The organism is Brevibacterium iodinum ATCC 49514 (assembly GCF_900169265.1).
Classification (GTDB): Bacteria; Actinomycetota; Actinomycetes; order Actinomycetales; family Brevibacteriaceae; genus Brevibacterium; species Brevibacterium iodinum.
Genome location: NZ_FXYX01000006.1, coordinates 56,815 through 146,854, shown reverse-complemented (window position 1 = coordinate 146,854; position 90,040 = coordinate 56,815). Strand labels below are relative to the sequence as shown.

Genomic DNA, 90,040 nt, shown 5'->3' with positions numbered 1-90,040 from the left:
AGACAGATCCCGACGAGGACATCGTTCGAGTCAGTAGTTCTGAGGGTCATGATGATCGATGGGACGGTCAGTTCCTACTCTGCCAGCCAGTCCCAGACCAGCCACCATCAATACTCACAGTAGTTCTAGAGCGAGGCGGACGAGAATATTTGAACTTTATTCAACCAAAGGGTTGACTACATTTAGGTGTCGGTTCTACGCTTTTCATCAACCGAAAGGTTGAATAGAGATTTCGATATCGATACACAGGAGGCCGCAGTGGCCGATCAGCTGTCCAAGGTCTTCGCCGCTCTGGCCGACCCGACGAGGCGGGACATGGTGGCCAGGCTCAGCGTCGCCGATTCGACGGTGAACGAACTCGCCGAACCTTATGACGTCAGCCTGCAGGCCGTATCGAAACATCTCAAGGTGCTCGAGGACTCCGGACTGGTCTCCCGCACCCGTGACGCCCAGCGCAGACCGGTCCATCTCGAGGACAACGTGTTCGATCTGATGACGAAATGGATCGAAAGATACAAACAGCAGGCAGAGGAACGCTACCAACGCCTCGACGCGGTCCTCGAAGCGATGAACGCGGACGAGGAAGCGAACGACTCGGAATCGAGCGCCGCCTCGGCGGAGGGATCCGAGGCCGCATCACCCCACAGAAGATCACGCAAAGGAGCATGACATGACCACCACAGACACCGCAGCCGACTATTCGACTCTCAAGCTCGACGTCCCCGAGGGGGTGCAGACCGTCTCGATCACCCGCGATTTCGCGGCCTCACCGGACAAGGTGTTCCGGGCCCACATCGACCCTGAACTGTTCGTGAAGTGGTGCGGACCGGACTCGATCACGAACACGATTCGGGAATGGAATGCGACGACCGGCGGGAACTGGAGCTACGTCTCGACCGATGATCGCGGCGAGTACGCCTTCTTCGGCTCGTTCCACGAGGTGCGGGAGAACGAGCGCATCGTCCAGACCTTCACCTTTGAGGGATTCCCGGACGCGGTCAACCTCGAGATCCTCACGCTCACTGACCTCGGCGACGGGCGGACACGGCTGATGTCGACTTCGATCTTCGACTCGCTCGAATCCCGCGACGGCATGGTCGCCTCGGGCATGGAGCACGGCATCGTCGAGGGCTTTAACAAACTCGACCGCCTCCTAGACCACCCCTAATTGCTACCTGACGGCGTCCCAGCAACCTGGCGCCAGGTTGCTGGGACGCCGTCAGGTAGTTCGGGGGACATTACGGCTCAGAGACGGAACGGATCGAATGGACCCTCGTCGACCTCCGCGGCCGGCCACAGTTTGCAGGAATTGGAGAAGCGCAGACGCTAAGCGGCGGCACGATCCTGTCTCGCGCCGCTCTTCGCGATATAGAAGCACAGTTCGTTCACGCCGATGAGGAAGACGCCGGAGCTCAGCAACATAGTACCGGGGATGGTGTTCGATACGAACAGCAGAACGAGTCCCGCGACGAAGAGCGGGTAGCTCAGACTTGTGAGCAGAATTGAACGATGGGCAGACTCCTGCACCGTGATGATCACCGACCTGGATCGCGAATCGAGTTGTCTTGTCCGTCGCACCTCTGGCTAAGGCATTCCGCCGAAAACCACGATGAGACCACTCAACGATAGCCAAAGATCCAGTCGCGGTCTCTCCCCTAAAAGGATGATTTCCCACGCCCGAAACACCTGACGGGGGCTGAGCAACCTGGCGCCAGGTTGCTCAGCCCCCGTCAGGTAGTTCCGGGGCGTTCGGACATTGTGGAGAAGTAGGAATCCCGGCTGCGGCGCACGTGGCGGGCCATAACTTCGGCGGCCAGGGCATCCTGACCGGCATCGATGGCGGCGATGATCTCGCGATGTTCCGGCCACGCCTGCGGGCCTCGGCGCATGAGGTTGAGCGAGTACAGCCACTCGATCTTGCCGGAGATCTGACGAAGGAGGCTGATGAACGACAAGCTGCCGCTGAGCTCGGCGACAGCGAAGTGGAAGCGCATGTTGAGCACCGCGAGGTCCTCATAGCGTTCCGCCTCGATGACGGCGTCACCGGCGTCGAGGATGGCATCGATCTCTTCACGGATTTCCGCCCACCGAGGGTCCGGGTCCTGTCCGGCAGTGCGCTCTGCCACCCTGCGCGCCGCACGCTTCGCGGTTGCCGACTCGAGCACGATGCGGATCTCGAACAGATCTTCGGCGTCCTCGACCGGTGACGGCGCGACCACCGAACCGCTGAACTTCCGGGACTCGACGAGACCGTCGGCTTCGAGCGCGCGCAGTGCTTCCCGGATCGGGATCCGCGACACCTCGTATCGTTCGGCCAACACGACTTCGCGCAGCTTGGTCCCGGGCTCGAGCTTGCCCTTGATGATGTCGGTGCGGATCTGCGCGGCGACATCCAGTTGCGCATCGTGCGAATCAGCCATGGTCATCTCCCCGCCGCATAACCCTGCGCCCCACGCGGATTCGCTCCGGCGCTCAGCCGCCCCGTCGCCGGATCCCGAGTCACGCACGACAGCCTGCCGAGCTCCCAATCCCCCGCCCTGGTCACGTTGTGACCGCGGGCGATGAGTCCGCTGATGACATCCTCGCCGAGGCGGTCCTCGACGACCGCCCCACCCGGAACCCAGGTACGTGGCCAGAACGATCCCGCCAACGACGTCGTGTGCAGTGCCGGTGCATCGATGGCCTCCTGCGCGCGGTAGCCGCCGACGAGCATGCGCAGGATCAGCAGCAGTTGCCACTGTTCCTGCTGGTCACCGCCGGGTGAGCCGAGAGCGATGATCGGCTGCCCATCTTTGGAGATCAAGGTCGGGGTCAATGTCGTGCGCGGACGCTTGCCCGGGCGCAGTGCCGAGGGGGCCGCCTCGTCGAGCCACGTCATCTGCAGCCGGGTCCCGAGGCAGAATCCGAGCCCGGGGACGGTCGGCGAGGATTGCAGCCACCCTCCGGACGGGGTCGCCGAGATCATATTGCCCCACCGATCGACGACGTCGAGGTGGCAGGTGTCGCCGTTGTTGACGCCGTTCTTCTGTACGGTCGGCTCCCCGATGCCGGCTTTGATCAGCGCTTCTTTGTCATCACCTTCGGGAATGAGCGGGGTGGTGAAGACGGGCTCCGCACCGTCCCGGCCGAGACCGGGCCGGAATTCCGTCGATGCCTGCTCGGTGATGAGTTCTCGTCGGGAGGCCGCATAGGAGTCGCTGAGCAGCCAGTCGAGATCGACGTCGGCATCGCCGTAATAGGTGTCACGGTCGGCCATCGCCAGCTTGAGTGCCTCGAGGATCGTGTGCGCTCCGATCTCGGTCGACGGGTCCAGTCTTTCGTCGTCGAAGCCCCCGAGGATCTTCAGGGTCTGCAGCAGCACCGGACCTTGACCCCAGGCGCCGATCTTCGCGACCTGATATCCGCGGAAGTCAATGGTGACGGGGTCTTCGAAACCAGCGTCGAAGGCGGAAATGTCCTCCAACGTCATGACTCCGGCGTGGTCGCCCCCGGTCGAGTGTCTATGCGCGGTGGTGATGAAGTCGGTGATCGCCTGTGCAACGAATCCGGACTTCCACCCCTGACGGGCCGCTCGAATCCGCTCTTCCCGCGTCCCAGTGCCGTCACCGGCGGCGATGAGCCTGCGCAGCACATCGGCGTAGGCGTGGTTGAACACCAGCTCGCCGGCTTCGGGAACTCGACCTTCGGGCATCCACTGTGCGACCGAGGTCGGCCAGTGCTCAATGAAGAGTTCGCTGACCTTCGCGATCGTCCCGGCTGCTCGGGCGAGGATCGGATGCCCGTCGTCGGCGTAGTCGATGGCGAAGTCGAGGACATCGGCGAGCTCCCACGTCCCGTGGTGTTCGAGCAGGTTGAGCCACGAGTCGACGGCTCCGGGAACGGCGGCGGCGAGAGCCCCGGAGCCGGGAACCATATCGAGGCCCTCGCCGCGGAAATGCTCGATCGTTGCCGCGGCCGGAGCCGGCCCTTGGCCCATCATCACCCGTGGTCGGGAGGGCTCTGCGGCAGTGGCGAAGAGCCCGGTCATGTCACCGCCCGGTCCGTTGAGGTGGGGTTCGACGACGTGGAGGACGAAGGCTCCGGCGACGGCAGCATCGAAGGCGTTCCCGCCGCGTTCGAGCACCGCCTGCGACGTCCCTGTGGCCAACCAGTGCGTCGATGCCGCCATCCCGAAGTGCCCCTCGAGGGTGGGGCGCGTGGTGAAAGCTGGCGGCGGGGTAAAGGTCATGAGCGAAGTCCTTCGGCAGTGGTCAGCTGAGCGTGTTTCGGCGTGCAGGCCTTGGTCAGCTGTCGATAACGACGATACCCGGACAATTCCGGTTGCCCCTCAATTGCACGCCAACCGTCACCTGATTACAGTTTTGTATACAAATTACCCCTCATGGCGACATTCCGGCACTGCCGCCGGCTCCACTCGCCCGGAAAGGACACCATGACTCGTCGCCTCGACCTGGCCATGCTCCTGCTGCTGACCTTTTCGACCGGCATGGTCGACGCCATCGGCTACCTCGGCTTCGACAAGGTCTTCACCGGCAATATGACCGGCAACGTCGTCATCCTCGGCATGGGCCTCGCCGGCGCCGACGGCGTTCCCGTCCTCCGGCCTGCCCTCGCGCTCGTGTTCTTCATGGTCGGTGCTGCACTGTCGGGTCGCATCCTCGGCGACATCGGCGAGAATTGGCACCACCGGACGACCGTGATCTTCTCCGGCGTCGCCGTCGGCTGTGCCGCACTGTGTATCTACGTCGCCGTCGTCCCCGACCCCGAGATCGGCCTGGCCGGGACGATCTTCACCTCAGCCCTGTCGGCGCTCATGGGTGCACAGGCTGCCGCGGCCCGGAAGATGAAGATCGCCGACGTCACCACCGTCGTCGTGACCTCGACGATCGTCGGCCTCGCCGCCGATTCGAGCCTGGCCGGCGGTGACAACGTCCGCTGGATCCGACGAGCCCTCGCCGTCGTCCTCATCCTCATCGGCGCGCTGGCCGGTGCCGCCACGCTCATGCTCAATCAGTGGATCGGCATCGCGCTCGTCGCCGTCATGATCGCCGCCGCAGCCGTGATCGGCCACCTCGGCGAGAAGAAGAGACGAACCCGCGCCGAGGCGGCCGACCCCGTTCCGTCGAACGCCTGAGTTCCGATTGCGCCGAAGCGATCGGCCCCCGCCGGTTCTCCGCCTCTCTTGACGTCGAGTTCGTTTGAGGCTCTAAGGTAGCGATTATGCGCGACGACCCCGAGAGTCCCTCTTCTCAGCTCCCGTCCGCTGCCCCTGCCTCCGGCGGCACTGCGGCCAGGGCTTCCGGCAGCTGGAGCGAGCTCTTCAGCGCCGAACATGCGTCCGCTTCGCTCGTCCTCGCCGGCGGCATCGCGGTGTTCGCGATGAACACCTTCGTCACCGCGGCCCTCCTGCCGTCGGCGATCGCGGACATCGGCGGACAGGAGTTCTTCGCATGGGTGACGACGGCATTCCTCGTCGCCTCTGTGTTCGCCTCGATGCTCGTCGCCCGAGTGCTCGCTTCGCTGGGGGCGGCATGGGCGTACCTGCTCGCGTTCGCCCTCTTTGCCGCAGGCTCACTCGGCGCAGCCCTCGCCCCTTCCATGGAGCTGCTCGTCGCCACCCGCATCCTCCAAGGCTTCGGCGGGGGTCTGCTCGCCGGGCTCAGCTACTCGGTCATCCGGGATGCGCTGCCCCGACACCTGTGGACTCGGGCGACGGGACTGGTCTCGGCAATGTGGGGTCTCGGCACGCTCTTCGGACCCGCTGTCGGCGGCATCTTCGCCCAGATTGATTTCTGGCGCGGGGCCTTCGGACTCCTGACGCTGATGTCGGTCGCCCTCGGCCTCATGGCGCTGCGCAGCCTTCCTCGTCAGGCGCCCCGCGACCGGAACTTCGGTCGGCTTCCGGTCCCCTCACTGACGATGCTGGTCCTCGCCGCTGCCGCCTTCAGCATTGCCGCAGTGGTTCCCACAGGCTGGCCGACGACCATCGCGCTGATCGCAGGTACGGCACTCATCGCGGCCTTCATCGCTGTTGATCGCTCCGCCGGTTCCCCGGTCCTCCCCCACATCACCTACCAACGAGGCAATCCGCTCAAGTGGATCTACCTCGTCATGGGCATTCTCAGCTCTGCGGCGATGGTCGAGATCTTCTTACCGAAATTCGGACAGGACCTCATCGGCATGTCCCCGCTCTTGGCGGCCGTATTCGGGGTGACCATCTCGGTGGGGTGGAGCTTCGTCCAGCTGTTCAGCGCAAGCGTCGACGATCCGCAGACCAGTCGCCGGCTGATGGCAATGGGCCCCGTCCTCCTCACCTCAGGATTGGTCATCTATGCAGCCACGCAGTTCGTCGATGCGGACTGGATCGCTTGGGTCTGGGCCGGAAGCCTCATCCTCGCAGGTTCAGGCATCGGCGTCGCCTTCCCTCACCTCAATGTGGCGGCGATGAGCAGCAGCGACGACCCGATCGAAGGGTCGAAGGCGGCGGCCGGTCTCGGCACGGCCGAGCTCATCAGCAACACGATCGCCTCGACACTCGTCGGTGTGCTCGTTGCGCTCGGCGGCCCAGGTGCCGCCGGAGCCATGACGATGGGTGCCGGACTCGCCGTCCTCGGCGGCATCGGCATCCTTTGTGCTGTGATCATGCTGCGGCGCATCCGGGCCGCCGACACCATGCCGTCGAACGCCTGAGTTCACGTTCCACCCCATGGATTCTCAGCGACACCGACCCTGACCACCGACGATAATCAGAACATGAGCAACGGAGCAGATTCGACAGCATTGCGGCAGCCGACTTTTCCACTCAAAGCACCGGGAACCGCAGTCATCCACGCGGGCCCACAGCAGAACCCACGCATCGTCTCCGTCCCGACCCGCTGCACCGAGCACGTCATCGAACTCTCAGAGGGCACGGACCTCTTCGCTGCGCTCGAGCGGTCACTGACCGACTTCTCCGTTTCCGGCATCATGGCCGAATTCGTCTCCGGTCAGTTCGGCCATACCGACTATGTCCATCCCGCCTACGGTGAGGACGCCGAGCACCCCATGTCGTTCACCGAGGCATTCCGGGTCGAATCCCCCACGGAACTTCGACATGCGTCCGCAACGATCGGTTTCCGCGAGGACACACCGTTCTGTCACATCCACGCCTCGTGGACCGCTGCCGACGGCGACACCAGAGGCGGGCATCTGCTGCCGGGCACCCTGGCGGGGCCGTCCGGGCTGACGATCCGGCTCTTCGCCCTTCCCGATGCGCGGCTCCTCAGCGAGGTCGACCCCGAAACCGGGTTCTCAGCGTTCGCCCCAACACCCACCTCCTCCGAGACTCCGGCCTCCCCCGATGCCGTCGTCTCTCGTGTCCGCCCTGGTGAGATCCTCGACGAGGCGGTCCTCGACATCTGCCGCAACGCCGGCTTCGAGTCCGCCGAGGTGACGGCGAGCCTCGGCAGCACGACCGGTGCCGTATTCACCGACGGCACCGCCTCGTGGCCAGCCGTCGAATTCACTCATCTCAGCGGCACCGTGACCGACGGACAGAGCACAGCTCCGCAGATCGCCCTCTCCGGCGAGGTCGTCGACGTCGCCGGAGAGGTCAGCTCGGGCACCCTCAAGCCCGGAGCCAATTCGGTCGCGGTGACCTTCGAACTCTTCGTCCGCCGCACCGACTGACCGAAGAAACTCTCAAGCAACCAGCTCCGCAGATACAACGATCCCCGCACCGTCGTAGAGATGGTGCGGGGATCAACTGCTCACGCCGATCAAAAGCTCAGGACATCACGGCCCCACCGTCGACCCGCAGGATCTGGCCGGTGGTGAACGCTGAGCCGTCCGTCGCCAAGTAGGCGACCGCCTCGGCGATCTCCGCAGGCTGACCCATCCGGTCGAGCGCCTGCCCTGAGAGGTCATACGACTGGCCGACAGTGAGCGCGGATTCGACCGGACCGGGTGCCACCGAGTTGCAGCGGATGCCCTTGCGTCCGTACTCTTTGGCCACCCACTTCGTCAGGGCGATGATCCCGCCCTTGCTCGCCGAATACGCCGGCCCTGACCGAGCACCGGCCGCACCATCAGACACCGCTCCGCCGTTGATTCCGGAGATCGAGGAGATGTTGATGATCGACCCGTTGCCGGCGTCGATCATATGCGGGTGAACGGCGGCTTTGATGAAGTTGAACGTCCCGCCGAGGTTCGTCTCGATATCGCGCTGCCACTGCTCGGCGGTGATCACATCGATCCCGACGCGCGCCGCGGTGCCCGCATTGTTGACGAGGATGTCGAGGCCTCCGAAAGTCTCGACGAACGACCCGACGGCAGCCGTCACCTCGTCGGCGTCGCGGACGTCGAGGGAGAACGCAGCGAACCGCTGCTCCGGGAACTCCGCGGCCAATGCGGCGGCGGCATCCTCGGCGCCCTTGAGGTCGACGATGCCGACCGACGCTCCACGCCGGGCCAGCGACCGGGCGATGGCCAAGCCGATTCCCTGCGCGGCACCGGTGACCAGCGCGGTCTTGTTCGTGAGCAGATACGGTTCCATTGTTCTCCTTGAAAACGTGTGAGTTGAGTACGGCGAGATACATCCAGGTTCGGTTCCGACCGACCGCCGAGGCCGACACCCACAGGCGCCGACCCCGGCCAAGCGCCCGAGCTATCCGACCCCGAGGAGGTCAGGCAGCCAGTTCGACAGTGCCGGAATGTAGGTGATGAGCAGCAGGGCGATGATCGCGCAGACGAGGAACGGGATGACTCCGCGCACGACCTCTTCCAAACGCGTCTTGCCGATGCCCGCACCGACGTACAGGTTGAGCCCGACCGGCGGGGTGAACAGGCCGATCGCGAGGTTGACGGTCATGAACACGCCGATCGTCGTCATGTCCACACCGACCCCGATGAGGATCGGCACAAGGATCGGCACGAACAGGTAGAACGCACTGATCGCATCGACGAAAGCACCGACGATGAGCAGGATGACCGTGACGACCGCGAGGATGAGGTACTTGTTGTCCGTCACCTCGAGCACGGCCGACGAGATCGCATCGGCAATCCCTTCGACGGTGATGACGTAGGAGAACAGGCTCGCCACGCCGACGATGAACATGATGACCGCGGTCGAGACCCCGGACTCGAGGAACACCTTCGGCAGGTCCTTGAACTTCAGCTCCCGGTAGACGAACACGCCCACCACCAGCGCATACACCGAGGCCACGGCTCCCGCCTCGGTGGGGGGTGAAGATTCCACCGTAGATTCCGCCAAGGATGATCACCGGAATGAGCAGCCCGGGGATGGCCTTGAGGAACGCGGTGAGGATCTCCCCGAACCCGCCTTCCGGATTGACCGTGGCCGTCGGATCCACGGATCCGACGGCACCCGAACCACCGACACCGGATCCGGAAACCCCGGACCTCGCCGAGGCGGCCTTCCCATCCGACGTCAGCAACTGAGTCTTCCCGCCCGTAGACGATCCGGTCGAACCGGACTGCACAGCCGCCTCGGCGGGGGTCGTCGTCTTCACGGGCAGACCGGCCAGTTCACGCACTCTGGGCACGAACAGGGCGGCGATGAAGAACGCGAGCGCCATGATCACGCCGGGCACGATGCCGGCGATGAAGAGGCGGGAGATCGAGATCTTGCCGAACTCGGCGGCGACGACAGCGAAGACGATGAACGCGATCGACGGGGGCACGACGATGCCCATCGAACCCGATGCCGCGACGAGGGAGACCGCGTGCTTCTTCTGGTACCCGTTGCGGATGAGCGCGGGGATGAGGATCGCGCCGATCGCGGCCACGGTGGCCGGTCCCGATCCGGAGATCGCGGAGAAGAAGAACGCGGAGATGATCGTCACCGCGGCCAGACCGTGGCGCAGGCGTCCGAAGATGAGGAACGCGAGGTCGACGAGCCGCTGCGAGATGCCGGTGTACTGCATGACGATTCCGGCGAGGATGAAGAACGGGATCGCCAGCAGCGTGCCCGAACTCATCGACGGGAACATCACCGACGGCACGACGTCGAGGACTTGGATGCCGTCGGTGGTCACCAGGGTGACGACGGCGGCCAGGCCGAGGGCGAAGGCGACAGGGATGCCGAGGCCGAGGAACAGGAAGAAGCTGCCGAAGAGCAGGAGCGTGATCATTTCCGGCCTCCCTTGGACTCGGACGAGAATTCGGACGAATCGATGGTCGGTGCTGCTTCGCTGGCGAGTCGTTCGACGACTGCTTCGGCCGAGGTGTCCTCGTTCATCGAGACCCGCAGAGCCTGGAGGCTGCGGATGATTCCGAGCAGCCCGGCCAAGGGAATCGACAGCGTGAACAGCCATTGCGGGATGCCCAGCGACGGGGTGGCTCGGCCACGGATGGCCTGCGCGATCGTCATCTCGCCGCCCCAGATGAGGAGCACGGCGAGGAACGCGACGATGAGTGCGGTGCCGGTGAACAGCAGGACCTTGCGGACCTGGCCCTTCGCGTTCTCGACGAGGTAGGTGAAGCCGAGATGCGCGCCGAGGCGGATCCCCACGACCGCGCCCATCATCGTGAGCACGACGAGGAGGTTGATCGTGATCTCCTCGGAGAACGCCAGCGAGGCCTTGAAGATGTAGCGGGAGAGCACGTTGACGAAGGTGACGATCACGATCATCACGAAGGACAGGATGACGACCCAGTCCTCGAAGAAGCGGACGATTCTCATCTCACAGTCCTTTCGGGATGAACGCGTCGGACATGTCTGAGCCCCAGACCTTGCGGTACTTCGCGTAGATCGGCTGCAGCTTCTCGCGGAAGGCGTCTTTCTCGTCGTCGCTGAGCTCGTTGACCTCCATGCCGGAGTCCTTGAGCTCGGCGATGAGCTTCTGTTCGCCGTCCCGATTCTTCTTGATCTGGAACTCGTTGGCGTCTGCGGCCAGACGGCTCACAAGCTTCTGGTCCTCGGGCGTCAGGGAATCGAAGAGGTCCTTGTTGATGCCGAGGATGAGCGGGTCGTAGGAGTAGTTCCACAGCGTCAGGTACGGCTGGACCTCCTGCAGGTTCGCCGAGTAGATGACGTCAATCGGGTTCTCCTGGCCGTCGATGGCTCCCTGCTGCAGGGCGGTGAAGACCTCACCGAAGGGCATCGTCGTCGGGTTCGCGCCGATCTGCCGGTAGAGGTCGGTGTACATGCCGAAGCCGGGGATCCGGAACTTCATGCCCTTCATGTCTTCTGGCGTGTGGATGGGCCGATGCGTGTTCGTCAGCTGCCGCATCCCGGATTCCCCGAAGCCGAGCAGGTGGACTCCACGCTGGGCCAGATAGTCCTTGTAGACGTCCCCGCCAGCCCCGGCGAGCGCCGTCTGCCCGTCCTCGACGGAGTCGAAGACGAAGGGAGCGGTGACGGCGCCGAAGCGCGGGTCGACGCCGGCGTAGATGATCGGCGAGTTGTAGGAGAAGTCCTTCGCCCCGTCCATGAGCTGTTCGACTCCGGCCGTGGCCTCACCTGCAGAGAGGCGTTCGCTGCCGAAGACCTTCATGGTGATCCGACCGTCGGTCTCCTCGTCGAGGTCCTTGGCGAACTTCTCCGCCGCGAGGTACCACGTCGAGGTCGATCCGGTCGTCACCGTCATCTTCCACCGGTAGCGCTGCTTGCCGTCGTCGGTGGTGCCGAAGTTCGTTCCGCACCCGCTCAACAGCAGGGCGCACACCATCAGTACGGCGGACCAGACGAGCATGGGCTTCGTCGTCCGTGTTCTCGGCACCGTTGCCTCCTTTGTTTCCGTTATTTCACTGTCGTTGAGTGCGGTGGGTCAAGCCCTCGCCGAGGCGGCCGCCGCTGTCCGCGCGAACCGCGACGTCATCGTTTCGGCATCCCTGCGTAGTGGGTCAGTCCTCCATCGACGGGGATGAGCGTGGAGTTGATGTACGCCGATTCGTTAGATGCGAGGAACACTGCGAGGTCCGCGACATCCTCGGGTCGGCCCATCTTCCCGGTCGGGGATTGGGCGTGACGGGCCGCGAGCATATCCTCGACCGAGTCGTAGTGGCCGCTGATCGAGCGGTGGATGAGCGGTGTCTCGATGAGGCCGGGTGCGATCGAGTTCGCGCGGATGCCCTCGGAGGCGTACTGCGCGCCGACGACCTTCGTCAGTTCGATGAGACCGGCCTTCGATGCCGCATACGCCGGGTAGTCGTACCCCATATAGCGCATGCCGCCGACCGAGGACACCGAGATGATCGACCCGTGCCCGGCTGCGCGCATATGCGGCAGGGCGTGTTTGATCGCGGAGAACGCCCCGGTGAGGTTGATGTCGAGGGCACGACGGAACCCGTCGGTCTCGAGTTCGTCGACTCCCCCGTTGACGACGATGCCGACGTTGTAGTGGAGCACGGTCGGACCGCCGAGGCGGTCGGCGCAGTGAGCGAAGGCCGCCGCCAGCGAGTCCTCGTCCCCGACATCGGCGACAACCGTGGTCAGCTGAGCGTCGAGATCAACTCCGCCGAGGCGGCCCCGCCCAGCCGTGACCGCACCATTCGCGCCCGCCTGGGCGGCCGCCTCGGCGAGGACTCGTGTCGCCTGCTCGAGAGCGTTCGGGTCACGGTCGACGAGGCAGACCTTCGCACCCTCACGAAGGAACGCGGTCGCTGCAGCGAAACCGTTGTTCACCTCCCCGTCCGGGGTACCGCAGCCGATCGCCATGATCGTCGTGCCGACCAACCTACCCGTCGGCACTGACACGACTTCCTGTTTTGGTTTGCTCATCGTGCACTGCCCCGTCCTTGGGAGTATTCCGCTTTGAGTTCCTTGCGGGCGAGTTTGCCGTACGCAGTGACCGGCATCGTGTCGACGAAGTGGATCTCCTTGGGCACCTTGTACTTCGCCAACCCGGACTTGCACAGCGCGGTCAGCCGCTCGGTCAGGTCGGCGACACTGTTCGCACCGGCCGGCGACTCTGCACGTTCGATGACGGCCACGCCGATCTCACCCCACTTCTCATCCGGCACGCCCACGACAACGGCCTGGGCCACCTCGGTGTCGGTGAGGAGAAGCTCTTCGATCTCGCGCGGATAGACGTTCGATCCGTCGGAGATGTACATATCGGACTTCCGGCCGGTGAGGAACAGGTAGCCGCGTTCGTCGAGGTAGCCGACGTCGCCGGTGTGGAAGAGACCGCCGGCGAAGGATTCGGCGTTCGCATCGGGACGGCCGAGGTAACCGGCGCACACGGTCGGTCCGGCCACGCAGACTTCGCCCTGTTCACCTGCGGCCAGCTGCGTGCCGACCTCGTCGACGATGATGATCTCGACTCCGGTGCGGGCGCGGCCGCAGGTGCCGATTCCGGCGTCGTCGACGGGGATGGCTCCGTGGTCCTCGGGGCGGAGGATCGTGATCGCTCCGGTCACCTCGGCGAGCCCGAAGTACTGGACGAGGCAGGGTCCGAGCCGTTCGAGTGCCCGAGCCTGGTCGGTCGCAAGCATCGGGGCTCCTGCGTAGATGACGCGCTCCAGGGTGTGGTCCTCGGGGCCGCGGCCGCTCGGGTAGCCGGCGGCGATGCGGTTGAGGATGGTCGGAACGGTGAAGGCGTTCGTGATGCCGTAGGCGTCGATGGCCGGCCACAGGGATTCCACGCTGGGCTTCCCACCCGGGTGGATGATCGACGGAGTGCCGCCGAAGACCTGACCGAGCATGTGGATGCCCGCTCCGTGCGACAGCGGCGCGAGCACAAGGGACGCTCCGGTCTCGTCCTCGTTGGGGAAGAGGTCACAGCGATGGTTCATGAGCACCGCGCCGAGGTGGCGGTGCGTAAACGTCGCAGCTTTCGGTCGGCCGGTGGATCCGGAAGTGAAGAAGTACCAGCAGGGGTCGTCTTCGTCGACCGTCGAGTCGACGGCTTCGGCGGGTGCGGCGCCTGCCTGGGCGGTGGGCAGTTCCCCTATCCAGAAGACGGGGCCGGTGAACCCTTCCGCTTGCAAAGCGGTGACGAAGTCAGCGTGGGCACGATCGGTGATGACGGCGGCGGGGGCGACTTCGGCACTGATGCCAAGCAGTTCCTCGGTCGACAGTGCCGCGTTCGGTGGGGCGATGACGCCACCGGAGCGGAGGATTCCCCAGAAGGACTGGATCACCTCGGCGTGGTTGGCCGACACGAGGAGGACGGTGTCACGGCGGTCCACGCCGCCGGCTTGGAGGGCGGCGGCGAGTGCTTCGGCGCGGGCGTCGAGTTCGGCCCAGGTCCAGCGCTGCCCGTGATCGTCGTCGACGACGGCGAGGCGGTCAGGGATCCGGCGGGCGGTCTGGGTGAGGAAGTGGGAGACGTTGACCCCGCGCCGAGGTGTGGGAGTGAAGTCCTTCGCCGGGGACGTCTGGGAGATGGCGCGCATCAGCGGACGCGCTCGAGGACGGAGGCGAAGTTCGACACCGCGGCACCGCCCATATTGAAGACTCCGGCGAGTTCCGGGGCCTCGATCTGGATGCCAGGTGAGCGTCCGGTCAGCTGCGCTGCGGCGAGTGCGTGCATGGACACACCTGTGGCGCCGATAGGGTGGCCTTTGGCCTTGAGCCCGCCGGAGGGGTTGACGGGCAGGCGACCGCCGACCTCGGTAACGCCGTCGTCGAGCAGGGTGTGTCCCTGGCCGGGGGCCGCGAGTCCGAAGGCTTCGTATTCGAGGAGTTCGGCGATCGTGAAGCAGTCGTGTGTCTCGAGGAAGTCGAGCTCGTCGATGCCGATGCCGGCGGCGTTGAGTGCCTGGTCCATCGCGGCACGGGCTCCGGCCATCTCGAGCGGGTCGCGCTGGGACAGCGGCAGGACGTCGTTGGCGTTGCCCATGCCTCGCCAGGACACGGCCAGCGGTGCGGAGGCGGCGACATCCTCAGCGGCCATGACGAGCGCCACGGCTCCGTCGGAGACCATCGAGCAGTCCGTGCGGCGCAGGGGTTCGGCGACGTACGGGTTCTTCTCGCTCACGGTGTTGCAGAAGTCGAAGCCGAGGTCCTTCTGCATGTGTGCCAGCGGGTTCTGGGCGCCGTTGGCGTGGTTCTTCGCGGCGATCTTCGCGAGGGTCTCCGAGTGGTCGCCGTACCGGTCGAAGTACTGGCGGGCGATCTCGCCGAAGACTCCGGCGAAGGACTTAAAGTGCTCTTCCTCTTCCCGATAGCTGGCACTGAGCAGGACCTCATTGACGTCGTGGCCAGAGGCCTGAGTCATGCGTTCGGCGCCGATGACCAGGGCCGTCTTGTGGCGCCCGGCGGCGATGGAGTCGTGGGCGGCGAAGATCGCGGCGGATCCGGTGGCGCAGGCGTTCTCGTGCCGGTGGGCCGGTGTGCGGGCGAGTTCGGGGAACACTGTGCCCGGCAGTGCGGCTTCGAAGCCTTGGCGGGAGAGTCCGTTGTTGAAGACGCCGACGTGGATGACGTCGATGTCGGCCGGTTCCAGTCCCGCCTCGGCGATGGCGTCGCGGGCGACGTCGGCCATCATCTGGGGCAGCGGTGATTCGGATCGGCCGAACTTTCCGTGGGACCAACCGATGATCGCAGGTGAGGACATGGACACTCCTTCGGGTACCGGGCTCTGCGGAACGAGCACTGCCCTCACATACTTTCCCGGTCCCATCAGTTGGTCAAAGAAAATCCACCATATGGAACATTGGTGTCGGCAGTGCTTCAGTGCCAACCCCCACCACCGAGGCGGGCCGGCTCCGAAACCCCACCATCAGAGGTCCATGCTTCAGGCAAGGAAGCATGGACCTTCGGCGTCGAGATGCGTACCGTAGAAAGCTCCCACGTCACTCAATGAGGAGACCGACAGTGCGCATCATCATCACTCAGAACATCACTCTCGACGGTCGTGTCGAGATGCTCGACGAATGGTTCGATCCGCAGGCTCAGGACGAAGAGCTCTCGGCCGAACTCATGCGGCAGTCCGCGAACGAGGACGTGCTGCTGCTCGGTCGGCAGACCTTCGAGGACTTCCGCGGATACTGGCCCCTCGTCACCGATGACACCACCGGCGTCGCGGACCATCTGAATCAGGTCGACAAACGCGTCGTGTCATCGACCCTGACCGAGCCGGGATGGCAGAACACGCAGATCATCAGCGAAAACCCGATCGGCGCCGTCGCCGCCATGCGCGAAGAACCCGGCCGTGACGTCATCGTCACCGGCAGCATCACCCTGGCCCACGAACTCATCGCTGAGGGTCTCGTCGATGAGTACCGGATGTTCACCTATCCGGTATGGCAGGGCCGCGGACGCGGGTTCTTCCACGACGGAGCCCACTCGGCCAGGCCGCCTCGCCTCAAGCTCATCGACTCGAAGGCCTTCCCGAGCGGCATCACCTACTCGGCGTACGAACCGAGCGCCTGAGACTTTCATCCGGCAGGACTGAACGTCAGGATCTGCGGAAGGCGTCAGTCCCTGTTATCAGTCCGCGTGAGTACGCTCGAAATCCTTGCCCCAGGCGTTCATCGCCTCAACGATCGGCTGCAGGCTGCGGCCCAGATCGGTCAGTGAGTATTCGACCCGCGGCGGCACTTCCGGATAGACGGTTCGCAGCACCAAACCATCGTCTTCGAGTTCGCGCAGCTGCCTGGTGAGAGTTTTTGTGTTCGCCAGTGGCACCAGCCTGCCGAGCTCGTTGAACCTCCGGGGTCCCTCAAGCAGATGCTTGATGACCGTGAGTTTCCAGGTGCCACCGACTGCCGAGACCGCAACCTCGACCGGGCACACCTCCATCGCGCGTCGGACCGGCAACCGCATAAACACCTCCATGGGGACAGAAATGTCCGTACTAGACGCTCGTACTCTAAGCATCCACGATGGAGGCATGGAAGACAACGCCACCGAGTCCACCGTCCTCTGGCTGAGCGCCCACCCCGAACCTCGTTCTCTCAACGGCAGTCTGCGCACGTTCGGCATCGAGCATCTGCGCACACTCGGCCACAATGTCCTCGAATCCGACCTCTACGCGATGGAGTGGGACCCGGTGGTGCGCCCGCACGATGCCGGCACACATGTCTCGGATCGGTTCCGCATCAGTGCCGACACCCGCACTGCGCACCTCGCCGGCACTCAGCCTGACGCGATCATTCTCGAGCAGGAGAAGCTGCGAAGGGCCGACGCGCTCGTCGTTCAGTTCCCATTGTGGTGGTACGGGATGCCGGCGATCCTCAAAGGCTGGTTCGACCGAGTCTTCGTCAGCGGATTCGCGTTCGGCACCGATGAAACCACAGGGCGACGACTCCGCTTCGAGCAAGGTCCCTTCGCCGGCAAACGCGCCCTTGTCATCACCACCCTCGGCGACCGCCCGCTGGCAATCGGGCCGCGCGGCAAGTCCGGTGAGCTCAATGAACTCCTCTTCGGCCTCCTCCACGGAACCTTCGCCTACACCGGCATGAGCGTCCTCGAACCGTTCGCCGTTCCCAGTGCCGACCACATCGACGACATCACGCCGACCCGTGCCCGCCTCATCGAACGCCTCGACGAGCTCTTCACTGCACCGACCATCCCGTTTCGCCCGCAGTTCACCGGCGACTACACGCCCGAATGGGAACTCGAACCCCACCTCTGCCCCAACGAGCACGGCGTGCGCATCCACACCGCCAGCTGACCGAGCCCGCCCACGCGCAGCCCCCGACCCCGACCTGGGAGAAACCCCTGATGTCCGAGCCCACCCGCACCACTACTCCGATCGACAGCGACCTGACGCCGGAATCTGTGCAGAAGTTCGACGTGCACATCCCGGAGTCCGAAATCGACGACCTGCGGGCTCGACTGGCCTCTGCCCGCCTGCCGGAAACCGAGACTGTCTTCCGCCCGTCACCCGATCCTCGGCGATGGGATCAGGGCGTCCCTCTCACCGATCTCATCGACCTCGTGGACTACTGGCGAACCGACTATTCCTGGCGAACCTTTGAGAATCGGCTCAATGAAATCGGCCAGTTCCGTACCGAGATCGACGGTCTGGGAATCCATTTCCTGCACCGCACCTCCTCGAGACCGAACGCGACCCCGCTGGTCCTCACCCACGGATGGCCCGGCAGCATCGCCGAATACGTCGACATCGTCGACGAGCTGGCCGAGCCGACCGATCCCGATGTACCGGCGTTCCACTGCGTGGTTCCCTCGCTGCCCGGTTTCGGCTTCAGCGACAGACCGAGCGCCACCGGCTGGTCCACTGACCGAATCGCCGAGGCGTGGGTGACGCTCATGCGCAGGCTCGGCTACGACCGCTTCGCGGCCTTCGGCGGCGACTGGGGCGGGGTGATCACCACCATCCTCGGGGGACGATTCCCCGAGCACCTCATCGGAATCCACACCACCTATGCACCCGGAATCCCAGGAGCCTCCCTGGAGGATCTCATGGATGACGAGCGGGCATGGGCCCTCGATGCCGAGGACTTCTGGACTCATCGCGCCGCCTATGCACACCAGCAGGCCACGCGCCCGCAGACCATCGGCTACGCCCTCGTCGACTCACCCGTCGGGCAGCTGGCGTGGATCCTCGACAAGTTCGCCGAATGGACGGACACCCGCGACAGCCCCTTCGAGAAGATCTCACGGGACCGACTGCTCGACAACGTCTCTCTGTACTGGCTGATGCGCACCGGTGCCTCCTCGGCGCGCATCTACTTCGAAAGCCACGACTCCCTCGACCCCGATCTGCGAGTCGACGTTCCCACGGCTATCACGATGTACCCCTGCGATATCGAAAGGTATCCGCGCGCATTGTCACAGCATCGCTACCGGCGCATCGTCCGCTGGCAGGCGGCCCCGAAAGGCGGACACTTCCCGTCCCTCGAAGCACCGCACGAGTTCCTCGCTGACCTCAGGGCCGGTCTGACGGCAATCCTCACGCCGTGCCGAACATGACTTTCCGGCCGTCGGGGTCCTCGACCGTGACGACGACATCGTCGACCGCCACGAGCGGAGTGCCCGCGTCCTTGATCCGTTCGAGGAACTCCGCCTGATCCGGGATCCGGAAGTACAGGTGCGTGAGATTCGACTCCGTCACCGGCGGGAACGCATAGTCGGCGAACGCCTCCGCCGAATGCAGAGCCACCTGCACTCCCCCGGCCTCGACGACGAAGTAGGAGTACTCCTCATCGCCCTCGGTCGTCAGCGGCAGCCCCGCGATCTCGCGATAGAAGGCGGCGGTCGCCTCGGCGTCTGTGCAGGTGAGGAACACTCCGCGAAACGTCGATTCCATGGCCAACTCCCTTCGCTGCGGATGGCACGGACCGTGCTCCGTGCTCTTCCGGTAGCCGCAGTGTACCCGCCGAGGCGGTCGACCGTCAGTGCCCGATCGACGAATCCGAGACGAACAGATGGCACACCGAAACCCGCCGATCCTGCCTACCACAATCGCCCTTGCCAAGTGACACACATACTCCACACATTCTTCGGGGAGTCGGCCCTGTTAGCCTGGCAGGCTGAAACCGATGAGCAGGAGTGAATGTGCGAACGAACCGGTGGCTGCTGGGCCTGGCCATGTCCGTCTCCGTGGTGGCGTTGGCCGCCTGCGGAAGCCAGGGCGACGAAGCATCGCCGAAGGAGTCCTCGGCCGCGGCCGAGCAGTCCCCCGGCGCCGACTCCGCCCAAGACCAACAGGGTCAGCAGGGCAAACCGAACACGAAGGACATTCCGAAGGTCGTCGCCGAGGTCAACGGCAAGAAGATCACGAAGGACGACTTCGTTCCCCTCTTCGAAACCCAGTACCAGCAGATGCAGATGCAGGCTCAGCAGTCCGGCCAGCCGGTCGATGAGAAGGGCCTGAAGAAGCAGACCGCTGAGAACCTCGTGAGCACCGAAGTACTCGTCCAGGAAGCCGACAAGCGCGACATCTCGGTGACGGACAAGGACATCGACAAAGGACTCAAGGAATCCGCGAAGTCGGGACAGATGAGCGAGAAGGACTTCCTCAAAGCCATGAAGGACCAGGGCATGGATGAGAAGAAGGTCCGCTCGGAGCTGAAGAACCAGCTGAAGATCGAAGGCGTCGTCGAAGACGAATACGGTGAGTTCGAGGTCAGCGGTGAAGAGATCGGGCAGGCTTACGAGCAGGCGAAGTCCCAGCAGGAGCAGATGGCTCAGCAGGGCGGCCAGGGCCAGCAGGAGATGCCGCCGATCGACGAGATGCGCCCTCAGCTCAAGGAGCAGGTGAAGAGCCAGAAGTCTCAGGAGGCAACCCAGAAGTTCGCGAAGAAGCTGCGCAAGCAGGCCGACGTCACGATCCACCTCTGAGACCCGAGAGCCACGGATTTCGTCCCATTTGGCAAGAAACTGCCGCCTTTTCACAAGAAATTGCTGAGCATTCCTCGCATTTTGCTTGTATGGAACTTACTCCGAGGTGGACTATTCGGTCGGTCGACTGACCGCCGGTCACACGTTCCGTCCGCTGACCAGTGTCGACGGTGACACGAGTTTCATTCACGAAAAGGACTTCCCGTGGCTTCCATTCTCACGCGCTCGGCAATTGTCGCGCCGAAGAACTTCAACCGGTGGCTGATCCCACCGGCCGCTCTGGCCATCCACCTGTGCATCGGCCAGGTCTACGCATTCAGCGTCTTCAAGATCCCGTTCATGACCCACTTCGACACCGGTGAGGTCTCGATCGGCTGGATCTTCTCGATCGCGATCCTCATGCTCGGCATCTCCTCGGCCGTCTTCGGCCCCTGGGTGGAGAAGAACGGTCCGCGAGCCTCGATGGTCGCTGCCGGAACCTGCTGGGTCGTCGGCTTCTTCATCGCCTCTCTCGGCATCGTGGGCGGTCAGCTGTGGCTGGTCTACCTCGGCTACGGAGTCATCGGCGGAATCGGCTTGGGCATCGGCTATATCTCTCCCGTGTCGACCCTGATGAAGTGGTTCCCGGACCGTCCGGGCCTGGCCACGGGCCTGGCCATCATGGGCTTCGGCGGCGGCGCCCTCATCGCCAGCCCGATGTCGAACCAGCTCATGGCCCTCTATGGCGGCGGTGCCGAACCGGAAAACCTCGTTGCCGGTCTGACCCCGACCTTCATCACCCTCGGCGTCGTCTACGCCGTGGTCATCGCAGCCGGCGCCTTCGTCATCCGCGTCCCCCACCCGGAGTGGACCCCGAAGGGCTTCGACCCCTCGAAGGTTGAGGCCAAGCCGATGCAGACCAAGGGCAACGTCTCGGTGCGCAATGCCATCCGCACACCGCAGTTCTGGTTCCTGTGGGTCGTCCTGTTCCTCAACGTCACCGCGGGCATCGGCATCCTCGAGAACGCCGCTCCGATGATCCAGTCCTACTTCGGCATCACCGCCGCCGCGGCAGCCGGCTTCGTCGGTCTGCTCTCCATCGGCAACATGGGCGGACGCTTCATCTGGTCGACGACGTCTGACTACCTGGGGCGGAAGAACAACTACATGATGTACCTCGGCGTCGGTGCGATCCTCTACCTTCTCGTCGCGCTCTTCGGCGGCGGGTCGATCATCCTCTTCGTGCTCGCCACCCTCATCATCATCTCCTTCTACGGCGGCGGATTCTCCACCGCTCCCGCCTACCTCAAGGACCTCTTCGGCGTCTACCAGGTCGGCGCCATCCACGGTGCGCTGCTCACCGCCTGGTCGGCAGCCGGTGTGGCCGGCCCGCTCATCGTCAACTCCGTCGTCGAAGCCGGTGAGGCTGCGGGTAAGGAAGGCCCCGCGCTCTACACCCCCGGCATGTTCATCATGGTCGGCGCGCTGGTCATCGGCTTCATCGCCAATGCGCTCATCCGCCCGGTCAGCGAGAAGTACTTCGAACGCGAAGAGGACGTCGCGGCCAAGCAGGCCGCCGCCCTCGAAGAGAACTGAAGGAAGGGTCAGATCATGAACGATTCCACCCACATCGCCCACGTCCCCGACTCCGGTTCACCGCAGTCCCCCGTCGGCGGTGCCTACAAGGCCATCGGCTCGACCCTGACCGTCGTCGTGGTCGGCGGCCTCCTCTGGGGCCTGTCCCTGACCGTGGTCAAGGCCGTCGCGATCTTCACCGGCTGACACCCTCGCCGAGGCGGCCCCCACCGGCCGTCTCAGCTGACGACTGACAAAGTCGAAGCCTCACTCCAGCTGCGCCACAGCCTGGCCACAGCCTCCAGGTGCTGAATAGGAGTCATCACGCACTCCTCAACAGCAGAGAAAGGCACAGCCCATGAGCACCAACCCCCGACGTCGTCTGGCTGCGGCGGTCACTGCCGCCGCAGCCGCACTGGCTCTGACCGTCGGCACGGCCGCGGGACTGCCGGCTGCCGCGGCGTCCCACACCGCCACGGTCGCAGCCACCCAGTCCGCCATCCCCTTCACCGGACAGCCTGCCAACCCTGGACAGGCCACTGACCCCGGACAGAGCGGCGGTCAGTCGTCCGGTCTCGGCCAGGGCGATGGCGGTTCCACCGGCATCACACCCGGCAACGGCACCTCGCCCGGCGGGAACTCGCAGTCGCCGAACACCGGCCAGGGTTCCAACGGCTCAAGTCAGCAGGAGGCCTCCCCTGCCAGCGCTGAGGAATCGACCGGAGTCGTCCTCATCGACACCGAACTCGGCTATGAGAACGCCGAGGCGGCCGGCACCGGCATCGTGCTGAGCAAGGACGGTCTGGTGCTGACGAACAACCACGTCATCGCCGATTCGACGAAGATCTCCGTCACCGTGGCCACCACCGGCAAGACCTACGAGGCCTCCGTCGTCGGCTCCGACTCGACAGACGACGTCGCCGTGCTCCAGCTCAAGGACGCCTCGGACCTGCAGCCGGCCACGATCGACGACGACTCGGTCACGGTCGGTGACGACGTCACCGCCGTCGGCAATTCCGAGGGGCAGGGACAGCTGCAGGCCGCCGACGGCACGGTCACCGACCTCGGCGCCTCCGTCACCACCACCGCTCAGGGCTCTGAGGATTCGGAGACGCTGAACAATATGATCCAGGTCCAGGCCGATATCGTCTCCGGCGATTCGGGTGGGGCCCTACTCGATGACGAAGGCGAGGTCGTCGGCATGAATACCGCGGCCTCGTCGGGATCGGCCACCGTCACCGGCTTCGCCATTCCGATCGAGTCGGCGCTGTCCACGGCCGAGTCGATCATCGACGGCGAGCAGACGAGCACGAACACGCTCGGCTATCCGGCGTTCCTCGGCATCGGGGTCCAACAGGATTCGCAGAGCGGGCAGTCGAGCCAGGGCAGCCAGTCGGGCAGGCCGGGAGACGGCAGTTCGAACGGCCAGTCGGGCCAAGCCAGCCAGTCAGGTCAGCCAAGCCAGTCGGGATCGTCGTCTCAGACCGCGGGAGCTGTCATCGCCGGCGTCTATGAGGACACCCCCGCCGCCGAGGCGGGGCTCACCGCCGGAGACACGATCACCGCGATCGGCTCGACGCAGATCACCGACGGCACCGCCCTGTCCGAGGCCATCGCCGAGCACAAGCCCGGTGACACCGTGTCGCTGAGTTGGACGGACACCGACGGTCAGACCCACAGCGCGAAGGTGACTCTGACCGAGGGCCCCGCAGCCTGAGCCGGAGATTGCCCAACCACCCCGGGCGAGACGTAAGATCGGGCCATGCCCGGACACGAAGACGCCTCGCCCGCGGAGTGGTCGCCCCGCACCCGGCATAACCGGGAGCGTCTCGACTGGTCGACGATCCTGCGCAATATCGTTCTTGCCCTCGCCGTGCTGGCCGGTGTGTGGGCGGTCTTCAATGTCCGCCTGCCTTCGGTCGACGTGCTGCAGGCCGATATCGCGGCCGCCGGTTTCTGGGGCTTCGCCGTCTTCGTCCTCATCTATATGGGCGTCGCCGCCACCCCGATCCCGGTGACGATCATGGCCACGGCCGGAGGCCTCATCTTCGGGCTGCCGTTCGGCACCCTCCTGTCGATGGTCGGAGTCGTCGGAGGCTGCTGGATCGGCTATTGGATCGCCCGGGCTCTCGGCCGGGATACGGTCCTGCGGCTGCTCGGTTCCCACGCCGAGACGATCGAATCCAAGCTCACCGGCGGCGGCTTCTACGCGGTGTGCGCCCTGCGCCTCATGCCAGGGTTCCCGTATTGGCCGGTCAACTACGGCAGCGGAGCCTTGGGAATCGACAACCGCACCTTCCTCAGCGCCACGATCATCTCGTCCCTGCCGGGCCAGCTCTCACTCGTGGCCGTCGGTGCCTTCATCGGGGAGCCGAATGTCATCAACGGCATCGGCGTCGGCGCCTCCTGGGCCTTGGTCATCACGTTGACGATCATCACGATGCACCGCTGGAAGCGCACGCGAGATGCCGAGAACTCGGAGAACGGGACGACGGAGATCCCCGACGACGAGAACCACCGTCTGGCACAATGAACCGGCGACTCGGTGTACCGGGCTCAGTGAAACGGAAGCTCAGTGAACCGAAAGCCCACTGAACCGGAGCGTCAGCCGAAGTCCGGCTTGCGACGCTCCTGGAAGGCTCTGAACCCTTCGGCATAGTCCAGGGTCTGGCGCGCCGATTCCTGCAGGGCCGCCTCTTGAGCGAGCACCTCGGCGAGGTTCGGCCGTTCGTCGGCGAGCTTCTGGACGAAGCCCTTCTCCATCGCGAAGGCCTCGGCCGGTCCGGTGACGATCTTCTCCAACTTCGATTCGACGAAGTCGGACAGTTCCGCGGCTGGGACCGCACGGGAGACGATTCCGGTGGCGGCCGCCTCGGCGCCGGTCAGGAAATCACCGGTGACAATGAGGTCCATCGTCCGGTGATAGCCGACCCGGTCGATGAACACGTGGTGGGCGCCGGAATCGAGCATTGCGCCGATCGCGGCGAACGGGGACCCGAACTTGGCGTCATCGGCGGCGAAGATGATGTCCGCAGCCGCGGCGACCCCATACCCGAGTCCGAGCGCAGCCCCCTGAACCTGCGCGATCACCGGGATCGGCAGCGCGCGGATCGCCTGGAACACTGGGGCGAAGATGTCGGCGAGGAACGCATGGGCGTCATCGGTCTCGACGTCGACGTTCGCGATATCGCGACCGGAGCAGAAGACCTTGCCCTCCCCGCGGATGAGGAGCACGCGCACGTTGGGGACCGCTTCGGCGACCTTGGCCACGGCGGCGGCGACGTCGCGGAGGTTGTCCGCGTCGAGGGCGTTGCGGGATTCGGGGCCGTCGAGGATGATCTCGGCGATGGGGCCGCGGTTCTTCAGCTGGATCTCGGTCATGGATGCTCCTTTGCGTGTCCTTGCAGTGGTTGTGTCACCAGGTGTAGAAACCCTGCCCGGTCTTGCGGCCGAGTTTGCCCGCGGCGACCTTGTCCTTGAGTATCTGCGGGGGCGTGAAACGCTCGCCGATCTCGGCCGCGAGGTGCTCGGCGATGCCGAGGCGCACATCGAGACCGACGATGTCCGTCGTCTTCAACGGCCCGGCCGGATGACGGTAGCCCAGGGTCATGGCACGATCGATGTCCTCGGCGCTGGCGACGCCGTCCTCGACCATCCGCATCGCTTCCAAAGCGAGAGCCACGCCGAGGCGGGAGGAGGCGAATCCGGGCGAGTCCTTCACCATGATCGCCGTCTTCCCTAGTCCCGTCACCCATTCCTTGGCGACGTCGACGAGCTTGGGATCGGTGTGCGTGCCGACGACGACCTCGACGAGTTCTGACACGGGCACCGGGTTGAAGAAGTGCAGCCCGATGAGCGCCTGCGGCCGCGGCAGAGCCGCGGCGAGCTCATCGATCGACAGCGCCGAGGTGTTCGTGCCGATGCTCGCGGCAGGAGCGTGCTTCGCAATGGCCGCGAGCACCTCCTGCTTGAGTTCGACGATCTCGGGCACGGCTTCGACGACGAGGAGTGCCTCATCAAGCAGGGTCGGGTCACGGTCGACGACGACGGTTCCGGGCACCTCGATGCCCTTGGACTGTGACTTACTCGTAGACGCATCGATGCGCTCCCGGGCAGCTGCCACGGTCTCGTCGGTGTTCTCGATGACGATGACGCGGGCCCCGGCGGTGGCGAAGGCATGCGCGATTCCGGCGCCCATCCGTCCGCCGCCATAGACGCCGACGACGTCGGGAACTCGGGCCGGTGTGTCTGTCGTGGTGTCGCTCATGCGTTGTCGCCCTCTCCTCGGGTGCGCGTCTCGTCCTGCTGGTCACTCGCTTCGGTGGCCACGGCTTCGGCGCGTGCGCGCTCGGCCGCTTCCGCCTCGGCGGCCTTCTTCGCCTTCTTCGCCTCACGCTTGGACAGGAACGCATCCATGCGGGCGAACTTCTCCTCGGTCTCGAACAGCACGGCCTGGGCCACATTGTCGATGAGCGGATGCGCTTCACGCGGGGCGTGGAACGCCGACTTGCTCAGTCGCACGGCCAAAGGTGCGAAGCTCGCAATCCGATCCGCCAGCGCCTGACCGGCCAATTCGAGGTCTTCAGGGTCGACGACGTCATTGAGCAGACCGATCGCCTTCGCCTCGTCAGCCTGCAGGGTCCGCCCGGCCAACAGGATCTCTTTGGCGCGAGGTTCGCCGACGAGTTCGCGCAGACGCCACGCGGCTCCGGCGGCGGCGAGGATGCCCAGACCCGTCTCCGGGTTTCCGATCTTCGTCGACGGGGTGCCGATGCGGAAGTCCGCAGCGAAGGCGAGTTCGGCACCGCCACCGAGGGCGAATCCCTCGACGAGGGCGATGACCGGCATCGGCAGTTCCTGGATGCGAGAGAAGATCTTCGAGTTGATCCCGGCCAGAGCATCATCGCGGCGACGATTGCGCAGCTGCGAGATGTCGGCACCTGCGGCGAAGACTCCGGAGGTGCCGGTGAGGATCGCGACCTTCGGTTCGGCCTCGAGTTCGGCACACACCGCGTGGAGGGCATCGACCATCGTCTGGTCGATGGCATTGCGGACCTCGGGCCGGTTGAGCCGGATGATCGTCCGGTCGGAGTGGCGTTCGATGAGCAGCGGGGAGGCGGAATCGCTCACACCGGCTGTGCCGTTCGTTCCCATACCGCCGGCCCCCATGCTCCCGGCGCTCACACGCGCTCCAGCAGCAGCGCCGATCCCTGACCGACGCCCACACACATGGTCGCCAGTCCGCGCTTCGCATCGGCCTGTTCCAGCCGGTTGAGCAGGGTCAGGGTGATGCGAGTGCCCGAGCAGCCGAGCGGATGGCCCAGCGCGATCGCTCCGCCGAAGCCGTTGACGGTCTCCGGGTCGAGTCCGAGGTCGCCCATGCACGCCAGCGACTGGGAGGCGAAGGCTTCGTTGAGTTCGACGGCATCGAGCTCGCCGACCTTCCACCCGGTGCGCTCGAGCACCTTGCGGGTCGCCGGGACGGGTCCGATGCCCATGATCTCCGGGGACACACCGGCATTGGCACCGGCGACGACGCGGGCGCGCGGGTTGAGTCCGTGCTTGTTCACATAGTCCTCGGACACGAGCACGACGACGGCGGCACCGTCATTGAGCGAGGAGGAGTTTCCGGCGGTGATGACGCCCCCGGGTCCGTGGATGGGACGCAGCTTGCCGAGCTTCTCCTGGGTCGAGTCGGCGCGCGGACCTTCATCGGCGGTGACGTCTCCGATGGGCAGGATCTCCGGGCCGAAGCTGCCGGCCTTCTGCGCGGCCAAAGCCTTCTGGTGCGACTGGTAGGCGAACTCGTCGAGGGCCTCGCGGGTGAGCTTCCACTTCTCGGCGACGCGTTCGGCCGTCTGCGGCATGGACAGAGTCGTGTCCTCATCGAAGGCGGGGTTCGTGAACCGCCAGCCGATCGAGGTGTCCCAGGTCCGGCCCGGCTTCGACCAGGCGCGTGAGGGCTTCTCGCTCACCCAGGGGGCACGGGTCATCGATTCGACTCCGCCGGCCACGACCACATCGGCATCTCCCGCGGCGATCATCGCCCGCGCCGTCGTGATCGCGGTCATCCCCGAGGCGCACAGACGGTTGACCGTGAACCCGGGCACGGATTCGGGCAGTCCGGCCAGGAGCACGGCCATGCGCGCGATGTTCCGGTTGTCCTCACCGGCCTGGTTCGCCGAGCCGAGGATGACCTCGTCGATATCGGTCGGGTCGATGCCCGTCCGCTCGACGACGGTCTTCATCGTGGTCGCCACGAGGTCGTCGGGCCGCTGGTCGGCCAGTGCACCCCCGTAGCGTCCGATGGGGGTGCGCAGTCCGTCCAGAATGAATGCCTCGGGCATGGGTCTCCTCGCTGAAGAGTTCGGGTAGGTGACATGGTACGGGCTTGCACCCGTTGGTGTGCGGGCCCGCGCCCACTGGGGTTCGGGACGCTCAGGAGTCGAAGTCGACCGTGACCTCGTCGCTGACGGGGAACGTCTGGCAGGTGAGGACGAAGTTCGCTTCGACCTCGGCGTCCTCGAGGGCGTAGTTGCGGACCATGTTGACTTCGCCGCCGCAGATCTTCGCGCGGCAGGTTCCGCAGACGCCGCCCTTGCAGGCGAACGGCAGATCGGACCGGGATTCCTGTGCGGAATCGAGGATGGTCTTGCCCTGCGACATCGCCGAGGTGGAGCGCTTCCCGTCGAGGATGACCGTAACGTCGCTCGTCGCACCTTCGACGACCTTGTCTGCGTGGACGACCTCCGGTGGGGGTTCGTCGACGTAGAAGAGCTCGAAGTGGATCTTCTCCTTCGGCACATCGAATTCGGCGAGGACCTTGCGGGCGTCTTCGAGCATGCCGAAGGGGCCGCACAGCCACACATGATCCATGCTGCCGATCGGGACGATGGCGGTGAGCAGATCCCGCAGCTTCTCCGCGTCGAGGCGGCCGGAGAACAGCTCGACATCGCGGGGTTCGCGGGAGAGGACGTGGACGAGATCGAGCTGTTGGTTGCGGGCGTCCTTGAGGTCGGCGAGCTCCTCGGCGAACATCACGGTGTTCGTGTGCCGGTTGCCGTAGAGCAGGGTCACCGAGGCGTCGGGGTTGGACAGCACGGTCGAGGCGATGGAGAGCATCGGGGTGATTCCCGAACCCGCCGCGATGCACAGGTGCCGGCCGCCGGCGGAGGCTTCGGCGCGGAAGCTGCCCGAGGGCGGCTGCACCTCGATGACGTCGCCGGCTCGAACTTCGTTGACCAGCCACAGGGAGAAGAGTCCTTCGGGGACTTCGCGGACACCGATGCGCGGAGCGGTTCCGGCCGGGGCGCAGATCGAATAGGTGCGGCGGTGTTCCTGGCCGTCGATGATGCGGCGCAGGGTCAGGGACTGTCCGGCCGCGAAATCGAAGAGTTCGGCGTATTCGCCGGGCACGTCGAAGGTCACGGCGGCCGAATCCTCGGTGAGGTGGTCGACGGATTTCACGGTCAGCGGGTAGAAAGCCGACCGGGAGCGTCCGCCGGCGGGATCGGTGGCGGGGGCCGCCTCGGCGGTCTGATCGATCAGATCGGTCATCAGATCTCCTTCACATGGTCGAACGGTTCGAGGCAGACGTTGCACTGGTACATGGCCTTGCACGCGGTCGCGCCGAACTCGGAGGACAGCCTGACATCGTCGGATCCGCACAGCACGCAGGTCACGGCGCGGCGGGTGGGCATGAGGGTCAGCGCCACGGGGCCGGTGCGGACGGGGGCGGAGCCGGGTGGGGAGATTCCGGCGTCCTTGAGTGCTTGTCTGCCGCGTTCGGTGATCCAGTCGCTCGTCCAGGCGGGTGTCAGGGACACGCGCACCTCGGCGTCGGGGAAGCCGTCTTCGAGGAGCTCACGCTGCAGGTCATCGCGCATCGTCGCCATCGCCGGGCATCCCGAATAGGTGGGCGTGATGGTGGTGACGACGTGGCCGTCTTCGACCGTGACGTCGCGCAGCACGCCGAGGTCGAGGAGGGTGAGCATCGGCATCTCGGGGTCGGTCACGCGTTCGGCGGCGGCCCAGGCACGGTCGATCGCCTCGGCGTCGGTGGCTGGTGCGGCGTCGGCCACGACTGCCGGGCGGGTGTCGGCGTGGGAGTCGGTGCGGGAGTCGGTGCGGGTGTCGGTCGGGTAAGTCTCGAGCATGGCGGTCACCACTGCCCCTCCGGATGCTCCCGGGCGACGACCTGCATCTCAGCGAGCAGCTTCGACAGGGCCTCGGTGTGGAGCCCGTCGCGGCCCTTGCCTCCGTGGACGCCGACTCCGGCCAGACCGCCGCGTTCGGGCCGGTCGATTCCGGCCGCGGCGAACACCTGGTCGAGGATCACGGATGCTTCGTCGGCCACCGTCGCGGGGTCGACGCCGATTCCGGCCTCGGCCACGGCAGTCTCGACCGGATGGGTCTCGAAGAGTTCGGACCACAGCGGCCACAGACCATCGAGGGCCGCCACCAGGCGGGACCTAGATTCCTCGGTGCCGCGGGCCAGAGTCACGACCCAGCGCCCGGCGAAGTCGCGGTGGTAGGACATCTCCTTGACGCCCTTGGCCGCGATGGCAGCGAGCACGGTGTCGCGGCTGCCTGTGAGGCGTTCGAAGATCGACAGGCGCCAGGTGGAGTAGATGAGGATCTTCGCGACCGCCTCGGCGAAGTCGCCGTTGGGCACCTCGGCGAGGCGGACGTTGCGGAAGCCCAGGTCGTTGCGGAAGTACGCGAGCCGGTCCTCATCGGGCACCGGGGAGCCGGCGAACAGCTCGGGCACGAGCTCCGGATCGGCTGCGGCGGCGCGGGCGAGCAGGAGACGCGCCTGGCCGAGGAGGTCGAGCGCGATGTTCGCCAGCGCGATGTCCTCTTCGAGGTCAGGGGCGTTCGAGCACCATTCGGAGATCCGCTGGCTGAAGACGAGCGCGTCGTCGCCGAGCATCAGGCAGTACGCGCCGAGGTCCTTGGCGTCGACGCCGTCGGGCACGGTGGTGTCGACGCCGGCCAGGGGGTCTTCGAAGTCGGTGCCGAAGGCCCAGTTCGCATCGTTGACGAGCAGACCGGAGTACGCGTTGTCGTGGTCGCCGTGATCGACGTTCGTGCCGGCTTCGTCGTGTTCGACGTGGATGGTGGGTTCGTTGTGCGCAGTCATTTCTCGCCCCTACTCACATATGGGGGACATCGGCGGGGATGTCGTAAAAGGTGGGGTGGCGGTAGACCTTGTCGCCGCTGGGGGCGAACATCGGGTCTTTCTCGTCCGGGCTCGAGGCCGTGATGTCGGAGGCGCGGACGACCCAGATGCTCACGCCTTCGTTGCGTCGGGTGTAGACGTCGCGGGCGTGATGGACGGCCATCTGGTCGTCGGCGGCGTGCAGGGATCCGACGTGGACGTGGTTGAGTCCGCGCTTGCCGCGCACGAAGACCTCGTACAGCGGCCATTCGCCGCGGGTCGAGCCCACAGCGGATCCGTCCTTCGCCGAGGTGGGACCGGGGTTGGTCTCGGTCATTTCGCTGTCTCCTCGGGTGTGGTGGTGTCGACTCCGGCGGCGGGGGTGTCCGCGGCCGCGTCCGGGGTGGCGGCCGCCTCGGCGGTCTGGTTCTCCGCGAAGGCGAGCGCTGCTTCGCGCACCCACGCTCCTTCGTCCCAGGCGCGCTTGCGGTGGGCGACGCGCTGCTCGTTGCAGGGTCCGTCGCCCTTGACGACAGCCCAGAACTCGTCCCAGTTCGGGGTGGAGAAGTCGTAGTGTCCGCGCTCCTCGTTCCACTTGAGGTTCTCATCGGGGAACGTCACGCCGAGGGCTTCGGCCTGCGGAACGGACATGTCGACGAACTTCTGGCGCAGCTCATCGTTGGTGTGGGTCTTGATGCCCCAGGCCATCGACTGCTCGGTGTTCGGCGAGTTGTCGTCGGGAGGCCCGAACATCATCAGCGCCGGCCACCAGAAGCGGTTGACCGATTCCTGGACCATCTCGCGCTGAGCCTCGGTCCCGCGCATCATCGTCATCAGCAGCTCGTAGCCCTGGCGCTGGTGGAAGGACTCTTCCTTGCAGATGCGGATCATCGCGCGGCCATAGGGGCCGAAGGAGGTCCGGCACAGCGGGACCTGGTTGCAGATGGCCGCCCCGTCGACGAGCCAGCCGATCGTGCCGACATCGGTGTAGGACAGGGTCGGGTAGTTGAAGATCGAGGAGTACTTCTGCTTGCCGGCGACGAGCTTCTCGGTGAGTTCGTTGCGCGTGGCGCCCAGGGTCTCGGCGGCCGAGTAGAGGTAGAGGCCGTGTCCGGCTTCGTCCTGGACCTTCGCCAGCAGGATCGCCTTGCGCCGCAGGGAGGGTGCGCGGGAGATCCAGTTGCCTTCTGGCTGCATGCCGATGATCTCCGAGTGCGCGTGCTGCGCGACCTGGCGGATGAGCGTTTTGCGGTAGGCCTCGGGCATCCAGTCCCGGGGTTCGATCCGATCCTTGGCCTCGATCGTGGCGTCGAACTGCTCCTGCAGCGCCGCCTCGTCGAAGCGGTTGTCGTTCACTTGAGTTGTCATGACCACTCCACCCTTGGATGTGCCCTTGTCAGGACCCGGCTCGGTCAGCGGCTGCCGACCTCCTCATCGGTCCGACCATCGTCAGACCTCTGGCCCGAGGAAATCCATTTACTGACCATTTGTTCTGTATTGTTGCCACAAGTGTCGCACACCCCCGGCCCGGGTGCAATGCCGCCCACGCGAAAGAGCCGCTCAGACCCGCCGCCGTGCCGCGTGGCCGTGCCGATCAGTGGATTGTTGGGTCGATCCACGGCGTCATCGGCGACGAAACCACCGCGGATCGACCCAACAATCGCACTACCAGCGCGGCGCCTGCCGGATCGACCAGGCAAACTCCCTCCGACCCACGCGGCGCCCGCAGAATATAGGTCAGCCCCGGATACTTTCGCCCGCCGAAAAGCATCCGATGCTGACCTATATTTCTCGGCAGCTATCCGATAGTGACCCATTCCCGCCTGCGCTTGACGATGCTTGCGCGATTCGCAGACGAACACACCCCAACCACACCCCGTGACTTGACACCGGCGACGATCGGAACGATATTTATTGACCAGATGGTCGTTTATTGTCCGACGGGCTGACCGTCCGGGATTACGGGGAACTCTCACCGTCGTCCACACGCAGCGGCGCAGGCACTCCTCGTGCACCGGCGCCTGAACCCGCGACTCGAGGAGGAGCCGCCCATGGGGCAGCCCACCCACGATACGACGACCGCGGAGTCACAGACCCCGAACACCTCCACCCCCACCGGGGCGGTACCCGAGTCCCCCACCGAGGCGGCTCCACAGCCCGATCCCACAGCATCCACCGAGGCGGCCCCCACCGAGGAACTCACCGGCGCCGCCGCGATGTTCGCCAATGACCGCGCCTCCCAGCACCTGGGCATCACCGTCGATGACCACGGACCCGGCTGGGCGCAGTGCTCGATGACGGTCACCGACATCATGACCAACGGCCACGACATCACCCACGGCGGCTACGTCTTCCTCTTCGCCGACACCACCTTCGCGATGGCCTGCAACTATCCCGGCTCGATCACCGTCGCCTCCGGCGGAGGCATCGACTTCCTCAAACCCACGTACCTCGGTGACGAGCTCGTCGCTCGCGGCCACGAAGTCGTCAAGCAGGGCCGCTCGGGCATCTACGACGTCACCGTCACCCGCGGCGATGAGATCATCGCGACCTACCGCGGCCGGTCCCGCACGCTGCCGGACCGCAAGTAGACCCGGCCAGCCCCACGACCGCCAGCCCCACGACTGCCGGCTCCGCGACAGGCACCGTGCCGCGCCGGACCACCCCCACCGAAGCACCCGTTCACGACCGGACACCGAAGAACGGTGGACCACCTCGGCGGTCTTTGGATCTGACACACAGAAGAGATTCGCAAGGAGACGATGATGACTGAAACCGACCTCGACGCCGGCGAACGGATGAGCCTGGACGAGCTGCGCTCCGACCAGCTGAAGAACATCAAGACGACGGTGAAATCGGTGTACGAGAACGTGCCCTTCTACCGGAAGGCCTTCGACGAACTCGGCGTCACCCCGGCGGACGTCACGAGCCTCGATGACATCGCGAAGCTGCCGTTCACGACCAAGCAGGACCTGCGCGACAACTATCCGTTCGGGATGTTCGCTGTCCCCCAGGATCAGGTCGCGCGCATCCACGCCTCCTCGGGAACGACGGGCTTGCCGACCGTCGTCGGCTACACCTTGGGCGACCTCGACAGGTGGGGCAGCCTCATTGCCCGCTCCATCCTCGGTGCCGGCGGCAAGCGAGAGCAGATGATGCACAACGCCTACGGATACGGCCTCTTCACCGGCGGACTCGGCGTCCACGGGGCGGAGCGTCACGGGTTCACCGTCGTCCCGATCTCCGGCGGTCAGACCCCGCGCCAGGTGCAGCTCGTCCAGGACTTCGAGCCGGACATCATCACGGCCACCCCGACCTACCTGCTCACGATCCTCGACGAATTCCACAAGCAGGGCATCGACCCGACCTCGACGAGCCTGAAGACCGCGATCTGCGGCGCCGAGCCGTGGACGGACGAGATGCGCAAGGAGATCGAGAACTCCTTCAACATCGATGCCGTCGACATCTACGGCCTCTCCGAGGTCATGGGCCCCGGCGTGGCCTGCGAGTCCGCGGTGACGAAGGACGGCCCGACGATCTGGGAGGACCACTTCTACCCGGAGATCGTCGACCCTTTCACCGGCGAGGTGCTGCCCGACGGCGAGGAGGGCGAACTCGTCTTCACCTCTCTGACGAAGGAAGCGCTGCCCATCATCCGCTACCGCACGCACGATCTCGCAACGCTGCTGCCGGGCACCGCGCGGCCGAACTTCCGCCGCATCTCGCGCATCACCGGTCGCTCCGATGACCTCATGATCATCCGCGGCGTCAACGTCTACCCCGCGAACGTCGAGACCGTACTCTTCGAATTCTCACCCCTGAGCCCCCACTTCCAACTCATCCTCACACGCCCGGGCCGGATGGATGAGATGACCGTCGAGGTCGAGGCCCGCGAAGGCATCGGCGCCGTCGAGCTCGACGGCCTCGACAAGCTCGTGGCCGCCCGCATCAAGGAGCGCCTCGGCGTCTCCTGCACCATCGACATCAAGATGCCCGGCGACCTGCCGCGCTCGGTCGGCAAGATGAAGCGCATCATCGACCGCCGCGAAGGCGTGCGCTGAGATGAGGCGGGGCATACGCGGAAGCAACGCTGCGGATGTGCGCCGAGGTGAGTGCTGTGACTTGGGTCGCGGCACCCACCGAGCTGGCCGATTAGACTGATGCGCATGCCCGAAACGACCACCCCCGCCGAGGCGGCCGCCCCCAAACGCTCCCGACGTGGCCGTCCCGGCTACGACCGGGAGACGCTCATCAACAAAGCCACGGAGGTTTTCGTCTCCCGTGGCTACGACGGCACCTCGATGGACACCGTGGCCCGTGAGCTCGGCATCACGAAGTCGGCGATCTACCATCACGTGAAGTCGAAGGAAGAGCTGCTTCACCTGGCGATCAGCCGCGGCGTCCGTGCCCTGGATTCGGCCGTGGAGACCGAGAGTCTGCGGGAGAACGTCACCGCGCTCGAACGCCTGCACCTGGCCGTGCGCGCAAGCGTGGTCATCCTCATCGAGTACCACCATTCGGTGACTTTGCTGCTGCGCGTGCGCGGAAACTCACCGCTGGAACGCGAAGCCCTCGAGGCCCGACGCAATATCGATGCGAAGGTCCGTGCTCTCGTCGAGGCAGCCATCGCCGAGGGCGGTCTGCGCTCGGACTTCACCCCAGGCCTCATCACCCGCCTGCTCTTCGGCATGGTCAACTCGATCACCGAATGGTACCGACCCAGCTATCCCGTCGATCCCGACACCATCGCCGAGGCGGTCACCACGATGGCCTTCCAAGGCCTGGAAGCCTGATGGTCGAGCGACCAGGAGGTCCCCCCCCCAGAGCGGGGAAGGATTCGCAGAAGCAGCGCTTGTTCAACTCCGCGGTCTGACAGATCGCTCCGACGGTGGCTGCCCGGTGTCCCTGCGGCCCGAACAGTTCGATCCTGCGCCGATGATCTGTTCCAGCCGAGCACTTTCCCGCGTTTCGCGGCTGGCTCCGGCGCAGGGTCGCCCCTGAATAGTCACAGCGTGGTTTTGACGACACCAGCCGAGGAACTCAAACCAGTACGTTCTGGGGGGGCGAGCTCAAGCTCTCCGCAGAGACGGCCATCGACGATGGCCTCATCGACGTCGTCCTTTTCAAGGAGGCGTTCGTGCCGAAGCTCTCCGTCGAGCTCGTCGCGTTCCTGCCCGGCAGGCACGACCGTCACCCGAACAGATCTCCCTCAGTACTCCTTGGCCACCAGCGTGAGCACGTCGTAGTTCGCCACGGGTTCGTCGTTCTGGTTGACGACCTGTGCGTCCCAGCGGACCTCACCGTATTCGTCGGTCTCACGCGGGGTGATGCGCTTGGCGGTCAGCGTCACCTTGAGCTTGTCACCTGGGGAGACGGGCGTGATGAAGTTCAGACCCTCGAGTCCGTAGTTTGCGAGCACCGGACCCGGGTCCGGCTGGACGAAGAGTCCGGCGGCGAAGGACACGATGAGGTAGCCGTGCGCCACGCGTCCCGGGAAGAACGGGTTCGCGGCGGCCGCCTCCTCGTTCATGTGGGCGTAGAAGGTGTCCCCAGTGAAGTTCGCGAAGTGCTCGATATCGTCGAGCGTGACCTCCCGCCACTCCGAATCGAGGGTGTCGCCGATGCGCAGGTCCTCAAGCGACTTCGTGAACGGATGATCGCCGAGGCGGCGCTCCGATCCGTTGACCCATTCCCCGCCGATCGCGGTGAGCATGTCCGGGGAGGCCTGGATCGCGGTGCGCTGCATGAAGTGTGTGATACCGCGCAGTCCGCCCATCTCCTCACCGCCGCCGGCGCGTCCGGGGCCGCCGTGGATGAGGTTCGGCAGCGGCGAGCCGTGGCCGGTCGACTCTTCGGCATCGTCACGATCGAGGACGAGCACACGGCCGTGCCATGGGGCGATCTTCCGGACGAATTCGGTCGCGAACTCACGGTCGTGGGTGACGACGGAGCCGACCAGCGAACCGCGGCCACGGGCGGCCAGGCGGACGGCATCCTCGGTGTCGGAATAGGTGATGATCGAGGTCACGGGCCCAAAAGCCTCGATGTCGTGGACGGCATCGGACCAGGCATCATCGGCCCGGAGGACGGTGGCCGCGACATAGGCACCACCGTGTTCGGCAGCCAGACGATCTGATTCCTCACGGCCGCCGGCGAGCAGATGCGCTCCCCCGGCGATGATCTGGTCGACCGCGTCGAGGACGTCGGTGCGCTGCTTGTCGGAGACGACGGGACCCAGGCGGGTGGACTTCTCGCGCGGGTCCCCCACCCCTTGGGTGGCGAGCTTCGCGGTGATGGCTTCACCGACCGCCTCGGCGTGGACCTCGGGGACGAAGGTGCGGCGGATCGCGGTGCACTTCTGTCCGGCCTTGACGGTCATCTCGGCGACGACGCCGGAGACGAAGAGATCGAATTCTTGCGTCCCGGGGCCGACATCGGGACCGAGCAGGGAGAAGTTCAGGGAGTCCGCCTCGGCGAAGAATCGAGTTCCGCGCTCGGTCACGCAGTCGAGCCCGGACAGCGTGCGGGCGTTGTTCGCGGAGCCGGTGAACGCGATCGCGTCCTGTTCGGCGAGGTGGTCGAACAGCGGGGTGACGTCACCGGTGACCAACTGGATCGAGCCGGCAGGGAGCAGACCGGATTCGATCATATCCGCGACCACGGCGTGGGTCAGGTGGGCGGTGTCGGTGGCGGGTTTGACGACGACGGGGACGCCGGCGACGAACATCGGTCCGAACTTCTCGAGCATGCCCCAGACGGGGAAGTTGAAGGCGTTGATCTGCAGCGCGAGGCCCTGCCGGGAGGTGAGGATGTGGCGGCCGACGAAGGTGCCGTTCTTCGACAGGCGCTCGACTCCGCCGTCGAGGTGGACGGTCGAGTTCGGCATCTGGCGGCGGGCGACGCCGGAGTAGGTGAAGAGTGTGCCGATTCCGCCTTCGATGTCGACAAAGGCGTCGCGCTTGGTGGTGCCGGTGGTGAAGGAGATCTCGTGGTAGTCCTTCGTGCGCTCCATGAGGTAGGTCGCGAGCTTCTTGAGGATCACACCGCGCTGGTGGAAGGTCAGCTTCTGCAGTTCGGCGATGCCGGTGGTCCGGGCATGGTCGGCGACGGCGGCGAAGTCGACCCCGGCCGAACTCACCGAGTGCAGGAGCTCCCCCGTGCCGGCGTCGCGGACGGGCCGGGCGGAATCGGTCGCTGCCGGTGTGTGCCAGGTTCCGGCCACATAGGAACTGAGGATTTCGGTCATGCTTTGCTCTCCCTGGTGAAACGACGTCTCCCGGTCCACGGCGGCCGCATTCGGCACCGCTGCCGATTCCTAGCAATATACTAACCAATCGGTCGGTAATTGTCATAAAGAGTCGTCAGAGCAGTTCAGAAACGATCGAGCAGCTCACGCTCCGCATCGGGATGGATCTCACCGGTGTCCTTGTCCACGACCGGCTCGATGCGCCCCTGCTGCTCCCACTCGGCGGCGATGACACCGAGCTCGGCCTCGATGGCTTTTCGACTGACCTGAAGTGCTCGGTATCGGAGATCTCAGCCATGACTGTCCTCCATCGGATCCTCGGCCGAATCGCCGGTAATCTTCGCCTTCGCCTCATCGCCTACCTTCTTCGATTTCTCACCGACGGCCTTCAGCACCTGTTCCGCCTTGTCCTGGGCGGCCGGAGCCTTCTCCTTGACCGAGTCCTCGACCTTCGAGACACGGGCCCGGACCCTGGGGTCGCCCCACAGGTCCTGGACGCATCGCGTGAGCGATTCATAGCTCTGTCGACCAGCGCGGGAACCGAGGACGTATCCCACTCCGATGCCGATCGCCAATAGAAGTCTGCCTTTCATCATGCCCCTCTTTCTTCTGTTTCACCCTTTGTCAGAAGCTCCTGCACTGCCGCGAGCACCTCTGCACCCGATGCCTTGGACGAATCGCTGCTCGTATCGATGCGCACGACCGGCCCGACGTCGAGCGGTGCACTTCGCCGCCACAGATCGACATCATTCGGATCGTCCTCGTGTATCCCGTGACGGTCTCGGTTCTCGTATCGCTCGACGGCCTCCTCCAGAGGTGCGTCGCACCATACTTCGACGACCGCCTCAGCCCTGGCGATTCGCAGGCCCTCCTTGACACTGTCGAGATCACGTTCGAGAGCCCAGAACGACTCGACCACCACCGTGTCCTCGACGAGGGATGCCAGCCTCCATGCCACTCTGCCTGCGAGCTCATGGGCTGGACCCCGGGGGAAGCGGTAGTCCACGGAATCGACGAGCCGTTCGAGCACCTCGTCGACAGAGAGCAACGGGATGTCCGCGGCCTCGGCGAGGTCAGAGGCCAGCGTGGACTTCCCGGAGGTAGGGAGGCCGTTGACCAGGATCACTGTGCTTGCCATCGTTCGGTCCCTTCCTTGGATTCGCCGCAGAGACGCTCACCGCCCCGAGGCTCTGCTGCACGCGGCAGAATTGAGCCATTCGGCCACGATAACCTCACCGAGCAACGATTCAGAAGCAGGTCGCTGACTCACCGATCTCCACCGCCAACGAGCAGCAGCGGTGGATCGGGCCGGATTCGGCCTTCACGCAGGTGACATCGACCACCATCTGCAATATAGTCAGAGGCAATTACTGACCAAGCAGTCAGTCGAGGCAGACGTCCATCCGTCCGCCGCCAAACCCGAGGCACCCGCGATCACTCAGAGTCGAGGACCAGCGCCTCCGGAGACAGCACCCGGCAAAGTCGCCCAGCAACAGAAGGTTCCGCTCATGTCCGCCACCGCTTCAGGCCCGGTCACTCCGAATCCGGCCACCTCACATACGACAACCCGCGAGGAGCGTAAGGTCCTCGCTGGCACTCTCGTCGGCACCACCATCGAGTGGTATGACTTCTTCATCTACGCTCAGGCCGCCGGCATCGTCCTCTCCGCCCAGTACTTCGGCCCTTTGGCCGCGGACAATCCGGCGCTCGGTCAGATCATGGCGTGGGCGTCTCTGGGAATCTCGTTCCTCTTCCGCCCCCTGGGTGCGATCATCGCCGGCCACCTCGGCGATCGGATCGGACGGAAGAAGATGCTCGTTCTCACGCTCATCCTCATGGGGGCCGCGACCTCGCTCATCGGCCTGCTCCCGAACTACGCGATGATCGGAGTCGGCGCCCCGATCCTGCTCACCCTGCTTCGGATCCTGCAGGGCTTCTCCGCCGGCGGCGAATGGGGTGGGGCCGCGCTGCTGTCGGTCGAGCATGCCCCGATCTCCAAGCGCGGCATCTTCGGCGCGTACCCGCAGATCGGCGTGCCGGTCGGCATGATCCTCGCCACCGGCGTGATCTGGGTGCTCACCACGGTCCTCACCGCCGAACAGTTCGCGAGCTTCGGATGGAGGATCCCGTTCCTCTTCTCCGTCGTCCTCGTCTTCGTCGGCTATTACATCCGCCGGCAGGTCGAGGAGTCCCCGGTCTTCGCCGAGCTCGCCGAGCGCAAGGCCGAATCCTCGGCTCCGGTGGGCACCCTGTTCAAGAAGAACACGAAGGAAGTCGTCCTCTCCGCGCTCATCTTCATCGGCAACAACGCGGTGGGCTACATGATCATCGCGTTCTTCGCCGCCTACGCCTCACGCCCCATCGCCGAGGGCGGTTCCGTCGGCCTCGACCGTGCACCCGTACTGTTGGCGACGACGCTCGCGAGCTTCGGTTGGCTGGTGTTCACGATGTGGGGCGGGGCGCTGTCGGACAAGCTCGGTCGCGTGCGGACCTTCCAGATCGGGTACGTCCTGCTCATCGTGTGGCTCATCCCGACCTTCCTCATGATCGATATGGCCAACATCTGGATGTACGGCATCGGCATCTTCGTCCTCACTGTCGGCATGGGCCTGTCTTATGGCCAGATGTCGGCGATGTATGCGGAGATGTTCCCTGTCGAGGTCCGCTACTCGGGCGTCTCGATCGGCTACGCCCTCGGTGCGATCCTCGGCGGTGCCTTCGCCCCGACCATCGCCGAGACCCTGCTCGCCGAGACCGGAAAATCGATCTCCATCGCAATCTACATGATCATCGTGTGCGTCATCTCGCTCATCGGCGTCAGCCTCGTCAAGGAGACCAAGGGCAACGACCTCGGCCTGACCAAGCATCACTGAGACTGCCGCGAACCCCTGGTTCGTCACCTGCACCTCGATTTCCTGGTCGATCCACGGTGATTCCTCCGCCTGAAACGCCGTGGATCGACCCAACAATCCACCGAGGCGGCGCACCGTCTCAGCAGCTCTCGCATAGTCTGATGAGATGACTGGGCTGACGTATCCCGACATCGAAGCCGCGTCCGCACGGATCGCCGGACGAGTGCGACCGATGACCGTGGCCCCAGCTGGCGAGGACGGCCTGTTCTTCGCCCTCGAGTTCATGCAGCACACCGGCACGTTCAAGGCCCGCGGTGCGCAGAACTTCATCCAGGCTCACCTTGCCGAAGGCACCTTCCCCGAGGCGGGAGTGACGATCGCTTCGGGCGGCAACGCCGGACTCGCCTGCGCCTGGGCCGCCCGTGTCGCCAAGGTACCGGCGACCGTATTCCTGCCGACCACCGCGCCGAGCGTGAAGGTCGAACGGCTGCGATCGTATGGTGCGCGAGTGGAGTTGGGCGGTTCCGAATTCGCCGAGGCGGCCGCCGCCTGCCAGGAATTCGTCGAGTCCTCCGGTGCGCTGGCCTCGCACGCCTACGACCATCCGCTCATCGCGGCCGGTGCAGGCACGCTGATGACCGAGATCCTGGCACAGGTGCCCGATCTCGACACGGTCGTCGTCTCGGTCGGAGGAGGCGGCCTGTTCGCCGGCATCGCGACTGCGGCGACTCATCACGGAGTGCGCACTGTCGCTGTTGAGCCGGAGAACTGCCGAGCGCTGAATGCAGCGATTGAGGCGGACGAGCCGGTCGACGTCACGGTCGATTCGGTGGCCGCGGATTCGCTCGGTGCCCGTCGCGCCACACCGCTGGCACTGGAGGCGGCACGGTCGGATCTGGTCACCTCGGTGCTGGTCAGCGACAACGCGATCGTCGAAGCACGGCAGCGACTGTGGGACGAACACCGGCTGGCGGTCGAGCATGCCGCGGCGACGGCGCTGGCGGGAGTCAGCGGTCACGACGGCGAGTCGGTGAGCGACGGGAGAACTGTGTGCGGCTATGTGCCGGCCGAGGGGGAGAAGGTCTGCGTCGTCCTTTGCGGGGCGAACATGAGCCTCGGCGATCTCTGAGGCGCAGTCAGCGCGTTCGGTCGCGGTCCTTGGACTTCAGCGAGGCCTTGATGAGGCCGAAGATCGCGAGCGCCACGACGACGGTGATGATGGCCTTGACGAGGAACCACGCAATGGAGAACGCGACGTTGACCACCCACCACGCGATGATGATGGCGATGATCGCGCCGATGATGCTCCACACGGTACTCATCTTCATGCTTCAAGCCTAGGCGCGAGTGCACAGCCGTGCAATGCGCGCGGTGATCGTCCCAGCCGATCCTCAGCAGGGAGGCAGTTCGTCAGCCGAGCGCGACAGCGATCCGCCCTGCACCGGTCGTCCGAGGTGCCGCGCCGGCCCGAACAGCACGTGCGGACCAGCGGCGATCGGCGAAGCCCACCTCGATCGGATGGTCGAAGGCGGCCGAGACCTGCTCGGAGGTGAGCACCTCGACGATGGGACCGGCGGCGGTCAGCCGACCGTCAGAGATGAGCGCGGCATGCGTGGTGGTCTCCGGGATCTCTTCGAGATGGTGGGTGACCAGCAGCGTCGACAGCTCGGGCGAGCGCACCGACAGGGCGTCGATGGTCTCGAGCAGCTGTTCGCGGGCGGCCACGTCGAGGCCCGTGGTCGGTTCGTCGATCAAGTTCAAGGGGCAGAGGGAAGGCAGACGCACCTGATGTCCATGAACACCACCACAACGAACACCAACACGACCACGACGAACAGGCTCTTGGAGCTACCGCTGCTCACGCCGGAGTTGCGGACCGCGGTCGAGCGACTCCGGGAGATGGCCGAGGACGACTGGACCGCTTCGATCCTGTATGGGCGGGCCTCACAGGACCGGCACAAGCTGATGCGCTCGATCGATGACCAGCTCACTGACATGGTCGGCTGGTGCCTGCCGATCGAATGGTACCCGGAGGCGATCGTCCGCGATGCTGACCGGTCGGCCTCGCAGTGGCGCAGGCGCGAACGCGAGGGCTTCGACGAGGCCATGGCCTTGATCGAGTCCGGCAGGTATGGCGGCTTTGCCTCTTGGGAGCCGTCTCGTGCCGGGCGCGATATGGAGGTTTACGTGCAGCTGCGCAAGGCCTGCCAGCGCGCCGGGGTCCTCTACCTCACCCACGGCAGGGTGTATGACTTCTCCCGCTCCGATGACACGTTCATGATGGGCTTCGAGTTCCTCCGCGCCGAAGCGGACGCGAACACGATGCGCGAGCGGCAGTTGCGCACAGTCAAGCTCAACGCGGACAAGGGCCGCCCCCACGGTCGCCTCCCGTACGGATACCGGCGGGTCTACGACCAGCACACCGGTGTCCTGCTGCGTCAGGAACCCGACCCCCACACCGGGCAGATCGTCCGCGATGCCGCCCGTGATGTGCTGGCTGGTAAGTCCATGTACTCGATAGCGATGCGGTTGCAGGATGCTGGGGAGCCGACACCGAAGAAGCCGTGGGCCGAGAGTCCCCGCGGCTGGGATACCTACACCGTCCGCCAGGTGCTCCAGAACCCCACCATCGCCGGCAAGCGCGTCTACCGCGGTGAGGTCATCGGCCAGGCGCAGTGGGAGGCGTTGATCGAGTGGGAGGACTTCCAGAAGATCCAGCGCCTGTTCGCCGATCCCGGACGTCTCGTCAAGGGCGGTGGCGGGATGGCCGCGAAGACGCTCATGGTCCACATCGCCCGCTGCCACTACTGCGGCCGCCCTTTGAAGCGGGCCACGATGCGGAAGAAGGAGAGGACTCCGGCGGTGAAGTACCAGTGCCAGTTCCGGGGGTGCTATAAGACGATGATCTCCCAGCCGGGCCTGGACGCCTATGTCGAGCAGGTCGTGCTGGAGTGGTTCCAGAACCCGACCAACCTCGCCTGGCTCACCGGCGACGACGACGGCGACTGGCTCAAGGTTGCCGAGGCTGCCGAGCAGAAGCGGGCGGCGTTGCAGGCCCGCCTGGACGAGGTCATCGCCCAGTACGCGGCCGGGAGTCTGAACCTCGACACGCTCACGAAGCTGGAAGCCGCGTTGCGGCCCCAGATCGCCGAGGCCGAGCAGGCGCTCATCCCCCCGGTGAACGACGAGCGGGTGCGTGCCCTGGTCACCGCCGAGGATGTGCCTGCCGCGTGGGCGGGCCTGCCACTGTTGGAGCGGAGGAAGATCATCAAGGCCACGTTCAACGTCCGCATCCAGCAGACTCAGAACCGGGGCCAGAACGCCTTCGAGCCCGAGCGGGTACTCATCGAGCCCCGCGCACTCTAAAGGACGTGGGGCTCGATGCCGAGACGGTCAGGATGCCGGGTGGGTCAGGTGGCGTCGCCGCGGAGTTGGTGGCGGATCAGCTCGGCCTGCTCGGCACTCATGGGCGGGAACCGGGAGGCTGTGGTCTTCGCGGCCTGCCGGATCGTCTCCCGGTCGGTGTCGGTCAGGGCCTCGTCGTCGATCGCCAGGCGCGGCCTCGTCGTCGTGGTGGGCGTATGGGTCTGGGGTGTCGGGATACTGTTCATACCCGACAGGTACGCCTATACACCCGAGGTTCAAAAACAGCAATCACTGCATCTAGCCATCCGCGCAGGAGCGAGCTACTATATGTGGATGGTCAGTGCTGTCGTGCCCTTGGAGGCCCCGAAAACGGGGTCGGGCACGGGGGTGCCGATTCGGCGCCCCCGGAGCAGTCACCAGCGGAACGTCACGGTGGTGAAAATTGTGCACCACCGTCAGCCCGCTGTCGTCATCTCCGGCAGCACGGTTGTGGCAATTTGCCACCACCGTCGACCTGCCCTCGTTCTTGACGGTGGTGCCACGGTGGCACCACGGTCGGCTCGAGCCCACGGGGGTGAAAATTTTCCACCCCCGTGCCCAAGCCAACGGTCCCGCAAATTTTGCAGGACCGTGCCCGCGCCGGGGGCCGGTGAACGGCTCCGGAAATTTTCCGGCCCCGTTGCCCCTGCACGGTTCGCACCTGCGGATGGCATGGTGGTGCCGATTCGGCACCACCATGGCCTGCCCGCGCGAGGCGTACGGTGCCGCCACAGTGGCGGCACCGTGGGCGTCCCCCTGGCACGGTGGGAGGAAATTTCCTCCCACCGTGCCAGGGGTTTCGCCCTGAGAGGTTGGCCTGCGTCGTGATCAACGGGTCCGCCCATTTTGCGGACCCGTTCTCCTCGCCCGGACGTGACTGGGCCGCCCGCACGCTGCTCTCGTTCCGCTCGCCTGTGGCGGTACGTTGAGTGTTCATAGTCCGAGTCCTCGGTCATGTGGCCCCCGCCCCTGGTCTGGTGGACCGAACGGCGGGTCGGGGTCGAGGCGGTGTGCTCGCCGCTGCAACGCCGCTCGCAGCTCGTGATCCAGGGCACCTATCTCGCGCCGTGGGCGGTCTCGGCTTCCTTCCACGCCGCCGGGTCGGTGTAGCCGGGGATGTTGACGAGCACCTCGGTGCCGGGATACGTGTAATGATCCGGCATCACCGTCCACCCCCGCCCGAGACATTGGCCCGCGGCGTGTTACCGGGTGATGCCGTGCTTCGCGTCGATCTGCGCCAGCCGGACGGCGATGGCGTCATCGGCGGACATCTCTCCAGTGAGCACCTTGCGGCCCAGGGCACGGTCGGCGTCAGTCTCCTCTTCGCTAGCCATCCGCTGGCTCGCAGTGACCTGCGCTTCGAGCCGGTCGATCTCGGCCTGTTCCAGGGCCTTCGTCGTCGCCATGACCTGTCCTCCTTCATGCTCGCCCGACACCTTCCATTCTACCGTCCAAGGCCGACACCGACCAGTGACTCCACCCGTGAGACGGGCACTTGCTCCATCGGGCACAGTCGCAGCACTGGATAGGTGCGCAGCCGATCCCAACACCAGCATCCCGCAGCGGGCAATCCGCGCAGGGTGTATCTGTGACGGCATTCTGGTAGATTCGGGTTGCACCGAGGGGTGTCCCGTCAAGGGGCTGAGATACCACTGGACGTTGTCAGCGTGGTGACCCTAGAACCTGATCCGGATCATGCCGGCGAAGGGACTGGTCTAGCAGGGCTTCTTTCCTTCGCTGGCCTCCCCATTAGGAGGTTACAGTGTCCCATTCTGTTGTCGGCCCCGCGACGTCCTCAGTCGAGGTGCGCCCGAGGGTCGCGGTCATTTCCGTCCTCATCAAAGATGACCATGTCCTCTTGGTGCGTCGCGCGAACCCTCCTGATGCAGGATTCTGGGGATTCCCGGGCGGGAAGATCGAATTCGGAGAAACGATCACCAAAGCCGCCGAACGCGAACTCGGTGAAGAAACCAGCATCATCGGTCAGGCGACCGGTGTTTTGACTTCCGTTGACGCGTTCAGCCGAGACGAGACTGGACGGTTGGACAGTCACTACGTGCTTATCGCCGTGCTCTGCCAGTGGCGCTCGGGGCAACCCCACGCTGGCGACGACGCCCTCGAAGCACGCTGGTTCCCCCTCGACGAGGTCGACGAGGCCCGCCTGACTCTGAGCAAGGATGTCGCCGAGGTCGCCCGCTACGCCGCCACACAGCAGCAGAAGGAAGTGCACGCATGACGATCAAGAACGTCCTATCCATCGCAGGCACCGACCCCACTGGCGGGGCGGGCATCCACGCCGATCTCAAAGCCTTCTCAGCGAGGGGCAGCTACGGTATGGCCGCGATCACCGCGGTCGTGGCACAGAACACGCGCGGTGTGCGCTCGTTCATGCCCCTTGATCCCTCTTTCGTCGGTGAGCAGATCGATGCAGTGTTCGACGATGTGCGCGTCGACGCGGTAAAGATCGGTATGGTCGCCAACGCCGCGATCGCCGAGGTCATCGCCGAGCGCCTGCAATACCACGAAGCCGAGACCGTGGTCCTTGATCCGGTGATGGTCGCCAAGAGCGGCGACAGGCTGTTGGACGACGATGCGGTCGCAGCCATCCGAGACACGCTCGTGCCACTGGCCACGATCATCACCCCGAACCTTCCCGAAGCCGCCGTGCTCCTCGACACCACAGATGTCACCCGCTTGGGGCAGATGGAGGACCAGGCCACCGGGCTGCGTGGCCTTGGCTGTCAGTGGGCGCTACTCAAAGGCGGGCATCTCACGAACGAGACGGTCAGTGTCGACTACCTCGCCGGCCCCGACGGGATCTCCACCTACACCTCTCCCAGGATCGAAACCCTCAACGACCACGGCACCGGCTGCACCTTGTCCTCGGCGATCACCGCACTGCTGCCTGACCACACCGTGCCCGAAAGCGTTGAACGGGCGAAGACCTACCTGCACGGCGCTCTCGTTGCCAGCGACCGCCTCGACGTCGGCCAAGGTCACGGTCCCCTGCATCACTTCCACCAGCTCTGGCCGCGCGGGTAGGGATGCAGAACAGCCCCTCCTCGTTCCGATCGGTAGAGCTAACCACTTCGACTCATGAAAGGAGCCGTGACGATGACGCGAAAGATGTTTCTCGCCGGCCCGTTCAAAGCTCTCGTCGACGCCGACACCCATGTGATGGGCGACGCCGCGATCGACAAGTACACCTCGATCATCGACTTCTTCGAAACCCAGGGGTGGGATGTGCACTGCGCCCACCGCAGAGAGCACTGGGGCCGTGAGTTCATGGAACCCAGCGAATGCACACGCATCGACTACACGGAGATCGCCGCCTGCGACGTCTTCGTCGCGTTCCCCGGCGCACCGGCATCCCCGGGCACGCACATCGAGATCGGGTGGGCCTCCGCCTGGAACAAACCCATCGTCTTACTCCTCGACGAGGGAGCCGAGTACGCGTTCCTCGTCCGAGGCCTCTCAGCGGTCGCCGACGTCCAGATGATCACCATCGATCCCGAGCAGCCCACCGGACCACGCATCCTCACCGCGATCGAGCACGCGCAGGCAGGAGCCGTCAGTGAAGCCTGAGTATCCCGACCTCCACACGCTCTACCTGGATTCCCTGCGACAGGTCTACACCGGGTTCGAATACCAGAACAGTCCCCGCGGGCAGGACGAACGCGAAATCATCGGCTACACCGCACGCCTGACCAACCCGGCCCGGCGGTACTGCTTGGCCAGGTCTCGTCGGCAGAACATCATCTTCAACTACGCCGAAGCACTGTGGTACCTCTCAGGGAAGAACGACCTCGACTTCATCCGCACCTACGCACCCTCGATGAGCCGGTACAGTCCCGACGGCCTCAGCCTGCCGGGCACCGGGTATGGTCCCAAACTGCTCAGACACGTCGGCGACGAGACTGCGATCGAACGAATCGTGAACATCCTCCGCGAGGATGACCCTGCGAGCAAGCGTGCCGTTCTGCAGATCTTCGACGACTCCGAAGACATCTACCGCCGCAACATCGACGTCTCCTGCACGCTGGCTCTCCAGCTGTTGCGCCGTGAGGACCGTCTGCACATGGTCGCGTTCATGCGCGCCAACGACGCGTACATGGGACTGCTCAACGACACGTTCTCCTTCACGTTCATCCAAGAATTTCTCGCCTCGATGCTGGGCCTGACCCCGGGTGTGTACATCCACAACGTCGGCTCGGCGTCGATGAATCCGGCGATCTGCGGATCGAGTTCGACGATCGAGGTGCTCAGCTCGACGGGTTCGCGGCTGGGGAAGGTCCCAGCGGAAGCGCCTGCCGGGGCACTGGCCGTGCCGGCTTCGGCGGGATTGGCGAGTTGCTCTGTCATGGATCTCCTTCGACCTGTCGCGATCGGCCCTTCCCAGCTGATCGGCAACTAATATATCAGATGCGTTCCTGTAGTGTAGGCAGAGAATTCCAGCCGATGCAATACATTTGCCGCAGAGATTACGAGGGGTCTTCTCATGAGCACATCCGCCGACGCGACGTCACCGACGACGTCCTTGGCGAATCATGCCTATGAGATCCTCCGCCACCGTCTCATCATGCTCGACATCGCTCCGGGCGATCCGATCAATGAGGCGGCCCTCAGTGCCGAGCTCGAGGTCGGCCGCACGCCGATCCGCGAGGCCCTCAAGCGACTCGAGCGCGATCACCTCGTGGTGTCCTATCCGCGGCGCGGCACCTTCGCCACCAACGTCGACCTCACCGATCTGTCGGCGATCTCCGAGATGCGGGAGGCCCTCGAGCCCATCGCCGCCAGGCGCGCGGCTCGCAACCTCACGCCGGAGCGTCGCGCGGATTTCACAGCCGCGATCGCCGGTCTCAAGGCACTCGAGGCGACCGACGAGCAGCGGACCCTCATGGAACGCGATCTCGACGTCCACCGCCTCATCTACAGCTCGGTGGACAATCCGCACCTATCGGAGACCCTCATCCGCCTCGATGATCTGGCCACCCGCATCTGGTGCCTCGTCATCCCGGGGATCCCGGATCTCGTCACTCACATCCGCGAGCACATCGATCTGCTCGAGGCGATCCTCGACGGGGACGAACAGACCGTGGCCGCCCGCGCCGCCGAGCACGTCCGCGAGTTCGACAAGACCGTCCGCGCCACCTTGCGCTGAGCCCAGCCAGAACTGGACCCGCGCTTCACGGTCCCGTCATCGCACACAGATTCAGAGTCGCTGCCGCCCTGAACCACCGAGGCGCAGCGAGACCCGCGCCGCCGCCTGAACGCAGTGTTCGCCGAGCTCGGCGATGCGGGTCGCATCGGTGCGGAACTTCGGTGCGGCGATGAGGACGGCCGCGACCACTTCACCGCGATGGTCGTGCACGGGTGCGGCGATGCCGACCTCGTGCGGAGAGGTTTCGGCATCGTTGAGTGCATAAGCGGGACCGCCGGCGCGATCCGGACCGTCGCCGGCGTCGCGGAACACCTTCACCGAGGCACTTCCCTCCGTCCGATATCGCGACCCCAGACTGGACGTGTGCTTGACCGGCTCGGGACTCGGAACCTGTTCGACGGTGACCGCCTCGGCGCCGTCCCACACCATCAGCGCACTCGTCTCGGAAGTGGCCCGCGTGAGTGCCTGCAGGATGGGATACGCTGCCCTGCGAACATCAAGATCGGCCAACAGAGGGCCCGCGATCGCGATGATTCCCAGACCCAGCCGATACCGCCTGGACGGCGCCTGTTCGACGATCCCCTCCTGCTCGAGCGAGGCGAGAATCCGCGACACCGAACTCTTGTGCAGCCCCACGCGCGGTGCGATCTCGGTGACACCGAGCTCCTGCCGGTCCGGCGCGAAACAGCGCAGGATGGCGACGGTGTTTTCGATGACCGAGGCACCGCGGCGTGGGTTGTCAGGCGATTGTCGGGACATGGTGTGAGTATATTCGCCAGCCGGTGCCTCAGGCCGGAATGATGTTGTGTTCGGCCCCGAACGGGAACTTCGTGATGTCCTCGGAACCGCTTTCCCCGACCACGACGATGTCATGTTCGCGGTAACCGCCGGCACCCGGCTGCCCCTCGGGAATGGTGATCATCGGCTCCATGGAGATGACCATTCCCGGCTCGATGACGGTGTCGATGTCTTCTCTCAGTTCAAGCCCGGCCTCACGCCCATAGTAGTGGCTGAGCACTCCGAATGAGTGTCCGTACCCGAAGGTGCGGTTTTCGAAGAGTCCGTGCTCGAAGTAGATCTCATTGAGTTCGGCGGCGATGTCCTTGCACACAGCGCCGGGCTTGATGAGTTCGATACCGCGTTTGTGCACTTCGACGTTGACGTTCCACAGCTCGAGCGACCGAGCGTCGGGCTCTCCGTAGAAGAGCGTGCGCTCCAGCGCGGTGTAATAGCCGGTCGGCATGGCGAAGCAGTTGAGGCTGAGGATGTCACCTTTTCGGATCTTGCGGGTCGTCGCCCAATTGTGCGCGCCATCGGTGTTGATACCCGATTGGAACCACACCCAGGTATCACGGATCTCCTGGTCGGGGAACGTCCTAGCGATCTCATGAGTCATCGCCTCAGTGCCGATGAGCGCGAGTTCGTACTCGCTGATGCCTTCGGTGATGGCGGCCTTGATCGCCTCACCGCCGAGGTCGCCGATTCGAGCGCTGTGCTTGATCACCTCGATCTCCTCGGGTGACTTGATCATCCGCTGGCGCATCGACTCCTTCGAGATGTCGACGAGTTCCGCTGCAGGGAAGGCATCTTGGAGCCTGTTGCGATTCTCGAGGGGCAGGTTGTCGTCTTCGACGCCGAGACGGCGCGGGTTTCCGATTCCGCGCTGACGCAGGCCCTCCTGGATCGCATAGTAGTAGTTGTCACGACGCCAATCCGTGTACACGATGTTCTCCCCGTAGCTGGTTCGCCACGGCATGCCTGCATCGATATTCGCGGTGATCGTCACCGTGTCGTCGGCCGTGACGACCATGGCATATGAGCGACCGAAGTAGGTGAAGAGGAAGTCCGAGTAGTACTTGATGTTGTGATAAGCGGTGAGGACCACTGCGTCGAGCTCCTTCTCGGCCATAATGGCGCGCAGTCCGGTCAGTCTCCGCTCCATCTCCCCATCGGAGAAGGTCAGCGGTGTCTTGGACCCGTTGTGGAGGACCTTGAGCCGCTCGAGGTCAGCGACGGAGGCGTTGTCAGCAAAGGTGGTCATGGGTTTCTCCTATTCGTTCGACACCGCCGTCTCGGTGCCGCGGCGGCGTGGTGGGGGTTCTGGACGACTTCAGACGTCGCGCAGAGGCTTATGGAAGGTCTCCTTGGCGCAGATGACTGCACCGAGACAGATTGCGGCCGCAGCCATGAGGTACCAACCGGGGGCAAGATGCGAATTGGTCAGGCCGATGAGCAGAGTGGCCATAAAAGGTGCGGTGCCGCCGAACAGGGCGTTCGACACGTTGGAGCTCACGGCAAACCCGGTGTACCGGATACGTGTCGGGAACATCTCGGCAAGGAAGCTCGGCAGAGTGCCGTCGTTGAGGGTGAGCATGGCTCCGAGTCCGATCTCGACAAGGACGACGAGCGTGAAGCTGCCGGCGTCCAGCAGCATGAAGGCCGGCACCGTGAGGACGATGAAAGTGACTGACGCGATGATGAGCATCCTTTTGCGACCGAACCGATCCGAGGCCAGACCGGTGAGCAGGATGAAACCGATATAGGTGACGAGAGCGATGGTGGTGGCGATGAATGATTCGGTAGCCCCATAGCCGAGCTCGGTCGTGAGATAGGTGGGCATATAGGTCAGGACGACATAGAACCCGACGGCGTTGAGCAGCACCGCGCACATCGAGATGACCAGGGGCCGCCAGTGGTCCCGGAACATGGCGAAGACCGGGGCTTTGATCACTTCATCCTGCTGAGCGAGTTCACGGAATGCCGGCGTGTCCTCGAGTCGGGTTCGGATATAGCGGCCGATCAGTCCCATGGGCGCGGCAAGGAAGAATGGGAGCCTCCAACCCCAGCTCTCCAGCTGTCCATCGCTCAGCGTCGACGAGAGGACTGCGGCGAGCACCGATCCCAATAGCAATCCGGTGGCGGTGCTGGCTGGAACGACGGCTGCGTAGAGACCGCGTCGCCGCGGTGGTGCGTATTCGACGAGGAACGCCGAGGCCCCCGCATATTCGCCTGCGGCGGAGAAGCCCTGCACGAGGCGGACGACGAGCAGCAGCACAGGCGCCAGGAATCCGGCCACCGCGAAGCTCGGCAGCAGACCGATGGCAAACGTCGAGACAGACATGATGAGAATCGAGACGGACAGTGCGGAACGTCGTCCGATCTTGTCTCCGATATGACCCCAGATGAAGCCGCCGATGGGGCGGACGACGAAGGAGACGGCGAAGACCGCAAAAGTGGACAGAAGCGCGAGATTGCCTTCGGACTCAGGGAAGAAGACGATCGCAATGGTCGTCGCAAAATACCCGTAGACGCCGTAGTCGAACCATTCGACGAAGTTGCCGACGAAACTGGCGGAGACGACGCGCCGCAGCGTCCGCTTCTGCTCGATATTCGGCTGCGCGGTCGCCGACGCATCTGATTTCACAGCGTCGTTGTCCTCTGGAGCGAGGTCGGACTTCATTGTCTTCTCCATCGTTGTGAACAGTGACAACGCGGTGTTGCATTCTTTACAACTGCGTTGCATTTAAGGTTATTGTGTCCCGGTCACCCGGTCAAGAGATTTCTGCTCAGAACTGCGCGCAATCAGAAAGCGGCAGGCGAAAGGACCCGCCGGACTGCATGTCCGACAGGGCCTTGGAACTGAACTCGCCCCGACACAGCGAAGCCCCGCACGACCTTTCGATCGTGCGGGGCTTCGCTGATGCGGGCGGTGTCGCCTACCTGCTCGACACGCGTCCGAAGAGATTCGCGATCGGGGCGAGCAGCAGCGGCCTGGCGGCGAACCAACCGGCCACGACCACGACCATCGCGATGAGGAACCAGATGAGACCGGCCCATCCGACCACGTCCGTGCCGGCGAACATGTACCCGAGGTTCTGTCGCAGACCGGTCGTGAACACGAGGAACACGTGGACGAGGATGAAGAAGACGAAGAACAGCATCGTCGGGAAGTGGATCGCCCGAGCCAGCGGCGCCGGGTAGATCTTGTTCAGCGTCGTGGCGTTCTTCGGCCACCATTCGCTCATCCGCACGCCGGTGATCGCGGCCAACGGTGCGGCGATGAACACGATGATGAAGTACATCAGCTGTTGGAGAGCGTTGTAGTTGACCCACGCATCTTCCATCGGCCATTCCATCGTTCCGTACTGGAGCGCCGCCGACAGCGCGTTCGGGAACACTTCCCAACTGGTCGGCACGATGCGTGCCCAGTGCCCGGAGACGAAGAGCAGCACGACGAAGACCACACCATTGGCCAGCCAAAGCAGATCGAGGCTCGTGTGCAGCCAGAGGTTGATGCTGATCTTCTTCCCACCCTTCTTCGGGGTGTAGAACGCCGGCGGCTTCTGCTGGTGACGCACCTGCAGACCCGACCGGATGATGAGCACCATGAAGAAGATGTTGAGGAAGTGCGTCCACCGCACCCAGCCCGGGAAGCCGGGATCGACGAAGTCCGGGATGTGGTATTCGCCCGGGTAGCGTTCGAGGAACTCCGGCACGCCCGGCAGGGTCGTGACTCCGCGCGCGGCGAGGATGAGGATCCCGGCTGCGACGATGAGTCCGCCGAGTCCCAGCCCGACGAGTTTGGACCACTGCCCCAGCGACTTCGAACCGATCATGATCGGTTCCTTCTTCGCTGCAGGCTTCGCCGAGGCAGTACTGCCCGAACCCGAAGACGTGGCCTTTGCGGCCGGTGCCGTCTTCGCGGCCGGCTTGTCCGCGGTGCGTGCGGCAGCCTTCTCGTCCGCCTTCGCGGCGGGCTTGGCCATCGGTTTGCGCTGAGCGGGCTTGTCCGCCGTCTTCGCCGCCGTCTTCGCCATCGGCTTGCGCTGAGCGGGTTTCTTCTCGGCTTCGTCAGATTTCTTCTCCGACGCCGAGGCGGCTCCCGCTGCGGCGGCACCTGCACCGGCGGCGGCTCCCGCACCAGCGACTGCCGCACCGGCACCGACGCCGCCGATTCCGGTGCGTCGACCCTGGGGCTTCTTCTCACCGGATTCGTCAGCTGCAGCCGGCTTCGCCTCGGCCGGCTTGCCCGCCTCGGCAGATGCGGCATCGGTCGACTTAGCGTCTGCGGCTTTCTCTTCAGCCGGAGCCGAAGCGGCGGCCGAGCCTGCGGCAGGTTTGGCAGCGTGCGCCGGAGCAAAGCCTTCCGGTGGCCAGGGGTCTCCCCCGGCGGTGCGGGGAAGTCCGCGGCGCAGCGGTACATCGGAGAGTTCTCCGGAGCCCGCACCGCTCGCGGCTGCTGCAGCCACACCGGCACCGGCAACACCTGCACCAACAGCGGCGGCTGCCGCGGGAGCAGCCGACGAGGACTCGGAGGCAGAATCGGCTGATGCGTCAGTTGGAGCAGTACCGGAAGAGTCGGCCTGAGCGGCGGATTCCTCCGCAGTGCCCGAGGCAGGAGCGGATACAGCCGTTGCCGGAGCAGCAATGCCTGCGGCCTTGACGCCGGCGGGCGCGAAGCCTTCCGGCGGCCAAGGATCTCCACCGGCAACACGCGGCAGACCGCGACGCAGGGGAACCTCGGCGGCAGGTTCTGCCCCAGCCGACTCAGCATCAGAGGCAGAGGTGGCGACGGCAGCGCCTGCAGCCACGCCGGCTCCAGCCGTTGCCGCGGCGGCAGCAGGAGCGGCCGAGGACTCTTCGTCCGACTCGACGGACGCCGATTCCTCGGTCGAATCTTCGACAGAGGAATCCTCTTCGGCAGCTGGTACTTCGGCCGACACTGCGGGCGCAGCAGAAGCACCGGTGGCCTTCACTCCGGCAGGAGCAAGGCCTTCCGGCGGCCAAGGCTCTCCACCCTCGACGCGCGGAAGACCTCGACGCAGAGGCACCTCGGCAGAAGTAACTGCCTCAGCAGGCTCCTCGACCGAATCCTCAGCGGGCTCATCGGCTTCAGCGGAAGCATCTGCCCCCGTCGATTCCTCGGCTTCGGTCACATCGGAGTCGGCCGCCTCGGCGGGGGAACCTTCATCCAGTTCCTCCGTCTCGGCAGTCTCCGGCAGCCATGAAGCGCCCTCTTCCAAGGGTTGGCCGATGGTGCCCTCCGGGGGCCAGGGGTCTCCGCCTTCGACCCGGGGCAGACCCGAGCGCAGCGAACTGGAATAGGTTGCCATATCAGGACTTGTTCTCGTTCAGTGATTCGATGGCCTGGGGAACGACCTTGAACAGGTCGCCGACGACGCCGAAATCGGCGATGTCGAAGATCGGGGCTTCGGCGTCCTTGTTGACTGCGACGATGGTCTTCGACGTCTGCATGCCGGCCTTGTGCTGGATCGCGCCGGAGATGCCGAGAGCCACGTAGAGCTGCGGGGACACCGACACACCGGTCTGGCCGACCTGATGCGACTGGGCGATGTAGCCGGCGTCGACGGCCGCACGGGAGGCGCCGAGGGCTGCGCCGAGGGTGTCGGCGAATTCGCCGACGAGCTCGAAGGACTCCTCCGAACCGACGCCGCGACCACCGGACACGACCTTCTGCGCACCGCGCAGCTCTGGACGCGAGGAGGTTTCGACGACGGCTTCGAACGAGTCGATCGCAGCCGAGCGCTTACCGGAATCGGCGACCTCAAGGGCCTGCGTGTTCGCGGACTGAGCTTCTGCACGCGCCTCGATCGAGCCCAGGCGCACGGTGACGATGGGGGCACCGAAGGTCGGAGCCGAGGATGCGGTGTAGCCGCCGCCGTAGACGGAGTGGTTGGCCACGATGCCTTCGGAGTCGCGTTCGAGTCCGACGGCGTCGACGCACACGGCCGATCCGCTGCGCACGGCGTAGCGACCGGCGATGTCGCGACCGTCGAGGGTGTTCGGCACAAGCACGGCGTCGGGAGCAGTGAGCTCCGCGGCTGCGGCCACGGCGTCGACGGCTGCGGTGCCGAGGTTGCCCTCGGCGGCTGCGGCGGTCAGTGTTGCCACGGCGCCGAGTTCGGCGGCCTTCTCGGCAGCAGCTTCGGCGCTTCCGGCGGCGAGCACGAGGGCGACGGGCGAGCCGATCTCAGCGGCTCCGCCGAGCAGTTCGGCGGCCGGCTTCTCCAGCTGACCTTCGGCATCGGCGGTGAGGACGACGAGAATGGAATCCTGCGGGAATTCTGACATGACGATTCTCCTTAGGCCAGACGGTTCTTGGTGAGGTATTCGGCGAGTTCGACGCCGCCATTGCCTTCGTCGACGACCTTCTCGCCGGCTTCGCGCGGCGGCTTCTCGGCGACGGTGACCATGATCGAGCGAGCCACGGACTGGTCCTCGGCATCGATGTCGAGATCGGAGAGGCTGATAACCTCGAAGGGCTTCTTCTTCGCCGCCATGATGCCCTTGAAGTTCGGGAATCGAGCCTCGGGAAGCGCCTCGGTGATGGAGATGACGGCAGGCAGTTCGGCCGAGACCTGCTGCTTTCCGCCTTCGACCGCGCGGGTGCCTGCAACCTTGCCGTCGCTCAGTTCGACGGTGGTCAGGCCAGTCACGTGCGGGTAGTCGAGGTGTTCGGCGAGCATCGCCGGCATCATGCCGCCGTTGCCGTCGGTGGAGACGTTGCCGGTCACGACGAGGTCGAACTCACCGCGGCGCAGAGCGGCGGCGAGCACCTCGGCGGTCAGGCCCAGATCCGCACCGGCCAAACCCTCATCGGCCACGTGCACGGCATTGTCGGCACCCATGGCCAGGCCCTTGCGGATCGTGGCGGTCGCGGTATCGGGCGCCATCGAGATGACGGTCACCTCGGTGTCGCCGTCGGAGTCCTTCTGCGCCAGGGCGACCTCGAGGGCACGCTCACCGATCTCATCGAGGACGGCTTCCGAGGCGCCGCGATCGGCGAGCCCGGTTTCCAAGTTCAACTTGCGGTCGCCGTACGTATCCGGGACCTCTTTGACCAACACCGCGATCTTCAAGGATGACTCCTTAGGTTCGTGAAGCAGTTCCAGCTGCGTGAGACTTTCGTCTCATAATCTACAGGTGGCTGATTTCCGTCCGTTGACCGGGTCCGGGTTAGAACCGATCATGTCCATCACCCATGGTACGTGGTAGGCACCACAGATATCTCCGTTACTGTACGAACGATCGACAGAATTTGTCCAGCGCGTCGGACTCCGCAACCATGCGGACTTTCCTCGCCGAGGCGGTCCCCCTGTCGTCGACGACGGGACCTCGACGCAAGGTCATCCCCTCGCCGAGGCGGGGCCCTAGAATGGGAAGGAGACCGACCAGTCCTCCCGGTGCCCACCGCCGCCTCTCCGCGCGAGTGCATCAGGGCAGGTTGAACGCAGAGGTCGCAGGCAAGACGCAGACATCAACGGTGAAGGAGCGCCCGTGGCATTCGATCTCGACGACATCGATCGCAGCATCATCGCCGCCCTCGTCGAGGATTCCCGCCTGAGCGTGCGCCAGCTGGCCGAACGCGTCCACATCTCGCGTTCGGCCGCGCACAAGCGCTTCACCGCCCTCGTCGAGTCCGGGGCGATCCGGAAATTCACCGCCGAGGTCGACCGCGAGGCCCTCGGCATGAGCGTGACCGCGGTCGTCGTGGTCAAGATCGACGAGCGGCCCTGGCCTCAGGTCCGCGAGGATCTGGCCGCACTGCCCTTCGTCGAGAAGGTGCAGGCCGTCAGCGGCGACATCGATGCGCTGGTGACGGTGAATGCCCCGGGCAACACGGCCCTGTCGCAGGTGATCCTGCAGCGGATCCACGAGGTGCCGGGAGTCGTGTCCTCCCGCTCCCTGCTCATCCTCGACGAGGCGGAGGGTCACCGGCCCGGTGCCGGTTGAGCGAGCCCGGTGCCTGCTGACCCCGGGTCCCCGGCCGGCTGAGCCGGACCGGCTTCAGTCCTTCTGGTACTCCTTGATCGCCTGCTCGGCCAGATCGAGGCCGTATTCCGCGTCCGCGTAACCGGCGATCGTGGCCTTGCCGATGGGGTAGACGTGTCCGGCCTTGACGGCGGGGAGGTCCTTGAACACCGCTGAGTCCAGCAGCGCCTCGGTGAGCTTGTCGTAGTCACCGCGCAGGTCCGAGTCGACGAAGATGACATCGGCATCGGACAGGCTCTTGTCGAGCACTTCGAGGGAGATCTGAGCTTCGGGCTCGGCCTTGCCGGACTTGTTGCCCTCCTGGTCGGCATTGCCGTACTTCTCCACCATGGCGTCCTCATCGGCCGACCAGTCGAAGCCGAGCGGGGTCAGAATCGTGCCGAGCATGTTCTCGCTGCCCCACAGATAGGCCGAGTTCTCCTCGAACGAGGACGCGACCCCGATCGTGGTGCCCTCGGTGACATCGGAGTACTGGTCGGCGAGTTCCTTCTGTCGGGCTTCGAACTCATCGTCGAGTTCGTCGAGCTCATCGGCCTTGTTCACCGCATCGGCGACCTCCCCGACGCGCTGCTTCCAATCCCCGCGCTCACCGCCGCGCAGAGTGAATTGGTAGACGGGGGCGATCTCCTCGAGCTGCTCGATCATCTCCGAGTCGTAGACGTTCGGCGACAGGATGAGGTCGGGCTCCGCCTCGGCGAGCTTCTCCAGATCGGGCTCCTGCTGGGCGGCGACGGGGATGTCGCCGAGCTCGTCGACCCATTCCTCGGGCACGGCCGGTTCCTGGTACGCTCCCTGGGCGACGGGCGGCGCATCGAGGTCCATGAGCGTTTCGGTCGCGGCGTAGTGCAGGGTGGCCACGGCCTCCGGGTTCTCGGGCACCTCGACCTCGGCACCGGTGGCATCGGTGACGGTGCGGGTCTCGGAAGAGCTGCTCGATGCCGCTTCCCCGGTCCCTCCTTGGCAACCGGCGAGGAGGGCGAGGCCGGCGGTTCCGGCGATGACGGCTGTGCTCAGACGTGTCAGTGACATGGATCTTCCTTGTTCGAATCTGGCGGGTTGAGGCCTCGAGGGGTGTTCGAGGGGGTCAGGAGCTGGTGGCGATGACGGCCGAGCGGAAGCGGCCGAAGCCCCACCCGATGTCTCTCACCTCGACCTCGGCGGCCCCGAGTCCGCGCAGAGTCGCGGTGAGCTCACCGCTGGTCAGCGTCGGGTTGCCGGTGGTGGCCAGGGTCGTGATGAGCTCTTCGGCCTGATGGTCATCGGCCTCGGCGTCGTCGGTGAAGGGCTCGACGATGACCAGGGTCCGACTCGCGGCGAGCATGCGATCCAGCAGCGAACCGATAGCGTCTCGGGAGCGTCCGGTCAGTCCGGCGATCACGAGCGTGCAGTCGACGCTCGGCCAGTCCTCGCCGCCGGCCAGGGCCTGCGCTGCCGGGGTGTGGATCGTCCGCCCCGAATCCGGGGCTCGTCGCGTCAGGGCGGCGGCCGCCTCGGCGTCGACGTCGCCGGCCAGGGCGAGGCTCGCGGCCGTGGTCACGGGTTCGAGGTCGAGAATGGGGTCGAGGACGTACTGGAGGTGGTCGAGGCTGCGTCCGCGGTGGGCGGTGTCGAGCTCGGCGTCCGCGGCGCGCTGGTCATGCCAGGTGTCGGCCTCCGCCGTCGAGGCTCGTGAGGTGCGGGCGGCGAATCCGCCCTTGAGGACGTCGATGAGGTCGACGAGCGAGAAGAGGTCGAGCAGTGCCGGGCTGCTCAGATCGAGCCCGTCGGCGGCGCCTTCGCCGGTGAGCACCGCTCCCGTGGGGGTGTTGCGGTAGTCCTGCTCCTCCCGGGTGAGGAGCCCGAGGGAGCACATGGCCGTCAGCACCGCTTGGGCGCGATCGGCTGCGATGCCGAGTTCGGCGGCGATCGCCTCGGCGGTGGACACCCCACCGGCGACGAGGTCGTTGATGCCGAGCGTCACGGCGGTCCGGGTGATGATCGGGGGCAGCAGTTCGGTCATCTCATGGACCTGGTGGAGGACGTCGAGAGTGCCCTCCGGTTCGGGCCGGTCCTCACTCGCGCCCGCGGCGGCAGCGGTCGCGGCGGGAGCGGCAGAATCCTCGGACGCGGGACCGGCGGCGTCCGAGGGCGGGGATGCGGCGACGGAGCCCTCGACCGGTGAGTCCGCACCGGCGGAGCCCTCGGCCGCACGGGTCTCGGCGGGAGTGGTCGGCATCTTCCGCCAGTAGCCGACGACCTCGACGTCCTCCTTGGGCAGGCCGAGGTCCCGGCGCAGGCAGCGGCGGATGGGCGCGATGGTCAGCGTCTCGCCCGCGCACCAGGCGAAGGTGCGGCCGGCCGGCAGGCTGAGGCTCCTCACGGCCTCGTACATCAGCCCCGACTCGCCCGGGGCGATGGAGCCGCGGACGAGCCAGTCGATCTCGACGTCGGCCTCGGTGGGGATGTCCTGGATGTCATCGGAGGTGGGGACCTCGACGATGATGTGGCCGCGGGTGCCCGCCGGCGCTTCCTCGAGCCACCGCCCGACGGCCGGCAGGGCGGTCTCGTCGGCGACGAGGAGGTGGAAGTCGATGCCTTCGGCCAGACCCGCGCAGGTCTTCGGCCCGGCGAAGCTGATGCGATCGCCGATCGCGACACCGAAGGCCCAGTCCGAGGCGAGGCCGGTCTCGTGGCGGACGACGTCGACGGTGAAGGAGCGCGATTCGGCATCGACGCTGCGAACGGTGTAGTCGCGGGCGCGGTTGAGCGCCTCCCGGTTCCATTGGAAGCGGAACTCCTGCTGCTCACCGATATCGAGGGCTGTGCCGTCGGGCGGCGGGATGACGAGTTTCACGTGATCGTCGAAACCCTCGGAGCGGAACGCAGGCCGTGGCATCCCGTCGACCTCACCGGCGTTCAACTGATCGCCTGCCAGTGTCAGGCGTCGCATGTTCGGGGTGATGTCCGCGATGCCGGTGACTTCCACCTCTCGCAGGATGATCGGCAGCACCTGCAGGGGCCTGGAAGTCCGCGGCATATTGTCAGCTCCGAGGGTCTCTTGACGTATGAAACAGCGAGAAACAGAGAAGCAGGCCGACAACTTCAAGCAGGTGTGTCAACTGCCTTAAGCAAGATCGGTGTTCCCTATATCCCATAGGTGAGCCTAACCTGAGATTCGGGAGGGTGCAAGCGATCCGGTCCACCTCGACCCAATCCGCACCCGCGGCCTCAGTCGGCGGCGAGCGTCTTCCGCACCGCGCGGATCGTCAGCTCGAGTGCGCGTCGGCGCCTCTCGGGCTCAGCCGAGTCCTCCGAGAGGCCGAAGAGGTGACCCGATCCGATGGTGAGGAAGACGTACATCGCAGCCCAGGTCACCGGAACCTCCTCCGTGATCGAACCATCGGCCTGACCTCGGGCGATGACCCACTCGAGGACGTCGTCATCGCTGCCGTCGGGGGCCGCCTCGGCGAAGGCGTCATCGGTGACGATCGGATCGTCGGCGAACATCAGCGTCAGGACCTCGGGGAGGGCGAACAGCCGCTCGCACATCCGCTCGACCGCCTCGAGGCCGGTTCCCGCCTCCGGGCGGGCGTCCAGGACGGCCCGACCGAACATGCGCGCGCCGAGGCGGGCCACCTCGGCGACGAGAGCCTCCCGATCCCCGAAATGCCGATAGAGCGTCGTCCGCCCGACGCCGATCGCGCTCGCGATCTCGAGCATCGAGGCCTGCGAGTTCTCCGCCAGGGCCGACAGCGATTCCTTCAGCAGGCCCTCCCGCCCCAGCCTCCGCATTCCGGCACCTTCGGTCACGTGCGAACCATCCCTTCATCAGCGAAAACACAATCAGTGGAACACTCATGTACCAGTTTGGTACGATTGTATCCCAGCTTCGCAGAGTGAGGATCGCAATGAGCACGGACAACAGCAGCCCGGTCACCCCCTCGGGCCCCGCCGTCTTCAAGCTCGGCCGCACGGACATCATCGTCATCGGCTTCGTGTGCGTGAGCATCGGCGTCGCCCTCGGATTCCTCCTGCCCACGCTGGGCTCGCTGGCCGCGCGGTTCCCCATCCCCTTCGGCGATCCGATCGAGAAGCTCAGCCGGTTCGACCAGCCCTGGGTGGTCGCCATCCGACCGATCATCGGCGCCGTGCTCGGACTCATCGCCGCCGCCGTCATCGCCGGTTCGAACACCCCGGTCCTCGTCTCCGACGACGAGATCGTCATCGGAGACGAGAACGACCACCCGCTGCGCATCTCCCGCGCCTCCTTCTCCACCGCGTACTTCGCCGACGGCAAGCTCACGATCCTCACCGAGGGCGGCCATCAGGCCTACCGGGGCGCTGTCGAGGGCAGGAAGGACGCCGTCGCCGAGGCTTTCACCTCCCGCGGATACCGTTGGGGCGAGATCTGAGACCGGTCGAGGACACCGCCCCACAGCCCGGCCAAACGTCCACCGGACCTGCCGGAACCGGCCTGTTCGTCCGCACTTGACGGCACGTTTGGCCACCCGTCCGCACCTGTCTCGAACCCATGGAATCGTGATCTGCCTCACGTCACCATGGGGCCATGACCATCGACGTTCCCACCACAGGCCGCTCACTGCCCCAGCTGCAGCCGATCAGCTTCATCGGCGCAGATGGCCGGCTCACCGACACTCCGACCGAAGGGCTGCGGATCCCCAGCGATGCCACCCTCACCGGTCTCTACCGGCAGATGGTCCTCGTCCGCCGGTTCGAAGCACAGGTCACGCACCTGACCCGGCAGGGTCGGCTCGCGACCTACCCCTCCGCAGCAGGTCAGGAAGCCGCCGAGGTGGGGGCCACCACTGCGCTGGCCCCGAACGACTGGCTCTTCCCCACCTACCGTGACTCGGCAGCGCTGCTGACCCGCGGGGTGCCCGTCGCCGAGATCCTCGCCGCCTTCCGTGGGGACTGGCACTGCGGTTTCGATCCGCACGAATATCACACCTCACCTGCGGCGACACCGCTGGCGACGCAGACCCTGCATGCCACGGGCTTCGCGATGGCCGCGAAGCTCAAGGGCGAGGACGCCGCGACTCTGACCTTCCTCGGCGACGGCGCCAGCAGTGAAGGCGATACCCACGAGGCGTTCAACTTCGCCTCCGTATGGCAGACCCCGACGGTCTTCGTCCTGCAGAACAACCAGTACGCGATCTCCACTCCCCTGCGGGAGCAGACGAATGCGACGATGCTCGCCGACCGGGCCGCCGGCTACGGAATGCCGGGCCTGCGCGTCGACGGCAATGACGTCGCCGCCGTATTCGCCGCCGTCTCCGCGGCGCTGGCGCGCGGTCGGAACGGAGATGGTCCGACCCTCATCGAGTGCCTCACCTACCGGATGGAGTCGCACACGAACTCCGACGATCCGACGAAGTACCGTGACACCGAGGAGGTCGAGCACTGGAAGCAGTTCGATCCCATCGACCGTCTCGAGAAGTACCTGCGACAGACCGGTGCCCTCGACGATGCCGGCGTCGAGGAGATCGCCGAGGCGGCCGAGACCCTGGCCGCGTCCGTTCGCGATGCGATGAACACCGAGGCCGAAATCGACCCGCGCGAACTCTTCGCACACGTCTACGCGACCCCGCGCACTGCCCTGGCCGAGCAGCAGCAGGTCCTCGAAGCCGAACTCGCAGCGGCGGGTCACGCATGAGCGTCGAAACGGGCACCGATCCGACCGTGGTGAACGGCGAAACGACCACAGCCGCCTCGGCGACAGCACCCACCCCGTCATCGGTGACGATGACGAAGGCACTCAACCAAGCCCTGCGGGACTCCCTGGCCGACGACGACACTGTGCTCATCTTCGGTGAGGATGTCGGCCGCCTCGGCGGGGTTTTCCGGGTCACGGAAGGTCTGCGGGCCGAATTCGGGTCGAACCGAGTATGGGATTCGCCGCTCGCGGAGTCGGGCATCATCGGCACCGCGATCGGCATGGCGATGAACGGGATGCGGCCCGTGGTCGAGATGCAGTTCGACGCCTACGCCTACCCTGCGTTCGAGCAGATCGTGTCCCATGTGGCGAAGATGAGGAATCGGACGAAAGGCCGGGTCAGCCTGCCGATCACGATCCGGATTCCCTATGCCGGCGACATCGGCGGAGTCGAGCACCACTCGGATTCGTCCGAGGCCTATTGGACGTCGACACCGGGTCTGACCGTCGTCACGCCGTCGAATCCAGCCGACGCGTATTCGCTGCTGCGCGAATCGATCGCCTCCGATGATCCGGTCGTGTTCATGGAGCCGAAGTCGCGGTACTGGATGAAGGAGACGCTGTCCCTGCCGGTGTCGATGGCACCGATGAATCGGGCGCAGGTCGTCCGCGAGGGCACCGACGTCACGCTGCTCGCCTATGGTCCGACCGTGCGGACGGCGCTCGATTCCGCCGAAGCGGGAGCCGATCACGGACTGTCCATCGAGGTCATCGACCTGCGCACGCTCTCACCGTTCGACGATGAGACCGTGTCCGCCTCGGTGCGCAAGACCTCGCGCGCGGCGATCATCCACGAAGCCGCGCAGTTCGGCGGATACGGCGCCGAGGTGGCCGCCCGCCTCACCGAACGCAACTTTACTTACCTGTCGGCCCCGATCCTGCGGGTCACTGGGTTCGATGTGCCGTATCCGTCGCCGAAGCTCGAGGAGTTCTACTTGCCCACCGTCGAACGCGTGCTCGATGCGCTCGAGTCCTGGGATTGGGAGCTGTGATGAGTGCTGATGTGAATACGGGTACGCGCGAGTTCATCCTTCCCGACCTCGGCGAAGGCCTCACCGAGGCGGAGCTGATCTCGTGGAAGGTCGAGATCGGAGACGAGGTCCACGTCGATCAGATGGTCGTCGAGGTCGAGTCCGCGAAGTCCGTCGTCGAGCTCCCCTGCCCGTACGCCGGGCAGGTCGTCAGCCTTCACGCAAACGCCGGGGACACCGTCAGCGCAGGCCAGGCCCTGCTCACCGTCGCCGAGGCGGGGGTCGAGATGGGTGCGGGTGACGAGGGTGACGGCGGGACGCCTGCGAGCGTGAGCCAATCCGGCTCGTCGACGGAGAACTCCAGCGGCGCGAACCTCATCGGCTACGGCACTTCGGAGCCGAAGACCCGTTCGGCGAAGAAGCGCTCGTTCGGCGGCAAGCACGCGGCGGCGCCCGCTGTTCCGACCGTCATCCCGGATGCCCCGTCGCAGCCGCCGGCCGAAACCCCGGCTTCCCCCAGCAACTCATCGACGACTGCGAACGACCGTGTCTCCCCCGTGTCCTCGCCACTGGTGCGCAAGCTCGCAAAGGATCACGGCATCAGTGCCAAGAGCCTGCCCGGCACGGGCCCCGGCGGGGTCGTGACCAGGGCTGATGTCATGGCCGCGATCGAGTCCGGGGCAGGTGCCGCTGCCCACGTCCCCGCGGGGACGTCACCGGCGAAGGCATCTTCGCCTGCTGCGAGCTCCGACCAGAGCGACCGCGATACCCGCACCCCGATCACGGGACTGCGCAAGGTCGTGTCCGAACGCCTGACGAAGTCGCGGCAGGAGATCCCCGAGGCCACAATCTGGCTCGACGTCGACGCCACCGAGCTGCTGGCGACGAAGAAGGCGCTCGAGGCCCGCACGGGTGAGAAGTATTCGCTGCTCTCGCTCGTCGCCCGCTTCGTCGTGGCCGGTCTGAAGAAGTACCCGATCATCAACTCGTCGATCGATACGGCTGCCGGTGAGATCGTCACCCACGGTGACATCAACCTCGGCCTGGCCGCGCAGACTCCGCGCGGGCTCATGGTCCCCGTCGTCCACGGGGCCGGCGAGCTGAGCCTGCGGCAGCTGCGCGACTCCGTGTCCGGAACCGTCGGGAAGGCCGCCTCGGGGAAGTTCGATCCGTCCGAGCTGACCGGCGGCACGTTCACCCTGAACAACTACGGGGTGTTCGGTGTCGACGGTTCGGCCCCGATCATCAACCTCCCCGAGGTGGCGATGCTCGGTCTCGGCCGGATCAAGGACCGCCCGTGGGTCGTCGACGGCGAGCTGACGGTGCGCAAGGTGATGTACCTGTCGTTCGTCTTCGACCACCGGGCGTGCGACGGTCAGGAGCCGAGCGAGTTCCTCACCTTCGTCGCCGACTGCATCGAGAACCCGATCTCACTGCTGCCCGAGCTCTGAGGCCATCCGGCGAGGGTCGCCTCGGTGTCGTTCAAGCGTCAGCGCACTTTTCGTGGGGTACACCTTTCGACAAGTGCGCTTCGCCTTGAACGAGCGGCGGACCGAACTCCCTACCCGTCGAGCAGCGCGGCCGCGTACATCGGACGGGCCGCATCCGCGCTCGGCGGGTGGAAGAGCCCGGCCGTGGCATCGCGGAAGAGGCGGGAGAGTTCGTGCTTGTTGCCGAACCCGCTTCCGCTCGTGCACATCAGCGCGGTCTCGGCGCTGCGGCGGGCCGCCTCTGCGGATTTGATCCTCGCCCCCACCAGACGCAGCGGCCAGCCGGCGCCGTGGTCGATGAGGTCGTCGAAGTCCCGAGCGTAGGCGTCGATCATCGCCGTCACGGGCATGAAGTCGAGGTGGGCATCGGCCAGGCGCGTCCGGGCCTCGGGCACCTCGGCGAAGGTGACGCCGGCCTTCGCGGACTTCCGCTTGTGCAGTCCGGCGGCACCCAGCTCGAGCGCCCGTGCCGCGACTCCGGCATAGACGGCGGCGATGAGCAGCTGGAAGTTGCTCGTGATCGCAAAGGTGAGCAGATCGGGGTGCTTGCCGGCGGGGATGACGCGTGAGACCCGTGCGGGTTTCATCGGCACGTGGTCGAGGATCGTCGCCCGCGACTGCGAGGCCCGCATTCCCAGCACATCCCATTCGTCGGAGACCGTGATCCCGGGTGCATCGCGTTCGATGAAGCCGTAGACGAGCCGCCCCTCGGCGGGCTCGTCCGCATCGGGACCGGCGATCCCGTCATCGTCGGAGGCCACGGCACCGTGGACGATGAGCCTGGTCCACACGGGTGACAGCGAGGTGAAGATCTTCACTCCGCTCAGTTCGTATCCGCCGTCGGCCGTAGGCACCGCCTCGGTGTTCGATCCCTGCAGAACCCAGTCGTTCGACGGTTCCGAGATGCCGAAGGCGAAGATCTCACCGGCCATGACCTCGTCGAACACCCAGTTCAACGAGTCGTCACCGCGGTCGGCCAGCGCCTTGACCACTCCGGTGGTCATGAGGTGCATGTTGATTGCCAGAGCCGTTCCGGGCGCCGCCGCTGCCAGCCTCTGCTGGAGTCGGGTGACCTCGAACAGGCTCAGCCCGGGTCCGCCGTGGGTTTCGGGCACGAAGAGGGTGAGATAGCCGAGGTCCCCCAGTTCGGCGAGATCCTCGTCGAAGAATCGGTTCTCCCGGTCATAGACGTCGGCTCGCTCGCGGAATCGTTCGAGCACATCAGCAGGCAGGTATCGCGCGGCGAGCTCGCTCACACGTGTCTCACGGTCGGTCATCGTCTCTCCTTCGTCGAGGGGTCGGTCGCTTCTGCTGAGGGTGTCGCGGTCTGCGCGGTGCGGCGCAGGATGATCGCGCCGTTGTGCCCGCCGAAGCCGAACGACGTGGACAGCACAGTGTCGACGGCCGCCTCGGCGAGGTTCGGTTCACCACCCATCTCACGGGGGTGACCCGCGACGATGTCCCAGTCGGGGAATTCGTTGTCGTCGAGGTTGAGCGTCGGGGGCAGCGTCTGATCACGCATCGACATGATCGCGATGATCGCCTCGACGACCCCCGATGCGCCGAGGAGGTGCCCCGTCGTCGATTTCGTCGCCGAGATCGGAATCGTCCGTCCGACCTCCCCCAGGGCGGAGTCCAAGGCTGCGAGTTCGGCTCGGTCGCCGGCCGGTGTGCCCGTGGCGTGGGCGTTGATGTGGTCGATATCGCCGGGTTCCAGCCCAGCATCGCTCACAGCCTGGACCACCGCCGAGGCGGCTCCCCGTCCCTGCGGATGCGGGTTCGTCGGGTGGTGGGCATCGCTGGCGGCGCCGAATCCGGCGAGCTCGGCCAACGGCGTCGTCCCACGTGAGGTCGCGGAGTCGGCGGATTCGAGGAGGATCGCGGCCGCACCTTGGCTCATGACGAAGCCGTTGCGGGTCCGGTCGAAGGGACGGCTGGCAGCGGCCGGATCGTCCTCGTATCCGGCGGCGAGCGCGCGCATGTTCGCGTTCGAGGCGAGATTGACCGGACCGAGGCAGTCCTCCATGCCGACGACGAGCACGGCGTCGGCGTAGCCGTGGCGGATGCGGCGCATCGCCTCGCCGAGGCCGATCGCCCCGGAGGCGCACGTCGCCGAGACTCCCTGTCCAGGTCCGCGCAGGTCGAAGCGCTGGCTGATGAGCGCGGCCGCGGAGTCCGGCGCCCCGTGGATGGACAGGGTCAGCGGAACGGACCTGGGGCCGTCCGCATCGAGGGCACGGGTGGCCTCCTGCATGGCGTCGACGGGCCCGGAACCGGTGGCGGCGATGACGGCCACACGGTCGCGGTCCCACGGCAGCTCCTCGGCCGGGGCGGGGACTCCCGCGTGGTCGAGCGCCTGGTCGGCGGCGGCGATGGCCCAGTGCTGGACGGGGCTGAGTCGGCGGGCGAGCGCCCGGGGCAGAACCGCCTCGGCGTCGAAGTCCTTGATCTGCCCGCCGATTCGCACGGCGAGGTCGTCGAACTGCTCACCTGCGAGGACGTCGATGGCGCTGGTGCCGCTGCGGACAGATCGCCAAAGGGTTTCGGGGTCCTGACCGCTTGGGGTGATGGCTCCGAGTCCGGTGATGACGACGTCGCGCACGCCATCTGTCCAGTGCCGATTGCTCCGGGATGCGTTCACAGCCGTTGTGCCTTTCCGCTCATGACCAGGTCAACGGTTTCGTGGCGTCGAATCTTCCCACCGACAGTCCGCGGCAGCCGGTCGAGTAAGTAGAACCGTCGAGGCACGAACTGCGGGGCCAGTTCCGCCCGGGCGCGGTCGAGCAGTGCTGCTTTGTCGGGCGCAGTCGGGTCGCCATCCCCGGCATGGCTCCCCGAACCCTGGGCGCCTGGTTCGATGACGAGGGCGACGATGCTGCCGAGACCGTCGTCGGGCAGCGCGATCGCGCAGACCTCGCCGAGGCGGCCCGGCCCCGACCGCGGATCCGCGCGGTCGTATTCCTCGAAGGCGCGTTCGACCTCGGGCAGGGACACCTTGTGCCCGCCGGTGATCGCGATGTCACCGGCCCGTCCGGCGAGTTGGAGGAGTCCGTTTTCGATCCGTCCCTGGTCACCGACAGTGGCCCAGCCGTCGGGGCGTCGCAGCTGAGCGTCGGTGGTGCCGGTGACATAGCCGTCCGAGCAGGCGGCGGCCCTGATCCAGACCGTGCCGATCTCTCCGTCCGGCAGCCGGGCACCGGATTCGTCACGGACCTCGACGCCGATGGTGTCGTAGATCGAGATCCAGGTGCCGTCGCCATCGCGGCTGTCGCCGATGAATCCGATCTCGGCGGCACCGTAATAGCTGATCAGCCGGGCGCCAGGGAGGATGTCGGCGAGTGCCGAACGGATGGAAGCAGGAAGGTTCGCTCCTCCGGTGACGACGAGATCGAGACCGTGGAAGTTCTCAGGTGTTCTGCGGGCAGCCTGGGCGAGGGCCTTGACCACGGCGGGCACAGCGACGACGCGGGTGATGGCTTCGTCAGTGACGCGCGACCCCATGGTGAACGGGTCGAAGTCGTCGGCGACGTGGACGCTGCCGCCGGTGGCGAGGCTTTCGATGACGGCATAGAGGGTGAGGCTGTAAGACACGGGGCCAGGCGCCAGGGTGGCCACCCCGGCGAAGGGTTCAAGGTGGGCCGAGGACACAGCCACGTTGTCGCGGTACTGCTGGCGGGTCTTGATGAACGCCTTCGGATTGCTCGTCGTGCCGGAGGAGAAGAGCATGAGGAACGGTTCGGACGCCGCACGGACGGTCGGCGATGAGGTGTCGCTGGGGTCGATGGCGGTTTCGCGGCCGCGGAAGTCGGTCGCGGTGATGACGGTTCCGGTCCATCCGGCGGCGGCGAGCGCCTCGGCGAGTGGGGTCGAGTCGGAGATGACGAGACCGATTCCGGTGGTCGTGATGACTCCGACCTGATGGTCGAGCGGCCAGCGGGGATCGATCGTGGCCGAGACCGCGCGGAAGCCGGCGAGGCCCGCGATGATGCGGGAGGTCTCGAACGCCGAGGTGAGGCTCACTGCCGTGATCGGGATGCCGTGGGTTTCGGGAGCAGGATTCGGCGGGTCGGTCTGGGCACGGTGGAGGGCGTCGACGGCGGCGAACATCGTGGCCGAATCCCGGACGAGCTGCGCATACGTGAGGGAACGTGGGGCTCGTGCGCCTTCAGCAGGGTCGGCGCTCTCACCGGGGGCGGAGCTGCCAGAGGGGCCTCCGACGATGGCCAACTGGTCCGGATCGGTGTCCGCGACCTCGAGGATCCTCGACGTGATGGGCAATTCCGTCCTCCTCGAATTCGACTCCCCGGTCCGCCCCGGGCCAGCACGTGCCCATTCCTCAGCCGGCGTCAGCCTGCCCCGGGCACAGATCCTCAGTATAGGAGCGGCTCGATCGGCCCGTGGGTCAGGGTTGTCCTCCGCCGACGTGCCTCCTGCGGGTGGATCCATCGCGAAATCCACTCAGAACTCGAGGTGGATCCACCCGCAGGGAGCACCCCAGCACACTGGAATCGGCTAGCCGAGGTCCAGCACAGCGAAAAACGGGCTGGGTGCCGAGAAAAACGCATGTGCACACACGTTTCTCGACGCTCAGCCCGTTTATCGACGACGGACGAGGCTCAAGCCCCACTCAGTCAGTCAGCCACGTAGTACATGCGCTTGTTGACGAACTCGTCCATGCCGTAGGGGCCGAGCTCGCGGCCGAAGCCCGAGCGCTTGGTGCCGCCGAACGGGATCTCCGCGCCCTCACCGGCCGGGGTGTTGACGTTCGACATGCCGACGTCGAGGCGCTGCGCGAGCTTCGCGGCACGCTCGGAATCCTTGGCGAACACGGCGCCGCCGAGGCCGAAGCGCGAGTCATTGGCCAGAGCCAGTGCCTCGTCATCGCTGGTGACCTTGTAGACGGTGGCCACGGGTCCGAAGAGCTCCTCGCGGTAGGCGTCCATCTCCGAGGTGACTCCGGTGAGCACGGCCGGCGAGACATAGGCCGAACCGTCGCTGGCGAGCTCGCCGCCGACGAGGGTCGCACCCTGCTCGACGGCGCGGTCGAGCTGCTTGCGCAGGTTCTCGGCGGCCGAACGCGAGGACAGGGGCGAGTATTTGCCGTCGCCCGCCTCGGCGGGGGTGCCCTTCTCCCAGGACTGGGCACGCTCGGTCAGCCCGGACACGAAGTCGTCGTAGATGTCGTCCATGACGATCATCCGCTTGTTCGCATTGCAGACCTGGCCGGTGTTGTACAGGCGGGTGCCCCACGCGGTATCGACGGCCTCGTTCATGTCATCGGTGTCGAGGACGATGTAGGGGTCGGATCCGCCGAGCTCGAGCACGGCCTTCTTCAGGTACTTGCCCGCGGTCGCGGCCACGGCGGACCCGGCGCGCTCGGAACCGGTCAGGGACACACCTTCGACGCGGTCGTCGGCGATGATCGTCTCGATCTGCTCATGGGTGGCGTAGATGTTGGAGTACACGCCTTCGGGGATGCCGGCTTCCTTCATGATCTCGGCGATCTTCGCCGAGGAGCGGGGGCAGATCTCCGCGTGCTTGAGGATGATCGTGTTGCCGAGCACGAGGTTCGGTGCGGCGAAGCGGGCGACCTGGTAGTAGGGGAAGTTCCAGGGCATGATACCCAGCAGCGGGCCGACGGGGCGACGCTGGATGAAGGCCTTGCCGCCCGACATCGATTCGATTGGCTCATCGGCGGCGAACTTCGGTCCGTTGTTCGCATAGTAGTTGAAGATCTCTTCGCAGAACTCGGCCTCCTCCTCACCTTCGGCGGTGGGCTTGCCCATCTCCTCGGCGATGATCTTGGCGAGCTCTTCCTTGCGCTCGCCGAAGAGAGCGGCGACCTTGTTGACGATCGCGGCGCGTTCTTCGATCGTCTTCTCGCGCCAGCTCAGGTAGCCCTTGTGTGCGGATTCGAGGACCTGTTGGACCTCTTCGTCGGTGGCATTGTCGAACTTCTCGACGACCTCGCCCGTGGCCGGGTTCTCGACACGGTAACCGCCTGCAGCACTGCCTACGTTGCTCATTCCAGACTCCTTCGACTTCGGGCACCTGTTGGCGCCGTTTAAGCAATCGCATACCTGTTCGCCGTCGGAATCGACGGATTGCGTATGCCTGTCTCACACGCTATCAACACGTGACCCGCGCAACAAGTACCGGAACCTGGGGGAATCCTCAGTCCCGTATCGCCCCCGACCTCCACGCCGAGGCGATGCGGATTCCGAATCAACCACGACGAAATCCGAACCGTCCTCGGCTTGGATCGAACAGTCGCCTCGGCACGCTCACGGATCAGCCGCCTCGGTGTGGGGATCGGCTCCGGTACGAGGCGCCGGACCCGGTCGCCCACCCGCGGCAAGCCTCACCGGCGCAGCAGACCTCACCGCCCCACGAGGTCGAGCGCCGCAGAGACGATCGAGTCCGTGTCGATTCCGTGGAGCGCATGTGCCTGACTCACCGAGGAGGCCTGACCGAATTCCGTGACGCCGAGGTTGCGGGTGCGATCCCCGCGCACTCCGGACAGGAAGGCCAGCGTGTGCGGGTGTCCGTCGAGGACGGTCACCAGGGGCGCGGGATGCGCGGCCGGGAACAGTTCGTCGGCGATGGCCGAGCGGACACTCGAACGGACCTCCGACCGCTCCTGCACCGACCGGAACACCTTCGACGGGGAGCTGAGGCAGACGATTCCGGCCCGCACACCCAGGGATTCCAGTCGGGCCGCCGCCGCGATCACTTCGGTCATGATGGCCCCTGCACCGACGAGGGTGACCTCATCCTCGGCGGCCGGTCTGGCCGAAAGCCGGTAGCCGCCGGCGATGACTTGGTCACGGCGGCGTTCCCGCAGCAGCGGATCCTCGGGCACACCTGCGAGCTCCTGGGCCACGGGCCTGGTCGTCAGCCGGAAGTAGGCGGAGTCGCCGTCCGGGTCGGCGAGTTCGCGCAGCGCTTCGAGCAGGGTCCACTCGAGGTCCTGGGCGGAGGCCGGCTCCCAGCTCGTCAGACCCGGGATCTCCAGAGTCACCGAGGGCGTGTTGAACGACTGGTGCGCCCCGCCTTCCGGCGCGAGCGACACACCCGAGGGCGTGCCGACCATGATCGAACTCCCACCCGCGTAGAGGCTGAAGGTCCAGGGTTCCAGGGCCCGGTTGATGAAGGGATCATAGATCGTGGCGATCGGCAGCAGCGGCTGTCCCCACCGCTGTCCGGTCGACCCGAGTTCCCCGGCCAGGGAGACGAGATTGACCTCGGCGATGCCGAGTTCGATGTGCTGTCCGCTCGTGCCCTCCTGCCACCGGAGCACTCGTTCCCGATCATCGGAGAACCAGTCATGCCGGCCCGCCGGCGACCAGATCCCAGTCTTGTTGATCCATCCGCCGAGGTTCGTCGACGTCGCGACGTCCGGCGACAGGGTCACAACGCGCTGGGCCACCTCGGGGGCGACGTGCTTGAGGTCGGAGAGGAACCGCCCCAGCGCCGCCTGGGTGGAGATCTGCGGTCGCGGGGTGAAGCCCAGTTCGGCAGGCACCTCGGCCACAGCGTGGTCGGTCACCGGTTCCCGCCGCAGCCGCTGCGCGGTTTCGGCACAGAATCGGCCAGCCGGGGTGTCCGGAGCGAAGGTGACCCACGGGTCTTCGAGGTCCATCCCCGAGGCGGCAGCGAGTTCGCGCATCTGCGCTTCGGTCAGCTGCGCGGCATGGTTGCCGGGATGGCCCTCCGTGGCCAGCCCCTTGCCCTTGATCGTGTAGGCGAAGACCACCGTCGGCCGGTCGTCGTCGATCGCGTCGAACGTCGACACGAGCTGGCCGAGGTCATGTCCGCCCAGGTCACGGATGAGGAAGGGCGGCCACCGCCAGGGCGAGGACTACCCGGGAGTCCGCCAGTGGATCCAGCCGTGGGCGGAGGCCTCAGGCTGCGCGAGAACGAAAGAACGCCAGGTCGGACGCAAGGGCGAAGGCGTTGTGCGCACCCAGTGGACGCGATGCGACGCCTCCGTCGAGCTCTACACCGTCGCCGACGGCGGCCACGTCTGGCCCGGTGAGGTCGTTTACAGCGGCGGCGGATACGTCACGAAGGACTTCTCGGCCACGAACACCGTCTGGGACTTCTTCCGCAGCCACCCGGGAGCAACGCAGGGGCCCGCCCAGAAGTGACCACCCAGGTCCTGCCCAGAAGTGACCAACTGGATCCGCCCCAAGAGTGACCGTTGACACACATCACTCAAAGTGATTAGATGACTTAAACACTTGAAGGAGAGCACCATGACGTCCACCGTCGGACTCGTCGAACGCCTCACTCGCGAAATCGTCGACACCATCCGCTCCGAGAACCTGCAGCCCGGGCAGACCCTGCCCTCGGCGAAGGTCCTTGCCGCACGCTTCGAGGTCACCGTGCCCACCGTCCGGGAGGCCCTGCGCCGGCTCGAGGCCACGGGTTCGGTCGAGCTCAAGCACGGTTCGGGTACCTACGTCCGCGAAGCGATCAACCGCCGCATCCTCGACAACCCGCACTATGTGCCCGTCGACCTCGCGGCGGCCATCGAACTCCTCGACGCCCGCATCGCAATCGAGCCCGGCATCGCCGAGCTCGCCGCGGCCGTTCATGCACCCGACGCCGTGGCCTCCATGGAATCCGCGCTCGACAATGCCCTCCAGGTCGAGACCGCGGTCCCGGCCGGTCACTTCCACGTCGAACTCGCTCGCGCGTCGGGCAACCGCGCTCTGCACGAGATGCTCGTGTCCCTGTTGGCCATCCATTCGCGAACCCAGCAGGCGGCGCGCACGAGCTACGACCGACTGCGCGACCACGACGAACACGCGGACATCCTCGATGCGATCCGCCGCGGTGACGGCTTCGAAGCCTCCCACCGCACCCGCAAGCACCTCGAGGCGATCAAGGCCGCCGTCCTCGCCGACTGGACCGACGACGAAGGACCCCAGCGATGAGCCGCCCGACGATCTCCGAGATCCGCCCGCATATCCGCGACTACACCGAACTCACCTCTCTCGAGGTCGAACTCGCGAAGGACCGAAACAGCCTGCTCGTCCTTCCCGTCGGCGCCTGTGAACAGCACGGTGACGGACTGCCTCTGGGCACCGACAACATCCGCGCCGCCCACGTCGCCCGCGCCGTCGTCGACCGGCTCCGCGACAGCGCCAACGGCGATCAGGTTCGGGCGGCCAGCGCCTTCGTCCTGCCGGGCATCGACTACGGCGTCTCCCCGCACCACCGCTTCCTGCCCGGCACGATCAACATCGGCCCGCGGCTGTTCATCGACCTCGTCTCATCGATCGTGCGTCAGCTCGCCGATGCCGGATTCGACAGACTCCTCGTCATCACCGGCCACGGCGGCAACCTCGCCGCGCTCGGCGTGATCCAGCAGTCCCTGCTCGCCACCCATCCGGACTTCGTCTTCGCCTATGCTCCGGTCTCCGCCTTGGCCACCGAGGCGACCGCCCAGCTGCCGCGCACCGAGGTCAGCGGCCACTGCGGAGAGTCCGAGACCTCACAGATGCTCGCCATCGACGAATCCCTCGTCGACTCAGGCCACCTCAACCCCGGCGCCACCCGGCTCGACGATCTCGACCCGCGCGCCCGGCTCTCGCGAACGAAATCACCGTCAACAGCGGTGACGTTCGACCGCTACTCCGACAACGGCGTCCTCGGCGATCCTCGGACCGCCACGGCCGCGGCCGGGGAGGACATCCTCGGCGAGGTCATCGATCGACTCGTCGCCTACTGTCAGGAGCTGCAGAGACTGTGACACCCGCTTCTCACTGACCGGCCGCCCGGCCGACGCCCCACCACAGATCACCCGATTCCAGCGCCGGAATCACCGTGCCTTGGTGGACCCTGCCCGAAAATCCCGCCTGAACTCTCAGGAGCTCATGATGAAACCGACCCAGACCACCGTTACCTCGCAGACCGACCAGCAGGAGAAGCTGCCGCTGGTCATCCGCGCCCTCAACGTCATCGAAGTCGTCGGCAACAAGCTGCCGAACCCCTTCTGGCTGTTCTGGATCCTCGCGGCAATCCTCGCCGTACTCAGCCTCGTCCTCTCCCTCGCCGGCGCGGGAGTCGAGGATCCCGGCACCGGGGAATGGACCCCGGTGAAGAATCTGCTCAGCGGCAGCGGCATCGCCATGGCCGTGAGCACCGCACTCGACGCTTACGAGACCTTCCCCCCGCTCATCACGATCATGGTCGTCATCATGGGCGTGGCCCTGGCCGAACGCACCGGTCTGCTGTCGACAGCGATGAAGGTCTCGATCGCCCGCGTCCCGGCCGGGCTCATCGTCTTCACGGTCGCGTTCATGGGCACGGTCTCCCACGTCGCCTCGGCGGCGGCCTATGTCATCCTCGTGCCGCTCGGCGGAATGGTGTTCAAGGCCGTGGGCCGCTCCCCCGTTCTCGGCGTCATCGTCGCCTACACCTCGATTGCCTCCGGCTACGATGCGAGCCCGGTCCCGACGCCCAACGATGCGATCTTCGCGGGCATCACGACCGCCGCAGCGAACATCATCGACCCCGACTACATCGTCACCCCGATCGGCAACTGGTACTTCAACATCGCCAGCTCCATCCTCCTGGCCATCGTCATCACGATCGTCACCGAGCTCGTTCTCATGAAGCGCGACAACCTCGAAGCCGACGAGGATGCCGAACACGAAGACCTCGTCATCACCGACAAGGAGCGCAGGGCCCTGCGCCTGGCCATGTTCGCCGTCATCGCTGCGGTCATCGCCATCGTCGTCCTCGTCGTGCCGGAGGGCGCGCCCCTGCGCGGCGACGGGCCCTTCGGCGAGTCGCCGTTCCTCACCGGAATCGCCTTCCTCATCGCCATGCTCTTCGGCATCGGCGGCATCGTCTACGGCTTCCGCGAGGGCACGATCGAGACCTGGTCGGACGTCCCGAAGCTCATGGGTCAGGGGCTCGCCTCGATCTCCGGGGTCCTCGTCCTCTTCTTCGCCATCGCCCAGTTCCTCGAGTACTTCGAGTGGACGAACATCGGCATGCTCGTCTCGGTCTCCGTGTCCGAACTCTTCACCGGTCTCGGTCTGCCGACGTGGGTGGTGTTCATCCTCGTCCTGCTCGTGCTCTCCGTCGTCAACGTGCTCATCACCTCCGGCTCGGCGATGTGGGCGATCATGGCCCCGGTCATCGTGCCGCTGCTCATGCTCCTCGAAGTGCCGCCGGAGACCTCGCAGGCGATCTTCCGCATCGCCGACTCGGGTTCGACGGCGATCACCCCGATGAGCCCGTACTTCATCCTCGCGCTCGGCTTCATGCAGAAGTATCAGAAGAGTGCCGGCATCGGCACGCTCGCCTCGCACACCCTGCCCTTGGCCGTGTGCATGACGATCAGCTGGAGCCTGCTCTTCTTCCTGTGGTGGGGTCTGGGCATTCCGCTCGGCCCCGACGCCCCGGTGCGCTGACCGCATCCGCCGGCGATCCGGCGCGCAAGCGCCCGGACTCCGCGGATCATCGCCCTGCATGCGGCTCTCGCCGAAGAGTTTTGAAAGTTTTGTTCACGCACGCCTCCCACGAGGATTCCGCCGCCTGAGACAGATCTGCCGGGGCGCTTGGGGTGATTGAGCTCACACGGAAGACCGTTCCGAGCACGCAACCTGACCTGCACGAATGATGAGCCTCAGGTGCAGACCGGGCCGCCTTTGACCGGCCCGCACGACCGCCTGGACGCTGCCCCGGGAACGCGCCGCCCACAAAAGACGTTGACGGTGAAACTTCACCCGCGATACTGTCCGGTAACACCCCGTAGTAACTTACATCACACGCTGATGCCGACCGTGCTGTCGGTGGTCAAGGAGGATCAATGAAGTTCCGCAACCCCAGCCTCATCCGCAGGCTCGTCTCATCTCACGCCGGCCGCATCGCCATGGTCGCGATTCCCACCGGCGTCGTCTCGGCCATGCTCATGGGCGGAGTGGCACAAGGCGCTGTCCCGGTCTCGTTCGCCGTCTCCGGCACTCAGTTCAAGATCACCTCGTCGCAGCTCGAGGGAACCGGCTTCTCCCAGTACAGCGGTGTCGCGAAGGACGCCGAGGGCGGCGAGCACGCCGTCGTCACCGCGAACATCAAGGACGCGACGCTGGAGAACCTCTGCCAGTCGGCCGTCCAGGAGACGCCTCTGGGCAAGGTCGGCGTCCTCATCAAGGCCGGCGGCAAGGGCACCCCCGCCTCGGCGAAGGACCTGCAGATCGGCATGACCGGACTCGAGGGCGATGCGGAGTTCAAGAACATCCGCATCGGCGTCGACGCCTCCGATGTCAACACGAAGGCCAAGGGAAGCAAGGGCGACTTCTCCCAGGACGCCGACACCATCAACATCAAGGACCTCAAGCAGGACTCCTGGTCGACCACGGCTTCGGTCTTCACCCTCAAGGACATGTCGCTGAAGCTCACCGACGGATCTGAGACGTGCGGCTGATGAGGGACTCAGCAGCCAACGGGCAACCAACCGATGAACGGGGGGCCGCCGAACAGGAGGACACCGTGCAGAAGACGAGCCTGCTTGCGCTGTCCCGGCGGAGTCGACGTGCCGATGAGCGGAGCGACCATTCCGAAGCCGGCGTCGAGACGGCAGAATTCGCCGTCCCCACGCCGGAGGCGAGGGACGCTGACAGCAGCGAGGGGGCCGAGATGACCGAAGTCGCCGAGAAACGCCGGGGCTTCAGACACTGGCGTCGGCAGCGTCCCTTCATCGGGGGCGTGCTGGCAGTCCTCGGAGGAATCGAACTGTTCTTCTCCGGACAGCTCGACCTCGGCAACATGCAGATCCAGTTCGGCATCGAGGGACTCCAGGCGACTGTCGTCCCGATCGCCATCGTCGTCCTCGCTCTGCTGTCGATCTTCCGACCGACGCACCATCTGTTCTACGGGATCATCTGCCTCGTCCTCGCAGTCTATTCACTCATCGGAGTGAACCTCGGCGGGTTCATCATCGGAATGCTGCTGTCCACCATCGGAGCGATCCTCGTGGTCGCGTGGATGGGACCGCGCGGACCGAAGGAGTCCGAAGCCGCTGAGGGGGAGACTGCATGAGGGTACCCAGCCGCCGCACGGCCTCGATCCTGGCGGCGGCTGTCCTGATCCTCCCGACGACTCTCGGGGCGGGATCGGTGGCAGCCGCCCAGTCGTCACCGCTGTGCTCACTCGTGGGCACATGCGATGACGAAGATTCCACCAAATCCGACGACCGCGCACCTGCGGGCGACGTCTCGCCCGGAATGCCGCTGAAACCAAGCGATCCACCGACCTCGGATCCCACGGAGCCCGCACCGGGGCCCACGGACGAACCGAGCGAGGAGCCGACGGAAGAACCTTCCGAAGAACCCACCGATCCGGGCGGTCTGGGGCTCGATGAGCCCAGCGATGATCCGACCGAGGACGAGGATTCGGAGGAAGAGGGCAACGGCGAGTTCCCGTCCGACGCACAGATGGATGAGAACGCGCCGATCTTCACGAAGACTCCGGCCGCAATGGGCTCAGAGGGCCTTTCGTTCAAAGGGCTGAAGAGCATCTCCTTCGTCTCGGTGCCCACCGCCGACGGCGGCAGCATCGTTGTGCTGAAGATCCGAGCCGATGAGATCAAGATCACCGGCTTCTCACTCACGGTTCGGCCCCCCGAGGAGCACGAAGGGCTGGTGACGAAGGCCGACACGATGACGCTCAGTGGCGATGTCACTACCTACATCGGTTCGATCACCGCCACGACGAAGGACGGAAAGTCGCTGACCATCGGGCCGGAGACCCCTCCGCCCATGGACGACGTCGAGCCCGGACTGCTGCGCGTGACGATGGGGCTCGTCGGATCCACCGCCGATTCGATCACCTACACGAACACCGATCAGAAGCTCAAGGAAGTCGAAGACTGATCGTGCGATGAGACGGTGAGCCCGCCTAGGCGGAACTGCTATCTCGGCGGAAACCCTCACCGAGGCGGAAGGGCCCGAAGGCCGCGGACTCAGTCCGCGGCCTTCTCGCGTGCCCGCTTCTTCCGACGCAGGGTATCGCGGACTTCGCGCAGCTTGTCGCGTTTGCGTTTGCGCCCAGCCTCGGCGGCCTTGATCTGCTCCGGGGTGGGCTCATGGTCGCCCATTCCGACCTGGAGTTCGACGGGCCGATCTCCTGCATCACGCCGACATCGATCTTCGCGCGCAGCCGCAGGATCTCGAGGCGGAGGATGCGGGCCAGGAAGTAGATGCCGAGCAGATTCGGGAATGCCATGAGGAAGAAGATCGCATCGGAGAAGGCGATGACCGAATCCAGCGACATCGAGGCGCCGACGATGACGGCGAGGATCCAGAACACCTGGTAGGCCTTGTCAGCGACCTTCGAGTTCTTCGTCAGGTACCCCAGCGCCTGCTGGCCGTAGTATCCGTAGGCGAGGATCGTCGAGAAGGCGAAGAGCACCACGGCGATGGTGAGCAGGATCGGGAACCAGCCCGACACCGTGGCGAACGCCTGCGCAGTCAGGCCGATGCCGTCCTCGGTGCTCTCGGAGTAGAGACCGGTGGTGATGATCGCCAACGAGGTCAGGGTGCAGATGATGACGGAGTCGATGAGGGGCTCCCACATCGCCACGAATCCTTCCGTGGCAGGCTTCGTCGTCTTCGAGGCGGCATGGGCCATACCGGCCGATCCGATGCCGGCCGCGTTGGAGAACAGCGCTCGCTGGATGCCGACGATCGCCACGCCCACGGCACCTCCGGCGACGCCGCTGGGGCTGAAGGCTCCGCTGAACATGAGGGCGAAGGCGTGAGGGATCTGCCCCGCGTTGAGGACGAGGATGACGATGATCGAGACGAAGTAGAGGATCGCCATGAGGGGAGTCAGCTTCGAGGTCCACTGTCCGATCTTCTTGATCCCGCCGAGGATGACCAGTGCGGTGAAGGCCGCGATGATCGCGCCGATGAGCCAGAGTTTGTCGGCGAAGAAGCTCGACTCGCTGCCTGTGGCCTGAACGATGATCGCGGCCGCCTGATTCGCCTGGAACAGGTTGCCGGCGCCGATGACACCGAGCACGGCGGTGAGGGCGTAGAACCCGGCGAGGAACTTCCCGAGCTTGGGCCGACCGATCTCGGCCAGTCCCGCGCGCAGGTAGTACATGGGCCCGCCGGAGACGCTGCCGTCGTCGTTGATCTGTCGGTATTTCACTCCGAGGGTCGCCTCGGCCATCTTCACGGTCATGGCGAAGAAGCCGAAGATGATGATCCACAGGGCGGCGCCGGGGCCGCCGATGGTGATCGCCACGGCCACGCCCGCGATATTGCCCAGCCCGACGGTGCCCGAGAGTTCGGTGGCGAGCGCCTGGAAGCTCGAGACCTGCCCGGGGTCGGTCTTGCGCGTGAAGCGGCCGCGGATGATGCCGACGGAGTAGCGGAGTCCGGTGATCGGCTGGAATCGGAGGTAGAAGGTGAGGAAGACAGCGGCGGCCATGAGCCACACGACGATGAGCGGGATCCCGAGCGAGCCGATCTGCAGCTCGAAGAAGACGATACTGCTGAAGGTCTGTGCCGCGGGTCCGAGGAAGGATTCGATGGCCTCGTCGACTCCGGCGGCGGCGAGGTCGGACTCGAGGGCGGTCTCGGCGAGATGTTCAGTTGTGAAGGTCATATCTGCGGGCGCGAGATTGCGTTTCGTCCGGAGGGTCGGTCCGGACCGGCACCCGTCATCAACGTAGCAATTGCCGAACTGCTTTTCAGTTGTCGCTCAGATAAAGGTCCCTTTTCACAGCATTCTCACAAACCAGTCCCCCGACGGGGAGGATCAGCGCCTCGCCTAACGCCGGCCGTCCAGGAATTCCACGAAGGCACGAGCCAATCGCCTCCCATTGTCGACGAGAGCGGAATCGTCCACCTCGACCTCGGCGATGATCGAGTTCTCGGTCTTGCCGGCCGGCAGGGCCAGGTCGTTGCCGTCCAGCCAGCGCGCGATCTGCGCGGCATCGGTTTCCGGGTGGAGCTGAGTGCCCCACGCGAATTCGCCGAGGCGGAACGCCTGGACCGGGGCGTCGGAACCGGTGATCAGGAGTTCGGCTCCGGGCGGCAGCGCCATCTCCTCCTGATGGAAGAGCACGGACGGCAGGCTCCGACCGGCCAGCGACCCGAAGACCTGGTCGGATGTCCCCGCCGAGGACGATGAGGGCGTCGAACGAACCGAGCTCCGGGATGGCCTCGCCGAGGTACGGGCGGGTCACCACCACCTCGGCGCCGGCTTCGCCCAGCCACTCGCCGAACCGCTGGGGTCCGGTGCCGCGTTCGTGCTCGATGGCGAGGATGCGCACTCGGCGCGAGGAATCACTGCTCGTGCCACCATTGTCACCCACCAGTCGGAATTCCCGAGGCAGCGCGGCCCCTATTCCAGCTGGCCGGTCTCGGCAACCGCGCCGATCAGCGCGACAGCGAAGTCGCCTCGGCGGCACCGGTCTCAGCCTTATCTGCGACGACCTTCTTGCGCAGGGCGAGGAAGAACAGGACGAGGCTGACCGACAGGGCGATGTGGCCGAGGCCGGCGATTCCGGCGATCATGGCGTTCGACTCCTCGCCGAGGACGGTGAGGGAGCCGTGCCAGACCATCATCGACGCAGTGAGGATCACGCCGACGTTGTAGAGCCAGAAGAACCACGAGAACAGCTTCGTGCCGGAGAGTCCGAACACCTTGTCGAGGGCGAGGACGATGAGGAGGACGATGAAGCCGAGCGTGAGCAGGTGGGTGTGGACGAGGCCGAGCTGTGTGAACTCACCGGAGGGGAAGTCGTTGGCCTTGGTGAACTCGCGGTAGAACAGCCCCGAGAGGACGCCGATGATCATGTACGTGAAAGCTGCGTTGAATATCTTCTTCATGCTTCCACTTCATCAGCTCGCGGGCGCGGTTTCCTGACCCACAGGATTGAACTGCATCCCCAACTTTCGATTGATGTTCCATCACACAGGCATCTGAGGCCCGGAAACTCGGCTCCAGAGCCGTCGATCCCGCTAGCCTGGTGGCATGGCCATGGAGAACATGCTCGCGAAGATCGACCGCCTCGCCGGCGGCAAGAAGGCCGGCATCATCGTGCCCACAGAAGGACTCGAGCACCCGAAGACGAAACGCGCCTTCACGTGGATCACCTGGCTGCTCGTGTTCGAGCTCGTGCTCGGCTTCGGAGCCGTGGTCTACGCCGTGCTCATCGCCAGGGCCGGCGAACCGGTGCCGTTCGCCGTGTGGATGCGCACGATCGTCGTCCTCGGCATGACCGTGACCCTCTTCTACTTCTTCTGGCGCGCAACGAAGGGCTTCTACTGGGGATACCAGCGGCTGCGCCTGTTCACGCAGATCTTCCCCGTCATCACCCTCGTCATGGCCGCGATCCCCGGCCTCTACCCGGTCTGGATGATCACCGAGCAGATCGTGTTCAGCCTGGTCATGATCGGCGTCGGCGACTTCCTCACCGGCGACCACCTGCGCGAGGTGTTCCGCAAGCCCGAGGACTGAGCGGCTGGCTGCCTATCCGTGCCCAAGGCCCGACCGGCCCCGATTCAGGATCGCCGAGGCGACCGCCGCCCCAGACCTCATCCCGCAACGAGGCGGCGCGCCTCCTCCTGATGCGCAGCGATGAGCGCTTCCTTGTCGATTTCGTGTCCGTCCGCGCGAATGGCGTGGCCATCGACGACCCGCCACCGACCGCCGACCATCACCCGGTCGGCCTTCTCCGCACCGCAGAGGACGAGCGCGGGGATCGGGTCGTGCGATCCGGAGAAGGCCAGACCGTCGAGGCGGAACATCGCGAGATCGGCCTGTTTGCCGACCTCGATGGTGCCGAGATCGTCGCGGCCGAGTGCCGCCGCCGATCCCTTGGTCGCCCAGTCGAGGACGCGGTCGCAGGTGACCGCCTCGGCGCCGTAGCGCAATCGTTGGATGTAGAGGGCCTGCCGGACCTCACGGATGAGGTTCGAGGCGTCGTTCGACGCGGATCCGTCGACTCCGAGGCCGACGTTGACCCCGACGTCCTCGAGTTCGACAGCGCGGGCGATGCCCGAGGCCAGCCGCATGTTCGAGGTCGGGCAGTGTGCGACGGAGGCCCCGGCGGCGCCGAGGCGGCCGATCTCCGAATCGTCGAAGTGCACACCGTGCGCCAACCAGGTCCGCTCCCCCAGCCAGCCGACGGACTCGAGGTAATCGACGGTGCGCAAGCCGAAGGTCTCGCGGCAGAAGTCCTCTTCGTCGATGGTTTCGGCCAGGTGGGTGTGGAGACGGACATCGAGTTCCGCGGCGAGCGCGGCGGACTCCCGCATGAGCTCGGTGGTCACGGAGAACGGGGAGCACGGGGCGAAGCCGATCTGGATCTGAGCGCCGGGTCCTCGCTGATGGTAGGTCTCGACGAGGCGACGGGAATCGTCGAGGATGACTTCCGAATCCTGCACGGTCTGCTGAGGGGGAAGTCCGCCGTCGTCCTCGCCCAGGGACATCGACCCGCGGGTGAGCATGGCGCGCATGCCGAGCCTCCGGACGACGTCGACCTGGATGTCGATGGCCTCGTCCATGCCGGTGGGGAACAGGTAGTGGTGGTCGGCGGCAGTCGTGCATCCGGATTCGAGGAGCTCGGCCATAGCCACGGTCGTGGCGAGTTCGAGCGCGCGCGGAGTCAGCCTGGCCCAGGCCGGGTAGAGGTTCTGCAGCCACCCGAACAGCGGCAGGTCGGCGACGGGCGCCCATGCACGGGTCAGCGTCTGGTAGAAGTGATGATGCGTATTGATCAGCCCGGGAGTGATGACATGCGCTGAGGCGTCGATGACCTCGAGGGCAGCCGTGTCACCGGCGGTTCCGCCGGCCCCGGATGAGGTGGGTTCGCCCCCAGCGGGAACGAGTTCCACGATAGTTCCCGTGGCCGGGTCGATGACGATTCCTCGCGCCGCCCGATTCGGATCGACACCGGCACCGAGGTGGACGGCCAGCGGATCGCGCAGCCACAGTCGCGCTGTCGAAGGGTTCCCGGAAGCCAGGCAGTTCCCCAGCAACCGGGAGTTCTCCGGCAGTTGGGAGTTCCTCGATGCACGGTCTCCCGTAGTCAGTGAGCTTGCTGTTGCCGCAAAGCTTCCCAGTGTCGAGAAGCTCCCTGCTGACGGTGTGCCGGTTTCGTTGATGTCGATCATCGCGTCGCCTTTCACTCTTGAACCGTGCGCGTCGAGCGCGCACTATTGGTCAGTGGCGACAGAACTGGGGCTGACGCCACCAGCTCAGGTTTTCCGGCGTCTGCTGCTCCGCCGGTCGGTATCCCATCCGGGATCCCCGACTGTGCCCCCTGGTCGGCGAGACGGTACGATGATGCAAAACCATCGAACTGAGCGAACGATCAGTAGATTGTTGAGGGACGAGTACACGACTGCCGTGGACTCTAACATGTGCCGCGGGTCACTAAAATGGCTTGCGGCGCAAATGGTATTCCTTTAGAGTTTTGCGATCAGGAAGTATCCGTTCGCATAACGGAATTATGCAACCGATCCCTCGGTCGATCTGAAGCCCGCTCGCACGCTACACCGGCCACTGAGGTCGGTCAGTCACAGTGAGGTCTTCGCCCGAGGACGCACTCAATGGAGAGATAGATGTCGGTATCCCATCAGTCACCCAGCAACGACCGCAAGTCCGCGGTCGCGAGCAAGTCGGACCGCCCGGAGGACCAACGGCTTCCTGTCGGCAGTTCCTTCGCCTACGGTCTGCAGCACGTGCTCACCATGTACGGCGGAATCATCGCCGTTCCCCTCATCATCGGCAATGCCGCCGGTCTCGACGACAACGGCATCAGCCTCCTCATCGCCTCCTGTCTGTTCATGGGCGGTTTGGCCACGATCCTGCAGTCAGTCGGAGTGCCGTTCTTCGGCTCGCAGCTGCCGCTGGTGCAGGGTGTCTCGTTCGCCGGCGTCGCGACGATGACGTCCATTCTGGCCGGCGGCCAGGGTCTGCCTGCGGTCTTCGGATCGGTTCTGGTCGCCTCGGTGATCGGCCTGATCGTCGCCCCGGCCTTCGCGCTCATCGTGAAGTTCTTCCCTCCGGTGGTGACCGGCACGGTCATCACCACGATCGGACTCTCTCTCATGCCCGTGGCCGCAGGCTGGGCCATGGGCGGGGCCGCCGAGGCCGCCGATTACGGCAGCATGCGCAATATCCTCATCGCCGTGGTCACCTTGGCCATCGTGCTCATCCTCAGCCGGATTCCCGTCGCGGTGATCTCGCGCCTGTCGATTCTGCTGGCCATCCTCATCGGCACCATCGGCTGCCTCATCTTCGGTTGGGCCGATTTCTCCCATGTGCTCGATCGCGGTGTCTTCGCGTTCCCCGAGCCGTTCGCCTTCGGTATGCCGACTTTCTCGGCCGCGGCGATCATCTCGATGTTCATCGTCGTCATCGTCACCTTCGCCGAGACCACGGCGGACATCATCGCCGTCGGAGAGATCGTCGATACGAAGGTCGATTCCAAGCGCATCGCATCGGGCCTGCGCGCTGACATGCTGTCGTCGGCGGTCTCACCGATCTTCAACTCCTTCACCCAGTCGGCATTTGCGCAGAACGTCGGCCTGGTGGCGATCACCGGCGTGAAGTCGCGCTTCGTCGTCACTGCCGGTGGTGCGATCCTCGTCGTTCTCGGTCTGCTTCCGGTGATGGGCGGGGTCGTTGCCGCGGTTCCGACTCCGGTTCTCGGCGGCGCGGGCATCGTGCTGTTCGGCACGGTCGCCGCGTCGGGCATCCGCACGCTGTCGAAAGTCGAGTACGAGGGCAACCTCAATATGATCATCGTGGCGGTCTCGCTGGCCTTCGGCATTATCCCGGTCGTCGAGCCCGACTTCTACAACGCCTTCCCGGATTGGGTCGGCATCATCCTCCATTCAGGCATCTCGTCGGCCACTCTCATGGCCGTGCTGCTCAACCTCGTCTTCAATCACATCGGTGTGAAGTCGAAGGACCGTTCTGATCGGTCGGTCTTCGTGGCCGGCAGCGGACGAGTCATCCGCAAGGAAGAGCTGCAGCGACTCATCGACAACGAAGCCATCCTCTATGAAGGCGATACCGTCAAGGACGGCAAGATCGTCGATTGCAACGGAGAAGAGGTTCCGGTCGTCACCGAGGAGCAGCACGAGAAAGTCGTCGACGCCGCCCAGAAGGGTGAGGTTCGCACCCAGGAAGACGTCCGCCGCCTCATCGCCGAGGACGGTAACTGAGGCCAGATACGCCAGCTGGACCCGGATACACCGAACTGGCCCCGGCCGCCGTCCGCGAAGGCGCGGGTCCGGGGCCTCTTGCGATTTCGGGCCCGCTGTCGGTTCGGGCTGGTCGTCAGAACGGGCGGGTTATCAGAACGGGGGCGGATCTCCGGAGTCCCAATAGTCGTTCCACGGGGGTTCCCGGCCGACGCTCGATACGGGCTTGGCGCCAGCCGTAGGGACACACCCGTCCCCTCGTTCATTGGAGCCTGGCTCGGAGGCTGCTGGTTCGGAGCCCCCTGTTGCGGTATGGCCCGCTGGTTCGGGAGGGCGAAATGCATCCGTATTGTCGAATCGTCCGGCCGGACCCAGATTTCCGACGTCGCGAAGCAGCTCCGCGTCGACGGGATTCTGCCGGTCGAGCAGATTCGGCAGTTGGGCGTAGTTCTCCACCTGTCGAGCATGCTCGGCATTGATCGGGTTGTCCGGTGGATACATTGTTGCGACGACTCCGCGCGTGAAGGAGTACTCCACCGCCCCGTCCTCGGTCATTCGGACCGCGAACCTGCGGTCGGTCTTCGCCTGGTGGTCGGTTTTGCACAGCGGATGGAGGTTCTCGAAGGTCGTCTGACCGCCTCGGGCCGGATCGGCATGGTCGAAGGGGATGATGTGATCGACTTCCGAGGTCTCCGCTCGGCGGGTGCACCCCGGAGCAGTGCAGGACTGCCATTTGCCGACCAAGGGCGCGCGCACTTCTGCCGGGATGTGGTAGCTGCGTGACCGGGCATCGATTGGTGTCCCGGTGGCGGGATCGGTGAGGATCCGGTGCCACGTGGGGCGCTCACCGGCGAGATCCCGTGCCGCGTCGGGCGGCACCGGGGTGCCGTCGGAGAACGTTCCCGGCAGCTCCGACTTTCCCACCGCGGTGAGATACGGAACCGTCACCATCATCTTCGCCTGCTCCCGCACCCACTGTCCGTGGGTGGGCATGACGAGCTTGATGGTGGTCTTCACGTCGACTCCGGTGCTGGCGGCCGCTTCCGCTTCAGCCTGCGCCTCCTGCACTGCACGATCGACCGCGGCTGCCGTGATCGGAGCCGTAGGGTCCGATTCGTCGGCGGCCGAGGAGTCCGAGCCGTCGGCGGCTTCGAGAGCGATCTCGTTGGTGGTGGTCTCACCAGTCCGGGTGTCGTGCGTCGTTACGGCGATGCTCATCTGCGGGGTCGCCCGAGTGGCGATGTCGAACATGAGGGCGGCGATGCTGTCCTGGTCGGCGACCTCGAGGCCGGCGGTGCTCTCTTCGGTAAATGCCGAGATGTTGCCGTTGCGGATCGCTCGGGCGAAGGCCTCGATGCGCAGGTAGAAGGCGTTGAGTTCCACGGCGGGTCCGGACAGGGTCACCGAGGCGGTGCCGTCGGGGTAGTTCATGATGTCGACCCTGCGACGCTTCTTGGCCAGCTCGGCCCGGTCGTCGACTGGCACGATCGCCGCGATCTTGAGGTTCAGCGACTTCTTGAAGGTCTCCAGAGTGATATCGGCACGACGGTCGCCCAGGTAGGCATCGAGACGGGGCAGATACTCGAAGGCGACGTCTTTGATGACACGGGTCGCGGCAAGCACGTGTTCGATCGTGAACTCACCGGCCAGGCAGCGCTGCAGGAACTTCGGCAGGCCGAACGCCAGTGTGACGGCGTTCGTGATCTCGTTGTAGGCACCGTCGCTCGACGAGCCGAGGACCGTGGTCAATTCAGCGATCTCCTCGCGTGTGGCGAGATCGTGGACCCAGCTGTTGAAGGATTTGTGCAATCCGAACTTGGGGAAATTCGGAAGCGGGGCTGCCGCCTTCGCCAGTGGTTGCTCGACGATGCTCTCCTCGGTTGCGCCGTCGTCGGTGGCAGCGCCGGTGGAAGAATCAGCGTCATCAGAACCGACGAGTTCGCGGTCATCGAGAACGAAGCCGGTGGATGTCCACGGGTCCACGAAGTCGTCCTTTTCAGGCAGCAGTCCGTCACGAGCCGTGATGAAGCGGCCAGCCGTTTCGGTGAACGTTGCGTGATAGTAGATCTTGTCGCCCTCGGCGTATCGGAGCTTCTCAATGACTTCGGTCAGAAACAGACCCGCGACGGCCTGGAATTCGGCGAGCCGAACTCCCGTGCTCAGATGAGTCAGACTGACGACCACGGCCATCGGCGAATCGGGGTCGACGTCGAGACGGCGGGGTGAGTCGGGGCCGACCAGAAGAACCTGCGGCGAAGAAGAGGAGTCCGCCGATGTCGCGGGTGAACCGGAGACTGATTCATTCGA

85 protein-coding genes, 1 pseudogene and 1 riboswitch (1 of these 87 cut by a window edge) are annotated in these 90,040 nt (G+C 65.6%); of the genes and pseudogenes, 38 read left to right on the top strand and 48 right to left on the bottom strand.

The features are described from left to right. Positions 1-258: 258 nt before the first annotated feature. Positions 259-669: an ArsR/SmtB family transcription factor gene (locus BI49514_RS06915; RefSeq protein WP_101545436.1), complete on the top strand. Its 411-nt coding sequence runs from the start codon at positions 259-261 to the stop codon at positions 667-669. 1 nt (position 670) lies between these two features. Continuing rightward, positions 671-1,168, top strand: a complete 498-nt coding sequence (locus BI49514_RS06910) for an SRPBCC family protein (protein WP_101545435.1) — start codon at positions 671-673, stop codon at positions 1,166-1,168. 562 nt (positions 1,169-1,730) lie between these two features. Here BI49514_RS06910 and BI49514_RS06900 read toward each other — a convergent pair. Continuing rightward, entirely contained in the window at positions 1,731-2,420 is a 690-nt protein-coding gene (locus BI49514_RS06900) for a GntR family transcriptional regulator (RefSeq protein ID WP_101545431.1), read from the bottom strand. A gap of 2 nt (positions 2,421-2,422) precedes the next feature. Continuing rightward, entirely contained in the window at positions 2,423-4,228 is a 1,806-nt protein-coding gene (locus BI49514_RS06895; protein WP_101545430.1) for a gamma-glutamyltransferase family protein, read from the bottom strand. A 204-nt stretch (positions 4,229-4,432) separates the two neighbouring features. Here BI49514_RS06895 and BI49514_RS06890 point away from each other — a divergent pair, with 204 nt between their 5' ends. The 3 genes from BI49514_RS06890 (at position 4,433) to BI49514_RS06880 (ending at position 7,668) form a co-directional block, all read left to right on the top strand. Then, positions 4,433-5,134 (top strand): YoaK family protein, encoded by a 702-nt coding sequence (locus tag BI49514_RS06890; protein WP_101545428.1) that lies wholly within the window; start codon positions 4,433-4,435, stop codon positions 5,132-5,134. An 86-nt stretch (positions 5,135-5,220) separates the two neighbouring features. After that, positions 5,221-6,690 (top strand): MFS transporter, encoded by a 1,470-nt coding sequence (locus tag BI49514_RS06885; protein WP_101545427.1) that lies wholly within the window; start codon positions 5,221-5,223, stop codon positions 6,688-6,690. 63 nt (positions 6,691-6,753) lie between these two features. Then, positions 6,754-7,668, top strand: a complete 915-nt coding sequence (locus BI49514_RS06880; protein WP_101545425.1) for a PCC domain-containing protein — start codon at positions 6,754-6,756, stop codon at positions 7,666-7,668. 97 nt (positions 7,669-7,765) lie between these two features. Here the strand turns inward: BI49514_RS06880 and BI49514_RS06875 are convergent, their stop codons facing one another. From BI49514_RS06875 to BI49514_RS06845, 8 genes and pseudogenes are all read right to left on the bottom strand, one after another. Beyond that, the gene (locus tag BI49514_RS06875; protein WP_101545423.1) at positions 7,766-8,533 is read right to left on the bottom strand and encodes an SDR family NAD(P)-dependent oxidoreductase; all 768 of its coding nucleotides are present in this window, start codon (positions 8,531-8,533) and stop codon (positions 7,766-7,768) included. Between the two features lie 111 nt (positions 8,534-8,644). Further along, complete coding sequence (locus BI49514_RS16885) at positions 8,645-9,235, bottom strand: TRAP transporter large permease subunit (protein ID WP_257904115.1); 591 nt, start codon at positions 9,233-9,235, stop codon at positions 8,645-8,647. Between the two features lie 46 nt (positions 9,236-9,281). Further along, positions 9,282-10,130: pseudogene (locus BI49514_RS17265) on the bottom strand (TRAP transporter large permease subunit); the annotation flags it as partial. After that, positions 10,127-10,681 carry a TRAP transporter small permease gene (locus tag BI49514_RS06865; protein WP_101545422.1) on the bottom strand — a complete coding sequence of 185 codons (555 nt, stop codon included), beginning with the start codon at positions 10,679-10,681 and terminating at the stop codon, positions 10,127-10,129. The pseudogene BI49514_RS17265 and the gene BI49514_RS06865, both read right to left, overlap by 4 nt. Before the next feature lies 1 nt (position 10,682). After that, positions 10,683-11,720 carry a DctP family TRAP transporter solute-binding subunit gene (locus BI49514_RS06860; protein WP_244195296.1) on the bottom strand — a complete coding sequence of 346 codons (1,038 nt, stop codon included), beginning with the start codon at positions 11,718-11,720 and terminating at the stop codon, positions 10,683-10,685. A gap of 95 nt (positions 11,721-11,815) precedes the next feature. Further along, complete coding sequence (locus tag BI49514_RS06855) at positions 11,816-12,721, bottom strand: SDR family NAD(P)-dependent oxidoreductase (RefSeq protein ID WP_208634998.1); 906 nt, start codon at positions 12,719-12,721, stop codon at positions 11,816-11,818. Continuing rightward, positions 12,718-14,340 (bottom strand): AMP-binding protein, encoded by a 1,623-nt coding sequence (locus BI49514_RS06850; RefSeq protein WP_101545418.1) that lies wholly within the window; start codon positions 14,338-14,340, stop codon positions 12,718-12,720. Before BI49514_RS06850 ends, BI49514_RS06855 begins: the two co-directional genes overlap by 4 nt. Further along, the gene (locus tag BI49514_RS06845; RefSeq protein WP_101545417.1) at positions 14,340-15,503 is read right to left on the bottom strand and encodes a thiolase domain-containing protein; all 1,164 of its coding nucleotides are present in this window, start codon (positions 15,501-15,503) and stop codon (positions 14,340-14,342) included. Before BI49514_RS06845 ends, BI49514_RS06850 begins: the two co-directional genes overlap by 1 nt. Positions 15,504-15,763: 260 nt before the next feature. Between BI49514_RS06845 and BI49514_RS06840 the strand changes: the two genes are divergently transcribed. Then, on the top strand, positions 15,764-16,321 hold the full coding sequence (locus BI49514_RS06840; protein WP_101545415.1) for a dihydrofolate reductase family protein: 558 nt from the start codon (positions 15,764-15,766) through the stop codon (positions 16,319-16,321). Between the two features lie 57 nt (positions 16,322-16,378). Here the strand turns inward: BI49514_RS06840 and BI49514_RS06835 are convergent, their stop codons facing one another. Next, the gene (locus BI49514_RS06835; protein WP_180954361.1) at positions 16,379-16,714 is read right to left on the bottom strand and encodes a winged helix-turn-helix transcriptional regulator; all 336 of its coding nucleotides are present in this window, start codon (positions 16,712-16,714) and stop codon (positions 16,379-16,381) included. Positions 16,715-16,781: 67 nt separating this feature from the next. Between BI49514_RS06835 and BI49514_RS06830 the strand changes: the two genes are divergently transcribed. Continuing rightward, positions 16,782-17,564 (top strand): NAD(P)H-dependent oxidoreductase, encoded by a 783-nt coding sequence (locus BI49514_RS06830; protein ID WP_101545412.1) that lies wholly within the window; start codon positions 16,782-16,784, stop codon positions 17,562-17,564. Positions 17,565-17,614: 50 nt separating this feature from the next. Beyond that, positions 17,615-18,826 (top strand): epoxide hydrolase family protein, encoded by a 1,212-nt coding sequence (locus BI49514_RS06825; protein ID WP_101545411.1) that lies wholly within the window; start codon positions 17,615-17,617, stop codon positions 18,824-18,826. Here BI49514_RS06825 and BI49514_RS06820 read toward each other — a convergent pair. Next, entirely contained in the window at positions 18,807-19,163 is a 357-nt protein-coding gene (locus tag BI49514_RS06820; protein ID WP_101545409.1) for a VOC family protein, read from the bottom strand. The genes BI49514_RS06825 and BI49514_RS06820 overlap by 20 nt on opposite strands. Positions 19,164-19,411: 248 nt before the next feature. Between BI49514_RS06820 and BI49514_RS06815 the strand changes: the two genes are divergently transcribed. From BI49514_RS06815 to BI49514_RS06800, 5 genes are all read left to right on the top strand, one after another. Beyond that, positions 19,412-20,197 carry a SurA N-terminal domain-containing protein gene (locus BI49514_RS06815; RefSeq protein ID WP_244195295.1) on the top strand — a complete coding sequence of 262 codons (786 nt, stop codon included), beginning with the start codon at positions 19,412-19,414 and terminating at the stop codon, positions 20,195-20,197. 204 nt (positions 20,198-20,401) lie between these two features. Then, complete coding sequence (locus BI49514_RS06810) at positions 20,402-21,772, top strand: L-lactate MFS transporter (RefSeq protein WP_101545407.1); 1,371 nt, start codon at positions 20,402-20,404, stop codon at positions 21,770-21,772. 15 nt (positions 21,773-21,787) lie between these two features. Next, entirely contained in the window at positions 21,788-21,958 is a 171-nt protein-coding gene (locus BI49514_RS16525) for a hypothetical protein (protein WP_156483776.1), read from the top strand. A 151-nt stretch (positions 21,959-22,109) separates the two neighbouring features. Continuing rightward, positions 22,110-23,468 (top strand): S1C family serine protease, encoded by a 1,359-nt coding sequence (locus tag BI49514_RS06805; RefSeq protein ID WP_101545405.1) that lies wholly within the window; start codon positions 22,110-22,112, stop codon positions 23,466-23,468. Between the two features lie 45 nt (positions 23,469-23,513). Beyond that, positions 23,514-24,284, top strand: a complete 771-nt coding sequence (locus tag BI49514_RS06800; RefSeq protein WP_101545404.1) for a TVP38/TMEM64 family protein — start codon at positions 23,514-23,516, stop codon at positions 24,282-24,284. A 71-nt stretch (positions 24,285-24,355) separates the two neighbouring features. Here BI49514_RS06800 and BI49514_RS06795 read toward each other — a convergent pair whose 3' ends face one another. The 9 genes from BI49514_RS06795 to paaA form a co-directional block, all read right to left on the bottom strand. Then, complete coding sequence (locus BI49514_RS06795) at positions 24,356-25,132, bottom strand: enoyl-CoA hydratase/isomerase family protein (RefSeq protein WP_101545402.1); 777 nt, start codon at positions 25,130-25,132, stop codon at positions 24,356-24,358. A 34-nt stretch (positions 25,133-25,166) separates the two neighbouring features. Continuing rightward, the gene (locus BI49514_RS06790; protein ID WP_101545400.1) at positions 25,167-26,018 is read right to left on the bottom strand and encodes a 3-hydroxyacyl-CoA dehydrogenase family protein; all 852 of its coding nucleotides are present in this window, start codon (positions 26,016-26,018) and stop codon (positions 25,167-25,169) included. Beyond that, positions 26,015-26,920: an enoyl-CoA hydratase/isomerase family protein gene (locus tag BI49514_RS06785; protein ID WP_244195358.1), complete on the bottom strand. Its 906-nt coding sequence runs from the start codon at positions 26,918-26,920 to the stop codon at positions 26,015-26,017. Before BI49514_RS06785 ends, BI49514_RS06790 begins: the two co-directional genes overlap by 4 nt. 11 nt (positions 26,921-26,931) lie before the next feature. Beyond that, a complete protein-coding gene (locus tag BI49514_RS06780) occupies positions 26,932-28,098 on the bottom strand; it encodes a thiolase family protein (RefSeq protein WP_101545398.1) in 1,167 nt (388 codons plus the stop codon). Positions 28,099-28,189: 91 nt separating this feature from the next. Continuing rightward, positions 28,190-29,308, bottom strand: coding sequence for a 1,2-phenylacetyl-CoA epoxidase subunit PaaE (gene paaE, locus BI49514_RS06775; protein ID WP_101545396.1), 1,119 nt, complete (start codon positions 29,306-29,308; stop codon positions 28,190-28,192). Further along, complete coding sequence (gene paaD / locus BI49514_RS06770; RefSeq protein ID WP_101545459.1) at positions 29,308-29,907, bottom strand: 1,2-phenylacetyl-CoA epoxidase subunit PaaD; 600 nt, start codon at positions 29,905-29,907, stop codon at positions 29,308-29,310. The genes paaE and paaD overlap by 1 nt, the downstream gene beginning before the upstream one ends. 5 nt (positions 29,908-29,912) lie before the next feature. Continuing rightward, complete coding sequence (paaC, locus tag BI49514_RS06765; RefSeq protein ID WP_101545394.1) at positions 29,913-30,893, bottom strand: 1,2-phenylacetyl-CoA epoxidase subunit PaaC; 981 nt, start codon at positions 30,891-30,893, stop codon at positions 29,913-29,915. A gap of 13 nt (positions 30,894-30,906) precedes the next feature. Next, a complete protein-coding gene (gene paaB / locus BI49514_RS06760) occupies positions 30,907-31,248 on the bottom strand; it encodes a 1,2-phenylacetyl-CoA epoxidase subunit PaaB (RefSeq protein WP_244195294.1) in 342 nt (113 codons plus the stop codon). Continuing rightward, positions 31,245-32,279, bottom strand: a complete 1,035-nt coding sequence (gene paaA / locus BI49514_RS06755) for a 1,2-phenylacetyl-CoA epoxidase subunit PaaA (RefSeq protein ID WP_101545392.1) — start codon at positions 32,277-32,279, stop codon at positions 31,245-31,247. Before paaA ends, paaB begins: the two co-directional genes overlap by 4 nt. Positions 32,280-32,962: 683 nt before the next feature. On the opposite strand from paaA, the gene paaI reads away from it, so the two are divergent. The 3 genes from paaI to BI49514_RS06740 all read left to right on the top strand — a co-directional run bounded on the left by paaI (position 32,963) and on the right by BI49514_RS06740 (position 35,704). Further along, complete coding sequence (gene paaI / locus BI49514_RS06750; protein WP_101545390.1) at positions 32,963-33,502, top strand: hydroxyphenylacetyl-CoA thioesterase PaaI; 540 nt, start codon at positions 32,963-32,965, stop codon at positions 33,500-33,502. A 174-nt stretch (positions 33,503-33,676) separates the two neighbouring features. Next, positions 33,677-34,972: an AMP-binding protein gene (locus tag BI49514_RS06745; protein ID WP_101545455.1), complete on the top strand. Its 1,296-nt coding sequence runs from the start codon at positions 33,677-33,679 to the stop codon at positions 34,970-34,972. Between the two features lie 105 nt (positions 34,973-35,077). Next, positions 35,078-35,704: a TetR/AcrR family transcriptional regulator gene (locus BI49514_RS06740; RefSeq protein ID WP_101545453.1), complete on the top strand. Its 627-nt coding sequence runs from the start codon at positions 35,078-35,080 to the stop codon at positions 35,702-35,704. Positions 35,705-35,916: 212 nt separating this feature from the next. Here BI49514_RS06740 and BI49514_RS06735 read toward each other — a convergent pair whose 3' ends face one another. From BI49514_RS06735 to BI49514_RS06720, 4 genes are all read right to left on the bottom strand, one after another. After that, a complete protein-coding gene (locus BI49514_RS06735; RefSeq protein ID WP_101545388.1) occupies positions 35,917-36,105 on the bottom strand; it encodes a hypothetical protein in 189 nt (62 codons plus the stop codon). A 15-nt stretch (positions 36,106-36,120) separates the two neighbouring features. Beyond that, positions 36,121-38,157: a phenylacetic acid degradation bifunctional protein PaaZ gene (gene paaZ / locus BI49514_RS06730; protein WP_101545386.1), complete on the bottom strand. Its 2,037-nt coding sequence runs from the start codon at positions 38,155-38,157 to the stop codon at positions 36,121-36,123. A gap of 290 nt (positions 38,158-38,447) precedes the next feature. Further along, a complete protein-coding gene (locus BI49514_RS06725; RefSeq protein ID WP_145996188.1) occupies positions 38,448-38,753 on the bottom strand; it encodes a YtxH domain-containing protein in 306 nt (101 codons plus the stop codon). Then, a complete protein-coding gene (locus tag BI49514_RS06720) occupies positions 38,750-39,283 on the bottom strand; it encodes a P-loop nucleotide/nucleoside kinase family protein (RefSeq protein ID WP_167443997.1) in 534 nt (177 codons plus the stop codon). The genes BI49514_RS06725 and BI49514_RS06720 overlap by 4 nt, the downstream gene beginning before the upstream one ends. A 382-nt stretch (positions 39,284-39,665) precedes the next feature. Between BI49514_RS06720 and BI49514_RS06715 the strand changes: the two genes are divergently transcribed. Together BI49514_RS06715 and BI49514_RS06710 are read left to right on the top strand one after the other, a co-directional pair. Beyond that, positions 39,666-41,030 carry an MFS transporter gene (locus BI49514_RS06715; RefSeq protein WP_101545452.1) on the top strand — a complete coding sequence of 455 codons (1,365 nt, stop codon included), beginning with the start codon at positions 39,666-39,668 and terminating at the stop codon, positions 41,028-41,030. 145 nt (positions 41,031-41,175) lie between these two features. After that, complete coding sequence (locus tag BI49514_RS06710) at positions 41,176-42,138, top strand: threonine/serine dehydratase (RefSeq protein WP_101545380.1); 963 nt, start codon at positions 41,176-41,178, stop codon at positions 42,136-42,138. Between the two features lie 7 nt (positions 42,139-42,145). Here BI49514_RS06710 and BI49514_RS06705 read toward each other — a convergent pair whose 3' ends face one another. Both BI49514_RS06705 and BI49514_RS06700 read right to left on the bottom strand, forming a co-directional pair. Continuing rightward, a complete protein-coding gene (locus BI49514_RS06705) occupies positions 42,146-42,337 on the bottom strand; it encodes a hypothetical protein (RefSeq protein ID WP_039211572.1) in 192 nt (63 codons plus the stop codon). An 82-nt stretch (positions 42,338-42,419) separates the two neighbouring features. Then, entirely contained in the window at positions 42,420-42,770 is a 351-nt protein-coding gene (locus BI49514_RS06700) for an ATP-binding cassette domain-containing protein (RefSeq protein WP_180954359.1), read from the bottom strand. Positions 42,771-42,803: 33 nt separating this feature from the next. Here BI49514_RS06700 and BI49514_RS06695 point away from each other — a divergent pair, with 33 nt between their 5' ends. Then, complete coding sequence (locus tag BI49514_RS06695) at positions 42,804-44,375, top strand: recombinase family protein (protein WP_244195293.1); 1,572 nt, start codon at positions 42,804-42,806, stop codon at positions 44,373-44,375. Between the two features lie 44 nt (positions 44,376-44,419). On the opposite strand, the gene BI49514_RS06690 is transcribed toward BI49514_RS06695, so the two are convergent. Continuing rightward, a complete protein-coding gene (locus BI49514_RS06690) occupies positions 44,420-44,620 on the bottom strand; it encodes a hypothetical protein (protein WP_096157499.1) in 201 nt (66 codons plus the stop codon). A 996-nt stretch (positions 44,621-45,616) separates the two neighbouring features. After that, complete coding sequence (locus tag BI49514_RS06685; RefSeq protein WP_018022526.1) at positions 45,617-45,820, bottom strand: hypothetical protein; 204 nt, start codon at positions 45,818-45,820, stop codon at positions 45,617-45,619. 205 nt (positions 45,821-46,025) lie between these two features. Then, positions 46,026-46,142, top strand: a riboswitch (TPP riboswitch). A gap of 34 nt (positions 46,143-46,176) precedes the next feature. On the opposite strand from BI49514_RS06685, the gene BI49514_RS06680 reads away from it, so the two are divergent. The 5 genes from BI49514_RS06680 to BI49514_RS06660 all read left to right on the top strand — a co-directional run bounded on the left by BI49514_RS06680 (position 46,177) and on the right by BI49514_RS06660 (position 49,575). Further along, positions 46,177-46,650, top strand: coding sequence for an NUDIX hydrolase (locus BI49514_RS06680; RefSeq protein WP_018022527.1), 474 nt, complete (start codon positions 46,177-46,179; stop codon positions 46,648-46,650). Continuing rightward, entirely contained in the window at positions 46,647-47,456 is an 810-nt protein-coding gene (gene thiD / locus BI49514_RS06675) for a bifunctional hydroxymethylpyrimidine kinase/phosphomethylpyrimidine kinase (protein ID WP_101545377.1), read from the top strand. The genes BI49514_RS06680 and thiD overlap by 4 nt, the downstream gene beginning before the upstream one ends. A gap of 72 nt (positions 47,457-47,528) precedes the next feature. After that, positions 47,529-47,999 (top strand): nucleoside 2-deoxyribosyltransferase, encoded by a 471-nt coding sequence (locus BI49514_RS06670; protein WP_018022529.1) that lies wholly within the window; start codon positions 47,529-47,531, stop codon positions 47,997-47,999. Then, positions 47,989-48,828, top strand: coding sequence for a thymidylate synthase (locus tag BI49514_RS06665; protein ID WP_101545376.1), 840 nt, complete (start codon positions 47,989-47,991; stop codon positions 48,826-48,828). The genes BI49514_RS06670 and BI49514_RS06665 overlap by 11 nt, the downstream gene beginning before the upstream one ends. A gap of 84 nt (positions 48,829-48,912) precedes the next feature. Continuing rightward, positions 48,913-49,575, top strand: coding sequence for a GntR family transcriptional regulator (locus BI49514_RS06660; protein WP_101545374.1), 663 nt, complete (start codon positions 48,913-48,915; stop codon positions 49,573-49,575). Positions 49,576-49,626: 51 nt separating this feature from the next. Here the strand turns inward: BI49514_RS06660 and BI49514_RS06655 are convergent, their stop codons facing one another. The 6 genes from BI49514_RS06655 to BI49514_RS06630 form a co-directional block, all read right to left on the bottom strand. After that, positions 49,627-50,334, bottom strand: a complete 708-nt coding sequence (locus BI49514_RS06655; protein WP_101545373.1) for an IclR family transcriptional regulator — start codon at positions 50,332-50,334, stop codon at positions 49,627-49,629. 28 nt (positions 50,335-50,362) lie between these two features. After that, positions 50,363-51,616, bottom strand: a complete 1,254-nt coding sequence (locus BI49514_RS06650) for an aminopeptidase P family protein (RefSeq protein WP_101545371.1) — start codon at positions 51,614-51,616, stop codon at positions 50,363-50,365. A gap of 69 nt (positions 51,617-51,685) precedes the next feature. Next, on the bottom strand, positions 51,686-53,035 hold the full coding sequence (locus tag BI49514_RS06645; RefSeq protein WP_101545370.1) for an MFS transporter: 1,350 nt from the start codon (positions 53,033-53,035) through the stop codon (positions 51,686-51,688). A gap of 256 nt (positions 53,036-53,291) precedes the next feature. Next, positions 53,292-55,688, bottom strand: coding sequence for a cytochrome b/b6 domain-containing protein (locus tag BI49514_RS06640; RefSeq protein ID WP_101545368.1), 2,397 nt, complete (start codon positions 55,686-55,688; stop codon positions 53,292-53,294). Between the two features lies 1 nt (position 55,689). Next, positions 55,690-56,667: an electron transfer flavoprotein subunit alpha/FixB family protein gene (locus BI49514_RS06635; protein ID WP_101545367.1), complete on the bottom strand. Its 978-nt coding sequence runs from the start codon at positions 56,665-56,667 to the stop codon at positions 55,690-55,692. Between the two features lie 11 nt (positions 56,668-56,678). Beyond that, complete coding sequence (locus tag BI49514_RS06630) at positions 56,679-57,455, bottom strand: electron transfer flavoprotein subunit beta/FixA family protein (RefSeq protein WP_101545365.1); 777 nt, start codon at positions 57,453-57,455, stop codon at positions 56,679-56,681. 418 nt (positions 57,456-57,873) lie between these two features. Between BI49514_RS06630 and BI49514_RS06625 the strand changes: the two genes are divergently transcribed. Further along, positions 57,874-58,329 (top strand): Lrp/AsnC family transcriptional regulator, encoded by a 456-nt coding sequence (locus BI49514_RS06625; protein WP_101545364.1) that lies wholly within the window; start codon positions 57,874-57,876, stop codon positions 58,327-58,329. A gap of 54 nt (positions 58,330-58,383) precedes the next feature. On the opposite strand, the gene BI49514_RS06620 is transcribed toward BI49514_RS06625, so the two are convergent. The 3 genes from BI49514_RS06620 to BI49514_RS06610 form a co-directional block, all read right to left on the bottom strand. Next, a complete protein-coding gene (locus BI49514_RS06620) occupies positions 58,384-59,397 on the bottom strand; it encodes an ABC transporter substrate-binding protein (RefSeq protein WP_096161459.1) in 1,014 nt (337 codons plus the stop codon). Between the two features lie 55 nt (positions 59,398-59,452). Next, a complete protein-coding gene (locus BI49514_RS06615) occupies positions 59,453-61,384 on the bottom strand; it encodes a siderophore-interacting protein (RefSeq protein WP_101545362.1) in 1,932 nt (643 codons plus the stop codon). 191 nt (positions 61,385-61,575) lie between these two features. Further along, positions 61,576-62,157, bottom strand: a complete 582-nt coding sequence (locus BI49514_RS06610; RefSeq protein ID WP_244195292.1) for a TetR/AcrR family transcriptional regulator — start codon at positions 62,155-62,157, stop codon at positions 61,576-61,578. A 98-nt stretch (positions 62,158-62,255) separates the two neighbouring features. Between BI49514_RS06610 and BI49514_RS06605 the strand changes: the two genes are divergently transcribed. From BI49514_RS06605 to BI49514_RS06590, 4 genes are all read left to right on the top strand, one after another. Next, positions 62,256-62,759, top strand: a complete 504-nt coding sequence (locus tag BI49514_RS06605) for a YqeB family protein (protein ID WP_101545361.1) — start codon at positions 62,256-62,258, stop codon at positions 62,757-62,759. A 155-nt stretch (positions 62,760-62,914) separates the two neighbouring features. Next, positions 62,915-64,021, top strand: a complete 1,107-nt coding sequence (pdhA, locus tag BI49514_RS06600; protein WP_101545359.1) for a pyruvate dehydrogenase (acetyl-transferring) E1 component subunit alpha — start codon at positions 62,915-62,917, stop codon at positions 64,019-64,021. After that, the gene (locus BI49514_RS06595; RefSeq protein WP_101545358.1) at positions 64,018-65,073 is read left to right on the top strand and encodes an alpha-ketoacid dehydrogenase subunit beta; all 1,056 of its coding nucleotides are present in this window, start codon (positions 64,018-64,020) and stop codon (positions 65,071-65,073) included. The genes pdhA and BI49514_RS06595 overlap by 4 nt, the downstream gene beginning before the upstream one ends. Then, the gene (locus BI49514_RS06590) at positions 65,073-66,503 is read left to right on the top strand and encodes a dihydrolipoamide acetyltransferase family protein (RefSeq protein WP_101545356.1); all 1,431 of its coding nucleotides are present in this window, start codon (positions 65,073-65,075) and stop codon (positions 66,501-66,503) included. The genes BI49514_RS06595 and BI49514_RS06590 overlap by 1 nt, the downstream gene beginning before the upstream one ends. Before the next feature lie 110 nt (positions 66,504-66,613). Here the strand turns inward: BI49514_RS06590 and BI49514_RS06585 are convergent, their stop codons facing one another. The 5 genes from BI49514_RS06585 to BI49514_RS06565 all read right to left on the bottom strand — a co-directional run bounded on the left by BI49514_RS06585 (position 66,614) and on the right by BI49514_RS06565 (position 74,337). Beyond that, complete coding sequence (locus tag BI49514_RS06585; RefSeq protein ID WP_101545354.1) at positions 66,614-67,819, bottom strand: acyl-CoA dehydrogenase family protein; 1,206 nt, start codon at positions 67,817-67,819, stop codon at positions 66,614-66,616. Then, positions 67,816-69,144 carry a beta-ketoacyl-[acyl-carrier-protein] synthase family protein gene (locus tag BI49514_RS06580; protein WP_167443996.1) on the bottom strand — a complete coding sequence of 443 codons (1,329 nt, stop codon included), beginning with the start codon at positions 69,142-69,144 and terminating at the stop codon, positions 67,816-67,818. The genes BI49514_RS06585 and BI49514_RS06580 overlap by 4 nt, the downstream gene beginning before the upstream one ends. A 35-nt stretch (positions 69,145-69,179) precedes the next feature. After that, positions 69,180-70,820, bottom strand: a complete 1,641-nt coding sequence (locus BI49514_RS06575; RefSeq protein ID WP_101545350.1) for a class I adenylate-forming enzyme family protein — start codon at positions 70,818-70,820, stop codon at positions 69,180-69,182. 353 nt (positions 70,821-71,173) lie between these two features. Further along, a complete protein-coding gene (locus tag BI49514_RS06570) occupies positions 71,174-72,568 on the bottom strand; it encodes an NAD-dependent succinate-semialdehyde dehydrogenase (protein WP_101545348.1) in 1,395 nt (464 codons plus the stop codon). Positions 72,569-72,921: 353 nt separating this feature from the next. Further along, a complete protein-coding gene (locus BI49514_RS06565; protein WP_338063766.1) occupies positions 72,922-74,337 on the bottom strand; it encodes a transketolase-like TK C-terminal-containing protein in 1,416 nt (471 codons plus the stop codon). A 34-nt stretch (positions 74,338-74,371) separates the two neighbouring features. Between BI49514_RS06565 and BI49514_RS06560 the strand changes: the two genes are divergently transcribed. From BI49514_RS06560 to BI49514_RS06530, 7 genes are all read left to right on the top strand, one after another. Next, positions 74,372-74,692, top strand: a complete 321-nt coding sequence (locus tag BI49514_RS06560; RefSeq protein ID WP_101545346.1) for an alpha/beta hydrolase family protein — start codon at positions 74,372-74,374, stop codon at positions 74,690-74,692. Positions 74,693-74,800: 108 nt separating this feature from the next. Next, a complete protein-coding gene (locus BI49514_RS06555) occupies positions 74,801-75,484 on the top strand; it encodes a FadR/GntR family transcriptional regulator (protein ID WP_101545344.1) in 684 nt (227 codons plus the stop codon). Next, positions 75,481-76,302: a creatininase family protein gene (locus tag BI49514_RS06550; protein ID WP_101545342.1), complete on the top strand. Its 822-nt coding sequence runs from the start codon at positions 75,481-75,483 to the stop codon at positions 76,300-76,302. Before BI49514_RS06555 ends, BI49514_RS06550 begins: the two co-directional genes overlap by 4 nt. A 127-nt stretch (positions 76,303-76,429) precedes the next feature. After that, the gene (locus BI49514_RS06545; RefSeq protein WP_101545448.1) at positions 76,430-77,974 is read left to right on the top strand and encodes an AbgT family transporter; all 1,545 of its coding nucleotides are present in this window, start codon (positions 76,430-76,432) and stop codon (positions 77,972-77,974) included. A 398-nt stretch (positions 77,975-78,372) separates the two neighbouring features. Continuing rightward, positions 78,373-78,987: a DUF6230 family protein gene (locus BI49514_RS06540; protein WP_101545340.1), complete on the top strand. Its 615-nt coding sequence runs from the start codon at positions 78,373-78,375 to the stop codon at positions 78,985-78,987. Positions 78,988-79,052: 65 nt separating this feature from the next. Continuing rightward, entirely contained in the window at positions 79,053-79,601 is a 549-nt protein-coding gene (locus BI49514_RS16520; protein ID WP_180954358.1) for a DUF6114 domain-containing protein, read from the top strand. Then, on the top strand, positions 79,598-80,434 hold the full coding sequence (locus tag BI49514_RS06530; protein WP_101545339.1) for a hypothetical protein: 837 nt from the start codon (positions 79,598-79,600) through the stop codon (positions 80,432-80,434). The genes BI49514_RS16520 and BI49514_RS06530 overlap by 4 nt, the downstream gene beginning before the upstream one ends. A 25-nt stretch (positions 80,435-80,459) precedes the next feature. Here BI49514_RS06530 and BI49514_RS06525 read toward each other — a convergent pair whose 3' ends face one another. The 3 genes from BI49514_RS06525 to BI49514_RS06515 form a co-directional block, all read right to left on the bottom strand. After that, entirely contained in the window at positions 80,460-82,175 is a 1,716-nt protein-coding gene (locus BI49514_RS06525; RefSeq protein WP_420808570.1) for an alanine/glycine:cation symporter family protein, read from the bottom strand. A gap of 165 nt (positions 82,176-82,340) precedes the next feature. Further along, a complete protein-coding gene (locus BI49514_RS16875; RefSeq protein ID WP_244195290.1) occupies positions 82,341-82,637 on the bottom strand; it encodes a type 1 glutamine amidotransferase family protein in 297 nt (98 codons plus the stop codon). 314 nt (positions 82,638-82,951) lie between these two features. Next, a complete protein-coding gene (locus tag BI49514_RS06515) occupies positions 82,952-83,404 on the bottom strand; it encodes a DUF2871 domain-containing protein (protein ID WP_101545337.1) in 453 nt (150 codons plus the stop codon). Positions 83,405-83,549: 145 nt separating this feature from the next. Between BI49514_RS06515 and BI49514_RS06510 the strand changes: the two genes are divergently transcribed. Then, complete coding sequence (locus BI49514_RS06510; protein WP_101545335.1) at positions 83,550-84,035, top strand: hypothetical protein; 486 nt, start codon at positions 83,550-83,552, stop codon at positions 84,033-84,035. 77 nt (positions 84,036-84,112) lie between these two features. Here the strand turns inward: BI49514_RS06510 and BI49514_RS06505 are convergent, their stop codons facing one another. Further along, positions 84,113-85,693 carry an 8-oxoguanine deaminase gene (locus BI49514_RS06505; RefSeq protein WP_101545334.1) on the bottom strand — a complete coding sequence of 527 codons (1,581 nt, stop codon included), beginning with the start codon at positions 85,691-85,693 and terminating at the stop codon, positions 84,113-84,115. Between the two features lie 450 nt (positions 85,694-86,143). On the opposite strand from BI49514_RS06505, the gene BI49514_RS06500 reads away from it, so the two are divergent. After that, the gene (locus tag BI49514_RS06500; protein ID WP_101545332.1) at positions 86,144-87,754 is read left to right on the top strand and encodes a nucleobase:cation symporter-2 family protein; all 1,611 of its coding nucleotides are present in this window, start codon (positions 86,144-86,146) and stop codon (positions 87,752-87,754) included. Positions 87,755-87,886: 132 nt separating this feature from the next. Here BI49514_RS06500 and BI49514_RS06495 read toward each other — a convergent pair whose 3' ends face one another. Further along, a protein-coding gene (locus tag BI49514_RS06495) for an HNH endonuclease signature motif containing protein (RefSeq protein WP_101545330.1) crosses the window boundary here: on the bottom strand, positions 87,887-90,040 show its 3' portion. Its footprint extends 45 nt past the window's final position; 2,154 of the gene's 2,199 nt are visible here — the last part of the coding sequence; the start codon falls outside the window, past its right edge — the gene reads right to left on this strand; the stop codon is at positions 87,887-87,889.

Coding starts and splice junctions, on each gene's coding strand:
- BI49514_RS06620 (WP_096161459.1), bottom strand. CDS start 59,397: ATGTCACTGACACGTCTGAGCACAGCCGTCATCGCCGGAACCGCCGGC.
- BI49514_RS06585 (WP_101545354.1), bottom strand. CDS start 67,819: ATGACCGACCGTGAGACACGTGTGAGCGAGCTCGCCGCGCGATACCTG.
- BI49514_RS06530 (WP_101545339.1), top strand. CDS start 79,598: ATGAGGGTACCCAGCCGCCGCACGGCCTCGATCCTGGCGGCGGCTGTC.
- BI49514_RS06825 (WP_101545411.1), top strand. CDS start 17,615: ATGTCCGAGCCCACCCGCACCACTACTCCGATCGACAGCGACCTGACG.
- BI49514_RS06835 (WP_180954361.1), bottom strand. CDS start 16,714: ATGCGGTTGCCGGTCCGACGCGCGATGGAGGTGTGCCCGGTCGAGGTT.
- BI49514_RS06670 (WP_018022529.1), top strand. CDS start 47,529: ATGACGCGAAAGATGTTTCTCGCCGGCCCGTTCAAAGCTCTCGTCGAC.
- paaA (WP_101545392.1), bottom strand. CDS start 32,279: ATGACAACTCAAGTGAACGACAACCGCTTCGACGAGGCGGCGCTGCAG.
- BI49514_RS06655 (WP_101545373.1), bottom strand. CDS start 50,334: ATGTCCCGACAATCGCCTGACAACCCACGCCGCGGTGCCTCGGTCATC.
- BI49514_RS06525 (WP_420808570.1), bottom strand. CDS start 82,175: ATGACCTTCACAACTGAACATCTCGCCGAGACCGCCCTCGAGTCCGAC.
- BI49514_RS06890 (WP_101545428.1), top strand. CDS start 4,433: ATGACTCGTCGCCTCGACCTGGCCATGCTCCTGCTGCTGACCTTTTCG.
- BI49514_RS06745 (WP_101545455.1), top strand. CDS start 33,677: ATGACTGAAACCGACCTCGACGCCGGCGAACGGATGAGCCTGGACGAG.
- BI49514_RS06885 (WP_101545427.1), top strand. CDS start 5,221: ATGCGCGACGACCCCGAGAGTCCCTCTTCTCAGCTCCCGTCCGCTGCC.
- BI49514_RS16525 (WP_156483776.1), top strand. CDS start 21,788: ATGAACGATTCCACCCACATCGCCCACGTCCCCGACTCCGGTTCACCG.
- BI49514_RS06725 (WP_145996188.1), bottom strand. CDS start 38,753: ATGATGAAAGGCAGACTTCTATTGGCGATCGGCATCGGAGTGGGATAC.
- BI49514_RS06880 (WP_101545425.1), top strand. CDS start 6,754: ATGAGCAACGGAGCAGATTCGACAGCATTGCGGCAGCCGACTTTTCCA.
- BI49514_RS06790 (WP_101545400.1), bottom strand. CDS start 26,018: ATGAGCGACACCACGACAGACACACCGGCCCGAGTTCCCGACGTCGTC.
- paaE (WP_101545396.1), bottom strand. CDS start 29,308: ATGACCGATCTGATCGATCAGACCGCCGAGGCGGCCCCCGCCACCGAT.
- BI49514_RS06650 (WP_101545371.1), bottom strand. CDS start 51,616: ATGACCACCTTTGCTGACAACGCCTCCGTCGCTGACCTCGAGCGGCTC.
- paaC (WP_101545394.1), bottom strand. CDS start 30,893: ATGACTGCGCACAACGAACCCACCATCCACGTCGAACACGACGAAGCC.
- pdhA (WP_101545359.1), top strand. CDS start 62,915: ATGACCATCGACGTTCCCACCACAGGCCGCTCACTGCCCCAGCTGCAG.
- paaD (WP_101545459.1), bottom strand. CDS start 29,907: ATGCTCGAGACTTACCCGACCGACACCCGCACCGACTCCCGCACCGAC.
- BI49514_RS06800 (WP_101545404.1), top strand. CDS start 23,514: ATGCCCGGACACGAAGACGCCTCGCCCGCGGAGTGGTCGCCCCGCACC.
- BI49514_RS06785 (WP_244195358.1), bottom strand. CDS start 26,920: ATGGGGGCCGGCGGTATGGGAACGAACGGCACAGCCGGTGTGAGCGAT.
- paaZ (WP_101545386.1), bottom strand. CDS start 38,157: ATGACCGAAATCCTCAGTTCCTATGTGGCCGGAACCTGGCACACACCG.
- BI49514_RS06875 (WP_101545423.1), bottom strand. CDS start 8,533: ATGGAACCGTATCTGCTCACGAACAAGACCGCGCTGGTCACCGGTGCC.
- BI49514_RS06545 (WP_101545448.1), top strand. CDS start 76,430: ATGAAACCGACCCAGACCACCGTTACCTCGCAGACCGACCAGCAGGAG.
- BI49514_RS06645 (WP_101545370.1), bottom strand. CDS start 53,035: ATGAAGTCCGACCTCGCTCCAGAGGACAACGACGCTGTGAAATCAGAT.
- BI49514_RS06640 (WP_101545368.1), bottom strand. CDS start 55,688: ATGGCAACCTATTCCAGTTCGCTGCGCTCGGGTCTGCCCCGGGTCGAA.
- BI49514_RS06805 (WP_101545405.1), top strand. CDS start 22,110: ATGAGCACCAACCCCCGACGTCGTCTGGCTGCGGCGGTCACTGCCGCC.
- BI49514_RS06695 (WP_244195293.1), top strand. CDS start 42,804: ATGAACACCACCACAACGAACACCAACACGACCACGACGAACAGGCTC.
- BI49514_RS06660 (WP_101545374.1), top strand. CDS start 48,913: ATGAGCACATCCGCCGACGCGACGTCACCGACGACGTCCTTGGCGAAT.
- BI49514_RS06570 (WP_101545348.1), bottom strand. CDS start 72,568: ATGAGCAACGTAGGCAGTGCTGCAGGCGGTTACCGTGTCGAGAACCCG.
- BI49514_RS06715 (WP_101545452.1), top strand. CDS start 39,666: ATGTCCGCCACCGCTTCAGGCCCGGTCACTCCGAATCCGGCCACCTCA.
- BI49514_RS06850 (WP_101545418.1), bottom strand. CDS start 14,340: ATGCGCGCCATCTCCCAGACGTCCCCGGCGAAGGACTTCACTCCCACA.
- BI49514_RS06635 (WP_101545367.1), bottom strand. CDS start 56,667: ATGTCAGAATTCCCGCAGGATTCCATTCTCGTCGTCCTCACCGCCGAT.
- BI49514_RS06590 (WP_101545356.1), top strand. CDS start 65,073: ATGAGTGCTGATGTGAATACGGGTACGCGCGAGTTCATCCTTCCCGAC.
- BI49514_RS06540 (WP_101545340.1), top strand. CDS start 78,373: ATGAAGTTCCGCAACCCCAGCCTCATCCGCAGGCTCGTCTCATCTCAC.
- BI49514_RS06515 (WP_101545337.1), bottom strand. CDS start 83,404: ATGAAGAAGATATTCAACGCAGCTTTCACGTACATGATCATCGGCGTC.
- BI49514_RS06550 (WP_101545342.1), top strand. CDS start 75,481: ATGAGCCGCCCGACGATCTCCGAGATCCGCCCGCATATCCGCGACTAC.
- BI49514_RS06500 (WP_101545332.1), top strand. CDS start 86,144: ATGTCGGTATCCCATCAGTCACCCAGCAACGACCGCAAGTCCGCGGTC.
- BI49514_RS06910 (WP_101545435.1), top strand. CDS start 671: ATGACCACCACAGACACCGCAGCCGACTATTCGACTCTCAAGCTCGAC.
- paaI (WP_101545390.1), top strand. CDS start 32,963: ATGGGGCAGCCCACCCACGATACGACGACCGCGGAGTCACAGACCCCG.
- BI49514_RS06830 (WP_101545412.1), top strand. CDS start 16,782: ATGGAAGACAACGCCACCGAGTCCACCGTCCTCTGGCTGAGCGCCCAC.
- BI49514_RS06900 (WP_101545431.1), bottom strand. CDS start 2,420: ATGGCTGATTCGCACGATGCGCAACTGGATGTCGCCGCGCAGATCCGC.
- BI49514_RS06855 (WP_208634998.1), bottom strand. CDS start 12,721: ATGAGCAAACCAAAACAGGAAGTCGTGTCAGTGCCGACGGGTAGGTTG.
- BI49514_RS06845 (WP_101545417.1), bottom strand. CDS start 15,503: ATGTCCTCACCTGCGATCATCGGTTGGTCCCACGGAAAGTTCGGCCGA.
- BI49514_RS06560 (WP_101545346.1), top strand. CDS start 74,372: ATGAGGAAGGGCGGCCACCGCCAGGGCGAGGACTACCCGGGAGTCCGC.
- BI49514_RS06510 (WP_101545335.1), top strand. CDS start 83,550: ATGGCCATGGAGAACATGCTCGCGAAGATCGACCGCCTCGCCGGCGGC.
- BI49514_RS06685 (WP_018022526.1), bottom strand. CDS start 45,820: ATGGCGACGACGAAGGCCCTGGAACAGGCCGAGATCGACCGGCTCGAA.
- BI49514_RS06780 (WP_101545398.1), bottom strand. CDS start 28,098: ATGCCCGAGGCATTCATTCTGGACGGACTGCGCACCCCCATCGGACGC.
- BI49514_RS06555 (WP_101545344.1), top strand. CDS start 74,801: ATGACGTCCACCGTCGGACTCGTCGAACGCCTCACTCGCGAAATCGTC.
- BI49514_RS06865 (WP_101545422.1), bottom strand. CDS start 10,681: ATGAGAATCGTCCGCTTCTTCGAGGACTGGGTCGTCATCCTGTCCTTC.
- paaB (WP_244195294.1), bottom strand. CDS start 31,248: ATGACCGAGACCAACCCCGGTCCCACCTCGGCGAAGGACGGATCCGCT.
- BI49514_RS06615 (WP_101545362.1), bottom strand. CDS start 61,384: ATGCCGCGGACTTCCAGGCCCCTGCAGGTGCTGCCGATCATCCTGCGA.
- BI49514_RS06895 (WP_101545430.1), bottom strand. CDS start 4,228: ATGACCTTTACCCCGCCGCCAGCTTTCACCACGCGCCCCACCCTCGAG.
- BI49514_RS06705 (WP_039211572.1), bottom strand. CDS start 42,337: ATGAAGATGAGTACCGTGTGGAGCATCATCGGCGCGATCATCGCCATC.
- BI49514_RS06710 (WP_101545380.1), top strand. CDS start 41,176: ATGACTGGGCTGACGTATCCCGACATCGAAGCCGCGTCCGCACGGATC.
- BI49514_RS06820 (WP_101545409.1), bottom strand. CDS start 19,163: ATGGAATCGACGTTTCGCGGAGTGTTCCTCACCTGCACAGACGCCGAG.
- BI49514_RS06605 (WP_101545361.1), top strand. CDS start 62,256: ATGAGCACGGACAACAGCAGCCCGGTCACCCCCTCGGGCCCCGCCGTC.
- BI49514_RS06795 (WP_101545402.1), bottom strand. CDS start 25,132: ATGACCGAGATCCAGCTGAAGAACCGCGGCCCCATCGCCGAGATCATC.
- thiD (WP_101545377.1), top strand. CDS start 46,647: ATGACGATCAAGAACGTCCTATCCATCGCAGGCACCGACCCCACTGGC.
- BI49514_RS06595 (WP_101545358.1), top strand. CDS start 64,018: ATGAGCGTCGAAACGGGCACCGATCCGACCGTGGTGAACGGCGAAACG.
- BI49514_RS06740 (WP_101545453.1), top strand. CDS start 35,078: ATGCCCGAAACGACCACCCCCGCCGAGGCGGCCGCCCCCAAACGCTCC.
- BI49514_RS06690 (WP_096157499.1), bottom strand. CDS start 44,620: ATGAACAGTATCCCGACACCCCAGACCCATACGCCCACCACGACGACG.
- BI49514_RS06505 (WP_101545334.1), bottom strand. CDS start 85,693: ATGATCGACATCAACGAAACCGGCACACCGTCAGCAGGGAGCTTCTCG.